This is a genomic window from Streptomyces sp. IMTB 2501, assembly GCF_001953885.1.
In the GTDB taxonomy this organism is placed as follows: domain Bacteria; phylum Actinomycetota; class Actinomycetes; order Streptomycetales; family Streptomycetaceae; genus Streptomyces.
Genome location: NZ_MQUS01000002.1, coordinates 394,665 through 493,753, shown reverse-complemented (window position 1 = coordinate 493,753; position 99,089 = coordinate 394,665). Strand labels below are relative to the sequence as shown.

The window sequence follows — 99,089 nt, the reverse complement described above, 5'->3', positions numbered from 1 at the left end:
CTGCACTGGACCCGCCGCATGATCGAGATCCGCAAGCAGAATCCTGCCTTCGGACTGGGGTCCTACAACGAGCTGCAGTCCTCCAACCCGGCGGTGCTGGCATTCCTGCGCGAGGCCCCCTTGACCGGGGAAGGAGGGGACGACCTGGTGCTGTGCGTCCACAACTTCTCCCGCTTCGCCCAGCCCACCGAACTCGACCTGCGGGCCTACGACGGGCGGCATCCGGTCGAGCTGATCGGCGGGGTCCGCTTCCCGGCCATCGGTGAACTGCCCTACTTGCTGACCCTGCAGGGCCACGGTTTCTACTGGTTCCGGCTCACCCGAGTCGCATCCCGCATCGGCCGCCGTCACTGAGACGCCGGCGCCGAGGAAAGGACGCGTCATGCCGAAGACCATCACCGTTCGCCCGAGAACCGCGGCGGCCTTCGACGGGCCTCTTGTCTCCCTGAGCGGGCTGCTGCGCGAGTGGCTGCCGGGGCAACGCTGGTTCGCGGGCAAGGACCGGCCCGTCACCGATCTGTCGGTGCTGTCCGTGACCGAGCTGCTCCCGGGGTGTCTGCATCTGCTGGTGCACGCCTCGCACGCGCCCGTGCCGACGCCGGGCGGCACTCCCCCGCCGGGCGACTGCTACCAGCTGCTGCTCGGACTGCGCGAGCAGCACGCCCCGCGGCTGGAGCGGGCGTTCATCGGGCGGGCCGGGCAGGGGCCGTTCGCCGGGCTCGCGGTGTACGACGCGCTGCACGACCCTCGGTCGGCCCATCTGCTGCTGGAGCGGCTGCGGCAGCCCGGTGCGGCGGGGCCCCTGCGGTTCGAGGCCGACCCGGGCGCCTTGGTGCCGGGCGGTCTGCCGCCGCGGCTGCTGGACGTCGAGCAGTCCAACTCCTCGATCGTGTACGGCGACGCGTACATCCTGAAGGTCTTCCGCCGTATCCAGCCGGGGGTCAACCCGGACCTGGAGGTGACGGCCGCGCTGGCCGCGCAGGGCTGCACCCGGGTGCCCGCGCCGGTGGCATGGTTCGGTACGACCGCGCCGCAGCCGGCCACCCTGGGCGTGCTGCAGCCGTTCCTGCCGGACGCGACCGACGGCTGGACGCTGGCGCTGCGCGCGCTCGCCGCGGGCGACGAGTTCACCGCCGAGGCCCGGGAGCTGGGCCGGGCCATGGCCGAGGTGCACCTGGCGCTGGCCGAGGCGTTCGGCCCGGCCGGGCCGGGCGAGAACGGGCGTACGGCGCGGGCGATGTGTGCACGGCTGGACGCCGCCGCGCACGCCGTACCGGGGCTCAGGCCTTTTGTGCCGGGGCTGCGGGCCGCGTTCGGGGCGCTCGCCACCTGCGACTCCGGGCCGCCCGCGCAGCGCATTCACGGCGATCTGCACCTGGGGCAGGTGCTGCGGGCGGGCCGCGACTGGTTCGTCATCGACTTCGAGGGTGAGCCCTCCCGGCCGCTCGCCGAGCGGCAGGCCCCGCACTCCCCGGTGCGGGACGTGGCGGGGATGCTGCGCTCCTTCGACTACGCGGCCCGGCAGCGCCGCCCCTGGCGACCCGAGTGGGCGCGCCGCTGCCGGGAGGCGTTCTGCGCGGGCTATGCGGCCCGCGCCGGCTGGGATCCACGGAAGAAGCACGCGCTGCTGCGCGCGCACGAGACGGACAGGGCGGTCTACGAGGTGCTTTACGAGGCGAGACACCGGCCGGACTGGCTTCCGGTACCGATGGCGGCGATCAAGCGGCTCGCCGTGTGGGGAGGCTGACGTCATGGCTCTGCGCGACACCTCGCTCCCCGAGACCGCCGGCCCCACGCCGGTCAGGGCCGCTCCGCTCGACCCGGCCGAGCGCGGCCGGCTGCTCGGCGGCGCCCACCACGATCCGCACGCCCTGCTGGGCGCCCACCCGGTCCCGGGCGGCACCGTGTTCCGGGCACTGCGCCCGCACGCACGGGCGGTGAGCGTGGTGGCCGACGGCACACGCCACCCGCTCGTGTCGGAGGGCGACGGTCTGTTCGCGGCCGTGCTGCCGTACCCGGAGATCCCGCCGTCGTACACGCTGCTGGTGGCGTACGACGAGGTCGAGCAGGAGGTGCACGATCCGTACGGCTTCCTGCCCGCTGTCGGTGAGCTGGATCTGCATCTGATCCGGGAGGGCCGGCACGAGCAGCTGTGGCAGGCGCTCGGCGCCGAGCCGATGACCCACCAGGGTGTGACCGGCACCCGCTTCACCGTGTGGGCGCCGAACGCCCAAGGGGTGCGGGTGGCCGGGGACTTCACGTACTGGGACGGCACGCAGTACCCGATGCGCTCGCTCGGCGCGTCCGGGGTGTGGGAGTTGTTCCTGCCGGGGATCGGCGAGGGCGCCCGGTACAAGTTCGAGATCACCTCGCGGCACGGCCATCGCTTCCTCAAGGCCGACCCGATGGCGCGGTGCACGGAGGTGCCGCCCGACACAGCGTCGGTCGTCGCGGTGTCACGGTACGAGTGGGGCGACGCGGAATGGATGGCCCACCGGGGCGACACGCCCGTCCACCAGGCGCCGTTCTCCGTGTACGAGGTCCATCTGCCCTCCTGGCGACCAGGACTGAGTTACCGTCATCTGGCTGACGAACTGCCCGCCTACGTCAAGGAGATGGGCTTCACGCACGTTGAGCTGATGCCGGTCGCCGGGCATCCGTTCAGCGGTTCCTGGGGCTACCAGGTCACCTCGTACTACGCGCCGACGCCGCGCCTCGGCTCCCCGGACGATTTCCGGTACCTGGTGGACGCGCTGCACCGGGCCGGCCTCGGTGTGATCATGGACTGGGTGCCGGCGCACTTCCCCAAGGACGACTGGGCGCTGGCCCGGTTCGACGGGGAACCGCTGTACGAGCCCGGGGACTGGCGGCGGGCCGAGCATCCGGACTGGGGGACGTACGAGTTCGACTTCGGCCGCACCGAGGTGCGCAACTTCCTGGTCGCCAACGCGGTGTACTGGTGCGAGGAGTTCCATATCGACGGGCTGCGGGTGGACGCCGTCGCCTCGATGCTCTATCTCGACTACTCGCGGGACTCCGGGCAGTGGGAGCCGAACGTCTTCGGCGGGCGGGAGGACCTGGACGCGGTCGCCTTCCTGCAGGAGATGAACGCCACCGTGTACCGGCGCTGCCCGGGTGTCGTGACGATCGCCGAGGAGTCCACCGCGTGGGACGGGGTGACCCGGCCGACGGACAGCGGCGGGCTCGGCTTCGGGCTGAAGTGGAACATGGGCTGGATGCACGACTCGCTGCAGTACGTCCAGAAGGAGCCGGTGCACCGCAAGTACCACCACCACGACATGACCTTCGCGATGGTGTACGCGTACAGCGAGAACTACGTCCTGCCGATCTCCCACGACGAGGTCGTGCACGGCAAACAGGCGCTGGTGTCGAAGATGCCGGGCGACTGGTGGCAGCGCCGGGCCAATCACCGCGCCTACCTCGGCTTCATGTGGGCCCATCCGGGGAAACAGCTGTTGTTCATGGGGCAGGAGTTCGCACAGGGGGCCGAGTGGTCCGAGACGCACGGCCCCGAGTGGTGGCTGCTGGGCGACGACTACCACTCGGCCGGTGATCACCGGGGCGTGCGGGATCTCGTCCGGGACCTGAACACGCTGTACCGGGACACCCCGGCGCTGTGGCAGCGGGACTGCGACCCGGGCGGCTTTGGGTGGGTGCTGTGCGACGCGGCGGACGACAACGTCTTCGCGTTCCTGCGCTTCGCCGCCGACGGCGCTCCGCTGCTCGCGGTGTCGAACTTCTCCCCGGTCGTCCGGCACGAATACGGGCTGTGGGTCCCGGACGGGTTCCCCGCCTGGCGGGAGGTGCTGAACACCGACGACGTCCGCTACGGCGGCAGCGGGGTCGGCAGCGCGGGGCCGCTGAAACGCGAGGACAATGGCCTCAGGCTCACGCTGCCGCCGCTCGCCACGCTCTGGCTGGCGCCGGAGCGCTGAACCACAGGTGTCCGGAGGCCGGCCCAGCGGCAGTCGGGTCCTCCCGGCTCCTGACCGGCCCCTCGTGGCCTGAACACGGAAGGGTGGCACCACGTGCGCACCGTCGGAGTGGAGGAGGAACTCCTTCTGGTCGACCCGGAGACCGGCGACCCGAGGGCGGTGGCTGCGGCCATCCTCGCTCAAGCCGCCCATGACGATCCCGGGCAGGACGTGTTCGACGAGGAGTTGTTCGGGCAGATGCTGGAGTTCGCCACGCATCCGCAGTCGGACATGGCGGCCCTCGGCGAGGAGATCGTGCGCTGCCGCAAGGAGGCGGCTCGGCACGCCGGGCAGTTCGGCTGCGCGGTCGCGGCGCTCGCCGCCTCCCCGCTCCCGGTCGATCCCTTGCTGACCGTGAACGAGCGCTATGCGTGGCTGGCCGAGCGGTTCGGAGCCGGCACCCGGGACCAGCTCGTCTGCGGCTGCCATGTCCATGTTGCGGTGGAGTCCGACGAGGAGGGGGTCGCGGTGCTCGACCGGCTGCGCCCCTGGCTGCCGGCGCTCGTCGCGATCAGCGCCAACTCTCCGTTCTGGCAGGGCAGCGACACCGGCTACGCCAGCTACCGCACCCGGGTCTGGGAACGCTGGCCGTCGGCCGGCCCGACCGAGCTGTTCGTCTCGCCCGAGCGGTACCACCGCAGGGTGCGGGACATGATGGCCACCGGCGTCATCCTGGACGAGGCGATGGCCTACTTCGACGCGCGGCTGTCCGCCCACTGCCCGACCGTGGAGATCCGGGTGGCGGACGTGTGCCTGTGCGCGCAGACGGCCGTACTCGTCGCCACCCTGACCCGTGCCCTGGTGGAGACGGCGGCGCGCGACTGGCGGGCCGGCCGGCCGCCGCCGGACCACAGCGTGAGCGTGCTCCGGCTGGGCGCGTGGCAGGCCGCCCGGTCGGGGATGGACGAGGACCTGCTCGACCCCGTGACGATGCAGCCCCGCCCCGCGCCGGAGGTGCTGCGCTCGCTGCTGGAGTACACCAGGGACGCCCTCACCGAGTACGGCGACGCCGAGCGCGCCGAGCAGGGCCTCGCGGAGCTGCTGCGGCGGGGCAACGGGGCACGTCAGCAGCGCCGGCTGCTGGAGCGGGCCGGCAGCCTGCGAGGGGTTGTCACCGAGTGCGTACGGCACACCCAGGGCTGAGCGTCCCGGCCGTCGCCCACGTCTGAACGCTCCGGCCGTCACCCACCTCCGAACGCGTCTCCGCCGGGCCCCGGACACGCGCAGGTCATCAGCCGATCACGACTTCTCCGTTCCCCGCACCGGACGCGCTCGCCTCGGCTACATTCAAGCACCGCCGACACAGAGCCGATCGGCGGTGTGACCCTCCGTACACCCTGGAGCAGCGCATGCGCGACGTCGCTTTCGCTCCCGCCGTTGCCCCGCCGCTCACCGGCGGCCTCGCCGACAGCGTCTTCGACACCGCGGAGCGCAGTCCCACCCTGCCGGTGCTCGCGCGCCGCGCGGATCCCGCCGCCACGGTCTGGCAGGAGGTGACGGCGTTCGAGCTGCGGGACGAGGTGGTCGACCTGGCCAAGGGGCTGGTCGCCGCCGGGATCTCCCCCGGCCACCGGGTGGCCCTGATGTCCCGCACCCGTCACGAGTGGACCGTGTTCAGCCTTGCGCTGTGGGCCGTGGGCGCGGAGGTCGTGCCGGTCCATCCGGCCTCCTCGCGCGACCAGGCCGAGTGGATCCTGCGGGACGCCGGCTGTGTGGCCGTGGTGGTCGAGGACGAGCAGGGCGTGATGACCGTCGGCACGGTGTGCGCCGGGCTGCCGCGGCTGCGTCATGTCTGGCAGCTGGACGCGGGCGCGGTGCCCGAACTCGTCCGGCAGGGCGCGGTGGTGCCGTACACCACCGTGGAGTCGCTGCGCCGGATCGTGCTGCCGGACGCCACCGCGGCGGTCGTCTACACCTCCGGCACCTCCGGCCGCCCCCAGGGCTGCGCGCTGAGCCACCGCGGTCTCGCCTACCCCTGCGACACGCTGCTGGCCGGCTGGGCGCACACCGCCGCGCCGCCGGGGCAGCAGCCGTCGGTGCTGGCCTTCCTGCCGTTCTCGCATGTGTACGGCATCATGATCATGCTCACGTGTGTCCGCGGCGGTGTGCTGATGGCGCACGAGCCGGAGCTGACCGAGGCCGCGCTGGCGTCGGCGCTGCGCACGTTCCGGCCGACGTATCTGTACGGCGTGCCGTCGGTGTTCGAGAAGCTCTACAAGAATGTCCTGCGGGCCGCGCAGCAGGCGGGCCGGGGTGTCCTGTTCGAGCGGGCCGCGCAGACCGCGCGGGACTTCGCGGTGGCCGAGGAGCGCCGCCGGCTGGGCACCGGGCCGGGTCCCGGGCTCGACCTCAGACTGCAGCACGCCCTGTACGAGCGGACGGTGTACCGCAGGCTGCGGGCGGCGCTCGGCGGGCGGGTGGTGCGCGGTACCTCCGGCGGTTCCTCGCTCAGCCGTGAACTGACCCTGTTCTACGAGGGCATCGGGGTGGGCATCAACGACGGCTACGGCCTGACCGAGTCCTCCGGCGGGATCACCATGCAGCCGCTCGGGCGGGAGAAGTCCGGGACCGTGGGCCGGCCGCTGCCGGGCACCGAGGTCCAGGTGGCCGACGACGGGGAGATCCTGGTCCGCGGCCCGTCGGTGTTCCAGGGTTATGTCGGTGACGAGGCGTCGACGCGGGCCGCGCTGCGCGGTGGCTGGCTGGCCACCGGGGACATCGGGCGGGTGGACTCCGAGGGCTATCTGACGATCACCGGGCGCAAGAAGGACATCATCGTCACCAGTGGCGGCACGAGTGTCGCCCCGGCCCCGCTGGAGCAGCGGCTGCGTATGCATCCGCTGGTCCACCAGGCGGTCGTGCTCGGCGACGACCGGCCCTGCGTCGGCGCCCTGCTCACCCTGGACCCGGACTTCCTCGCGCACTGGCGGGCCGGCCTGGCGCTGCAGGGTGGCGGTCCGGGCCGCGAGACCCGTGAGGAGAACGCGCTGCGGGACGAGATCGCGCGGGCCGTGGCCTCCGCGAACAGTGCCGTGTCGCGTGCGGAGTCCATCCGGGTCTACCGGGTCCTGCCGGAGCCGTTCGCCGCGGACAACGGACTGCTCACCCCGTCGATGAAGCTGCGCCGGGACGCGATAGTCCGGCATTACGCCGCCGAGATCGAGGCGATGTACCAGGCACGGTCCCGGGTGGCGCGGGGCCCGCGGGAACCGGCGGACTGGGACGAGCCGGACGACGTCTTCCGCTGACCTCCCGCGCCGCGCGGCCGCCCTCGTACATAGCCCCCCGGCTGCGGGGAACCCGCACACGCAGAAGGAGATCGGACCGACGACGGCTCGGCCGAGGGTCCGCCGGGGCCCCGACCGGCCGGAACCAGGGAATGCGAGATGTCGACGGAGCGGCGCGGGGGCGGCATACCTCCTGCGGAGGACAGCTATGAGCGCGTCTTCTCCTTCGCGGGTGAGCTGCACAATGTCACGGAGGCGCGGCTCGCCGCGGAGGAGTTCCTGGGCGCGCTCGCCCTGCGCTCGCCGCCGGCCGCGCACGAGTACTGGGACGACATCCTGCTGGTCGTGACGGAACTGGCCGCCAACGCGATCCAGTACGCGCCCGGGCCGTTCGGTCTGCGGCTGCGCCGCACCTTCGACGGTGTGCACGTGACGATGCACGACACGAGCACGGTCAGGCCCAGAGCGCGGCCCTTCCACCCGGGCACGGGTGGCGGCGGCATCGGCTGGCACCTGCTGCACACGCTGTGCACACAGGTCAGCGTCATCGTGCACGACGAGGGCAAGGACATCCACGCGTTCCTGCCCTGGTGACGCCGTAAGGACCGGCGGCCGCTCACGCGTCGTACGCCGCCTGCGCGTACGACGTGTAAGTGTGCGAACCCCGGTTACTCCGCCCCGTGTGGGGGCATGCTGGTGCCCACGCGTTCGTCTGCCTGCCGCGCCCGGCTGGCGGAACGGTCCGGGGCACGGTGGGATCGAAGCTGGTGCGCCTCGATCCAGGCAGGCGAACGGCGTCGAGTCGGACCGCCTGGAGCCGCAGAAAGGGATGAACACCGTGACACGACCCAGGATCCTGGTGGTTGGCGCAGGCTTCGCCGGCGTCGAGTGCGTGCGCCGCCTGGAGCGGAAACTCGCTCCCGCCGAGGCCGACGTCACCCTGGTGACGCCTTACTCGTACCAGCTGTATCTGCCCCTGCTGCCCCAGGTCGCCTCCGGTGTGCTCACGCCGCAGTCGATCGCCCTGAGCCTGCGCCGCAGCAAGAAGTACCGCACCCGGATCCTGCCCGGCGGCGCGATCGGCGTGGATCTGAAGGCCAAGGTGTGCGTCGTCCGCACCATCACCGACCAGATCGTCAACGAGCCCTACGACTACATCGTGCTGGCTCCGGGCAGCGTGACCCGCACCTTCGACATCCCGGGGCTGACCGACCACGCCTTCGGGATGAAGACCCTCGCCGAGGCCGCCTACATCCGCGACCACGTCATCACCCAGCTCGACCTCGCCGACGCCAGCGACGACCCGCTAGAGCGGGCGGCCCGGCTGCAGTTCGTGGTGGTCGGCGGCGGATACGCCGGCACCGAGACCGCCGCGTGTCTGCAGCGGCTGACGCACGCGGCCGTCACCCGCTACCCGCGGCTGGATCCCGGCCTGATCAAGTGGCATCTGATCGACATCGCGCCCAAGCTCATGCCGGAGCTGGGCGACAAGCTCGGCCGCAGCGCGCAGGAGATCCTCGGGCGGCGCGGCATCGAGGTGTCGCTGGGCGTGTCGATCGAGAAGGCCGGGGCGGAGGAGGTCACCTTCACCGACGGCCGGGTGGTGCCCACGCACACACTGATCTGGACGGCCGGTGTGGTCGCGAGCCCGCTGATCGCCACGCTCGGAGCGGAGACGGTCCGCGGCCGGCTGGCGGTCACCCCGGAGATGACCCTGCCGGGCTACGACGGGGTGTTCTCGCTCGGCGACTCGGCCGCCGTACCGGACCTGGCCAAGGGCGAGGAGGGCGCGGTCTGCCCGCCCACCGCGCAGCACGCCATGCGCCAGGGCAGGACGGTCGCCGACAATGTCATCGCGACCCTGCGGGGGCAGCCGCTGCAGCCGTATGTGCATCACGACCTGGGCCTCGTCGTCGACCTCGGCGGCAAGGACGCCGTGTCCAAGCCGCTCGGCATCGAGCTGCGCGGGCTGCCGGCCCAGGCGGTGGCCCGCGGATACCACTGGTCGGCGCTGCGCACCAACGTCGCCAAGACCCGGGTGATGACCAACTGGCTGCTGAACGCGGTCGCGGGCGACGATTTCGTCCGCACCGGCTTCCAGGCCCGCAAGCCCGCCCGGCTGAAGGACTTCGAGTTCACCAACTCGTATCTGACGCCGGAACAGGTACGGGCCCGGGCGGAGGGGACGGCCAAGGGGAGCCCGTGATGTGACGCACGGGAGCGAAGACCTGGTGCCCGCAGCTCGGTCGGGGGGCGCCACCGCAGGTGCTCTGGTGGTCGCGACACCGGCCGAGGGCAGGTAATCCGGACCGTCGTGCGATGCTGGGTCGTAGATCGATTTCTGGCACGGGAGAGAGCGCGGCGGCGTGGGCACAGCGGGACGGTCGGGGCGTGTACGGATGTGGGACCGGCTCGCGGCGTCCGATCCCGGGCTGCTCAGGCTCACCGCCGGTCTGCGCACGGTCGTCGCGATCGCGCTGGCCCTCGCCGTGCTGGCCGCCCTGCGGGTGCCGGTGTCCCAGCTGGTCGCCGGTGCCATGGCCGCGATGGTGTCGACCTTCGCGATCCGCGAGACGCAGCGCGCCCAGCAGGCCGTGACGCTCGCGCTCGGTCTGCCGGTGGCGCTGGCCTCGGTGTCGCTGGGCGCGCTGCTGAACCAACGGGTCGTCCTCGGGGACCTGTTCTTCGTCGCCCTCATCTTCTGCGCGGTCTACGGCCGCCGGTTCGGCGACCGCGGCACGGCGCTCGGACTGATCGGTTTCCAGGTCTACTTCCTCTCCCTGTTCGTGCACGCGACGACCGCCACACTGCCCGCGCTGTACGGCGTGCTCTGCGTGGCGTTCGCCTGCAGTGCCGCCGCGCGCTTCGTGCTGCTGCCGCAGACCCCGGCCGGCACCCTGGACCGGCTGCGGCGGGCGTTCCGCGCCCGGCTCGCCCAGCTGATCGCCGTCCAGGCCGAGTTGCTGGACGTCGGCCCGGACGGCGTGGAGAAGGTCCTGGAGGATCTGCGCACGGCCACCGCGCGGCTGCACGAGACGGCGCTGATGATCCAGGGGCGGCTGGAGGACGGCGCCTCCGACGCGACCGTCGCCCGGCTGCTGCAGCGCCGGACCGCCGACGCCGAGATCGCCTCCGAACGGCTCGGCCTGCTGCTGCTCACCGCGCGCAGTGCTGAGCGGACCGACACCCTGACCCTGCATCTGCCGGGCGCCCCGCTGCCCTTGGGCGGTGAGCTGCCGGTGCGGGACGAGGCGACGGAGGCGCTGCGCCGGGACCTGCAGGCGCTGCGGGTGCTGATGCTGCGGCCGCTCGGCGAGGCCCGCGGTACCGCGCTCGCGCAGGTGCGCAACCGGCTGCTCGGCTACCGCGAGGAGGAGAACCTGCCCAAGGCCTCGCCGGCCGTGCAGGACGTCTTCCGTGGGCTCGGCGAGGCCGCACGTGCCGCCCTGGGGCTGCGGCTGGCGCTGGACGGACCGCAGGACGAGTCGGACGACACCCCGGCCACGGCCCGCTCGCGCGAGGAGCTGGACGCGGAGGACGCCGCGATCGAGGCGGGTGAGGAGGCCGAGGCGGAGGAGCCGGAGCCGGGCGGTCTGAGCCGTCCCACGACACGGGCCGCGGTGCAGGTGGCCGTCGGCTCCGCGCTGGCCATCGTCGGCGGCGAGCTGCTGTCCAGTCAGCGCTGGTACTGGGCGGTGCTGACCTGCTGGATCGTGTTCATCAACACCGCCTCCACCGGCGAGATCCTGGTGAAGGGCTACCGGCGGCTGCTGGGCACGGTGCTCGGCGTGGTGGCCGGTATCGGGCTCGCCGGGCTGGTCGGGCACCACACGTGGACGGCGTTCGCGCTGGTACTCGTGTGCATCTTCGCGATGTTCTACACGGCGCCCCTTTCGTACACGCTGATGTCGTTCTTCGTCACGGCGATGCTGGGGCTGCTGTACACGCTGCTGAACACCTACAGCCTGTCGGTTCTGGTGCTGCGGGTGGAGGAGACGGCGCTCGGCGCGGCCTGCGGGGTGATCGCGGCGGCGGTGGTGCTGCCGATCCACACCGACCGCCGTACCAACGAACTCCTCGTCGAGGTGCTGAACCGGCTGGCGGACGTCACGCGGGCCGCCGTGGACCAGTTGAGCGGCGGGGCGGGCGCCGATCTGGTGGAGCAGGCCCGCGATCTGGACCAGGCGCTGGCCGACCTGCGCGCGGCCACCGAGCCGTTGACCCATCCGATCGCTCCGCTGCGCGCCCGTCGGGACACGGCCCGGTATGTGGTGGCGCTGCTGGAGACCTGCGCCTATCACGGGCGTTCGCTCGCGGCCACGGCCGAACTGCTGCCCACGCATCCGTCGATCGCGGCGGACCCCCGGCTGCGCGGGGCGTGTGCGCGGATCGTGCACAACATCGAGGCGATCTCCGCGCATGTCGCCGACCCGCGCGCCACGGCGGAGATCGAGCGAGGCCCGAGCATCGCCTCGATGCTGGAGCCGGGAACCCTGCGCACCCCGCGCTACGGCCGGGTCACCGACCGGGTGCTGCGCCATCTCCAGCGGCTGGACGAGGCGGTCTCGGGCCTGGCCCGGCCGCTGGGCATCACCACCGGAGCGGACCGGCCGAAGAAGTGACGGTCCGTCGGCCGCGCGTCATGCCGGGCGTGCGCCCTCGGCGCACCGGCCCAGCGCCTCGTCGCGGACGCGGGCGCAGCTGCGGCTGATCAGCCGGGAGACGTGCATCTGGGAGATGCCCAGCCGGTCGGCGATGCGGCTTTGCGTCATGTCCTCGAAGAACCGCATGTAGAGGATGGCCCGTTCCCGCTCGGGCAGTCGGCGCAGCCCCGCCTTCGCGGCCTCACGGTCGACCACGACGTCGTAGGAGGTGTCCGTCGTGCCGAGGGTGTCGGCGAGGCTGCAGCCGTCGTCCCCGGCGGACAGTTCGGCGTCCAGGGACAGGGTGCTGAAGCTCTCCAGCGCCTCCAGGCCCGCGCCGACCTCGTCCTCGGTAAGGCCGGTGTGGGCGGCGATGGCGGTGACGGTGGGTTCGGGGCTGCCGGGGTGCTGGGCGAGTTCGCGGCGGGCCAGGCGCACCCGGTTGCGCAGTTCCTGGACCCGGCGCGGCACCCTGAGGGCCCACATCCGGTCCCGGAAGTGCCGCTTGACCTCGCCGGTGACGGTCGGCACGGCATAGCTCTCGAAGGCCCCGCGGGAGGGGTCGAACCGGTCGACGGCCTTGACCAGCCCGAGCGCGGCCACCTGCCGCAGGTCCTCGACGGACTCGCCCCGGTCGCGGAAGCGGCCGGCGATGCGGTGGGCCATGGGCAGCCAGGCGGTGACGAGTTCGCCGCGTACGGCGTTCCGTTCTGGGCCGTCACCCAGGCCCGCGAGCCGGGCGAACAGCTCCGCGGTGTCGGGGGCGTCGTCGTGGGTTCTGAGCGCGGGTGCGGTGTCGGCGGTCGGGTCGGGTGCGCTGGGGCGGCTTGTCGACAAATCGGTCAGCATGCGCAATCGCTCCTGAACGTGGTTTCAGGGCGCACCGCCGGAACGGGCTTCCGCGGCCATGCCTCACGGTGGGATCAGAGCCCGCCGGGGTGAGCCACCCGGTCCGCCGGAAGGGTCCCCGGCGGTCGTACGGTTCCCGCTGGGCGCGCGCCTCCGGTCCGAAGCACGAATTCCGCCTGCCCTGTGCTCCGGGCGGGCAAACACCGCACAGGCAGAACCCGGTTCCCGTGTCATCACCGCGGGCCTGGGGGGTACCCGGTCGGCATGACCGATGGCGTGAACGCGGACGAGTTGTTGCGACGCATCCAGCGCGCCCGGGAGCGGGCGGCCGAGGAGGAGCGGGCCTGGCAGGAGCGTGCGCGGAGCCTGGCGTCGACTGATCCGGACGGCGCGCGGGAGGCGGCGGTCCGGGCGCGGGCGTTCGAGGCGGTGCTGCAGGTGCTGGAGGAGATCGTGTGTCCGGGCGGGCGGCGGCCGGCCCCGGCGGAAGGCGTGAAACAGGTCACGTGACCGGCTTCCGATTTCCGGAACGCACACCAGATGGTTTATCGTTCATACATACGTGATGCCGGAGGTGACCGGAACCGTCCTTCCTCCCTCCTGAGCGTCACCGCACACGGCCCTGGCTGGTCTCCCCCGTCCAGCCAGGGCTTTTTACTGCCCGGAACCGGCGGCGAACCGGTGATCCGGCGAGGAAATCCGCGCCCTTCGAGGTGCTCGCAGGGGCGGCAGCGGCTGAAATGGGCTGAGAGGAACGCACCCGAACCGCTGCCGGCGAGGAGCCCCGCGCCATGACCAAAGCGATAAAACTGCTGACCGCCCTGCCCCAGCAGCAGCGCGAGCGCCTGATGGAACTGGCCGAGGAGGTCTCGTTCCCGGAGGACACGCGCATCTTCGAGGCGGGCGGCACCGCCGACCGGTTCTGGGTGATCCGTTCGGGGGCGGTCCACCTGGACCAGCAGGTCACCTCCCGGCAGCGGGTGACGGTGGCCTCCCTCGGCGCCGGCGACCTGCTCGGCTGGTCCTGGCTGTTCCCGCCGTACCAGTGGGACTTCGGCGCGGTGGCCTTCAGCAACGTACGGGCCTACGAGTTCGACGGACCCTCGGTGCTCGCGCTGAGCGTGGAGGACCCGCTGCTCGGGCTCTCCCTGGTCCGGACGGTGGCCGAGATCCTCGCCCACCGGCTGGAGACGACCCGGGGCAAGCTGATGGACCAGTACGCCATCCAGCGACGCACCGGACTGCTGTAGCTCAGATCCGGTATCGGCGCAGTGCCGGTACGGCCGCGGTCAGGGCCAGCATGACCACGACGACCAGGGCGCCACCGCCCGCCACGGCGACCCTTGGGCCGAAGGCCGAGCCGGCTGTGCCGTGCAGCACGTCGGCCAGGCGTGGGCCGCCCGCGACGACCACGGTGAACACTCCCTGCATCCGGCCGCGCATCTCGTCGGTCGCCGCCGACAGCAGGATCGCGCCGCGGAACACCATCGAGACCATGTCGGCGACACCGGCCGCGGCGAGGAAGGCCAGGGCCACCCACAGGTTGCCGCTCAGCCCGAAGCCGGCGATGGCCACGCCCCAGGCGACGACCGCTCCGATGACCATCCAGCCGTGCCGGCGGGCCCGTGAGAACACCCCGGAGAACAGCCCGCCGAGCACCGCGCCGACCGGGATGCCGGCGAACAGCACACCGAGCGCGAGCCCTTCGCCGTAGGAGTGGTAGGTCTGGGCGGCCAGCTGCGGGAACAGCGCGCGGGGCATGCCGAGGACCATGGCGACGATGTCGGCGAGGAAGGACAGCAGCAGCACCTTGTGCCGGGACATGTAGCGGAAGCCCTCGACTATCTCGCGTATCCCGGCCCGGCGGGCGGCGACCTCTCCGAGCGGCGGCAGCGCGGGCAGCCGGAAGACGGCCCACACGGTCACGCACAGCGCCAGGGCGTCGATGAGGTACAGCTCGGGCAGCCCGATGACCGGGATCAGCACACCGGCGAGCAGCGGACCCGCCACCAGGCCGGTCTGCATCACCGTGGAACCGAGCGCGTTGGCGGCGGGCAGTTCCGTGACCGGGACCAGCCGGGCGATGGAGGCGTTGCGGGCGGGGGCGTTGAGCCCGAAGAACGCCTGCTGCACCGCGAGCAGCAGCATCAGTACGACGACCGAGTCCAGCCCGCTGACGGCCTGCGCCCAGAACAGCAGCGAGGTCACGGCGATGCCTGAGTTGGTGACCAGCAGCAGCTTGCGCCGGTCCACGGTGTCGGCGACCGCCCCGCCCCACAGCGCGAACGCCACCATGGGCACGAGGCCCGCCAGGCTCGCGTAGCCCACCCATGCCGAGGAGTGCGTGATGTCGTAGATCTGCTTCGGCACGGCGACGGCGGTGAGCTGGCTGCCGACGGCGGTGACGATGGTCGACGTCCACAGGCGGCGGTAGGCGGGGATGCGCAGCGGACGGGTGTCCATCGCCCAGCGGCGCCAGCCGCGCCGGGGCGGCGGCGCCTCGTCCGTCACCTCCGTCGCGTCGGTCGCGTCCGTCGCGGAGTCGGGTTCGGTGGTACTGCTCTCGCTCGTGTCCACGGGTGTCCTGGTCGCTCGCTACTTGCTCGCTACATCTTTTCTCTTCGAGAGCCTAACTATCTCAGGACCCCGTGTACATGTCGAAAGCCTTCGCTCAGGAACCGGCCACGAGCGCGGCCCCGAGCGCCAGCATCGTGACGGCGACCAGTCCGTCCAGGACGCGCCAGGCCGCCGGACGGGCCAGGAAGCGGCCGAGCAGCCGGGCGCCGAAGCCGAGCGCGGCGAACCAGCACAGGCTGGCGAGCACGGCGCCGAGACCGAAGGTCCAGCGCAGCGCGCCCCGGTCGGCGGCGAGGGAACCGAGCAGGAACACGGTGTCCAGGTAGACATGCGGGTTGAGCCAGGTCATCGCGAGGCAGGTGAGCACCGCCCGGCGCCGGGATCCCGCGGCCTCCCCCTCGGCGCTCAGCCCGGCGGCGCCCGGCCTGAGCACCCGGCGGGCGGCGAGGACGCCGTAGCAGAGCAGGAAGACACCCCCGACGAGGCCGACCGCCCGGACCGCCCCCGGCCACGCCACCACGACCGCACCGATTCCGCCGACGCCGAGCGCGATGAGCACCGCGTCGGACAGCGCGCAGATGCCGACCACGGCGAGGACCGCGTCCCGGCGCACCCCCTGCCGCAGGACGAAGGCGTTCTGCGCGCCGATGGCGACGATCAAGGAGAGGCCGGTGCCGAATCCGGCGGCCGCGGCGGTCAGGGCGTGGTTCATGCCGTCGAACCTAGGCAGGCACTCTGCACAAGTACAGCTAAGGATTCTTACGTATCCTTAGCCATTGTGATGACGGAGCTTCCCCTGGACCAGGTGCGGACGCTGCTCGCCGTGGTGGACGAGGGCACCTTCGACGCCGCCGCGGCCGCCCTGCATGTGACGCCGTCGGCGGTCAGCCAGCGGGTCAAGGCACTCGAACAGCGCACCGGCCGGGTGCTGCTGCAGCGCACCAAACCGGTGCGGGCCACGGAGTCGGGCGCGGTGCTGGTGCGCTACGCCCGGCAGCTCGCGCGGCTGGAGCGGGACGCCTGGGGCGAGCTGGGGCTGAGCGGTGCCGGGGAACCGACGCGGGTCTCGGTGGCGGTGAACGCGGACTCCCTGGCCACCTGGTTCCTGCCGGCGCTGACCCGGGTGGCGGGACTCTGCTACGAACTCCACCGCGAGGACGAGGACCACACGGCGGCCCTGCTGCGCGAGGGTCTCGTGATGGCGGCGGTGACCTCCGCGCCCGATCCGGTGCCGGGCTGCACCGTGCGACCGCTCGGCCGGATGCGCTATCTGCCGGTCGCCGCACCGGAGTTCACCGAGAGGCACCTGGGCGGGCGGCCCCTGCCGGAGGCTCTTCCCCAGGCTCCCGTCGTGGTCTTCGACCGCAAGGACGACTTCCAGGACGCCTTCGTACGGCGGCTGGGGCGCGGCCCGGCCGGCCCGTTCCGGCACCATGTACCCACCTCGGAGGGGTTCCTGGACGCGGTCGCCGCGGGACTCGGCTGGGGCATGGTGCCGGAGGTCCAGGCGGAGCCGCTGCTCACGGAGGACCGGCTGGTACTCCTCGCCCCCGACGCGTGGATGGACGTCGCCCTGTACTGGCAGCAGTGGAAGCTCGACTCCCCCGCACTCGCGGCACTGGCCGTGGCGGTGGCGGCGACGGCGGCCGAGGCGCTGCGCCACTGACGGTCCCGTTACGCTTTATCCGTTTCGCTCCGATGCGAGCGCCCGGCGGAGTACGGTGGTCGGGCGGCGGCGCGGCGCCCGACGGTCCCACACGGCCTGCCCGCCAACTCCGCGCCGCCGGTGCCCGGTCGGGCACGGGTGTCCACGGCCGATGGCCGATCCGCCCCGTTTCCCGGCCTGTTGAGCGCAGACGGCTCACCCCGGGCCGTCCCGCGCGCCCATGACCGGATCGCGATGCTCGCGCGGCCCCCTGCCGGTCGCGCCGTTTCACACCGCCCCGGCCGGTCACCCGGACCCGGACCACGCATTCCATCCGATCCAGGAGACTTCGATGGACAACTGGCGCGACCATGCCGCCTGCCGTCACGAAGACCCCGACCTGTTCTTCCCCATCGGCACCACCGGGCCCGCCCAGGTGCAGACCGAGCGGGCCAAGGCGGTGTGCGGGCACTGCCCCGTCCGGGAGCCGTGTCTGGAGTGGGCGCTGAGGGCGGGCCAGAGCATGGGCATCTGGGGTGGGACGACCGAGCTGGAGCGCCGTGCGCTGCGCCGCCGCGCCCGTTCCCGGCCGCGCTCGGCCTGACCCTGTGGCCCGCCGTGGGCCGTCAGGGTTCGTCGCCGGGTGGTTCGGCGGCGGGCAGCCGCAGGGTGAGGACCGCGCCCTCGCCGGGCTCGCCCGCGGCGTCGGCCGTGCCGCCGTGGGCGGCGACCAGGTGCCGCACGATCGGCAGGCCCAGGCCGCTGCCCCCGGTGCGGCGGCTGCGGGACTTCTCGGCGTGCCAGAACCGCTCGAAGACGTGTGGCAGGTCCTGCGGTGCGATACCCGCCCCGGTGCCGGTGACGATGAGAACGACGTCCGTGCCGTCCCGGTGGCCGGCGAGCGTGACCGCGCCGTCGGCCGGGATGTGCCGCAGCGCGTTGGAGACCAGGTTCCCGAGAGCCTGCCGCATCCGTACCGGGTCGGCGTCCAGCCAGGCCGCGTCGTCGGCCTCGGTGCGCAGGGCGACGCCGACGGCTCTGGCTGCGAGCCGGTGGGCATCGGCGATCTGGTCGAGCAGGTCACCGGCGCGCAGCGGCTCGCGACGCAGCCGCAGGGTGCCGGCGTCGGCTGCGGCGAGGTCCTGCAGGTCGTCGGTGATCCGATGGAGGACGAGCGCCTCCTCGTGCAGCGAGTCCAGCAGGGGCGGGGCGGGCTCGACGACGCCGTCGCGGACGACCTCCAGCCAGCCGCGGATGTTGGTGAGCGGGCTGCGCAGTTGTGCGAGATGTCGCTGACCATGGCCTTGCGCTGGGCCTCCAGGCGTTCGCGGCGCTCGGTTGGTCGTTGAAGGCCTCGGCGAGGATGCCGGTCTCGTCCCGGGTGGTCACCGGCACCCGGACGTGCGGTTCGGGCGGCGCCCCCGCGGCCTCGGCCAGCGCGCGCAGCGGCCGGACCAGCCGGACAGCGGTCGCCGAGCGTGTGGAGGGCGCTGCAGCCGTGCAGCGCGATGTGGGCGGGCCAGGTGGCGCCCGGCTGCCAGCCGGTGGCGGTGCGTTCGTGGAGGGCGGCCGTGGAGAGCGGGGAGTTCTCGGCGCGCCCGGTGACGACGACGGCCTGCTCGCAGCACTCGGGTAGCGCCGCGGACCGCGCGGGGCCGAGGCCGGGTATGCGCGGGGACGCCTGCGCCGCCTCGGCCGCCTCAGGGGGCGGCCCGGCGGGAGGGGGTGTCCGGCGCTCGCCCGCTGCGGCTCCGCCGCCGGTGAGCAGCAGCGGGGAGGTGAGGAGCGCGACGGCGGTTCTGCGGTGGATCATGGTGTCGCCCCTGGCCGACACTTGTTTGGAACCGGTCAGGGTTCAGGCGCTGTTGGGCTTGCCCTTCGCGTACAGCCACGTGTGGAACAGCCCGGCCAGTCGCTTCCCCGAGGTTTTCTCGGCGAGCCGCACGAACTGGGCCGTCGTACCGTGGCCGTCGCGGTGTCCGGCCGTCCAGGCGCGCAGGATCCGGAAGAAGTCCCCGTCGCCGACGGCCTTGCGCAGTTCGTGCAGGGTCATGGCGGCGCGGAGGTAGACGGGTGTGCCGAAGATGTTCTTGCCGCTGCCGGGATCACCCGGCGGGTAGGCCCACAGCGGGTCGTTCGCCGGGCGGGCGTAGTCGGCGTCGAAGGTCTCCTGGGCGCTGTCGCCGTCGTGCTGCTCGGCGTACAGCCATTCGGTGTAGGTGGCGAAGCCCTCGTTGAGCCAGATGTCCTTCCAGGAGGTCAGCGAGACGGAGTCGCCGAACCACTGGTGGGCGTTCTCGTGGACGAGGGTGTTCAGGTCGGGCGCGGAGTTGTAGAGCGGCCGGGTCTGGGTCTCCAGGGCGTAGCCGACGTCCGGGACGTGGTCGACGATCGACCCGGCGGAGCGGTACGGGTACGGCCCGAACAGCTCGCTCTCCCATTCGAGGACGGACGGCAGCTGCTTCAGCACCGGGGCGGCCGCGCTCGCCTCGCGCGGGTCGACGGCGTTGTACACATGGATGCCGTCGTGGGTGGTGTACTGCTCGACCTGGAAGTTTCCGACGGTCGCGGTGGCGAGGTAGGAGGCCATCGGCTGGGTCTCGCGCCAGCGGAAGGTCGTACGACCGTGTGTGGTGCTCTGTCCGCGCAGAACGCCGTTGGCGACGGCCGTGCACCCCTGCGGGACGGTGATGGTGAAGTCGTACGACGCCTTGTCCTTGGGGTGGTTGTTCGCCGGGAACCAGGTCATCGCGCCCTGCGGTTCGCCCGCGACGAAGGCGCCGTGGTCGGTGGGGATCCAGCCGTCCATGCTGCCGTCGGGGTCGGTGACCGGCTTCGGGGTGCCGTTGTAGGCGACGGTGACCCGGAAGTTCCGGCCCGTGCGCAGGGTGTGGCGCGAGGTGACGACGAGTTCCTGGCCGACGCGCCGGAAGGCCGCCGGCGCGCCGTCGACGGTGACGCCGGTGACCTTCAGGCCCTGGAGGTCGAGGTCGAAGCGGCTGAGGTTCTGGGTGGCGCGGGCGGTGAGCACGGCCTTGCCGTCGAGGTGCCGGGAGGAGGTGTCGTAACGGAGCGCCAGGTCGTAGTGCCGGACGTGGTAGCCGCCGTTGCCGCTGAGCGGGAAATACGGGTCGCCCGCTCCGGGTGCGCCGGTCGTGTCGGCCGCCGTGGGCCAGGCGGCGCCGATGAGTACCGCCACGGCGACGGGGAGGGTGGCGACGCGGCGCAGGCCGACGCCACAGCGCCGCGCGGGCTGTCTGCGGGGTCGCGTCACGGGCGCTCCTCGGGAGGTGGCTGGTGATCGTCTGGCCGACAGACTAGGCGCGCCGGTGTGCCGGACTCCCCCACATTCAGGTCAAGTCTCGCCGCGTCTCATTCAGGTCAAGTCTGGCCGCGTCGTCGCCCGGGGAGAGAGGGCTCGCCGACGTACGCTCACAGAACCGTCCGTCCGCCGTCCCGAGGGAGAGTGACGACCGTGAGTGTGCGTGTACGCCGGATCTACGAACCGCCCGAGCCCGACGACGGCCGGCGTGTACTGGTCGACCGGCTGTGGCCGCGTGGCCTCGCCAAGGACGAGGCACACGTCGACGAGTGGCCCAAGGGGCTCACGCCCTCCACCGAGCTGCGCAAGTGGTACCACAGTGGCGGCGCGTACGAGGAGTTCCGCCGCCGTTACGAGGCGGAACTCGACGCCCCCGAGGCCGCCGAACTGCTCGACGGCCTCAGGAGGTCGGTGGGCAAGGGCCGGGTGACCCTGCTCACGGCGTCGAAGACGCCCGAGGAGAGTCACGCCCAGGTGCTGGCGGAGCTGCTGAAGAGCTGACCGTCAGCCCGCGTGCCGGGCCGCGTGCCGGCCCGCCGACCGGCCCGAGAACAGGCAGCCGCCGAGGAAGGTGCCCTCCAGCGCGTTGTAGCCGTGCACACCGCCGCCGCCGAAACCGGCCACCTCGCCCGCCGCGTACAGCCCGTCGATCGGCGTGCCGTCGGCGGCGAGGGCACGGGAGTCGAGGTCGGTCTGGATGCCGCCGAGGGTCTTGCGGGTCAGCACATGCAGGCGGACGCCGATGAGGGGGCCCGCGGCCGGGTCGAGGATGCGGTGCGGGGTGGCGACCCGGCCGAGCCGGTCGCCGATGTAGCGGCGGGCGTTGCGGATGCCCTGGATCTGGGAGTCCTTGCTGTAGGGGTTGGTGAGCTGCAGGTCTCGGGCCTCGATCTGGCGGCGCACCTCGGCCGGGTCCAGCAGCGGCTTGTCGGTCAGCGCGTTCATCTTCCCGACCAGCTGTTCCAGGCTGCCCGCGGTCACGAAGTCCGCGCCCTTGTCGACGAAGGCCTGCACCGGTGCGGGCGCGCCCGTGCCGAGCAGCCGGTCCCGCAGCACGGCTTTGCGGTCCTTGGCGGTGATGTCCGGGTTCTGCTCGGAGCCCGAGAGCGCGAACTCCTTCTCGATGATCTTCCGGGTGAGGATGAACCACGAGTGGTCGTACCCGGCGATGTCCTCGGTGGTGCGCAGGTACTTGAGGGTGTTGAGGGTGTCGTACCCCGGCAGGCAGGGGTCGGGGAGGCGGCGGCCGAGGGCGTCCAGCCAGATGGAGGACGGGCCGGGCAGGATGCGGATGCCGTGGCCGGGCCAGACCGGGTCCCAGTTCTGCAGGCCCTCGGTGTAGTGCCACATGCGGTCCCGGTTGACCAGGCGGACGCCCGCCTCGGCGCTGATGTCCAGCATCCGGCCGTCGACGTAGGCCGGGACGCCGGTGACCATCTCGGCCGGCGGGGTGCCGAGCCGCTCGGGCCAGTAGCGCCGGACGATGTCGTGGTTCGCGCCGATGCCGCCGCTGGTGACGACGACCGCCTGGGCGGTGAGTGCGAAGTCGCCGACGCGTTCGCGGCTGGAGGAGACACCGCGCGGCGAGCGGTCCTCGGCCAGCACGGTGCCGCGCACCCCGCGGGCCGCGCCGCCCTCGATGACCAGCTCGTCGACCTGGTGGCGGTGGTAGAAGGTCAGCAGTCCCTCCCGGGCGGCCTGGCGGGCGTGGCGCACGAAGGGTTCGACCACGCCGGTGCCGGTCCCCCAGGCGATGTGGAAGCGGGGCACGGAGTTTCCGTGGCCGCCCGCCCTGAGGTCGCCGCGCTCGGCCCAGCCGACGGTCGGCAGCAACTCGATACCGTGGCCGCGGAGCCAGGAACGCTTCTCGCCGGCCGCGAACTCGACGTAGGCGCGGGCCCAGCGCACGGCCCAGGAGTCCTCGTCGTCGAGCCGGTCGAACCGCGCGCTGCCCTGCCAGTCGTTCCAGGCGAGGTCGAAGGAGTCCTTGATGCCGAAGCGGCGCTGCTCCGGGGAGCCGACGAGGAAGAGCCCGCCGAAGGACCAGTACGCCTGTCCGCCGAGGTTGGCGGCGTTCTCCTGGTCGACCAGGGCCACCCGGCGGCCCCGGCTGGTGAGTTCGTGCGCCGCGACCAGGCCGGCGAGGCCCGCTCCGACGACGATGACATCCGCGTCCATCGTGACTGTGTCCTTCCTGAGGGTCCTCATGCGGGGTCGTACGGGGTCATGCGGGGCTGCACGGGTCATGCAGGGGTGTGCGGGGTCATGCGGGGCTGCGGCTGCCGTCCGTGAGCAGAGCGGTGAGCAGCTGCCCCAGCCAGGCCCGTGCGGCCTGGACGTCCCTGTCCAGCAGCAGCTGGACGGTGACGCCGTCGTACGCGGCGACCACGGCGTGTGCGGCGCCCTGCACGTCACCGAGCACGGTGGGCAGTTCGGTGTGGCCGCGGGCCCGGCGCAGCCGGTCGGCGATCGCCTCCCGGAGCCGGGCGCGGTGGTCGAGGAGAGCCCGGGCGACCTCCGGGTCGCGGGCGGCGTGCACCAGGAAGTCGGTCTTGACCAGCAGCCAGTCCACGTCGAGCAGCAGCACCTCGGTGACCCGGTCCACGGAGGCCGGCACGTCGAGTCCGGGGCCGTCCTGGGCGAGCGCCTCGGCCACCTGGGAGGCGATGAGATCGGCGCGTTCCTGGTAGAGCGCGAAGAACAGCTCGTCCAGCGTCGCGAAGTTCGAGTAGAACGCACCGCGGCTGAAGCCGGCCGCTTCGCAGATCTCCTCGATGGACACACGCCCGAAGCCCCTGGCCGCGAACACGTCGAACGCGGCTTCCAGCAGCCTCGCCCGGGTGGCGGCCCGGCGTCGGGTGACGCGCTTGGGGGTGTCTTCCACCACCGCACCTCCCTTTTCGATACGTGAATGTATCCGATACGAAGATGTATCGAAAGAGGACTCGCACCCCCCCGGCACGCCCGCAGCTTCAATCAAATGGGAACAGATTTTCGATTAAGGGGTACGCTGGACTCATGTCCACGCAACTGCAGGGCCCGCTGTTCGACCAGACCGACGAGCTGTGCCTGGGCCCCCTCGACGCGCTGCGCCGGACCGAGCTGGGCTCCGGCGCCTGGATCGACGTCCTGCCGGCCTGGCTGAGCGGGGCCGACGCGCTGTTCGAGAAGCTGGCGGCGGACGTGCCGTGGCGTGCCGAGCGCCGCAAGATGTACGACAACGTGGTGGCCGTACCGCGCCTGCTGGCCTTCTGCGCGGCGCACGACTCGCTCCCGCATCCGGTGCTGGACGAGGCCCGCGACGCCCTGTCCCGGCACTACGCCGAGGAACTCGGCGAGCCGTTCACCACCGCCGGGCTGTGCTACTACCGCGACGGCCGGGACAGCGTCGCCTGGCACGGGGACCGGGGCGGGAGAGCCGCCCGCGAGGACACGATGGTCGCGATCCTCTCCGTCGGCGCACCCCGGGATCTGCTGCTGCGTCCGGCCGGCGGAGGCGCCTCGACGGTGCGACGGCCGCTCGGGCACGGCGATCTGATCGTGATGGGCGGCTCCTGCCAGCGCACCTGGGAGCACTGCGTACCGAAGACCACGCGGGCCACCGGTCCTCGCATCAGCATCCAGTTCCGGCCGCACGGCGTGCGCTGAGGTATCGGGTCACCCCCTGGTGCGCGGCGCCGGCGGATCTGGTTGGCTGTCCCCGACGGTCAGCCGCACAGCGCTCGGGGAGATCATGCGGGCAGAGGTACACCAAGTCGCCGACGGCACCTTCCTGGTGCACGGCAACCACGTCAACTGGGTGATCCTCAAGGACGGCGACGCCGTCACACTCGTGGACACCGGCTACCCCGGGGACCGGGAAGGAGTCCTGGAGTCCCTGGCCGCGGTGGGCAGTTCACCGGAGGCGGTCGCCGCCGTCCTGATCACACACGCGCACAACGACCATCTGGGCTCGGCGGAGTACCTGCGCACCACCCACGGCACCCCCGTCTATCTGCACCCGGCCGAAGTGCCGCACGCGCGGCGGGATTTCCTGCAGCAGGCCACCATCGGCGACGTGGTGCGCAACGCCTGGCGGCCCGGTGTCGTGTCATGGGCGCGGCACGTCCTCAAGGTCGGCGGCACCGACCACAACCCCGTCACCGCGCCCGAGCCGTTCCCGGGCGAGGGCCCGCTGGACCTGCCCGGCCGCCCCGTGCCCGTCCACACCCCCGGCCACACGGACGGCCACTGCGTCTACCACCTCCCCGGGGCGGGCATCGTGATCTCCGGTGACGCGCTGGTCAGCGGGCACGCGACCTCGCGGGTCCAGGGACCGCAGATCCTGCTCGACTTCTTCCAGCACGAGCGGGCCCGGGTCGTGGACTCGCTGGCGGTGATCGGCGCGCTCGACGGCGACACCCTGCTGCCGGGACACGGCCCGGTCCACCGGGGTTCGGTGCGCGCGGCGGCCGAGCAGGCCCGGGAAAGGGCCTCCTAGAACTCCGGGGCGGGGCCTTAGGGTTCGTGCCATGGCCTTGCAGATCAGCGCCACGAACCCGGAGCACCCCACGCTCCTGCTCGCCCTGCCCTGGGACGTGCCCCTGGAGAAGTGGCCGGAGGAGTACCTCGTGCCGCTGCCGAGGGGCATCTCGCGGCACGTGGTGCGATACGCGCACGCCGGTGACGAGGTGATCGCCGTCAAGGAACTGGCCGAGCGGCCCGCGCTGCGCGAGTACGGGCTGCTGCGCGACCTCGACCGGCTCGGCATCCCCGCCGTCGACCCGCTCGCGGTGGTCACCGGCCGCACCGGCCGCGCGGGCGCCCCGCTGGAGCCGGTCCTGATCACCCGGCATCTGCGCGGCTCGATGCCGTACCGCTCGATGTTCGAGACGACCATGCGCCCGGCGACCATGCACCGGCTGATGGACGCCCTGGCCGTGCTGCTGGTCCGGCTGCACCTCGCCGGGTTCGCCTGGGGCGACTGCTCGCTGTCCAACACCCTCTTCCGGCGGGACGCGGGCGCCTTCGCCGCCTATCTGGTCGACGCCGAGACCGGGGAACTGCATCCCCGGCTGAGCCCCGGGCAGCGGGAGTACGACCTGGATCTGGCCCGGGTGAACATCAGCGGGGAGCTCCTCGACCTGGAGGCCTCCGGCGCGCTGCACCCGTCCGTGGACCCGGTCGAGTTCGGGCACGAGATCTGCACCCGGTACCAGAGGCTGTGGCAGGAGCTGACCCGCACCTCGGTGTACCCGGCGGGCAAGTACCACTACATCGAGCGCCGGATCCGCCGTCTGAACGAACTCGGCTTCGACGTCGCCGAGATGCAGATCGAACACTCCTCCACCGGCGACACCGTCACCTTCGTGCCGAAGGTCGTCGACGCCGGGCACCACCAGCGTCAGCTGCTGCGGCTGACCGGCCTGGACACCGAGGAGAACCAGGCGCGCCGGCTGCTCGGCGACCTGGAGAGCTGGATGGCCACGCAGGACGACTACGCGCCCGGCGATCCCCTGGCCGCGCGCCCGGAGGTGCTGGCCCACCGCTGGGTGCGGGACGTGTTCCGGCCCACCGTGCGGGCCGTGCCGCCCGAGCTGCGCGGCGCCATGGACCCGGCCGAGATCTACCACCAGCTCCTCGAACACCGCTGGTACCTGTCCGAACACGCACAGCAGGACATCGGCCTCGACACCGCCGTCAAGGACTACATCGAGAACGTCCTGCCCGGGACACGGACCGAGCCGGACTAGGGCCTGTCCGGCGATCCTGCCGCAGACGCGGGGGCACACCCACTCCGCGGCGTTGTCGTCGATTTCCCGCGACCTGATCCGCCGGACAGGCCCCGGCGTCAGTCGTGCGGGACCACGGCTACCGGGCAGTCGGCATGGTGCAGCACCCCGTGCGCGACCGAACCGACCCGGGCGCCCACGGCCAGACGGTGCGAGCGGCGGCCGACGACCATCAACTGGGCCCGGCCGGCCATCGACAGCAGCACCTGGCCCGCGCTGCCCATCTCGACGTGCTCGGCCACGGGCACGCCGGGGAACCGCTGCCGCCAGGGCCGCAGCGCCTCGGCCAGCGCCTGCCTCTCGTACGGCTCCAGACCCCCCACGTCGTCCAGCAGCTTGAGCGAGCCGGGGCTGTAGGCGAAGACCGGCGGCAGGGTCCACGCCCGTACGGCCCGGACGGTGGCTCCGCGCGCCGCCGCCGTCTCGAAGGCGAACCGCAGCGTTGCCGCGCTGTCCTCGGGATCGCCGTGCTGACCGACGACGACGTCCCGCCCGGCCGCCTCCGCCGCAGCCTGGTCCCCGGCGCGCACCAGGACCACCGGCCGGGTCGCCTCGGCGATCACCTGCTGTCCGACCGAGCCGACCAGGAACCCGATGACCGGACCGTGCCCGCGCGAGCCGAGCACCAGCAGCTCGGCCTGTGCCGCCGCGCGGGCCAGCGCGTGCGCGGGCTCGCCCTCGACCACGTCGACGCTCACCTCCAGCCCCGGATGCCGCTCGGAGACGGCGCGCACGGCCTCCGCGACGCCCTCCGACACCCATGCGTGCTGGGTGTCCCGGTCGGCGGTGGCGAGCGACTCGGCGTAGCGCCAGGCGTGCATCACGCGCAGCGGCAGCCCACGCCGTACGGCCTCCCGGCCGGCCCAGTCCAGCGCGGCGAGGCTCTCCTCGGTGCCGTCCACCCCTGCCATGATCGGGCGTGTCATGCGTGGGCCTCCTCGTCGTCGCGGCGTGTCTCGCGGAAATGATCATCTCGCGGCCGCGCCACGACCGCGGAAACCGACGCCGAGTACGAGATCCGGCCCGCGTGAGCGCCGGGCCTGACCAGGGCCCCCGGCCTACATCCCCGCCCTTCTCACGGGCCGGACCGATGCTGAGAGACTCCAGCCATGGGATCTTGGGGAACCTTGGGGCCGGCGTTGTTGTCTCTCGCAGGAGTTGCGCTCGGCGCGGGTGGATCGTTGTTTGGTCAGTACCTCGTCTCGCGCGCGAGCACCCGGCAGCTCGAAGTGCAGGAATCAGCCGCCCACCGGGCTCAGCTCAAGGACGCGGTTCTGAAGTTCGTGAGCATTGCGTTGCAGGTGGAGAAGGCGGCGCTCACGGGACCGGACGGCGGCGGCACCACGGCCGGTCCCGCGCTCGGCCAACTCCTCGATGACCTGTGGCTCGCCCAGGCGGAGATCGACTTGGCAGCCAGGAGCGAACCCTTGCGGGGCGCTACCTATCGTTATGCGTTGCGCCTCGCTGAGGCGGCGCGAGGCGAGACAGCCGATGCGTTCGCGTTGCGCGGGCCGCAGGTCCAGTTCATGGACGCCGCGTACGCCGACATGTGGCCGGGCCACCGACGGGCAGACGGGGAGCCCGCCACACCTCAGTGAGACGATCTTGCTGTGGCTTGTGTGATCACGGCGTCCGAGCCGTCCTGGATAGCCCCGTTCACCGGGTTGAGCCCGCGTCAGTTCGGCAAGTTGATCACCGCGTTGCGGCGCGAGGGCGCGGACCCGGTCCGCAAGGGCCGGCCCTGGAGCCTGCCGCTGGAAGACCGAGTCCTGCTGGTCGCCGCGTACTGGCGCACGAACCTCACCCTGCGGCAGCTGGCACCGCTGTTCGGGGTGTCGAAATCGGCTGCCGACCGCATCATCGACGACCTCGGGCCGTCGCTCGCGTTCCGACAGCGCAAGCGATTCCGCAAGGACACCGTGCTCATCGCGGACGGCACCCTTGTCCCCACCCGCGACCACACCATCGCCGAGCGGTCGAAGAGCTATCAATACTCCACCAACCACCAGGTCGTCATCGACGCAGACACACGGCTCGTCGTCGCCGTCGGGCGACCGGTGCCGGGCAACCGGAACGACTGCAAGGCATGGGGACTTTCCGGCGCCAAGGACGCAGTCGGCAGAACCACGGTGATCGCGGACGGCGGCTACCAGGGAACCGGCCTGGTCATTCCACACCGCCGGGCGAAAGGTCAGGCCGAACTCCCGGCCTGGAAAGAGGAACACAACGTCTCTCATCGCAAGATCCGCACCCGTGTCGAGCACGCCTTCGCCCGGATGAAGGGCTGGAAGATCCTCCGCGACTGCCGTCTCAAAGGCGACGGCGTCCACCATGCAATGCTCGGCATCGCCCGCCTGCCTAACCTCGCCCTCGCCGGCTGAGCGAGCAGGCCGCACATCACACAGCCTTGTCTATGCCGACTCAAAGATCATTTGCGGGACAGCCTTTAGTAGGACTCCGTTAGGTCTGTCTTGATCTTGGTGTTGTGTGTGTCCTGCTGGGCAGGGGTTGGTGACAGGTGGTGCAGATGCCGGTCCAGCACCTCAGGACGTCTTGGAGGGCGTCGAGGATCTGGTGGAGAGTGAGCCCGGCCCGGGGACTTTTGGGGCCGGCCGTTGTTCGGTGAGGAAGGCGTGGGCTGCGGTCACGAGGGTGACGTGGTGGTGCCAGCCCGGCCAGGAACGGCCTTCGAAGTGGTCCAGGCCCAGACCGTGCTTGAGTTCTCGGTAGTCGTGTTCGATGCGCCAGCGGACTTTGGCCAGGCGGACCAGGTCGGCGATCGGGGTGTCTGCCGGCAGGCTGGACAGCCAGTAATCGATGGGAGTCTCCCGCCGCAAGTCGATCCAGGCCATGGCCGCTCGGCTGCCGGACGGCAACGAGCAGAACCTGCAGCAGTTCGTGAACCAGTCCACCTGGGATCCCGTGCCGGTGCAGCGTCGGATCTGCGAACGCATGCTGCCGCTCATCGCCCCGACGGCCTGGGTGATCGACGACGTGTCGGTGCGCAAGGACGGAAGAATGCCGTCCAGCATCAGTCCCCGCAGGTAGCAGTCGCTCTTGGCCCGTTGGTCCTTGCGCGGCACCGAGGCGAACACATCAGCCACGTATAACGCCAACCTGGCCCGTACACGCTTCACTTCATGTGCATCCACACATCCAACGTGCCCAGGAACAGCTCGAACCGGAAGACCTAACGGAGTCCTATTAGGTGATCTCTCACCTGCTGTTCAAGACTGCATCAACACCCTCAGAGCGAACTCAGAGGATCGGAAAACACGGCTGACTCGCAGGGAAAAGGCAACATCAGGAGTTTGCTGACGCTCCGTCACCCCCGTGCCGGTCCAAAGGAAGAGTCTGCTCTACATGTGTACAGGTGGATTGGGTATGCCGTCCGACGGGTGACCAGGCAGCGCTCACACTGTGTCGTGTTTGCGAAGCCGCAGCCGGGCTGCGCGGCAGATGCCGTGACGGGTGCTTCAGGCCGGTGCTGCCCGCCTGATCCGAGATCCGTGATGTTTTGCCTACTGGGTGGTGTAGCGGACGTGGCGGGCGTGGAAGCAGCCGCGGACGAGGCGGCGGTGAAGGTGTGACTCCCCGCTACGGCTGGCGCACCAGCTGGTCCAATCGTTCCTGCGTGAGTACGCGGGGTAGTTGGACTTGCGGCTTCGAGCCAACGGCGAGGGGGCGCATCATCTCGATAGTGCCGCCCGTTGACGAGCCATCCTCGTGGGAGAGGATGTGACAGTGCCAGACCGAAATTCCCGGGATGGTGTATTTGCCGACCCAGGCAGTGATGTAGTCCGGTGGGGATACAAAGGTATCCTTGGGACCGGATTCGTAGGCGGCTGCCGGTTCGAAGGGGCCGATAGTACCGGGTACGGGCTTTCCGGTGGTATCCGGCTGCCCGACGTGCCATCTTCCGATCAGCCGGAGTTCGGCGATGTGTTCATGGAAGGGATGCGCGTCGGGACTGTGGTTGCGCATGGCCCAGACTTCCGTGGAGCCGAGTTGAGGAGTCTCGGTAGGCGGGTCGAAATAATTGAGCAGCTGGTTCTTGTCCCCCATCTGGGTCACACCAGGCGTATTCTCGCCGGCCTGGACCGTTCGGAGGCGAGCCTGCGCCAACTTGCTGGCGAGCGGCTCGGCGTTGTTGGCCTCCCGGATTGTCTTCGGTACCCGTGAATGATCCGGAGACGTCACCTCGGAGCAGACGTCGAATCGCATCAGCTCAGGAATCAGCGGTGCTGTGTCAGGTCCCGGGTAGGGCGCAGAAGCGTCGTTGGCCAACACCCACTGCTGGCCGTTGTGGCTGGTGAAGTCGACAACCGCCTGGTAACGCTCTCCGGGCGCGATGAGCAGGTCGCTGACCCGCGCGGGATGCAGTAGGTAGCCCTCGTCATTGCCGACCACGATCATTGTCGGCGCGGCCGAGGCAGATCCGGCAACCTGTCGGAGGCTGAGGTGGTAGAAGCGGGAGTCCGATCCGTTGACCAGGGTGAAGGTGTAGCGTCTTGGCTCCACGTTCTGCTTGGGTGCGATGGTCCCATTGATCACTGGGCGGTCGCCGAAGAACTCCGGGTCGGCGTGGGTGTAGCACAGTGAGTAGTCGGCGTTGAACGACTTGTCCTGGAGTACGTAGGACTTGGCGAAATCGCCCAGGGGTAGCCCAAACGACGACTCAAGCTTGTCGGTGTTGGGCGCCAGCCCTGCCAAGCCCTCATAGACGTGGTATGAGGCATGCGCATCGGCATGGTCGTGGTACCACAAGGGCGCCGCGGCCTGGTTGTTCGGATAGTCCTGCGTCTGTGATCCACCTGGTGGGACTTCCACTCCGTTGGGCAGTGGGGGGCCGTCGCTTGCCACAGACTGGAGACCGCCATGGCGGTGTGTGGTGATGGTGTTGTTGGGCTGGTCGAACGGGAAAACGGCCGTGCCGGCTGCCGGCAGGTTGTTGATGAACCGCACCTTGATCGGACGGTGCTGCTGGGTGACGATGGTCGGTCCGAGGTAGTCCACTATGGCGTTGGCCGTGCTGTAGCCCAGCGTCTTCGTCGGCCCCCACGCGCTGCTGAATCTGTGCGTGTTATGCACACCCACCGTGACTGTGTAGTGGTTTTCCGCGTCTGGTGCCGCAACAGGCGGCTGCCGCACTTGATCGGTGAAAGGCGTCACTCCGGGCGAGGGGCCGCAGGATGTATTCGCAGAGGCCATTGCGGGTGCCGCGAATGACCCAGTCGCCATGAGCGGCCCGGCCCCGACCAGCGCCATACTGGTGAGGCATGCCAGGAGGTGTTGCCACACCAGGTGTCTGCCAAACCACCAGCGCTGGTGATGTAATGCCGCCCAAATCAAGCAAACCTCCCACAAAGCGTTTCCGGTCCTCGCACGCCGTCGGCGCGTTGAATTGACCGTCGACAATCCGGCCCGGTTGGCGGGCATCTACATGTCCACGAACTTCATAAGAATTCTGCGTTCGGCGCCCAGTTGAACATGTCGACATAAGGATGCATGCCGTCAGATGTGCCCCACTGCAGCGCGGTCGGCTTGAGTGTCGAATTCTGACATGACCACTCGAATGGTGTATGAGGCCGAGCGCATCGAGTTACACCTGACGTCAAGCGTCATGTCCACGCCGCACGCGCCCCGCTCGGAGGACATCCTCGCCCGCGAGACCCGCCGCTTCCTCCACCGCCGCCAGAAACAGCCCCGCATCGTCCGCGGCTACTTCCACGCCTGCCGCGTCCTCTACACCTGCAGTAGGCAAAACAACAGTTCCGGCATATTGCCTTCCAGCTACGGTGTGCACACTCAACGCACACGACCACGACACGTGGTGATGGAGGAATCGGCCGTTCGGATTCAATGCGACGCTGCGCCGGGGCACATTTCGTCTTTCGTCGCCCATGGTGAGGCAGTGGCTCGGGCGATGCAGTGATGCCTGCTATGAGGCTCCGCGGGTATCCGCATCGCACACCGGACTGCGCCAAGGCGCCAACGTATGGAATGGGCAGTCAGCCCGGCCGAGGGGCAGGGCCGACTGGAGCGAGAACGTAGCAGGAGGGCGCACCCGTGGAGATGTAGCCGGGCACGCCCACGCTCACACAACGCCGACTTCAGAATGGCACGAAGCGCTCTCGGCCGAGTTCGGAAGCACGCCCGATTCCGCTGCGTCAGCTGTAGACGGATCTTGGGTCACCTCGCGGTCCAGGACCTCCTCCTGGAGGGTTTCTTCTCGACGCAGTGGCGACATCGTCCACTGCATGGGGCTCAGGCGCCGGGTACACCTGCTTGGGGGTATTTGGAGAGTATTTCCTGGAGCCGGGCCACAAATCGGAGCGATTCATCGTGCTCACGCTGCCAGACGTTGCGGCCGAAGATCAGCCCGGTGGCGCCTGCCTCCATCGACTGGCGTGTCTTCTCCAGCATGGCCTCGTCGCCCGCCTTCTCCCCGCCGGACACCAGTACCAGGGTGCGGTTCGCCGAACGCACCACGGCGTTGATGGCCTGCTGGGGGGAGAATTCGTGTTGGTAAGCGTCCTTGACTCCGGACACTTTCTCCGGGTGGGGGAAGTTCACCTTGACCATGTCCGCGCCGAGTTCGCTGGCCGTTCGTGCGGCGTAGTCGACGGCATAGAAGGAATCCCTGCCCCCCTTGGCCTCGATCGCCGCCCCGCGCGGGTAGGCCCACACGATCAGCGGCATTCCGAACCGCTGCGCGTCCTCCCGGACCTGCCGAAGCTGCCGGAAGTCGATTTCCTGGGCGGGGCTGCCGACATACAGCGTGTAGCCCACGCCGTCGGCTCCGAGGCGGACCGCGTCAGCAACGGACGCGTGCAGCGGAGAGAGGGCCTCGGCGTCGGAGGGGATGTCGGTTTTCCCGTTCAGCTTCAGGATCAGGGGAACCTCGCCGGCGTAGTCCCAGTAAAACTTCTCGGCCAGCCCGATCTGGATGGCGATCCCATTGAATCCTCCTTCCAACGCGAGCCGGATGATGTACGCGGGGTCGCTCACGACGGGGTTGTCGAAGAAGTCCCGCGGGCCGTGTTCCAGTCCATGGTCGTAGGGCAGGAAGATCGCAGTACCGTTGCGCAGGCCGTGGTGGTGAAGGATCCGGTTGAGGCGGGTCTTCTTCCCCGGGCCGAGGCCGGCGCCGTTGATGCCTTTGCCTGGTTGCCTCTTCATGCCACAAGAGTCACATGTGTGGCGAAATGCCCGGCAGGGCCGTTTGGCCCTCGGTACGGGACCAGACAGGGCGTCCGGGACGCCGTCGTTGGACCGAAGGCGTGCCCCTCAACCCTGCATCTTCGCTGCCGGGCGCAGCCGCTCGGGGAACACGGCCGCTCCAGGCACGGACCGCATCACATGGGGCTTCTCAAAGTCCTGGACCTCCTGAGCCGCCCCTCCCGCCCTCGGAGGCGCCGCCGCCTCGCCGGGTGTCACCGCGGTTCCACATTCACAATGGTCACGATGAGGTGACGACCGCCAAGAGAGGGACACCTCCGTCAAGGGCGAGAGAGCACTTGTCCGGATGCACACGAGGCGGTGCCGGGAAGGAGTACAGGATGAGCCGCTCTGCCGTAGTCGGGATCGACGGATCCCAGGAAAGTCTCGTTGCGGGCGAGTGGGCCGCCGGGGAGGCAGCTCTTCGAGGCTTCGAGCTGCGTCTCGTGCATGCCGCACCCGTCCCCGCCCGTGACTCCACCGATGAACCGGTTGCCTTCTCATGGCAGCAGACCGGCGAGGCACTGCTCCAGCGGGCGAAAACCGACCTTGCCAGTCGGTATCCCCGCGTGGCGATGAGCAGTGTGCAGGTTGCCGACTCGGCCGCGGCTGCCTTGCTCTCGGCTTCCGAAACAGCCGAACTCCTCGTCGTCGGGTCGCGAGGGGAAGGCGGGTTCGACGGCCTCGCCGTGGGCTCGACGGCACTGGCGATGGCGAGCAGCGCCTCCTGCCCCGTCGTGGTCGTCCCCGGGAGACCGGCCGCCGCAGCACATGATGCCGAGGTAACCGTGGGCGTCGACGTACGGCACGCGGCCGAGTCACCCCTGGACTTCGCGTTCGGCGCCGCTGAGCTCCGTGGCGCTCGATTGCGTGTCGTGCACGCGTGGGCTCTCTCCGGCCATGCTTCGTGGACGGCGGTCGGAGTGCCCGAGGAAGACCGGGCCGCGTGGGAGGACGAGACAGTCCAACTGCTGTCCGACGTGCTCCAAGGCTGGCAGGACAAGTATCCGGAAGTCCCGGTGCTGCCTGATGTCGTGCTTCTCCACCCGGCCTACGCCCTGGTGAACGCCTCACAGAGAGCCGACCTGCTCGTCCTGGGCCGACGCTCGAGCCCGCGGGCGGCCGAGCGGCGGCTGGGCTCCGTGGCCCACGCCGTCCTGCATCACTCTCGCTGCCCGGTCGTCGTCGTACCGCATGCGTGATGCCACTACGTGGCAGCGTCAGGTGCCGAAGAACACGTCGAACTCCGTGTACAGCTCTTCGGGGACGCGCTTGGTCGCCTTCGTCGCGTCAGCAAGCGGGATACGTGTGATGTCCGTGCCGCGCAGAGCCGTCATCGTGCCGAAGTCACCGTCCTTGACCGCGTCCACGGCGTGCAGACCGAAGCGTGTGGCGAGCCACCGGTCATACGCGCTCGGCGTGCCACCACGCTGGACGTGACCGAGAACCGTCGTGCGGGCCTCCTTCTCGGTGCGGTGCTCGACCTGCCGGGCCAGCCAGTCACCGATCCCGGACAGGCGCACATGCCCGAACTCGTCGCGCGACTCGTCCTTGACCATCATCTGTCCGGCCTTGGGAACAGCTCCCTCCGCCACGACGACGATCGGCGCATAGTTGATCTCAAAACGCTTCTCCACCCAGGCGCAGACCTGGTCGAGATCGAACTCCACTTCCGGGATGAGGATGGCGTTCGCGCCCCCGGCGACGCCAGCGTGCAGAGCGATCCACCCGGAGTGGCGTCCCATCACCTCGACGACGAGTGTGCGCTTGTGGGACTCCGCGGTGGTGTGCAGGCGGTCGATGGCCTCGGTCGCGATGCTGACGGCGGTGTCGAAGCCGAAGGTGTAGTCAGTGCCACCCACGTCGTTGTCGATGGTCTTGGGCACGCCGACCAGGTTGACCCCCGCATCCGACAGTGCGGTCGCGACGCTGAGTGTGTCCTCGCCGCCGATCACAACGAGAGCGTCGATCTTGTGCACGCTGAGAGTGTTCTTGATGCGGTCGATGCCGTCCTCAAGCCTGAGGGGGTTGGTGCGAGAGGAGCCGAGAATCGTGCCGCCAAGCGGAAGGATTCCGCGCACGGCCGGAACGTCCAATGCCATGGTCACGTCCTTGACCAGCCCAGCCCAGCCGTCGACGATCCCGACGAACTTCCAGGCGTACTCCTGCACTCCTTTGCGTACGACACTGCGGATCACCGCATTGAGACCGGGGCAGTCGCCTCCTCCGGTCAGCACTCCCACCCGCATGATTGCTCTCCCTTGCCTTCGCACATCGTGTTCACGCATGTCACAGCACGGCGGCGTGTCACGGTTTCCGACCCCGGGCGCCACCGGCCGGGCGTTGAGCGGGGCCAGTGCCCGTATGGAGATCTATCTCCAGCTTGAACCCACCCGGGACGGAGTGCACGGTGTGCTCCCCGCTCGTCGGCTCCCGTGGATCCGGATCGTTGCCGGCAGCCCTGCCTGCAGGTTTACGGCACCTCGTCGAAGCCGTGGGCAGGGCGAACGTGATCGGCGCCTTCGCCGCCGTCTACAGCTTGCTGACGAACCCGCGCGGCTGGAGCAGGGACACATCGACCGAACATGCGTCCTACTCTTGGCGGTCGGCTCGCGTTCCCCCAGCTCCATGGGTCGTTCCGGAAGGCACGACGAGCACGGAACAGGATACGAGGCGGAGGCAGCGCTGAGCCGGGGAGCCGAGCGGCATTCCCACGAAGGCACCGTGTGAAGGGCACCGTACCCGCGACTGCCGACGACAAGCAGGTCCGCGTCGCGCGCGGCGGCGGGGTGGCCTACTCCGACCGGGGCGTCCGCAGAAAGCCGTGGTGTCGGGCTGTGGACCTTGCCATCGCTGCATCGAGTGCCTCGCGGCCTTGTCCTGGTAACGACACCCGAGTGGGCGGGCGCGTCGTCTTTACGTCACCGGCAGCCGCCACGGGGTGACCACCCGCACCCGGCTCTTCGTGAGTTCTCTCTGCCAGGCCGGCCATCGCAGCGCTTCCTTGCCAGTGCTGTGACCGGAAACCTTCAGTCATCCCCGAACGCCTCCGACCGTTCGGGGGACTTCCGGCTCTCTCGGCAACGGCTCCGCGCGGCCTGCAGGCGATGCCAGGCTGCCACGGCGCCGCGCAGCGCGAGGCAGGGTCTCCGCAGGGATGGGTGGCAGCAGGGGCCGCAAGGACGAGCTTGGGCTACTACTCAGGCTCGGCTGGCGGCGCATCGACACGATACGGGTCCGCCGTCTGTTCGGATAACACGGCGGCCTGGCTTGCTGCCGCAGGGATACCGGAGCTCAGCGGACTGTGCATTGCGCCCGGTGACAGTCAGTACGCCGTCACTGAGGGGTCCGTTGGCCTCGCGTCCCTATCGGCATCCACATGCCCGCGGCCGGCAGCCGGGCCAGGGCGGCGGCAGTGGTGGCAGTTCCGGCCGCCGGATCGTGCGTCGACTGGCCCTCTGGCGGCATTACGCTTCACCACCGTGTCGCGCACGTCGCGATCGCGTCCCGCCGCGGTGACGCTGATCCCGTGCACCGTCCGCACGCGGGTGGACACACCCCGGATCCATGACGGACAAGGAGCCTCCGCCAACTTGAAGTCGCAGGTCAAAGGACTGATGTAACGGGTGCTCGCAGTGCTCGCGCTGGACGTGCGCGGCAGTCTGCGGAGTAGATCATCTGCAGCGATTGACTTAGAGGTTCATCAGGACGAGCAGGGTACGCAGGAGGCGGGTGGCGCGGGCGTGGTCAGCGGCGAACCCTTCCCGCCGACCACGTCCGCCAGACAGCAGCGCCCATGTCCAACCGCCCTGAAGACTTCAGGCGGCAGGGTTCTGCCCTGAGCACCGAAATCTTTTGTTCTGACACAGCCCACAACTTGCCTCTTGCAGCCGCTGGTTAGGGTGAATCGTTCCCGGATTCAGCTTGGGGCATCACGAGGGAAAGAGGCGATCGTGGGCGAACTGGACGGCAAGACCGCACTGGTGACGGGCGGCTCGCGCGGGATCGGGCGCGCGGTCGCCCTTCGGCTCGCCTCCGAGGGGGCGCTGGTCGCGGTCCACTACGGCGGCAACGACGCGGCCGCCGCCGAGACCGTAGGGAAGATCGCCGAGAGCGGCGGCCGGGCGTTCGCGGTGCAGGCCCGCTTCGGCGAGAGCGGTGCGGTGGACCGGCTGTTCGAGGGGCTCACCGCCGGACTGGCGGACCACGACGCGGACGGCCTGGACATTCTGGTCAACAATGCGGGCATCCATTCGACCACTTCGATCGGGAAGCTCACCGAGGAGGAGTTCGAGCATCTGCTGGCAGTCAACCTGAGCACTCCGGTCTTCGTGGTCCAGCGGGCGTTGCCGCTGCTGCGGGACGGCGGACGGATCGTCAACATGGGCTCCGCGGCCACCCGGATCGCGAACCCCCTCCAGATCGGTTACACCGTTACCAAGGCTGCGCTGGCGGCGCTCGGCCCGTCGCTCGCCAACGAACTGGGTCGGCGTGGGATCACCGTGAACACGGTCGAACCCGGGGTGGTGCTGACCGACATGATCGCCCCTTACGCCGCGGTTCCCGAGGCGGTCGCCGGACTTGAGTCGATCACCGCGCTCGGACGGATCGGCGAGCCGGAGGACGTCGCAGACGTAGTGGGCTTCCTGGCGGGCCCGCAGGGGCGCTGGGTGACCGGCCAGACCATCGACGTCTCCGGCGGCACCTACCTCGGACCGATCCCGGCCGAGTGATCCGCAGGGGGCGGAGGCTCAAGGAGCACCTCCCACAGCGATGCGCCTTCGTTCTCCACTGGGGTGAGGATGGAGGTACGGGTGCATGCACATCGAGGTCGCCAAGGCGCTGGGCGCGCCGCTGGACGTCTGCCTGGTACGCAAACTGGGCGTACCGTTCCAGCCGGAGCTGGGCATGGGGGCCATCGGCGAAGGCGGCGTCCGCGTGATCAACGACGAGGTGGTGCGCGCGGCGCGTGTCACCCCGTACGAGTTGGCCGAGGTCGAGGCACGCGAACGGGAGGTACTCGAAAGCCGTGCACGGCGCTACCGGGGCAGACGGGAACCGGCGGCCCTGGCGGGCCGCACGGTACTGGTCATCGACGACGGGGTCGCCACCGGTTCGACGGCACGCGCGGCCTGTCAGATCGCCCGCGCTCGCGGGGCCGCACGGGTCGTGCTGGCGGTCCCCGTGGCCCCGCACGACTGGACCGCGCGCCTGGGTGCTGACGCCGACGAGCTGGTGTGCCCGCACACGCCGTGGAACTTCTACGCGATCGGGCAGTTCTACGCCGACTTCTCCCAGACCGACGACGACGAGGTCGTCGCCTGCCTGGAGGAGGCGCTCGCCCACACCGGCGAGGGCACCGCCGTGCTCGGCGTTCTGTTGCTGACGGCGCTGGAGATGACCGCGCTGGCCACTACTCCGCGCGCCCACCGGCCGATCGTCGCCGGTGCCCTGGTCGGAACCGCCACCGCAGCCTTCGTCATGGTCGCGGCGGTCGTGCACAGCCATCGCCGTCCCCAGCGTCAGGCCAGACGGCAGCTGACCGAGACGGTCGACGAGGCGTGGTTCACCGCCCGAGCCCTGGACGGCTTCCCCATGGACGCCGTCCGCCCACTCCTGCTCGCTCCGGGCGCACCCAGCCTGAACCGCCTCTACACCGCGTGGATCTTCGCCACCCACGGGCACGACGCCGCCCGGCTGGAACACAAGCTCGACTTGCCCGCGGACCTGGCCCACCTGCTGGCCGACGCCGCCAACCGCGAGCGGAACTGACCACCCACGTCTTTACAGGTACTTCTGAGCGCCGGGTTCGAGAGTGAGCCGAGCGTCGTCGCGATCGTAGTCGTACAGCTCGGCGTGGCGGCCCCAGTAGACGGCGGTCTGAAGCTGGTTGCGGGCCTCCTCGGCGGAGAAGCCGCGACGGAGCAGGTCGAGGAAGAAGCCCTCGCGCAGGGTGTTGCCGTCGGCGACCGTCTGGTCCCTGGACGACAGCGCGGATCAGCGAGGCGCGTTTCGCCACGTGGCGGGCGAAGACCTGCCGCCGGCGAGGAAGTGGCAGCTACGAACTCCGAGGTGCGCCGCCGTCGAGTGCTTGGCATGCGAAGCGGAGGGCGTATGGGAGGGCGGCGCGGGTGGTGGGACCGGCGCCGGTGGCGTCGGCGGCAGCTGTGACGAAGGGTCCTGCTGATGCGATGGCACGGCGGAGGGTGGCCGGAGCCAGCAGGCGGCCCGCTTGTCGCAGTACGGGGATGTCGGGGAGCGTGAGTGTCAGGGTGCGGTCGTCTGCGCCGGGGCGCGGCCAGGTGAATTCGATGCGCATGGCGGCCTCCGCGGGGAGGTAGGGGCCTGACACCTGCGGTACGCATGACGCTGTCGCTGCGCACGTCGCTACGGCTCGGCCGGGTGGGCGGGGCGCGGCGTACGGCAGGTCAGCTGGCGAGCGCGGGAGCCGCGGTCAGGCGGTGATGGACATGGGTCGGGGATTTGGGCTCTGGACTGGGCCGGGTACTCATGCCCTCACCTCCTTGCGGCCTGGACACACGCGGGTGTCGGTCGGCGGTTCGCCGTGCCCCTGTCGGGGCGGGCGGCTGGTCCCCTCGGACGCGCCGGCTCGGAAGATCCTGGCGTCGGGCCGTCCACGGTATCCGCCGCCGGTTACATCGCTCGGCGGCACGCTGATATGCCCAGACTTGCCGGAGTTGTATGATCTTGTCAAGGTGAGAGCCGTCACGGCGCTTGGCCGCGCCTCACCTGCTCTACAGAGGGAGAGCGACCATGACTGTCAGTTCCCATGCGCGTGCTTCAGAGGACACCAAGGCGAAGCATCCTGTCCAGGACACGCTGGCGCATCCCGTGCAGACGGTGATGACGGCCGTCGAGAAGGTTCCCGGTGCCGAGAGGGTCAGGCCCGGCTTCGACCGGGTCAAGGGAGTAGTCGACGGTGTCCTGGATTCCGTCGGGATCGTCTCTCCCCACGCGCGGCGAGTCGCCGCGTACACCGGTGCCGGGCTGCTCGGCGTGGCAGGTGTCGTCGAGTGGCCGGTGGCCGCGGTGGGCGCCGCGGTGGTGTGGCTCACGCAGCCGCGACCCCAGGACGCCGAGACGGCTGGAGAAGCCACGGTGTCCCGTACCGAAGGGCTGCGGGCGAAGCAGGCTGCGAGGTCGGCCAAGGCGTCGACCGAAGCGAGGGTGGCGAGGAGCCGCTCGGCCAAGGCGGCGTCGGGGTCGGCGAAGGCGAAGACCCGTCCGACGAAGTCGGCGAGCTCATCAGGTACGACGAAGTCCCCCTCGTCCAAGCGCGCGGCCACCAGCCGGTCGAGTGCCTCGCCTGCCACGGCACGCGGGCGGAAGAAGTCCTGACGCGGGCTTTCGCCTTCTGAGACCCGCCTTCTGAGACCCGCCTTCTGAGACCCCGTTCTGTCCCCGGCGACCAGCGTTCCGTCCGCGGCCCGAGCGGCAAGCCCGTAAAGGTGACAGATGCTGCTCCGCCTGCTGACGCTGCCTGCCGTGGCGGCCCTCCAGGCCACCGTCGCTTCCTCCGTGGAGGCCACGCGCCGGATCGTCCCGCCGGCCACGGACGCGGTGCACTTGGCCGCCGACCTCGTCCAGGCCGGTGTGCACGGCGCTGCGAGCGGCGCGGCGGCGGTGACGGCGACGACGCGGCGGGTCGGCAGGGTCGTCCGTAACGCGGCAACCCCTCAGGTCGGTTACTGGCGCGCCGGAACCCGGATGCATCTGGCGCTGGGGCATCACCCCAACCTGGAGACTCCCACGGCGGAGCGTCTGGAAGCAGCTGCCGGGAAGGTGGCCGTCGAGCTGGCCGAGCACCCCGACGTCCTGTTCGCTTACTGGGACGGCGGGCTGGAGCGGCTGGTGGTGCAGACCGCCGAGGACGCGGTCGGCGACGAGCTGGTCGGCAGGGTGTCCGAACTGGCCGCCGAGCACGGGCTGGTGCACGTCGGCGAGCACACGCTGGAACACGCCCACCCCGGCGCTGCCGGGGGCGTGCGCGCCCATGCTCTCGCCCTGGCGTGCGACGCAGCGGGCATCACCGTCGCCCTCGCGGCGCGGCTGGCGTTTCTGCGGCGTGCGCCGGAGGCCCTGGTGGCCGCGGTCGTGGTGCTGCGCGAGGACTCACGGGCCAGGACGGTGCTGAGCCGCACGGTGGGTCCGGACGCGGCCGACCTGCTGCTGGCCGCGGCCCATGCGGCCGTCTGCGGAATGGGGCAGTCGCCGAGTGCGCTGCTGCTCGACGCGGCGCTGCGGGGTGTCCAGTTGGCGGAGTCATTGGCTCAGCTCGCGGCGTTCGACGCCGTGCACGACACGCTGTGTGCTCCGTATCGGCTGACGGTTGCCGGAGGCGACGTCGAGCGTCCGTGTCTGCGTTCGTGTCCCGGCGACGAGTTCGCCGACGCAGCGGTCAACGGGATGCTGTTCGGCGGCCTCACCACGTTCCTGTTCACCCGCGATCTCGACGAGGCGGCCGAGGCGGCGCTGGGTGGCTCCCCCAAGGCCGCGCGCTACGGCCCGGCCGGCTTCACCGCGGCGCTGGGCACCGCCCTGGCGCGCGAGGACGTCCTGGTCCGCGACCCCGAACGGCTGCGCCGGCTGGAACTCGTGGACACAGTGGTCCTGCACCCCGAGGCGCTGCGCAGCACGCGCCGCACCGTGCTGGAGGTCCATCCCAGCGTCCCCGGCTGGGATCGCACCCGGTTGTGGCTGGAAGCCACGGCGGTTCTGAGCGCGCAGGAGGACGGGGCAAAGCCGTCGCTCGATCAGCGACTCGGGCTGCGGCAGGTGCCCGACGAGAGGACGCCGGGCGCAGGGGCTCGGGAGGCGGGGCCCGCGGAGACAGACCTGTCGGCTACCGGACTGATGATCGCGTCGGTGCGCGGCAGCGACGTCGGTACCGTCCTGGTCGGGTGGGAGGTCGACCCGATGGCCGAGGCCGTGCTGGACGCGGCGCGCCGGGCCGGGCTGCACGTCGTGGTGGTGGACGACCACACGCTCGGCGAGTTCACAAGCCTGGCCGACCAACTCGTCCCGGCCGAGGTGCCCTTGGCCCAGCTGGTGGCCGAGCTGCGGCATGGCGGCCGGACCGTCCTGACAGTGGCGCGCATCCCGCACGAACGATCCGCAGCCGAAGGAGAGTTGACGGAGTCCGTTCGCGACGTGCTCGACGGGCTGCTCGGCAGTGACATCGCCGTCGCTGTCACCGACGAGCGCAGTGCCGTGGTCTGGGGGGCGGACATCCTGGCTCTGCGCGGGCTGGAGGGCGCCTGGCGGCTGCTGTCCGCCGTACCCGGGGCGCGGGCGGTCAGCCGACGGGCCAGGTTCCTCGCCGAGGCGGGCACCGCGCTCGCCGAACTCCTGGTGCTCACCCACGGGGCACGGTCGCAACGGATCCCCTTCCCCCTCGAACTGCGGCTCAGCCCCGTCACCCTCGCGACCGCCGTGTCCCTGGTGTCGGGCTGGTTCACCGCGCTGCCCGTCGCCGTCAGTTCGACCCCGCACCCCAGACCGCGGGTGCCCTGGCATGCCCTGCGCCCCGACGACGTGATGGCCCGGCTGGCGAAGGCGTCGCGGGCTGCGCCCACGGCATGGGCGGTGGTACGGGCTCGGGCCGGACGTGCCGCGGGCGCCGCGGTAGCGTACCGGGCGTTCGCGCCGGCGCGGGTGGGTGCGCGGCTGGCGGGCGCCGTGTGGGTAGAGCTCGACGATCCGTTCACCCCCGTACTGGTGGTCGGCGCGACCGCGTCGGCGCTATTGGGATCGGCCGTGGACGCGTTCCTCGTCATCGGTGCGGTAACGGTGAACGCCCTGGTCGGCGGGGTGCAGCGGTTGCGCGCGGAGCAGGCGTTGTCCGCACTGGTCAGGGGGCAGCGGCGAACGGCACGGCGCGTCGCCGACACCGCAGGCGGTGAGGCGCTGCTCGTCGATGCCCAGCGGCTGTCGCCAGGCGAGGTGATCGAGCTGCACACCAATGACGTGGTCCCGGCCGATGCGCGGCTGCTGGAGGTCAGCGGATTCGAGGTGGACGAGTCCTCGCTGACCGGCGAGTCGCTGCCCACCCGCAAGCAGGTGGATCCCGTGCCGCAGGCAGTCGTCGCCGACCGCAGCTGCATGGTCTTCGAGGGCACCACGGTGGTGGCAGGCCGTGCGCGTGCGGTCGTAGTGCACACCGGCGACCAGACCGAGGCCGGCCGCGCCGCGTCCCTCGCCGCCCGGGTCCCCACCTCGGCGGGAGTCCAGGCACGGCTGCACCAGCTCACCCGCCAGGTGCTGCCCCTCACCCTCGCCGGCGGCGCCGCGGTGGCCGGCCTGTCCCTCCTGCGCGGCCGTCCAGTGCGCACCGCACTCCAGGGCGGTCTCGCGGTCGCGGTGGCCGCCGTGCCCGAGGGAATGCCCCTGGTGGCGACAGTGGCGCAGATGGCCGCGGCTCGACGGCTCAGCAGACTCGGCGTCCTGGTGCGCACACCGCGCAGCCTCGAGGCGCTCGGACGCGTGGACACCATGTGCTTCGACAAGACCGGAACCCTCACCGAGAACCGGCTGCGGGTGATCCGCGTCCTCACCGCCGCAGGCGCCGACCGCCCCGTGTCCGACCCCGATGCCCAGTCGGTCCTCCGTATCGCTGCCCGGGCCTGCCCGCGCGCCGTCGAACAGGCCGTCTTCCACGCGCACGCCACCGACGAGGCCGTCCTGGCGGCCGCCCCACGCGAAACAGGGTGGACCACGACGCGAGCCCAGCCGTTCGAGGCGAGCCGGGGCTACGCGGCCGCCGCGGGACGGGTCCCGCAGACGGATGGCGAGGCCCACGACGGCGCGGATCTGCTGGTCGTCAAGGGCGCACCGGAAGTCGTCCTGCCCTGCTGCCCCGATGCCGAGCCGGCAGTCCTCGACGCGGCCCACGCCCTCGCCGCGCAGGGACTGCGGCTGCTGGCCGTGGCCCAGCGCCGGCTCGCGGCGGGGGAGGCGGCAACGGTCCTGGACACGCCCCTCGAACTGCTGGAACTCATCGGCTTCGTGGCCCTTGCCGACACCCCTCGCGCCAGCTCCGCCCCGCTGGTCGCCGGGCTCGGCGAGGCGGGCGTACGGCCCGTGATGCTCACCGGAGACCACCCGGAGACCGCCCGCTCCGTGGCCGTCGCCCTCGGCTGGCCACCGGATGTCACGGTGGTCACGGGCGACGAGCTGGCCGCACAGGACCGGGCAGGGCGGGCACGCCTGCTCAAGGACTGCGGCGTCGTGGCACGCGTGGCGCCCGAGCAGAAGCTCCAGGTCGTCGAGGCGCTGCGGGAGGCGGGACGCGTGGTGGGCATGGTCGGCGACGGCGCCAACGACGCCGCAGCCATCCGTGCCGCCGACGTCGGAGTCGGCATCGCGACACGCGGATCGGCAGCCGCGCGCAACGCCGCCGACCTCGTGATCACCAACGACGATCTGTCGGCCCTCATCGACGCCATCGGCGAGGGCCGCGCCCTGTGGCGCAGCGTGGCCGACGCGATCAGCATCCTGCTCGGCGGGAACGCCGGCGAGGTCGGCTTCTCGGTCCTGGGCACCCTGCTGTCCGGTACCTCGCCGCTCTCGACGCGTCAGCTGCTGCTGGTCAACCTGCTCACCGATATGTTCCCGGCGATGGCGGTTGCGGTCACCCCCCACTCCCCGGAACCCGCCCACGAGCCGACCGAGGCCGACGACCACCCCGTCGGCCTCGCCGTCCTCGGCGGACCGCTGAACCGGCAGATCAGGCACCGCGGACTGATCACCGGGATCGGCGCGGCCATCGCCTGGCTGATCGGCACCCTCACGCCGGGTACGGCGCGCCGCACCAGCACCATGGCCCTGTGCGGCGTGGTCGGCGCCCAGCTCACCCAGACCATCGCCGGACGCCGCAGCAGCCCACTGATCCTGGCGACCGTCCTCGGCACCGCAGCCGTACTCGTCACCCTCGTCCAGACCCCCCTCGTCAGCCACTTCTTCGACTGCACACCACTGGGCCCGCTCGCCTGGGCCGGCGTGGCCCTCGCGATCGGTGCCGCCTCTCTCGGCCCCTATGTCCTCCCGTACGCCGACCGGCTGCTGGCCGACCTCACCACACGATTGCGCCCCGCTGTGCGGATCATCCCCTGACGCGGCGCACGCGACAGAGCCGGACCTGGACTTCGGCGACGACCCACCCATTTCAGCTGAACGCGCACCTCGCCCTCGCGCCGTTCGCCGTGGCGCAGGTCCTTCCCGGGCTCACCAGCCCGGGGCGACGACCTGTTCGGCGGGCAGGACTACCTCGCGTCCACCCACTTGTACGACCAGCCCGGTATCCCGCTGACAGTCGCGCCGCCACAGCCGCAAGACGACGCCGGCGAGCCGGCCCACCACCTCGCCACCGCCCCCGACCACCGGTGTACGGGAACCTGGGCAGGTCCCCTACTCACGGGCTCACTTCCACAGAACGAGGATGGCGATCCAGGCCAAGACCGCGAGGATCACCAGGTACGGCAGGTACTTCTTCTTCATCAGCTTCTCCGCGTGAGCCATGACCGGGACGCCGCGCGTCGGCAGGGCACCTGTGGCCGGTGTACCACCGGCCTCTGCCCGTCACAGGTATTTCTGGGCGCCGGGTTCGAGGGTGAGTCTGGCGCCGTCGCGGCCGTAGTCGTACAGCTCGGCGTAGCGGCCCCCGTCGATGGCGGTCTCCAGCTGGTTGCGGGCTTCCTCGGCGGAGCATCCGCGGCGGAGCTGGTCGAGGAAGAAGCCCTCGCGCAGGGTGTGGCCGTCGGTGGCGGTCAGGCCCTGGATGATGGCGCGGACCAGTGGGGCGTGTTTCGCGACGTGGCGGGCGAAGAGCTGCTTGCTGGTGAGGATATCGGCGGCGACGAACTCCCGCCCGGCGTCGGTGATGGCGATACCGACTCCGTCGACATGAGCCAGCTGGAGCATGACGGCGGTGTCGACCAGAGGCAGCAGGTCGTCGATCTCGAAGCTGAGTTCGTCGGCGATCTCCGCCAGGCCGTCCTGTCCGCCGCGGGCGACGAGGATTTCGAGGAGACCGGCGAGCCCGCCGACGCTGACGTCCGGCAGCGGCGCGTTCGTCGGCGTCGGCGCGGGGCGGGCGACGGCGGCCGCGGCGGGGGCGGCGGCGGCCTCCTCGCGGCCGGTGAGGATGTCGTAGACGGTGTCGACGATGGACTCGAAGCGGGGGCTGTTGCGGTCGCGGGGCCGGGGGAGGCCGACTTTGAGTTCCGCCTGGATGCGGCCGGGGTTGGAGGACAGCACCAGGATGCGGTCGGCCAGCAGCACCGCCTCCTCGATGTTGTGGGTGACGATCAGGATCGACTTCACCGGGGCCTCGTGCCCCTCCCACAGGCCGACCAGTTCGTTGCGCAGGTTCTCCGCAGTGAGCACATCCAGGGCGGAGAAGGGCTCGTCCATCAGCAGCGCGTCCGGCTCCACGACGATGCCGCGGGCGAAGCCGACCCGCTGGCGCATACCGCCGGACAGCTCCTTGGGGTAGGCGGACTCGAAGCCGCCCAGGTCGATCAGGTCGATCGCCTTCAGCGCGCGCTCGCGGCGCTCCTCCCCCGCGACGCCCTGGGCCTTCAGCCCGAGTCCAATTCGGCAAGGCCCTCGCCGTGTCCGCCCACCCTCTTCGCATGACGGCGGCACGCATCAGCTCGTAGGTGGGCCGGTACCCGAAGGGGATCCTGCCGTGGGGGCGGCCTCGCCGACTGCGGAGTTCACGCCCCTGAGCGTACGGACGCTGAGCAGCCGGGCCTCCTTCTCCGCGTCGTTGATGCCGCTGATCAAGCTGTGCCGGTCGCCGTAGTTGCGCGGGTTGAAGGTGCGGTCCAGGCTGGTCACGTGGATGAGGTAGCCGCCCGCCTCCGCCGCGTCGATCAGGGCCACGCCCTGACCGGTCTCGCGGGCGAGTCGGCTGACCTCCCACAGCACGAGGACGTCGCCCGGGTCGCCGAACGCGCCGGACGTCAGGTCGGCCAGCAGCTTCTCGAAGTCGTCGCGGGTCTTGGTCGCCTACTTGCTGGCACTGCCGGTGTCCTTGTACGGCTCGCCCCACGTCCACGGGCCGTGGACGGCCTCGGCCGCGATGTTGTCCCGGCGCTGGTCGGTGATGCTGCGAGCGGTCTTCCCCTTGCCCTTGGACACCCGCAAGTACTCCCGCGCCGTCCGTGTCCCCATTACCGTCGCCATGGCCCTCCCCCATCCCTTACGGTCGCGCTATGTCTCCTGCCCAATCCACCGTAGGTGTAATTCTGACCGTGGACGACGACCCGGGGGTCTCCCGTGCCATCGCCCGCGATCTGCGGCGGCGCTACGGCGAGTCGTACCGGATCGTACGCGCGGAGTCCGGGGAGTCCGCGCTGCAGGCGCTGCGCGAGCTGAAGCTGCGCGGCGATCTGGTGGCGGTGATCCTCGCCGACTACCGGATGCCGCAGATGAACGGCATCGAGTTCCTGGAACAGGCGCTGGACGTCTATCCGGGGGCGCGCCGGGTGCTGCTCACCGCGTACGCCGACACCAACGCGGCGATCGACGCGATCAACGTGGTCGATCTGGACCACTATCTGCTCAAGCCCTGGGACCCGCCGGAGGAGAAGCTCTACCCGGTCCTGGACGACCTGCTGGACGCCTGGCGCACCAGCGCCTACCGGCCCGTGCCCAGCACGAAGGTCGTCGGGCACCGCTGGTCGGCGCGGTCGTCGGACGTGCGTGAGTTCCTTGCCCGCAATCAGGTGCCGTACCGCTGGTACTCGGTGGAGGAGCCCGAGGGGCAGCGGCTGCTGGCGGCCGCCGGGCAGGACGGGCAGCGGCTGCCGCTGGTGATCACCCCGGACGGCACGGCCCTGGTCGAGCCCGAGGCGCCCGAACTGGCCGCCCGGGTGGGGCTGGCCACGACACCGACCGCCGACTTCTACGACCTCATCGTGATCGGCGGCGGGCCGGCCGGGCTCGGTGCGGCCGTGTACGGGGCCTCGGAAGGCCTCAGGACCGTGCTCGTCGAGCGGTCGGCGACCGGCGGGCAGGCCGGGCAGAGCTCCCGGATCGAGAACTACCTGGGCTTCCCCGACGGGGTCTCCGGCGCCCAGCTCACCAACCGGGCGCGCCGGCAGGCCGCCAAGTTCGGCGCCGAGATCCTGACGGCCCGTGAGGTGACGGGACTCGAGGTCAACGGCGCCGCCCGGGTCGTACGGTTCGCGGACGGCTCGGCGATCGCCGCGCACAGTGTGATCCTCGCGACCGGCGTGCAGTACCGCCAGCTGGAGGCCACCGGCTGCACCGATCTGACCGGCTGCGGGGTGTTCTACGGCTCGGCGCTGACCGAGGCGGCCTCCTGCCAGGGGCAGGACGTGTACATCGTCGGCGGCGCCAACTCGGCGGGCCAGGCAGCGATGTATCTGTCCCGGGGCGCGAAGTCGGTGACGCTGCTGGTGCGCGGCGCCGATCTGTCGGCCTCGATGTCGCACTACCTGATCCAGCAGATCAACGAGGCGCCGAACATCTCGGTGCGCCCGCACACGGTGGTGGACGAGGCGCACGGCTCGGACCGCCTGGAGCACCTGACGCTGCGTCACACGGTGACCGGGGACAGCGAACGGGTCGACGCGCACTGGATGTTCGTGTTCATCGGTGCCGCCCCGCTGACCGACTGGCTGGGCGAGGCGGTGCTGCGCGACGAGCGCGGGTTCATCCTCGCCGGGCCCGATCTGACCGCCGACGGGCGGCCGCCGGCCGGCTGGGAGCTGGACCGGCCGCCGTACCACCTGGAGACCAGCGTTCCCGGCGTGTTCGTCGCGGGTGACGCGCGGGCCGAGTCCGCCAAGCGCGTCGCGTCCGCAGTCGGCGAGGGAGCGATGGCCGTCATGCTCGTCCACCGGTATCTGGAGCAGTCATGAGCGGTCGGATCATGCCGTGCAGCCCCAAGGAGATCGGCTCGCTGTTCCTCTTCGAGAAGCTGAGCCCCGAGCAGCTCGGACGGTTGTGCACCGAAGGGCGGGTGGAGCTGTTCCAGCCCGGCCCGGTGTACACCGAGGGCGACCCCGCCACCTGCTTCTTCGTGATGATCGAGGGCACCGTCGTGCTCTCCCGCCGGGTCGCCGGTGACGACGTGGAGGTCACCCGCACGTCGCAGAGCGGGGTGTACGCGGGCGCGATGCAGGCCTACCTGGGCGACCGGGTGCGGCAGGTCTACAACAACTCGATGCGGGTGACCGAGCCGACGCGGTTCTTCGTGCTGCCGGCGGACATCTTCGCGGACGTCATGACCGAGTGGTTCCCGATGGCCGTACATCTGCTGGAGGGCCTGTTCTTCGGGGCGAAGAACACCCAGGCGACGATCGGTCAGCGGGAGCGGCTGCTGGCCCTCGGCTCGCTGTCGGCCGGGCTCACGCACGAGCTGAACAATCCGGCGGCGGCAGCGATCCGGGCCACCGCCACCCTGCGCGAGAGGGTCGCGAAGATGCGGCACAAGCTCGCCGTCATCGCCGAAGGTCCCTTCTCCCGCGACCAGTTGGCAAGCCTGATCGAGATCCAGGAGCGCACCGCCGAACGGGTCGCCAAGGCCCCGGCACTCAGTCCGCTGGAGGCCGCCGACCGGGAGGACCTGCTCACCGACTGGCTGGAGGACCACGGGATCGACTACGGCTGGCAGGCGGCGCCCACCTTCGTGCAGGCCGGGCTGGACGTCGACTGGCTGGAGCAGGTCGCGGCCGCCGTGGACGAGGAGATCCTCGTCAACGCGGTCGCCTGGCTGAACTACACCATCGAGACCGAGCTGTTGATGAACGAGATCGAGGACTCCACCACCCGTATCTCGCATCTCGTCGACGCGGCCAAGCAGTACTCGCAGCTGGACCGGGCGCCGTACCGGGTGGTGGACGTGCACGAACTCCTCGACAGCACCATGCTGATGCTGTCCGGCAAGATCGGCGCCGGGATCGAGGTCGTCAAGGAGTACGACCGCGCACTCCCGCCGGTGCCCGCCTATCCGGCGGAGCTGAATCAGGTGTGGACCAACCTGATCGACAACGCGGTCTCCGCCATCAACAGCGCGGGCGGCACAGGCACGTTGACCGTGCGGACCGGACTCGACCACGAGCGGCTGCTGGTGGAGTTCCGGGACACCGGGACCGGCGTCCCGCCCGAGATCAAGGACCGGATCTTCGACCCGTTCTTCACCACGAAACCGGTCGGCGAGGGCACCGGGCTCGGCCTGGACATCTCCTGGCGGATCGTCGTCAACAAGCACCACGGCACCCTGCGGGTGGAGTCGGTGCCCGGCGACACCCGCTTCCAGGTGCTGCTGCCCCTGACCGCCGACCCGTCCGAGTCGCCCGAGTCGCCCGTGGAACAAGCGGAGGAAGCTGTATGAGAATCGTCGAGGGGTACGACGTGAACGTCCCGCCCAGCGGTACCGGCTGTGCGGAGTGCGAGGAGGCGGGCGGCTGGTGGTTCCATCTGCGCCGGTGCGCGCAGTGCGGGCACATCGGCTGCTGCGACGACTCCCCCGAGAAACACGCCACCGCCCACTACCACGCCACGGGACATCCGGTGATCCGCAGCTTCGAGCCGGGCGAGGCCTGGTTCTGGAACTACGCGACCGACGAGCTGTACCCCACCGGCCCCGAACTCGCCCCACCCGCCAGCCACCCCGCCGACCAGCCGGTGCCGGGCCCGGAAGGCAGGGTCCCGGCGAACTGGGCCGAGACACTGCGCTGAGCCACCGGTCGGCCCGGGTCAGCGGGCGCAGTTCAGGTGGTCCGGGTCGACGGCGTCGGCCAGCGCCCGCATCCCCCTGTCGTCGGGGTGCAGATGGTCACCGCTGTCGAAGGACGGCAGGATCCGCTCGGGGTCCTGCGGGCTGCGCAGGACGCGGTCGAAATCGGTGAGGGCGTCGAAGCCCCGGCTGCCGCGCAGCAGTCGGTTGACCTCCTGGCGTACCGACTCGGCGGCCGGATCCCATTCGGGCCAGCCCTTGAACGGCCCGACCGTCGCGACGACGACGCACTTCCCTGCGCTGTGCACCCGCTGGGCGATCTCCTGGTATCCGGCGATCAGGTCGGCCGCGGTGACGCCGGTGTGCGCCTTGACGTCGTTCACGCCCTCGAAGAGGAACACGGTGCGCACCCCGGGCTGGGACAGGACGTCCCGGTCCAGCCGCTCCAGGGCGCTCGGCCCGGCGTCGTCCGCGAGGACCTGGTTGCCGGAGACGCCTTCGTCGGCGACGCCTTTGACCTCCGTGCGGGCGGTGTGCAGGCGCCGGGCCAGGTAGTCGGGCCAGCGTCGGTTCAGGTCGGGGGTGGACCGCCGGCCGTCGGTGAGGGAGTCGCCCAGCGCGACCACGGCCCCGGTGGCCGCGCGGGAGGGCCGCACGGACACGGCGTCCAGGTACCACCAGGAGCCGGTCGTCCAGTCCCAGTTGCGGGCACTCTCCTCGGCGGTGTGGTCCCCCGGGCCGGTGTACGACGTCTGCATCGCGAGCAAGTGGCCACTGGCCGGGCCGGCCGCGTCCGGGGTGTGCAGGCTGACGGCCAGGTCGGTGCCGGCCGGCCAGGTGCCGGGCAGCGGGTCGCTCCAGGCGACGGCGCCCACGGGCACGGTGAGCGTGCGGGCGCCGCCGAAGGTGAGCCGCCGGTTGCTGCCGGGGCGCAGTGCGGCCCGGCCGCTCCGGCCGACGTAGCCGCTGTCCAGAGTGAGCGGCCGGTCACCGAAGGCGTTGGTGACGCGGACGCGCAGGCCGGTTCCGCCGACGCTGGTGTGCACGATCAGCCGGTAGCTCCGGCCGGCGATGCCCTCGCCGATGTGGTCGGCGCTCGCCGCCCAGGTGACGACCCCGGAAGCCCGCTCCGCGGACGCGGGCAGGGCGTCCGCCCCGACGGCCTTGGGCTGGCAGGCCACAGTCGTGAGCAGGGCGGCGGCGATACGGCAGCCGCGGCCGGTCCGGCCGGTCATCGGCCGAGGTCCCCGGAGCGTGACGGACCCGTCGGGTCGCCTGTGGACCGTCCGGGACGTGCCTGCGTACTCCACGGAGGTCATGGTGCCGCGGGCGCCGCGCGAATGCACCTCGGCGGGTTCCGGGTCCGTACGGGGGTATGCGGATGCCCCGCGCGAGGCGGGGCATCCGTGGTTGCGGCCGTACGTCAGTGACGCGGGGCCGGCGTGTTGGCGGCGGTGACGTTGACCGCGGCCCACGCCTTGTCCACCGTCTTGTACTCGGTGCTGTTCGCGCCGTACAGGTCCGAGGCCGCCTTCAGCGTCGCGACGCGCGCGTCGTGGAAGTCGGTCGTGGAGACCATGTAGCGGGTGAGCGCACGGTAGAAGATCGCGGTGGCCTTGGCGCGGCCGATGCCCTTGACCGTGGAGTGGTCGTAGGTCGGCGAGTCGTAGGCGACCCCGTTGATGGTCTTCTTGCCGCTGCCCTCCGCGAGGAGGTAGTAGGCGTGCGAGGAGACACCGGAACCGGCGTGCACCTCGGTGTAGTACGTGTCCGGCGACCAGTAGTCGATCGTGCCCTCGAGCTTGTCGAGCGACGGGTGGTCGAGGCGGCGCAGGAACTTCTGGGCGAGGCCCAGCTTCTCGCCGATCAGGTAGTCCGGCGTGTCCTTGGGGTTGTTGGCGTAGAACTCGACGTTCGAACCGAAGACATCCGCGAGCGACTCGTTCAGCGCGCCGGGCTCACCGTACTGGTTGCCGTCGGAGTCGACGTGGGTCGGCTCCAGCTTGGCGGTCGCGTCGACCACGCCGTGCGTCAGCTCGTGGCCGGTGACGTCGAGGACGACGAGCGGCTTCTTGAAGGTCTTGCCGTCACCGTCGCCGTACAGCATGCAGTTGCAGGTCGGGTCCCAGAAGGCGTTGGCGACCTTGTTGCCCCAGTGGACCATGCCCTGGGCTGCCTTGCTGTTGTTGGCTATGCCCTTGCGTCCGAAGGTGGACTTGTAGAAGTCCAGGGTCTTGGTGATGCCGTACTGGGCGTCCGCGGCGGCGCTGGCCCGGTTGCTGGTGGCTCCGTTGCCCCACACGTCGGTCGTGTTGGTGAACGCCGTGCCCGCGCTGAACTTCTCGGTGGTCTGGCCCTTGGCGTCCCGCGTCTCGGTGCCGTACCGGCTCGGGTCCTTGAGCTGGTAGTGGCCGCGCGAGGTCTGCGTGGTGGTCAGCGGGACGTTGCCGACGAAGAGGGTCTTGCCGGTGCCCTTCGCCGCCGACGGGTAGCCCGCCGCTGCGCCGGAACCGAGCAGGGCCTCGGGGGAGGCGGCGCCGGTGGACGGGTCGATCGTCTCGCCGTGCTTGCGCAGGTTCGCCAGCAGCTTCGGCGACAGGAACTCGTCGCTGTCGGGGGTGTTGCTGCGGACCTTGCCGGTGACGGCGTCGACGACGACGGTGTTGGTGCCCTGCTCGTCGGTCACCGTCACCTGGTAGGCGAGGGCGGCGGAGCCGTCGCGCGCGTCGACGACGAGCTGCGCGCTGCCCGCGTCGCCCTTGGCGGCCTGAGCGGCCTTGGCGGCAGCCTGGTCCGCGGTCAGCTTGGCCTGCGTGGCGGCCGGCTTGACGGCCTGGCCGGCGGCGCGGGTCACGCCCGTGTACGCCAGCTTGTTGTCGAGGTGGACGACGAGGTCACCGCCGAGCACCGGCATACCGTCGTGCGTACGGGCGAACCGGACGTGCCGCGCGCCCTCGGGGTCGAGCATGACGTCCGCGGCGTGCAGTTCGTCGCCCTGGGAGACACCGGTTGCCGAGGCGTGGGCGAAGGCCGCGGTGCGCGCCGCCTCCTCCACCGCCGTGGCGTTCGTCGTGGCGGAGGCCGAGGACCGTTCCACCCCCGTGGTGGGACCCGCGAATGCCGTGCCGGCCAGGCCCGTGGCAGCAGTCGTCACCGCGATGGCGACGGCGACGCTGCGTATGTGCGGTCTACGCAAGGATCAGGGTCCTTCGTTCGAAGGCAGCAGGGATCACCAACCGCCTTGAGACATGACGCTGTTGCGCGTCACGGGGGCTGGTCGGGCCCCGAGGCGTAACCTTTACGGATCGGTCATGTGCACGTAAAGACGGAATGATCGATTTCGCTACCTTTTATGGCAATCCTTTACGAATGTGCACCACAGAGTGATCACCGCCTGACCAACTGTGTGCTGGCTGTGGAGACGTTGACTCAATCCCCTGGGTTCCAGGGCCGGAATGTGACCCACGGCACTACGGTTGGCCGGCAGGTCGACACGGCGCCGCGTCCCTTTCCGGCCGGTTCGCGGGAACCTCCGCGCGGGGTGCGGGCGTTGCCCTTTGTGTGACGAGCGAGCTGACCGCCGGGGGCAATGTGCCGGTGCCCGCCGGTGTGGTGCTGCTGCGGGTGACCGGGCCCTTCGACGTGTCCGGACTCGTCGGAGGCCCGGACGGCAAGGCCGGCTCCGACGCCGACTTCGTGTTCTACAACCAGCCGCGGGCGCCAGGTGTCCGGCTGCGCGATGACGGGCTGCTGGTCGACCCGGCCCGGCTGCGCGGCGGCGCCTGCCGGGTCACGGTCGTGGTGAGCGCCGCCGAGCCCGGTACGCCGCTCGGCGGGCTGCCCGCTCCCCGCCTCGAGGTCACGGACGGCTCGGGGCGCACGGTGGCCCGGTTCACGCCGCCGCCCCCCGGGCCGGAGACCGTGCTGCTGCTCGCCGAGCTGTATCTGCGGCCGGGCACCGGCTGGAAGCTGCGCGCGATCGGTCAGGGGTACGCGGACGGACTGGCAGGGCTCGCCCGGGATTTCGGGATGGAGGTCACGGACGACGGCGGCCAGCCTGCGCCTGTCGCTACCGCTCCGCCGACCGGGACCGGCCCGCGACCGCCCTCCGCCCGACTTGCGCACGACCCGACGGGGCCACCGTCCGGCCGACGCACGGACGGCCCAGTGGGGCCACCGTCCGGCCGACGCACGCGAGGCTCCCTGGGCCCGTCTGCCAACCAACTCGCGGTCACCTCCCCGGGTTCGTCGACCAGCCGACCCACGGAAGGCTCCACAGACCCGACAACCAGCCGACTCACACGAGGCTCCCTGCACCCGTCCGCCAGCCAACTCACGGGCACCTCCCCGGATCCGCCGACCAGACGACTCACGGGCGACTCCGCGGATCCGACAACCAGCCGACTTGCGGAAGGCTCCACAGACCCGAACACCGGCCGACCTGCGCGAAACTCCCCGGACCCGCCTGCCAACCAACTCACGGGCAACTCCCCGGATCCGACGACCAGCCGACCCACGGGCGACTCCGCAGATCCGACAACCAGCCGACTCACGGCAGGCACCGCAGACCCGACAACCAGCCGACTTACACGAGGCTCCCTGGGCCCGTGTGCCAACCAACTCACGGGCACCTCCCCGGATCCGACGACCAGCCGACCCACGGAAGGCTCCACAGACCCGACAACCAGCCGACTTACACGAGGCTCCCCGGACCCGCCTGCCAGCCAACTCACGGGCACCTCCCCGCATCCGACAACCAGCCGACTCACGGACGGCTCCACAGACCCAACGACCGGCCCACTCGCGGTAGGCCCCCCAGACCCAACAACCAACCGACCCCCGGCAGGCCCCGCAGGGACACGGTCCGGGTCACTCGTTGGAGGGTTCGAGGACGAGTTCCTGTGTCTCGTCAACTCGGCCCGCGTGCGGGCCGGTTCGGGTGCCGTCGGACCCGATTCGCGTCTCGGGTCCGCCGCGCGGGCCCATGCGCGGGCCATGGCGGATGCCGGGCGGCTCGGGGCCGAGGGACGGGACGGGGTCTCGGTGCACCAGCGGATCACCGGCGCCGGATACGCGTACGTCACTGTGGGCGAGCATCTCGTGTCCGGTCCGCGCTCCCCGGCCGAGTTCGTGGAGTTCTGCCTCGGCTCGGACCGGTCCCGGCGCACCCTGCTCGACCCGGCCTTCCGGCACGCCGCCCTGGCTCGCGCCGACGCCGGCGACCGGTACTGGATCGCACTGTTGGCCGCCCCGCTCACCCCAGACGCGCTGTCGCGCACGGCCGCCGAGGTGGTCGCGCTCACCAACGCCGAGCGCGGCCGGGCCGGTCTGCTGCCGCTCGTGACGGACCCACTGCTCACGGTCGCCGCGCAGGCGCACTGCGCGGACATGGTGGCCCGCGGCTTCTACGACCACACCTCCCCCGACGGCTCCCAGCCCTGGGACCGGGCCGCGGCCGCCGGGTCCCGCCGGCGCGCCATCGGCGAGAACATCGCCTGCGGCCAGCGCTCCCCCGCCGAGGTCGTGGACGGCTGGATGAACAGTCCCGGCCACCGCGCCAACATCCTGAACCGGGAGTTCGGCCACATGGGCGTCGGCTTCACCGGCGGCGGCCGGGCGGGCACCTACTGGACCCAGCTGTTCGGTGGCTGACCGGGCACGTTCCGTGATCTTGGCGGAATGACATCCTCCGGGACACCATGCCCCGCATGAAGGGTGACCTCTTTTCCAGTGCGCACGTGGTGCGGCCGGCCGTGGAGCCGGGCATGTCCGTCGAGAACGCCAAGTGCATCAGGTACGCCGTGAGCGGTGAGATGTACGCCCGCCAGGGCGCGATGGTCGCCCACCGGGGCGACCTCAGGTTCGAGCGCAAGGGCCAGGGCGTCGGCGGCATGCTGAAGCGTGCGGTCACCGGAGAGGGGCTGCCTCTGATGGCGGTGCGCGGCCAGGGCGAGGCCTGGTTCGCGCACGAGGCGCAGAACTGTTTCATCGTCGAGGTCGAGCCCGGTGACCAGTTCACGGTCAACGGCCGCAACGTCCTGTGTTTCGACGCCTCACTGTCGTACGAGATCAGGACGGTGAAGGGCTCGGGTATCGCCGGCGGCGGCCTGTTCAACAGCGTGTTCAGCGGACAGGGCCGGCTCGGTCTCGTCTGCGAGGGCAACCCGCTGGTCATCCCGGTCTCCGCACAGTCCCCGGTGTACGTCGACACCGACGCGGTGGTCGGCTGGACCGCGCATCTGCAGACCTCGCTGCACCGATCCCAGTCCATCGGCTCGATGCTGCGCGGCGGTTCGGGGGAAGCCGTGCAGCTGATGCTCCAGGGCGAGGGCTTCGTGGTGGTACGGCCGAGTGAGCTGACCCCGCAGAAGGCCCAGCAGCACTGACCCTTCACACGGTGACCCACACCACACGGGCAACCCCCCTCGCCGTACCTGCGTCTTGATCGGTAACAGACCGACACGCCCCGGTCCCTTCGGCCGGGGCGTATTTCCCCCACCCTATACACGCGATGTATACACGTCGTGCATAGAAAGGCGCGTATGTACGGCAAGGCCTTCGCCCCGGAGTACCAGGGCGCCCTGACCACCCTGTCCGTGAACTCCTCGCTGGTCGATGTGCTGGCGGAGGGCACCGAGAAGCTGCGCGAGGCCGAGCGGTCCGGGCGCCCCGCCGAGGCGGCCCGCTGCGGGCTGGCCGTCGCCGAGGCGCACCGGCGGCTCGGCCACGTGGGAGACGCGGACCGGGCCTGGAAGGCGAGCTACCGCGCCGCCCGCGCGGCCGGCGACACCGCGGCGATGGCATGGGCCCTGTGGAGCGGCGGCACCCTCGCCCGGCAGCGCGGGGCCTTCCCGCTGGCCTGGCGGCTGCTGGGGCTAGCGGCCGAGCTCGGCGAGCGCGGCGGGGACGTCGTCGTCCGCGGCTACTCGCTGGCCGGCCTCGCGGAGACCGGCCGGATCCAGGGCGACTACGCGGCGGTCGGCCGGCTGCACGAGCAGCTGCTGGCCGAGGCACGCAGGCGCGGTGAGGCCCGGCACACCGTGTGGGCGCTGGAGGGCATCGCGCAGATGCACCGCAACACCGGCGACCACGACCGGGCGTACGCACTGTTCGAGGAGGCGGCGGAGATAGCCGAGCGGGCGGAGGACCGGCGCGGGCACGCCTGGGCGCTGCGCGGGCTCGCCGACATCCTCTCGGTGCGCGACAAGGACACCGAGGGGGCGCTGGAACTGCTGTCCCGGGCGGAGGCCGGCTGCCGCACGATGAACCTCTCCAGCGCGCTCGCCTACAACCACAAGATGCGCGGCAACGTCCTGTACCGCGCCGGGCGTTATGCCGAGGCGCGGGACCTGTACCAGCTCGCGCTGCAGGAGTTCCGCGCGATGAGCGAGCCGCGCGGCGAGGCGCTGGCCCGGCTGGGCCTGGCGAAGTCGCTGGCGCAGCTGGGCCGGGACCGCGTGGAGACGGCGGACGAACTCGCCGACCTGGCACGGACGTTGGAGCGGAGCGGACTGAAGCACGCCCGGGAGATGGTGGCCCGGGCCCAGGAGGAGTTCGGCCTGGTTGCGGCGGTGGCCCGATGACCGCGACACAGGCCCCGCCGTCGGCGCCCGAAGTCCTCGCCAGATGCCGGGACTTGGTGCGGCCCGCGCTGCGGGAGGCGGTGGGCCGGCTGCATCCGTGGGTGGCCGAGATGGCTGCGTACTCCTTCGGCTGGTGCGAGGTCGGCGGGGCGCCCGCCGCCGCGCCCGGCGGCAAGGGCGTACGGCAGGCGCTGGCGGTGCTCGGCGCCGAGGCGGCGGGCGCCGACGGGCGGGCCGGTGTCCCGGCGGCGGTGGCGGTGGAACTGGTGCATGCCTTCTCGCTGCTGCACGACGACATCATGGACGGCGACCCGACCCGGCGCCGGCGCCCCGCAGTGTGGAAGGCGTACGGCACGGGCCCGGCGGTGCTCGCCGGTGACGCCCTGTTCGCGCTGGCGGTGGAGACCCTCGCCACCGTGCCGCAGGGGGCCGACGCCGTACGGCTGCTGTCCGCGGCGCTCGCCGATCTGGTGCGAGGGCAGGCCGACGACCTGCTGTTCGCCACCCGGCCGTGCACCGGCCCGGAGCGGGTGACACCGGGCGAGTACCGGGCGATGGCGGAGGGCAAGACGGGCGCGCTGCTGGGCTGTGCCGCCGCGCTGGGCGCCGTGCTCGGCGGGGCCGACGAGACCACGGCCGGCGCGCTGGACCGGGCCGGACGGCATCTCGGCGTCGCCTTCCAGCTGGTCGACGACGTGCTGGGCCTGTGGGGCGACCCGGCGGTCACCGGCAAGCCCGTGGGCGGCGATCTGCGCGAGCGCAAGAAGACGTACCCCGTGCTGGCCGCACTCGGCTCCCCGAAGGCCCATGGGCTGCCCGAGCTGCTCGACACGCCGGGGCGGGCCGCGGAGGCCGCCGTGCTGATCGAGGCGGCGGGCGGCCGTACGGCGGCGCTGGCCGAGGCCCGGGCGCACACGGCCGCCGCCCGGGAGCTGCTCGCGCGGGCGCCGCTGGCCGCAGGCGCGGCCGGGGACCTGCGCCGGCTGCTGGACCATCTGGTGGACCGGGAGCTGTGACCACACGCGGTCACCGGTGAAACCGAGTTGACCCCGGCCGTCCGCGCGGGCCAGGGTGCGATCGGCGCGGCCCACACCCCCGCGCCGGAAGGGTGGAGCACCTTGATCGGCATCAAGGAGATCGAAGCCGCGGCGGAACGGATCGCCGGACATGTCGTACGGACGCCGACCGTGGCCGCCCCGGGCCTGACCGCACTGCTCGGCGTCCCGGTCACCGCCAAGCTCGAACTGCTCCAGCGCACCGGCTCCTTCAAGGCCCGCGGGGCGACGGCGAAGCTGCTGTCGCTGAGCGAGGCCGAGCGTGCGGCGGGCGTGGTCGCGGTCAGCGGCGGCAACCACGGCATCGCCCTCGCGGTGATGGCCGCCGCCCTTGAGGTGAAGGCGACCGTGGTCATGCCCCGAACCGCGCCCGCGCGTTCCCTCGCGCTCGCCGAGGAGGCGGGGGCGTCGGTGCGGCTGACCGACGGCATGGACAGCGCGTTCCAGCTGGTGACGCGGTTGCGGGACGAGGGGCTGACCCTGGTCCACCCGTTCGACGACCCGCTGGTGATCGCCGGGCAGGGCACGGTCGGGCTGGAGCTGGCCGAAGACGCCGAGGACGGGGCGCTGACGGACGTCGTCGTCAGCATCGGGGGCGGCGGGCTGATCGCAGGGATCGCGGCGGCCCTCGCCGCCAGGCGTCCCGGGGTGCGCGTGTGGGGCGTGGAGACCGAGGGCGCCGAGGCCATGTCCGGCGCGCTGAAGGCGGGCGGACCGGTGCCGGTGCCCCTGTCGTCCCTGGTCACCACGCTCAGCGCGCCCTCCGTGTCCCAGCTGACGTACGACCATGTGTCCGCGCTGGTCGAGGAGGTGCTGGTGGTCCCGGACCGGGAAGCGGTGCAGGGCTGTCTGGACCTCGCCGAGCACGCCAAGGTCTGGGCCGAACCGGCCGCGGGCTGTCTGCTGCCGGCGGCCCGGCAGGTGGTGGCCCGGATCGGCGACGGTGCCCGGATCGGACTCGTGGTCTGCGGCGGCAATACGACCCCGCGCGAACTCACCGGCTGGGCCGACCGGTTCGGACTGCTGTGAGACGCGGCCGCGCCCGGCCATTTACCCTCGGTTACCCGCAGGTCGAACAACCGCCGGGTGCGGCCATCGCAAACTCGCAAGCCCTTTCGAAGAATTGAATGAAAGGCAGGATCGACACCCGAGTCGCGGATTCTTTGAACGCACCCCCGCATGCGCCCCGTACCCACTGTGAGACACACAACAGGGGTTTCCAGCGAGGGATGACCATGGTCAAGGCGCACGTCTCCGCACATGAGTTGGTCGCCGGACGGTACCGGCTCCTGGAGGTCTTCGCCCGCGAGACGAACCGCCTGTGGTGGTACGCCGAGGACGTGGCGGCGGGGCAGCCCCGGCTGGTGGCCCAGACCGCCCTGCCGGAGCCTGCCGCGGACGACACCGCGCGCCGGATCACGGCCCGCGTCGTGCGAACCTCGGAGACCATGCGGCTGCTGTGTCCGGGCCAGGTCGCCACGGTCGTCGACGCGGTGGTGGAGGCCGGCACCCTGTGGACGGTCACCGAGTGGATCGACGGCACACCGCTCTCCGAACTCCTCGACCGCGAGGGCGCGTTCAACCCGGTGCGGGCGGCCCGGATCGGTCTGGAGCTGCTCGATGTGCTCCAGGCCGCACACGACGAGGGCATCACCCACGGCGAGTTGAGCCCCGGCCAGGTCTTCGTGCGCAACAGCGGCCCGGTCGTCGTCGCCGGGTTCGGGCTGGCCGGCACGACCCTGGTGCCCCGGCTCACGGCTCCGTCGTACGCCTCGCCGGAGCAGGCCCGCGACGAGCGCGTCGGGCCCGCCGCCGATCTGTGGGCGCTGGGTGCGCTGCTCTACACGATGGTGGAGGGCCGGCCGCCGTTCCGGGACCGGGGCAGGCCCGACGCCACCCTGAAGGCCGTGGACCGGCTGCCGCTGCGCACTCCGCTGCGCGCGGGCCCGCTCGCCCAGGCCGTGCAGGGGCTTCTGCGGAAGAACTCGCGGGAACGGCTGACCCGGCCGGTGGTCCGCGAGGCGCTGATCCGGACCCTGGACGAGGAGACCGACGCCGACCGGCAGCCGGCCCCCCGGCCCCGGCTGCGCGGCGCGTACCGGGGAGTGCGTCTCACTGGAGCGGAGTCGGGCCGGGAGCCGAGCAGACGTGTTCTGGCGGCCGGTACCGCGCTGGCCTTCGTCACGGTCGCCGCCGCCGTCCTGGCCGCGACCCACGAGTTGCCGGGCACCGGCACCGCACAGGCACCGGACCACGCCACTGCCTCGGCCACGTCCACCGGCCGGAGCGGCGGCGGCACCGCGACACCCTCCGCGAGCCCCACGCCGAGCGCCTCAACCCGGCCCGCCCTGCCGGCCGGCTACCGCCGCTACACCGCCCCGGAGGGCTTCTCCGTCGCCCTGCCCGCCGGCTGGAAGCGGCTGACGACCCAGCGCGCCACGGACGCCTACCGCATCACCTTCGGCCACGGTGGCGCCTCCCCCACGCTCGCCGTCACGCACAGCGAGCACGTGGGCCCCGACCCGGTCGCCGTCTGGCAGGGCGACGTCGAACCGGAGCTGGAGCGGCTCCCCGGCTACCAGCGCGTCGGAAATGTCCGCGCCACCACCTACCAGGGGCACAAGGCCGCCGACCTGGAGTGGCTGGCGGGGACGGGGTACGCGCGCGTGCACACCTTCGGGCGCGGCTTCCTGCTGGGCGGCGGCGACGCCTTCTCCCTGCGCTTCACCACCCCGGCCGCGGTCTGGGACGACGCGGCCGACCAGTTGGCGCTCAAGACGTTCCTGCAGACCTTCCGGGCTTCAGGGGACTGACCGAGGCCCGGATAGGCTTTCCTGTCCGCGCCCGCTTCCGGGTGTGGTTCCTCAAGCCTTCGAGCATCCTTTGAACACCTTTGCAGGAGAGTCATCCGTGACCCTGGTCATCGACCCGTCCGAGACGTCCGCCCCGGCCGCCCAGCCGCTGTCCGACCTCGTGGCGCGCGACGCCCGCGAGTTCGGCGTCTACGCGCGCACCGGAGGCTGGTCCTTCGCGCTGATGGTGGCCCGCAGTGTGCGGCCCGGCGGGCAGGCCGCCGGTGAGACGCCGAAGGTGTCGGCGAAGGAGTTCGCCCAGCTGGCCGACTGCTCCCCGGAGCGGGTCATGCGCTACTACAAGGCCTGGGACCGGGCCGCCGACGACGGACTCGTGCCGCACTTCGAGGCCCTGCAGCCCGGTCAGGAGGTCGACCTGCCGGACGCGGACGTGTGGTTGAGCTACTACGTCTCCCGCACCAGCGCGACCTCCGAGCGCGGCACCGCGATCGCCGAGGCCGCCGAGGCCGAGGGCATCCGCCCCACCAAGGCCCTGGAGGTCGCCGAGAACCCGACCGCGCTGCGCGCCGCGATCCTCGCCGACCCCTCCACCGCCCGCGCGGCCCGCTCCGCCCTGCTCGACCGGGTGCGGGAGGACCCCGAGCTGCAGGCGGAGCTGGCGCGTGACGTCGTACGGACCGACGACCTGAAGAAGGCCGTCGCGACCGAGAGCCGGGCCGCGGACCGGATCGGCTACGTCCGCCAGATCGCCGAGTCCGGCCAGATCAAGACGCCGGCCGGACAGACCGTCGAGGCACCGACCGAGCTGCGCGAGGAGGCCGAGCGCCATCTGTCGCTGATCGACGAACTGGAGGACGGCGAGGACACCGGCGAGTGGGCCACCGAGGCCTACGACACCATGAAGTCGCTCGTCGCCGAGACGGTCGAGGCCGACCCCGAACTGCGCGTCCAGGAGCGGCGGACGAAGTTCTACAGCAGCCTGCACAAGGCGACCAGGGCGTTCGAGGAGCTGACCTTCGACGACGCCCAGGACTTCTACGAGGACGACATGGTCCAGCGGCTGGAGGAACTCCAGCAGGCCATCGGCAGCTGCCTGGCCGCGCTGCGCGGAGCCGGCCGGAATCCGTCGCAGGAGTGAGCTGTCCGGGCGGCACGGGTACGTAAGGAACGTGAGCCGATCGTCGCCGGAGGCCCTCGCGTGAACTCGTTCGTGCACACGACCCTGGTGGTGCAGTTGCACGCGGAAGGCACCGGCCGGTGTTCCGTGTTCGCCCATCTCCGGTACGACGCCGCGGACCCGTTCGCCGTCACGGCGGTCTTCGGCCACGACGGCCGGGTGCTGGCCTGCTGGCGGCTGGACCGGGAGATGCTCTCCGACGGTCTGCTCCGGCCGGTCGGCGCCGGGGACGTGCGGCTGCGGCCGGCCGCGACCGGTGGGTGGCACGAACTGCGCATGGAGTTCCTCGGAGACATCCGGCCGGACGGCAGCCGGCACCACGCGGTGGTGTTCGCCTGGGCGCCCACGGTCGCCGCGTTCCTGCGGGAGACCCATCGGGTCGTCCCGCCGGGGCGGGAACTCGTCCCGGTCGACGAGCTGGTGGCCGAGATCCTCGCCGCGGGCTGACCAGCCGTGCCTACCAGCGCTGCTCGACCTGGTCCTTGATCCGCCGCTCGTACAGCTCGCGGATCGCGGTGAACGTCTCCTCCGGCAGCGGCGGCAGCTTGGCGGCGGCCGCGTTCGCGCGGGCCTGCTCCGGGTTGCGGGCGCCGGGGATCACCGTGGTCACGCCGTCCTGTTCGACGATCCAGCGCAGCGCCAGCTGGGCCGGGGTGTACACCTCGGGGGCGAGCGCGGCGAACTCCCGGGCGGCCTCGACGCCGGTCGCGTAGTCGACGCCGGAGAAGGTCTCGCCCTGGTCGAAGGCCTCGCCGTGCCGGTTGAAGGTGCGGTGGTCGTTCGCGGCGAACACCGTGTCCTTGGTGTACTTGCCGGACAGCAGGCCGGAGGCGAGCGGCACGCGCGCGATGATGCCGACGCCGGCCTCGCGGGCGGCGGGCAGCACCTCGTACAGGGGCTTCATCCGGAACGGGTTGAGGATGATCTGTACGCTCGCCACGTTCGGCCGGGCGATCGCGGTCAGCGCCTGGGCGCAGGTCTCCACGCTGACGCCGTAGGCCGCGACGCGCTCCTCCTCGACCAGGGTGTCCAGGGCGTCGAACACCGCGTCGGAGGAGTAGACGGGCGTGGGCGGGCAGTGCAGCTGGACCAGGTCGACGCGGTCGACGCCGAGGTTGCGGCGCGAACGGTCGGTCCAGGCACGGAAGTTGTCGAGGACGTAGTTCCCGGGGATCTGGTCGGCCCGGCGGCCCATCTTGGTCGCCACCAGCACATGCAGATCAGGGCGGCCGCGCAGGAACGAGGCGATGGTCTCCTCGCTGCGTCCGTCGCCGTACACGTCGGCGGTGTCGAAGAAGGTGACCCCCGCCTCGGCCGCCGCCTCCAGGACGGCCAGGGCCTCCTTGTCGTCCACGTCGCCCCAGTCGGCGCCCAGCTGCCACGTGCCGAGACCGACCACCGATGCCCACTGACCCGACCTGCGCAATACGCGTTCGTCCATGGCGCCAGTCTGTCACCCGGCACCGGTTCACACGGAACGGACCGCTCCGGTCGGCTGTCCGTACGTTACGGTCGTGCCGGGCACGTTCGGGTCGCAGGTGTGGGGGCAGGCGGTTGCCACCCTGGACCACCTGCACCCGCACCGGGTGTTCGACAACGCCTTCCTGGACCGGCTCCTGCGCTGACCAGGGGCGTGAGCCGGGCCGGTGCGGGACTCAGTCTCCGGGGGTCAACTGGGCCTGGACGAGCGGTCCGTAGCGGTCCGCGATGGTATCGACGTCGCTCTCGCACAGGCGCGGGCCGCGGGCGATGCCGTACATCACGCCGAGGCCGATCAGCGCGGCGACGGCGAGTTCGGCGCGCAGGCCCGCGTCGGGTCCGGCGAGCCGGGCGGCGAGGCGATCGGTCACCTGGGTGCGGAAGTTGGCGCGCAGGATGTCGCCCTGGTCGCCGTGCAGCGGGGCGAAGGCGATGCGCAGCAGCGGGTCGGTGCCGCGCTCGCGCTGGCTGGCCACGACGTGCCGGGCCATGTGCCGGCCGAGGTCGGCGACCGGCGCGTCCAGCAGGGCGTCCGCGTCCGTGTCGAAGGACATCACACGGGCGAACAGGGCGTCCTTGTTGCCGAAGTACTTCACGATCAACGGCGGGCTGACACCGGCCCGTTCGGCAACCGCCTTGAGCGTGATGTCGGCATGCGGGTGGCGGGTCAGGAGGTGCCGGGCGGCCTTGAGGATGGCGGCCTTGGTGGCCCCGGCGTCACGGCGTACGGGGGCGGTCGTGGCGGACATGGGCGTCATGCTTCCTCCATCGCCTCGTCGCGGGCGCCTTCGCTGGCGCCCTCGGCGCGGCGGGTGCCGTCCGAGGGGCCGTCGCCCGGGATGGTAAGGGCGGCCGCGCAGGCTGCCAGGGCGACGGCGCCCGCCATCGCGAAGGCGAGCTGATAGCCGTGCAGGGTGGGAATCGGGACGCCGCCGACCGGGCTGCTGTGGTGGACGAGGACGGCGGCGACAGCGGCGCTGGAGGTGGCCTGGCCGATGGTGCGCATGAGGACGTTGACACCGTTGGCGGAGGCGGTCTGCGCGGCCGGGACGGCCCGCAGGATGAGGGTCGGCAGCGCCGAGTAGGCGAGCGTGGTCCCGGTCGCCACGACGGTGGCCCCCAGGATGATCATCCACAGGTCGCGGCTGTCGGCGATCCGGACGGCGTAGCCGCAGGCGATGACGGCGGCGCCCAGCGCGAGGGTGGTCCGCGGGCCGCGCGCGGCCGAGATACGGGCCGACACCGGTGAGAGCAGCAGCATGGTCACGCCACCGGGCAGCAGACACAGACCGGTGGCGACGATCGACAGGCCGAGCCCGTAGCCGGTGGCCTTCGGTGCCTGCACCAGTTGGGCGGTGACCAGCGAGTTGGCGTAGAAGGCGAACCCGGTCAGCAGGGCGGCCACATGTGACAGGCCGACCCGCGGCCGGGAGACCAGTCGCAGGTCGACCAGCGGCCGTGCGGCGCGCAGTTGCTGCCACCACCACAGGGCGAGGACGACGACGGCCCCCAGGAACAGCCCGAGGACCCGTGCGCTCCCCCAGCCCCAGGCGCCGCCCTGTGACACGCCCAGCAGCAGGCAGACCAGTCCGGCGGCGAGCCCCAGTGCGCCCAGCGTGTCGAAGCGGCCGGGCTCGCGTACGGGTGACTCCTTGACCGCCCACCAGGTCGCAGCGACGCCCGCCGCGCCCAGGGCGCCGGTCAGCCAGAACATGGTGTGCCAGTCGGCGTACTGGACGACGAGGGCGGCGAGCGGCAGGCCGAGGGCGGCGCCGATGCCGACGGTGGAGCTCATCAGCGCCACCGCCGAGCCGCGTCGGTCGGGCGGGAGTTCGTCACGCAGGATGCTGATCGACAGCGGTACGACGGAGGCGGCGGCTCCCTGCAGCGCGCGGGCGGCGATGAGCACGCCGATGTCCGAGGTCAGCGCACACATCACCGAACCGATGGTCATCAGCGCGAGCGCACAGGTGAGCACCCGGCGCTTGCCGTACATGTCGCCGGCCCGGCCGAGCACCGGGGTGAGGACGGCACCGGAGAGCAGGGTGGCGGTGACCGTCCAGGAGACGGTCGCGGCGGACGCTCCGGTGAGCCGGGGCAGGTCCGGCAGCAGGGGGACGACGACGGTCTGCATGACCGCCATGAGGATGCCGCCCGACGCCAGCACCGGGATGGTGAGCCGGTCCCGCAGCCGGGACGACGCTCCGGCCGGTGGCGGGGATATCGGGGCGGGCTGATCCATCGGCACTCCTGCGGGCAGTACGATCGTATGGTGAATGACAATTCACCCTATCGAGTGAATCGCCATTCACCAATGTTTTCCGCGCCGGCGCGGGAGGCCGTCAGGCGAGGTTCTTCTCCAGGGCGGCCAGGTAGTTGCGCATGAAGTGGTCACGGATGCCGTCCGAGGCGGGTGCGAAGGCGTCGGCGGTCAGCCCCTTGGCCCGGTCCGCGAGGGCCGAGAACATCGGCATACTCTCGTGCAGCCTGCCGCCGGAGTCGATGTAGCGCAGCGCCCGGACATGAGTGAAGACGGGCTCGGGCGGCAGCTGCGGAACGATGTCGTTGTTGTTGACGAAGCGGTACATACGGCCGCCGAATCCCTTGTGGAACGCGTCGGCGAGCAGCCTGTCGCAGGTGCGCGGCTGGCCGTAGGTGTACACGCCGTCCGCGGCCAGGTGCGGGTCCTCCAGATACATCCGGGCGCCGGCCAGCATCGCGAGGGCACCGCCCAGACTGTGCCCGGTGAAGTACACGGTCTGGCCGTCGGTGCGCAGTTCCCTGATGGCGCCGGCGACCTCCGGGTACACCGAGCGCAGGGCCTCGGCGAAGCCGTAGTGGACGTATCCGTTGCCGCCGGGACCGGGGCTGGGCGGGGTCGTGGCGTCGGAGAGCCAGTCCCTGATCTGAGCGGGTTCGGTACCGCGGAACGCGGTGACGATCATCCGGCCACTGGCCATCGTGTACGCCTGGGTGTCCTGCAGCGGGAACGGCGGGGTGAACCGGGTCTCGTGGTGCCGCACCTGGCCGAAGCCCCACTTCGCGGCTTGGTCCTCGATGACGGCGCGGTCCTTGTAGGCGAGATCGGCCGCGCGGGCCAGCCAGTAGGCGCGTTGCGGGCTGTAGCCGGACGAGGTCTGGTCGAACGAGTCGGGCACGGTCATGGACGGGACTCCTCGGGTGTGCGTGGGGGAGGTGACTGTCACCCAGAGTGGTCGAACAGATCCGCAGGGTAGCAGCGCGTCCGGACCTCCCGATCGCGTCAGTTTGGCGTGGTGAGCCGGGCCACTCGGACGGACGGCAGCCGAGAAGGATCGCGGGAATCGGGGTCGGCGCGGCAAGGAATTCCTCGTTCCGGAGCAGATCCCCCTTCAGTCACAGCAAGATCATCTTGGTTCAACTCTGTACGACATGTGGCCAATTGTCCGGATCAGAGCCAACCGGTTCCGGGCGATTTCTTCGGATCCCGAAGCCCCCGATAGGCATGCGTCGTCACCACCGGAACACCCTCCAGGAGGACCCGTATGCCCGACATCACCCGGCGCCGCGCACTCACCGCGACAGCCGCCCTCGCCGCGACGGCCGCCTTCACCACCCTTGCGGCACCCGCGGCCTCGGCCGCCGGCCACGACCGCCCCATGCCCATGCCGGAGCACCCCGAGAACTTCGACGAGGTCTACAAGGACCGCCGGATACAGGGCCGCCCGATGAGCGGCGGCGGGCACCACCACGAACACGGCGGCGGATTCGAGGTGTTGATCGACGGCGTGCAGCTGCACCTGATGCGCAACGCCGACGGCAGCTGGATCAGCATCGTCAGCCACTACGACCCGGTGACCACCCCGCGCGCCGCCGCCCGTGCCGCCGTGGACGAGCTGCAGGGCGCCGCTCTGCTGCCCTTCCCCGCCAACTGACCGCCCCCGCAAGGACTTTCGGAGCATCGCGCACCATGACCGTACGCAAGAACCAGGCCGCACTGACCGCCGACGAGAAGAAGCGATTCGTCGACGCCGTCCTCGAACTCAAGCGCAGCGGACGCTACGACGAGTTCGTCAGCACGCACAACGAGTTCATCATGTCGGACACCGACACCGGTGAGCGGACCGGCCACCGCTCCCCGTCCTTCCTGCCCTGGCACCGCAGATTCCTGCTCGACTTCGAGCAGGCGCTGCAATCGGTGGACTCGTCGGTGGCGCTGCCGTACTGGGACTGGAGCGCCGACCGTACGCTGCGGGCCGGGCTGTGGGCGCCGGACTTCCTCGGCGGCACCGGGCGCAGCACGGACGGCCGGGTGATGGACGGCCCGTTCGCCGCCTCGGCCGGCAACTGGCCGATCAGCATACGGGTGGACGGCCGTACGTTCCTGCGCCGCTCGCTCGGCACGGCCGTGCGCGCGCTGCCGACCCCCGCGGAGGTGGAGTCGGTGCTGTCCATGGCAACGTACGACATGGCGCCGTACAACAGCGCCTCGGACGGCTTCCGCAACAACCTGGAGGGATGGCGCGGGGTCAATCTGCACAACCGGGTCCATGTCTGGGTCGGCGGCCACATGGCCACCGGGGCCTCCCCCAACGATCCGGTGTTCTGGCTGCACCACGCCTACGTCGACAAGCTGTGGGCGGAGTGGCAGCGGCGGCATCCGGACGCGGGGTACGTGCCGACCGGCGGCACGCCGGACGTCGTCGACCTGGACGAGACGATGAAGCCGTGGAACGACGTGCGTCCGGCGGATCTGCTGGACCACACGAAGTTCTACACCTTCGACAGCTGAAGCCGGCTGGGCCCGGCTGATCAGGCCTCGGCGGTGCGGCACTCCGGGTGGCCCCAGCCCTGCGCGTTCTTGGCGATGGACTCGCCGGCCGCGTAGGAGCGGCCGCACAGGCAGCGGCCGGGGAACTTCGCCTTGATGGTGCGCGAGGACGTACGGGAGGTCGCTCCGTCGCCGGTGCGGCGGGGCGCCTTCTTGCGCGGGGCGGCCGCCTTCGGGGTGTCGGGCGACGGCGGCGGCTCGGCGGAGCCCAGCGCGCTGCCGGCCGGCTTCTGGACGGAGGCGGCCTGGCTGGCTGCGCGGTCGGCGAAGTCGTTCAGCGGGTCGCCGTCGACCTGGTGCGCCGGGACGTAGCGGAACTCGACCGACCGGCCGTCGAGCAGCTCGTCGATGCGCACGACCAGGTCCTGGTTGGCGACCGGCTTGCCCGCGGCGGTCTTCCAGCCGTTGCGCTTCCAGCCCGGCAGCCAGGTGGTCACGGCCTTCATCGCATACTGGGAGTCCATGCGGATCTCCAGCGGCACGTCCGGCTCGACGGCCGTGAGCAGCCGCTCCAGGGCCGTCAGTTCGGCGACGTTGTTGGTGGCCCGGCCGAGCGGGCCCGCCTCCCAGCGGGCGGCGGTCCGCTCGTCGTCGGAGACCACCCACGCCCATCCCGCCGGTCCCGGGTTTCCCTTCGAAGCCCCGTCGCACGCGGCCACCACACGTTCACGCATGTGCACGATCATGCCACGGCCGGGCCGGGCACCGTCACGGACGTGTCAGACGTCCTCGACCTTCGGCATCTCGCCTTCCGTGGTCGTGATGTCGATCACCGAGAAATTCGCGCCCTGCGGGTCGCTCAGGGCCGCGAACCGGCCGAAGGGGCTGCTCATCGGCCCGAAGCGGAGGACTCCACCGAGCTTCGTGGCGCGTGCCACGGCCTCGTCGCAGTCGTCGACGGTGAAGTAGACGTTGATGTACGACGGCACCTCGGGCGGGAAGTCGTCGGTCATCTTCATCCGGCCGAGGACGGCGTTCTCGCCCACGTCGAACATCCGGTAGTCGACGGCGTGGTCCTGCATCTGCTTCATCCGGTACGGAAAGACGGCGGAGAGGAAGGTGTCGGCCTTCTCGGGCTCCCGGGTGAAGACCTCGGCCCAGCAGTAGGCGCCGGGGGTCGCCGTCGCCTCGAAGCCCTCATGGGTGCCGGCCTGCCAGACACCGAAGACGGCTCCGCTGGGCTCCCGGGCCAGACACATCGTGCCGAAGTCGCCGACCTGCATCGGCTCCATCAGCACCTCGCCGCCGTTCTCGCGGATCTTGCCCGCGGTGGCGGCGGCGTCCGGCACGGCGAAGTACAGGCACCACTGCGACTGGCCCTCCTGGCCGGGCATGGGCGGGACGACGGCGGCCACCGCCTTGCCGTCGACGTAGGCCTGCGTGTAGTTGCCGTACTCCGACGACGACTCGCCGAAGGTCCAGCCGAGGACATCGCTGTAGAAGCGCTTGGCTCCCTCGACGTCGCTGAACATCGCATCGGCCCAACAGGGCGTTCCCTCGGGTTGTACGGCCATGCTCGCGGCCCTCCTGCTGTGTGTCCCGTCCGGATGGTCCCCGCCTCGGGTGCTGTGTCCCCAAGCTCACGCTAGCCACCCCGCCGTCGGCCCGCGCGCCGAACGCACGGCCCGCCCCTTGCCCCGCCGGGGAGTCTGGGGCCTGTCCGGCGGATCAGGTCGTGGGCCTCGGCGGCACCTTGTAGGCGCAGGCGAGCGGGGGCGATGGGGGTGTCTCCACGTCTGGGCGCCTCCGCGTCCGCGACAGGATCCGCCGGACAGGCCCTGGGGGCCGGGGCGCACCACAGCGGCGTGCGCGGGGGTGCGGTGCGCCGGCGCGTGGCCACGCCGTTTGCCGGACGTGCCCCGATCAGCAGGTTTACACGCCTGAGTGGCCGGTTCCGCCCCCTTCACGCTGTATCGGGCACCTCACGAGGACTGTTTGGCTTGGCCCGGGTACAGGACCACCACGGTCACCACCCATCGATCCCGGCCACCCCCGTTCGCAAGCAGCTCCGCTGGAGGGAATGTGACCACACCGGACAGCGCCACCGGTTCCGCCGTCGACGAACCCGCACCCGAACCCACGGCCGACGGGCAGCTCACCAGCCTCAGCACCCGGGCGGCACGCCAGCTCGCCACGACCACCAAGTCCGAACCGCAGATGCAGGCCATCACCTCGCGATGGCTGCTGAAGACCCTGCCGTGGGTGGACGTCAAGGGCGGCGCCTACCGGGTCAACCGCCGCCTCCAGCTGCGTACGGGGCGCGGCCGGGTGCACTTCGAGCAGAACGGCGCCGACGACATCCGGGTCATCCCCGAGACACTGACCGAACTGCCGATCCTGCGCGGCTACCCGGACATCGAGGTGCTGCGGGAGATCGCCGGCCGTTTCCAGTCCCGCGAGGTGCGCGCCGGGCAGGTGCTGTTCGAGGCCGGCCAGCCCGTGGCGGAGGCGTATCTGGTCGTGCACGGCCGGTTCACCCGGTACACCTCCGGCAAGTACGGCGAGGAGGAGATCACCGGGGTCGTCACCGACGGCGACCAGATGGGCGACGAGGCGGTCGGACAGTCCGACCCGCTGTGGCTGGCCTCGGTGCGGGCCGAGACCGCGGGTGTGGTGCTCGCGCTGCCCTGGACCGTCGTGCAGGAGTACACCGAGCGGGTGCCGTCCCTCGCCGCGCATCTCCAGGCGTATGTCGAGCGGCAGAACAAGCCCATGAACCGCAAGGGCGAGGCCGAGGTACCGGTGCAGGCCGGCCATGTCGGCGAGCCCACGCTGCCCGGCGGCTTCGTGGACTACGAACTCGCCCCGCGCGAATACGAGTTGTCCCTCACCCAGGCCGTACTGCGGGTGCACACCCGGGTCGCCGACCTCTACAACCACCCGATGGACCAGACCCAGCAGCAGCTCCGGCTCACGGTCGAGGAGATCCGCGAGCGCCAGGAGTGGGAGCTGGTCAACAACCGGGAGTTCGGGCTGCTGCACAACGTCGACTACGGCCAGCGGGTCAGCACTCTCAACGGCCCGCCGACCCCGGACGACATGGACGAACTGCTCTCCATGCGGCGCAAGACGAGGGTCTTCCTCGCCCATCCCAAGGCGATCGCGGCGTTCTTCCGACAATGCAACCGGCGCGGCCTGGTTCCCGGCACCGTGAGCGTGGACGGCCACGAGGTACCGGCGTGGCGCGGCGTGCCGATCTTTCCCTGTGGCAAGATCCCGATCAGCGACGACCACACCAGCAGCATCATCGCCCTGCGCACGGGCGAGGCCGACCAGGGGGTCATCGGCCTCTATCAGACCGGCATCCCGGAAGAGCATCAGCCGGGCCTGAACGTCCGGTTCATGGGCATCGACTCTGCCGCGATCGTCAACTACCTAGTGACCGCGTACTACTCGCTGGCCATTCTCGTGCCCGACGCGGCCGGGATCCTGGAAAACGTCCAGATCGGCCGGCTCCCCGAATGACCGCCTGGAGCACCCCATGAGCACTACGACGACCGCCTACCAGCTGCCCGGCCCTCCGAACCTCGCCCAGAGCCTGCGGACCCGGCGCACCGGAGCGATCCCCGGGCTGCTGTACCGGCCCGCGGTACCCGCCGACCCGGAGAAGGCGGCCGAGATCGACCACCGCCTGGAGAGCTGGGCCCGGGACCTGGACCTGTTCCCCGCGTCGTGGAGCGGGGACTTCTCCGGCTTCCAGTTCGGCCGGGCCGTCGTACTGCAGCATCCGGGCGCGCTCGACCTGGACCGTCTGACGGCCGCCGGCAAGTTCCTGCTCGCCGAGAACATCGTCGACTCCTGCTACTGCGAGGAGGACGAGGGCCGGGGCGGCTCGCGGCGCGGGCTGGGCGGCCCGCTGATCATCGCCCAGTCGGCGCTCGACCCCTTCCACGGCGTCCCGGAGGTGGAGGCCGAGTGGCGCGAGGGCATCCAGGCCGACGGTCCGCTGCGCTCGTACTACTTCGCCCTAGAGGATTACGCGACCTTCGCCACGCCCAGCCAGACCAGCCGGTTCGTGTACGACATCGCCCGGCTGCACCTGGGCTATCTGGGCGAGGCCGCCTGGATGGAGACCAAGTACGTGCCGCGGGTCTGGGAGTACCTGGTGATGCGGCAGTTCAACAACTTCCGTCCCTGTCTGACACTCGTCGACGCCGTGGACGGCTACGAACTGCCCGAGCAGGTCTACGCCCGCCCCGAGATCCAGCGGATCACCGCCCTCGCCAGCAACGCCACCACGCTCGTCAACGACCTGTACTCCTTCACCAAGGAACTGGCCAGCGACCCCACCCACCTCAATCTGCCCCAGGTCATCGCCGCCAACGAGCGGATCGGTCTGAAGGCCGCGTACCTCAAGTCCGTCGAGATCCACAACCGGATCATGGAGGCATTCGAGGAGGAGGCGGCCCTGCTGTCGGCCACCTCGCCCCTGGTGGAGCGCTACGCCCAGGGGCTCGCCGCCTGGGTGTCGGGCAACCACGAGTGGCACTCCACCAACACCCACCGCTACCACCTGCCCGACTACTGGTAGAAACCGCCGTCTTTTCGAAACAACGTCACATGCGCCACGAGGAGCCACCGTTGACCACTGCCCCTGTCGCCCGGACCACTCCCCTTCCCGTCCCGGCCCAGTCCACCTACCAGACCAGGGTCGCGGACTACTGGAACGCCGAGGAGAACCCGGTCAACCTCGAACTCGGCAGGATCGACGACCTGTACCACCACCACTACGGCATCGGCGCGGCCGACCGGTCGATGCTCGACGAGCCCGATCCGGCCCTGCGCCGGGACCGCATCACCGCCGAGCTGCACCGTCTGGAGCACGCCCAGGCCGAACTGCTCGCCTCGCGCATCGGCCCGCTCTCCCCGGCCGACCGCGTCTTCGACGCCGGCTGCGGCCGCGGCGGCGGCAGTGTCGTGGCGCATCTGCGTTACGGCTGCCACGCCGACGGCGTCACCATCTCGGCGAAGCAGGCCGACTTCGCCAATGAGCAGGCCCGCGCCCGCGGCATCGACGACAAGGTGCGCTACCACCACCGCAACATGCTCGACACAGGTTTCGAGACCGGCGCGTACGCGGCGTCCTGGAACAACGAGTCCACCATGTACGTCGAGCTGGACCTGCTGTTCGCGGAGCACGCCCGGCTGCTGCGCCGCGGCGGACGCTACGTGGTGATCACCGGCTGCTACAACGACACCTACGGCCAGGCCTCGCGCGAGGTGTCGCTGATCAACGCCCACTACATCTGCGACATCCACCCGCGCTCGGAGTATTTCAAGGCGATGGCCCGCAACCGCCTGGTGCCGGTCCATGTCGAGGATCTGACCGAGGCCACGATCCCCTACTGGGAACTGCGCAAGGAGGCCGGACATCTGGTCACGGGCATCGAGGACACGTTCCTCGACGCCTACCGCAACGGCAGTTTCCAGTATCTGCTGATCGCGGCCGACCGGGTCTGAGCCCGCGGGAAATTCCGTCGACAGCGAGGGCGCCGAGGCGCTGGGATGGGCCGCGATGAGTGCCCATGACGGCCCGAGGCCGCAGAAGATGCACGCGGACGAGGTCGACCTCGACGCCCCGCTGGTCCAGCGCCTGATCGCCCGCCGGTTCCCGCGCTGGGCCGCCCTGCCGGTACGGCGCCTCGCGTCCTCCGGGACCGAGAACGCCATGTTCCGGCTGGGCACCGACCTGCTGGTACGGCTGCCCCGCCGGCCCGGCGCCGTACCGGACCTGCGGCACGAGCAGCGCTGGCTGCCCCGGCTCGGGCCGCTGCTGCCGGTGGCCGTGCCCGAACCGTTGGGCCTCGGCGAGCCGGACGAGGGCTTTCCGTGGCCCTGGTCCGTCTACCGCTGGCTGGCGGGGCGCAATCCGGTGGCGGGTGCCGTGCGGGAGCCGGAGCGGCTCGCCGGGGATCTGGCGGCGTTCGTGCGCGCGCTGCGCCGGATCGACCCGCGGGACGTGCCGCCCGGCTACCGGGGCGGTCCCCTGCGGGACCGGGACGAGCCCACCCGCGCGGCCGTCGCGGAGCTGGGCGGACGGGTCGACGGCGGGGCCGTCACGGCGCTGTGGGAGCAGTCCCTGCGCGCGCCGGAGCACACCGGGCCGCCGGTGTGGGCCCACGGGGACCTCTCCCCCGGCAACGTGCTGGTCGACAAGGGCCGGCTGAGCGCGGTCATCGACTTCGGCTGCGCGGGTGTGGGCGATCCGGCCGTGGATCTGATCGTGGCCTGGAACCTGCTGCCCGCGTCCGTGCGGGACACCTTCCGCAAGGCCGTAGGAGCGGACGACGCGGAGTGGGCGCGGGGTCGGGGCTGGGCGCTGTCGATCTCGCTGATCCAACTGCCGTACTACTGGGACACCAACCCGGCCCTGGCGGAGAACTCCCGGCATGTGATCACCGAGATTCTCGGCGAGGCCGGGTGAGGGTCCTCGCGGGCGCCTGGTGAGGGTCGAGGGCCTGTCCGACGGATCAGGTCGCAGAGAATCGACTCCCGCGTCTGCGGCAGGATCCGCCGGACAGGCCCCAGGGTCCGCTACTCCCCCGCGTACGCCTCGTCCAGCGCGGCGACGTCCAGCTTGCCCATGGCCATCATGGCCTTCATGGCACGGTCGACCTTCGCGCCGTCGGGGTCGTGGACCATGTCCGCCAGCCGGTCGTAGACGACCTGCCAGGAGAGGCCGTACCTGTCCTTGAGCCAGCCGCAGGGGCCGCCCTCGCCGCCGTTCTCGGTGAGCTTGGTCCAGTAGTGGTCGATCTCCGCCTGGTCGGCGCAGAGGATCTGGAAGGAGACGGCCTCGTTGAACTTGAACTGGGGGCCGCCGTTGAGCGCGATGAACTTCTGGCCGTTGGCCGTGAACTCGACGGTCAGCACGGAGCCGGTCTCGCCGGGCCCGGCGTCGGTGTAGCGGCTGATCCTGCCGATGCTGGAGTTCTTGAAGACCGAGACGTAGAACTCGGCGGCCTCCTCGGCCTGGCCGTCGAACCAGAGACAGGTGGTGAATCCGTCGGTGGTCATGAGTACCTCCTGGGCGGGGAACGCGGTCACCTGTATCGACCGATCCTCGCGGTGAAACTCATCGGCCGGGCCACCGATTAATCCCAACGGGTGAACGCCGGGTCCGCCTAGCATCCCGATCATGACCTCCACACCCGACGAACGTATCGAGCCCTTCCGGCTGTCCGTTCCGCAGAGCGACCTCGACGACCTGCACGACCGTCTCGACCGCACCCGCTGGCCCGCCGAACTGCCCGGAGCCGGCTGGGAGTACGGCGTGCCGGCCGGCTATCTGCGGGAGCTGGTCCACTACTGGCGGCACACGTACGACTGGCGCGCCGCCGAGGCCGAGCTGAACCGGTGGCCGCAGTTCACCACCACGATCGACGGAGCCCACATCCACTTCGCCCACATCCGCTCGCCCGAGCCGGACGCCACGCCGCTGGTGATCACCCATGGCTGGCCGGGTTCGATCGTGGAGTTCCTGGACGTGGTCGGCCCGCTCACCGACCCGGTGGCGCACGGCGGTGACGCGGCGGACGCCTTCCACGTCGTCCTGCCGAGCATCCCCGGCTTCGGGCTGTCCGGGCCCACCACCGAGCGGGGCTGGGAGGCGGGCCGGGTGGCCGGTGCCTGGGCGGAGCTGATGCGGCGGCTCGGATACGAGCGGTTCGGGCTGCAGGGCGGCGACTGGGGTGCGGGGATCTCCCGCGAACTGGGCCGTATGCATCCGGACCGGGTGATCGGCGTCCATCTCAATCTGCTGCCGGGCGCGCAGGCGCTGACCGAGCCGACCGAGGAGGAGCTGGCCGCGCTCGGCCCCGAGGAGCGGGAGCGGACGCTGCGATCCTGGCGCCGGTGGGACGAGTGGTTCCGCGACGGCGCCGGGTACGCCGCCCTGCAGTCCACCCGTCCGCACACCCTCGGCTACGCCCTGACGGACTCGCCCGTCGGTCAACTCGCGTGGATCGTCGAGAAGTTCCGGGAGTGGACGGACTGCGCGGAGCTGCCGGAGGAGGCGGTGGACCGGGACCGGCTCCTGACCGACGTGATGCTGTACTGGCTGACCGGTACGGCCGGTTCGTCGGGGCGCATCTACTACGAACGGGCGGCGGCCGGCGACTGGAACGCACGGCTGGCCACCCCCTCGGCCGCGCCGACCGCGCTGGCCGTGTTCCCGGCCGACCCCCAGATCCCGCTGCGGCACAAGGCGGAGCGCACCGAGAACCTCGTGCGCTGGACGGAGTTCGACCGGGGCGGGCACTTCGCGGCCCTGGAGGAGCCGGACCTGCTGATCGGTGATGTCCGGGCGTTCTTCCGGCAGCTCCGGGAGAAGTGATCCGGCCGCAGGGGTGCCGGCGCGGGCGCCGGTGCGGTACGCCTCAGGCGGCCAGGCAGAGCCCGTCGTAGGAACGGTACGGCGCGGTGGCCGGCCGACGGTACGCGGCGGTGCGCCGGGTCAGCTCGCCGTGCGCCAGCGACAGCAGGTCGCCGAGGCCCAGGCCGAGCGCCTGCGCCGCGGCGGCGAGGACCTCCGAGGATGCCTCCTTGCGGCCGCGCTCGATCTCGGACAGGTAGGGCAGCGAGATCCTGGCCGCGTCGGCGACGTCCTTGAGGGTGCGGTCCTGCGCCCGCCGCTCGTGGCGCAGCACCTCACCGATCAGATCGCGCCACAGCGGCTCCTTGATCTCCTTGCTCTCCCCAGGCCCGGACTCGGGCGGCGCCGGACGGGCGGGCGCCGGTCGCAGGGGGATCACTCGGGCTTCGTCGCTCACTCGCTCGCTCACCCACGTCAGCCTAGAAGCCACGGGGCTGGGAGCAAGGGCCCGGCGTTGCGCCCTGAGGGAAACCGGGCCGCCCGGACGGGCGGCGCCTCTTTCGCGCCACTGCGGGACGGCATGCGCATGCGGGGCGTAGCCGGGGGTATCCGCCCGGTGAGCGCCGCGGCACGCACGCATGGAATGCCGGGTTCCGGGTAGTCGGGGCCCACGGCACAGCGGCTGCCGGGGCAGACGTGACAACCGTGACTTTCGTGGGAGAGGCAATGGGCACCGCCGGGATCCGGTCGCAAGCAGAGGTCGCAAGGAGGACCGAGCGGAACGGGACGGACGAGGGGTCACTGCCAGGCATCGCTGATCCCGCGTCCGTCGCACCGCTCGACGCACGCGCGCTGTCCCGCCAGTTCTTCCGCCGGCTGACGGAGCTGGAGGAGGGCACGCACGCTCACCAGTACGCGCGCAACACCCTCATCGAGATGAACATGTCGCTGGTGCGGTTCGCGGCCGGACGGTTCCGGGGCCGCGGCGACGACATGGAGGACATCGTCCAGACCGGCATGATCGGCCTGATCAAGGCCATCGACCGGTTCGAGCTGGCCCGCGAGGTGGAGTTCACCACCTTCGCGGTGCCCTACATCGTCGGCGAGATCAAACGATTCTTCCGGGACACCACCTGGGCGGTGCACGTGCCACGCCGGCTCCAGGAGCTGCGGGTGGAGCTGGCCAGGGCGCGCGAGGAACTCGCCGGCCGGCTGGACCGGGACCCCACGGTGGCCGAGCTGGCGACCCTGATGAACATCTCCACCGACGAGGTGGTCGAGGCCCAGCTCGCCGCCAACGGGTACCACTCGGCCTCCCTGGACGCCGCGCTCTCCGGCGACGGGCCGGAGGACGGCGAGGCGGTGCTCGCGGACTTCATCGGAGTGGAGGAGGACGGGCTGCGGCTCGTCGAGGACGTCCACGCGCTCGCCCCGCTGATGGCGGAACTGAGCGAGCGGGACCGTCGGATCATTCATCTGCGGTTCGTCGAGGAGGCCACCCAGGCGGAGATCGGGGAACGGCTCGGCTGCTCCCAGATGCATGTGTCCCGGCTGATCAAGCGGATCATCACCCGGCTGCGCCAGGGGATGCTCGGCGACCTCGGCTGCGGCTGACGCCACGGATGCCGCGGCCGGCCCTCAAGGGCTCAGTGCGTAGCGGGCGCGCACCCGCTTGCCCACGGGCACGCGTTCCGCGGTGACCTCCGAGGCCAGGGCGTACACGATCTCCAGACCGTGCCGTCCGACGCGTTCGGGGTCCTTGGGATAGGGGCGGGGAAGGGCGGAGCTGCTGTCGTAGACGCACACCGTGACCGAGCTGGCGGTGCCTTCGAGTTCCAGGATGTACGGGCCGTTGCTGTGCCGCTCGGCATTGGTGACCAGTTCACTCACGACCAGGAGCAGGTCGCCGTCGGCACGGCGGTCCGCGGTGGCGCACCACTCGGTGCGCAGCTGCTCCAGGAACTGGGAGGCGAACGCGCGCGCCTCGGCGATGCAGCCGGGTTCGCCGGTGAAGTGAGCCGCGCGTCGCAGGGGTTCCACGGGTACGTCGAAACCAGTCGGTATCACTGCTCCGCCCAGGTGCTTGGTCATGCTGTCTCTCTCGAAAGCCCGTCCGGCCGGTCGTCTGTTGCACCAGTCCACGTACCCCGAGCCGGGCCCGGCAGTCCCCCGAGGCGTTCGCCGACCGCGCACAGTGGCGATGGTCACGCTGCCCCGAGGCCACGGCCCCTCACGCCGGGGGCGGCCCCTGCGACTCCTGCTGGGTGGGCGCGACCGACGACTCGCCGGGCGTGGTGGGGGTCGCCGGGCCGGGCGCGGACTGCTCCGAGGACGGCGGCGCGGAGGTGGCCGGCTGCTGCTGCGACGACTGCTGGGGCGAGGTCGCCGACGGCTGCTCGGGGGAGCTCTCAGTCGACTTCTCGCTCGACGGTGAGCCTGCGGACGGTGACGTCGGTCCGGCGGAAGAGGTCTCGGTCGACGCCGACTGCGACTCCGGCGACGTGGACTCCGGCGACGTGGACTCCGGCGACTTCGATTCCGGCGACTCCGGCGGCGAGGACGAGGGCTTCGACTCCGAAGTCGAGGGCGACGAAGGCGAGGACGACGAAGGCGAGGACGACGAGGACGAACTCGACGACGACGGAGACGAGGGCGAGGACGAGGACGAGGAAGGCGAGGCGGACGACGAGGACGAACTCGGCGAGGACGAGGTCGACGTGGACGTCGACGGGCTCGGCTTGCCCGACGTGGAGCGGCAGGGCAACGGCGTGGCGCCAGGCGTCCCGGTCGCACCCGGCGGCGGGCACGGCGGCGGGTTCCACGGGTGGGGGAACTCGGGCGGCCTGGCGTGCTGGTCGCGCCGGCCGTAGTAGTCACCGCGGTGGCGGTGGATCCAGTCGTCGTGGTGGGAGTCGTAGAGCACGAAGACGTTGATGATCGTCGGTGCGGGAGTCACCACGACGACGTTCGAGGGCCGGTACGCCGACCAGGGGGCGCCCACGAGTTTCGGCGTGGCCTTCTGGGCGACCGCCGGGTTCAGCGGGTTGCCGCAGGCGCAGCGCACGCGGGGTACGCCGTGGCTGTCGACCAGCACGGCGGTGCCCGCCTGGAGGACCGACTGGTAGCTGGTGGCGGCGCCGTTGCGATAGCCGTGGTTGGTGACGCGGGTGTCGACGCGCAGCTGGACCGGGGTCAGCGAGCGCAGGTAGGCGGGCACGCCGGACGGCTGGACGCCGACCACGGAGGCGAAGGCCTTCTCCTTGCCCGGGTCGCCCTGGAAGAACCTGATCTGCTTGTCGACGTCACAGGCGGCAGTGCTCTGGGTACCGCCGTACAGGCCGGGCGCCCCGCCTTCCACGCCCTGTACCGCGTTGGCCGTGCCGGTGGCCGGAGCGGAGGCGGAGGGCGGGGGTGGGACCGAGCTCTGCTGGGCGGTCGACTCCGTGAACGGGTCCTGGCCGCTGCTGCTCGCGGACTGCAGGAAGACCTCGCCGGATCCGCCGCCACTCGGACGGGTGAAGACCACCGCGAGAACCACGGCCGCGACCACAGCCGCGGAGAGGGCTGCCACGCGAGGAACGGACCTCCACCACGGCCCGTGCGGTCCCTTGGGGCCGCCGCCCGGTGGTTGGCCGGGTGGTGGTCCGGAAGGAGGACGGGAGGAGCCCGACAGCGGGCCGGAGGGCGGCCCGGTCGGGCGGCCGGAAGACGGAGGTTCGGCGCTCACGAGCACTTCTTCCCGTCGCGATCGCCGCATCACGCGGCGGAATGCGCGGCTTTTCTCGGTCAATTCCCGTTTGGTGCATTTGGCTGCACATTGATCCCATTGTGTGTCCTACTGCGGTGGGGCTCGCAAGCCGACGCGGACGGCCCACTCGGCGGGCGCGGTGCCGGGCGGCTGCTTAGCGTGTCAACCGTGAGCGCTCCCACCGCCCCCGCGCGGCCCTCCGCCCGCCACGGCTGGGCTCAGGCCGTGGCCGCCGTACTGACCGGGCTGGCCGTCATGGTGCTGGTGGCGGCGCTCGGACTGTGGGCGGCCGGCGCGGCGGACCTGCCGGACGGCGCGTTCCCGAGGGTGGTGGCGGCGGCCCTGGTCACGGCGGTCGGCGGCAGCGTGGAGCTCTCCGGCAACGCGGGTGCGCTGGCGCAGACGCATGCCGGGCTCACGGTGATCCCGCTGTCGGTCACCCTCGCCGGTGCCCTGGTGATCGGCGCGGGTTTCCTGCGCCCGCTACGACACCGGGCGGTCGCCTCGGCCGGAGAGCTGGCCGGCTGGGCCGCCCAGATAGCGGTGCTGTGGCTGCTCGCGCTGATCGGGCTGGCCCTCGCCGCCCGGCAGACCTTCGCCGTGGACGTGGGCAGCGGCACCCTCAGCGATCTGACCGGACTGTTCGACGCGGCGCCGAGGGTCGGGTTCACCACGGACCTGCCGCTGACGGTGCTGTTCGGCCTGCTGTGGCTGGCCGGAGTGCTGGTGCTGGCGCTGCTGGTCGCGCGCGGGGCGCCCCTGCCGGGGCGGTTGCTGCGACTCCAGGAGTCGGTGCGCCCCGCTGCGCACGCGATGGTGGAGCTGCTGCTCGCCTATGTCGTCATCGGCCTGGTGACTGCGCTGCTCACGGCGGCCGCCCGAGGGCACGTCGCCACCACGTTCTCGCTGATCCTGCTCGGCCTGCCCAACCTCATGTGGCTGGCCCTCACGCTCGGTCTCGGGGCGACCTGGAACGGCCGCGTGTCCGGCCCGTTCGGGCTGCCGATGCCGCACATCCTGGACAAGATCCTGCGCACCTCCGACGCCTCCGCGCTGAATCTGCGCTCTCTGACCGACTACGACGGCCGGATGTGGTGGCTGGCGCTCATGGCCGCGCTGCTGCTGCTCGCCGTCGCCTTCCGGATGGCGGTCCGCTCCCCGGCCCGGATCCGCCTGTGGCAGCACGCCGCGCGTCTGGCCGTGGCGTTGGCGTTGACGATGCTGATGATCTGCCTGACGGGCCGGATCTCGGCACACTACGGGCTCTCCCTGCTCGGCATCGGCGACCTGGGCGGCGGGCTGTCCGGGGAGCTGTTCCTCAAGCCCCGGCTGTGGCAGGCGGTGGGCCTGGGCGTGCTGTGGGGACTGGTCGCCGGATTCCTGGGCGGTCTGCTGGCCCGGCCGGTGCAGCGGCGCGGTGCGGTGAGCGGGCCCGCGGACTGAGCGGACCCGGGGACGTGAGCGGGCCGTGGACAGTCAGCAGTCCTTACGACGGGAACACCGGGCCGGCCCAGTGCGGAGGACTCGGGGCCTCGGTCACCGCGTGATCCGTCTCCGTGTCGGCCTCCGTCTCCGTGTCGGCCTCCGTCACCGGGCGGACCGGGGCTGGGCCGGGGGCGGGCGCCATGGCGGCGCGCAGGGCGGCGACGAAGGCGAGGCAGGTGGTGTGGCGGGCGTCCGGGGACTTGGCGAGGGCCTGGGCGAAGACCGGGTCCACGGCCGGGGGAAGGTCGGGGCGGACCTCGCTCGGCAGGGGCGGGTCGTCGTACTGGTGGGCCCAGAGCAGGGCCATGTCGTCCTCGCGCTGGAACGGGGGCCGGCCGACGAGGCTCTCGTAGACGACGCAGGCCAGGCCGTAGACGTCACAGCGGCCGTCGACCGGGCGGCCGGAGATCTGCTCGGGGGCCACGTAGTCGAGGGTGCCGACGAACTGGCCGACGCTGGTGAAGCCGGTCAGGGACAGCGACTTCTTGGTGAGCCCGAAGTCGGTGAGGTACACGTGCTCGGGGTGGTCGCTGTCGATGCCCTCGGCGATCAGGATGTTGCCCGGCTTGACGTCCCGGTGGACCAGTCCGTGCTCGTGGGCTGCGTCGAGGGCGGAGGCCACCTGTGCGGCGATCCGCACGACGTGCGGCAGCGGCAGCGGTCCGCGCAGATCGAGGAGGCGGCGCAGGTCGCTGCCGGGGACGTACCGCATGGCGATGTAGAGCACGCCGTCGGTCTCACCGGCCTCGAAGACCGGCACGATGTGCGGGTGGTCGATCGCGGCGGCCACCTGGGACTCATGGGTGAAGCGTTTGCGGAAGGTGTCGTTGCGGGCGAGTTCGGGGGCGAGCAGCTTGAGGGCGACCGTGCGGTCCAGGCGCAGGTCGCGGGCGCGGAAGACTACGGCCATGCCGCCGCGCCCGATCTCGCTCTCGACCAGGTAGTTCGCGACCTTCCGGCCGATGAGTTCCGAGGGCCGGCCGGAGAACAGGCTGGTCTGGCGTGCCATCAGCGCTCACCTTCGGGCGCGACCATCCGGGTCGGGGCGTGGCCGGTGTCCTCCTCGCCGGTGACCTCCCGGTCGGTGGCGTAGGTGGTCAGCCGCCGTCCGTCGCCGTAGACCCAGCGGCCCTCCTCGGGGTCGTACAGCCACATGGCCTCCCCGTCGACGACGATCCCGAGCCTGAGGCCGCGGGTGCGGTCCTCGAAGTCCTCGCCGTCCAGGGTGCCGGCCGCCAGGTCCTCCACCGCGGACCGGTAGTCGGCCAGGGCTTGTCCAGCGCGAGTCAGCAGGGGCAGCGGATCGGCGGTGCCGCCGGTGCCCTCGGTGGCGGCCGGGTCCTCCGGTACGGCGACCAGCCGGCGGCCGTCGACCCAGGCGCCCCAGCCGTTGGAGCAGCGGATGTACGCCCAGTCGCCGCGCCGCTCGACCAGCTCGACCGGCAGCAGCGGGTCGAGGGGCACGGTGGGCCGGGCCGGGTCGGGGGCCTCCCAGGCGGGCAGGCCGCGCCGCGGCACGACGTGCGTGGGCTGGAATCCGGGACTGGGCGCTTTGCTCATCGTGCCGCCTACTTCCGCATCACGGCGGGCTCGTGCCGGCGCAGCAGCCGGGCGACCGCGAACCCGTCGAGGACGCAGAGCACCACCAGCATGCCCAGGTCGAGCAGCCAGACGCCCGCCGAGTGCCGGAAGAGCGGGTCGGCGGTCAGCTCGCCGGGCACGATCCGCGGCAGCCCGACCGTGCCGGCCATGGCGCCGAGCGCCCAGCGGGAGGGCACGAGCCAGGACAGCTGCTCGAGCCCCGGCACGCCATGGAGTTTGAGCAGCGCCCCGCAGAACACGACCTGGACGATGGCGAGCAGCACCAGCAGCGGCATCGTCACCTCCTCCTTGCGCACCAGCGCGGAGACCAGCAGGCCGAGCATCATCGCGGTGAACGCCAGCAGGGCGACGGCCAGGGTGATCCCGGCGAGCGGCGGCAGCAGGACGCCACTGCCGCCGGGGGCATTGAGATCGACCCCGAGCAGGGCGACCAGGGTGAGGACGACGGCCTGGACGACGCTGACGGTGCCGAGCACCACGATCTTGGACATCAGATAGGCCGACCGGGGCAGGCCCACGGCGCGTTCGCGCCGGTAGACCACGCGCTCCTTGACGAGTTCGCGCACCGCGTTCGCGGCGCCGGTCAGCACGGCGCCGACGCACAGGATGAGCAGCGCGTTCATCGCGGTGTCCGGGGTGAGCCTGCCGCCGGCCAGGGCGCGGGCCATGGCGCCCATGACGAACGGCAGGGCGATCATGACGACCAGGAAGGTGCGGTCGGCCGCGAGGACGGCCGTGTAGCGGCGGACCAGGGTGCCGAGTTGGGCAGCCCAGCGGCGCGGGCGGGGCGGCGGTGCCGGGGTGACGGGGGCCGGGCCCGGGTGGTGGGGCTGGGTGCTGGCCTCGGCGACGTAGTGCCGGTGGAAGGGGGACTCGCGGTACTCCCTCGCCCAGTCCCGGTCCGGGTCGCGCTCGAAGGCCTCGAAAGCCTCCGGCCACTGCTCGAAGCCGAGGAAGGCGAGGGCGTCGCCGGGCGGCCCGTAGTAGGCGACCGTACCGCCGGGGGCCAGCACGAGGAGGCGGTCGCAGACACTCAGGCTGAGCACGCTGTGGGTGACGACGACGACCGTGTGGCCGTCGTCGGCGAGACCGCGCAGCATGTTCATCACCGAGCGGTCCATGCCGGGGTCGAGGCCCGAGGTCGGCTCGTCCAGGAAGAGCAGCGAGGGCTTCGTCAGCAGTTCCAGGGCCACGCTGACCCGCTTGCGCTGCCCGCCGGAGAGGGTGTGCACGGGCTGGTCGGCGCGCCGTGCGAGGCCGAGCTCCGCGATGACCTCGTCCACCCGGGCGCGCCGCTCGGCCCCGGCGGTGTCCTCGGGGAAGCGCAGTTCGGCGGCGTAGGAGAGGGCGGCGCGCACGGTGAGTTGCGGGTGCAGGATGTCGTCCTGGGGGACCAGGCCGATGCGCTGGCGCAGCTCGGCGTAGTCGCGGTAGAGGTCGCGGCCGTCGTACAGGACGGTGCCGCGGTCGGCGGGTCGTTGTCCCGTCAGGGCGTTCAGCAGCGTGGACTTCCCGGCGCCGCTCGGTCCGACCACCGCGAGCAGGCATTTCTGCCCCACCGGGAAGGACACGTGGTCGAGGAGCACCTTGCCGTCGCGGTCGACGACGACGGTGAGGTCCTGGACGTCGAGGGAGACCACGCCGGTGTCGACGTACTCCTGGAGTTCGTCGCCGACCAGGCAGAACGCGGAGTGGCCGATGCCCACGATGTCGCCGGGGCCCACGGGTGCGCGGGTGACGGGCCGGCCGTTGAGGTAGGTGCCGTTGTGGCTGCCCAGGTCGACGATCTCGTACGTGCCGTCGCGGTGGGCGCGAAGTTCGGCGTGGCGGCGGGAGACGATCAGGTCGTCCACCACGAGGTCGCTGTCGGCCGCCCGGCCGATGCGGACCGTGCGCGGGGGCAGTGGGCGGACGCTGCTGGGCCGGCGGTAGGTCCCGGTCAGCAGGGGCAGCGAGACCGCGGAGGGTCGGTCGGGGGCGGGCCGCGGGGCGCCGGCGAGGACCGCGCGGGGGCCGTCGGTGGGGTTGCCGAAGCGGATCACGCTGCCGGGGCACACGCCCCACCGGTCGACCCTGTGGCCGTCGGCGTAGGTGCCGTTGGTGCTGTGCTGGTCGGTCAGGATCCAGAGATCGTGGTCGCAGCGCAGCACGGCGTGGTGCCACGAGACCCGGGCATCGTCGAGGACGATGTCGCTCAACGGGTCGCGTCCGACGTGGTAGTCCTGGCCCGGGCTCATCACCGTGGAGCCCATGTCGGTCTCCAGGACGAGTTCGGGGGCCGTCGGGGCGACCGGCCGCTCCGCCATGGGCAAAATTGTACCGATTCGCTCACATGTGCGCCCGGCACCGGGGGGACTTCATCCCGATCGACCGAGGGGGCATCCCCCGGATCGGACGAGGCGGTGCCGCGACGGGTCGACACGTGTCAGGCGACGGGCACGACGAGCGCCGGCAGGGTGCGCTGCATGCGCAGCGCGTCGACGGACTCGGCGAGCAGTTCGTACTCGGTGGTGTCGTCGCTGGCCGCGATCCGCACCAGGTGCCCGCCCGACAGCTCGTCGGCCACCCGCTCCTGGCGGACGTCGTCGGCACACCAGGCGCGCAGCAGGGCGGGCACGTCGGCCACCGTCTCCCCGACCGGCACCAGCGCGCCCGCCGGGAAGGCGGGGTCCTCGGGGCTGGGGTCGAGGCGCTCGGCGATCCAGGACGCCCGGTCCCGCAGCCACCACAGGGCGAGGGCCAGCGTGGGCGCGCGATAGGTACCAAGTGGTACGCCGATGCGCCGACCGTCGCACATGCCGTACGCCGTGACATGGCACAGGAATTCGTCGTGCACGCCTCACTCCCCCGTCGCCTCTTCAGGTGTGCCGGCCTGGGCCGTGCGGCTCCTGTGCGGTGAAGTGCCCCTGGCGTTCGAGTATCGCCACTGCCGAAACACTGTCACCACGACTTTCCGGCCAGTCTGTTGGCATATTCCCCGTCCGTTTCTGACCGGAATACACCGGAGCGGGCGGGTCCTTCGGCATTACCAGGCAGGTAATCGACCCGCCCCGCAGCCCTCCGGCATGGTGGTCACACCGGATCGGCGAAGCCCAGGATCCGGCTCCGACCAGCAGTTACGACCTCGATGGAGGCTGATTCACCATGTCCGTGAACACCGACCGTTACGAGAGCGCCGCCGCCCGTTACTTCGAGGCCTGGAACGCCACCGAGCCGGAGGCGCTGAAGAAAGCGGTCGCCGCCGCGTGGACCTCGGACGGCGGCTATACCGACCCGCTCACCGACGTCCGCGGCCACGAGGGCATCGCGGCCGTGATCACGGCGGCCCACGAGCAGTTCCCCGGGTTCGTCTTCCGCCCGCTCGGCGCGGTGGACGGGCACCACGACACCGCGCGCTTCGCCTGGGAGCTGGTGAGCGAGGCTGGGGGTACTTCCTCCGGGGAAGGTTCGGCGCCGGTGGCCGGGTTCGACGTCGTCACGCTGGACGAGGAGGGCCGTATCCGGCAGGTGCTGGGCTTTCTGGACCGAGTGCCGGCGAATGCCTGACACCGCCTGGCCGGCGATGAGTTCCGCCGCGCGTGGCGGTCTGTCCCGGCGAACGGTTCCCTGGCGAACAGATCCCTGACGGACGATTCGCCGACAGACGCGCCGAGCACGGAGGAACACCATGGAGACGAGCCGGCCGGTGGACGCGGAGTTCACCGCGGTCCTGGAGAAGAGTCAGCAGAGCGGCGGCTGGACCTATGTGGTCTGGCCGCGCTCGGCCGAGTTCTTCGGCACCCGCGGCCTGGTCAAGGTCCGCGGCACCATCGACGGGCACCCGTTCCGGAGTTCGTTCATGGCCCTGGGCGACGGCAGGCACAAGCTGCCCGTGAAGGCCGGCATCCGCAGGGCGATCGGCAAGCGGGAGGGCGACACGGTGACCGTACGCCTTCGGGAACGGCTCAGCTGACGACCGTCTCCCGGTAGCGCCGGGGTGCGACGCCGACGATGCGTTTGAAAGCGTTGCTGAAGGCGCTCTCGGAGCTGTAGCCGACCGAGCGGGCCAGCACTGCCACCGGGACGGAGTCCTGCCGGAGCGCACGGGCGGCCAGGCTCATGCGCCAGTTCTGCAGATAGGTCAGCGGCGGCACACCCGCGGCCTCCCGGAAGCGGACGGCGAAGGTGGTCCGGGACATCGCGGTGGCCCGGGCCAGTTCCGCCAGCCGCCAGGGGTGGGCCGGGTCGGCGTGCATCAGGCGCAGCGCCGGCGCCAGCCGCTCGTCCGCCAGGGCCCGCAGCCAGCCGGGCGGCAGCGCGTCGGCCTCGCCGAGGCAGGACCGCAGCACCTGGACGAACATCAACTGGGCGAGATGGTCCGAGGCGAAGGCGGCACCGGCCCGGCCGCCGGCCATCTCCTGCATCAGCTGCGCGGTGAGCCGGCGCAGCTCCGGCGCCTCGGCCGCGCCGGAGCGTACATGGATCAGCTCGGGCAGGGCCCTGCGCAGCAGTTCGCCGCTGTCGCGGCTGAGGTCGATGTGCCCGGAGACGCACACCACGTCCTCTCCCCCGCCGAGCGCTCCCATACGGGTGCGCGGGTCCACGGCGACCTGAGCCGGTTCGACCGGCTCCAGTCCCGGCTCGCTGCACAGTACGTACGGCCGCCGCCCGTCGGAGACGACGATGTCGCCCTCGGCCAGGGCGACCGGCTCGGCGGCGCACTCGGCGACCAGCAGACAGGCGCCCCGCGCCACGACGTTCACCTTCAGCCTGTCGCGCCCGCGCAGGCGGATCGCCCAGCGCCCGCCGGCCGTGAAGCCGCCGGAGAACACCCCACGCGCGTCCGCGACGGCGAGGGCGTCGGAGAGGGGATCGGAGCGAGGATCGGAGCGGGGATCGGTGAGGGGATCCGACAGGGGCTCGGTGGACATGTTCGAACTATCACGCAAGTAGAGCGCACTCTCAAGCATTCATCGTTCGAGAGGGCGGTCCTACGGTGGTCCCATGGCTCACAGCGAGGAGACACCCACCATGACCACCCCACAGCAGCCCCTGCGCTCCGGCTTCGGTGCCGCGTCCACCGCGGCGGACGTGATCGAGGGCATCGACCTGACCGGGAAGGTCGCGATCGTCACCGGCGGCTATTCGGGCATCGGTCTGGAGACGAGCCGCGTCCTGCGCGCGGCGGGCGCCGAGGTCGTCGTACCGGCCCGTGATCCGGAGCGGGCCCGCGCCGCGCTGAAAGAGGTGGACGGCGTCGAGGTCGAGACGATGGACCTCATCGACCCGGCGTCCGTCGACGCCTTCGCAAGGACGTTCCTGGCCTCCGGGCGTCCGCTGCACATCCTGGTGAACAGCGCCGGGATCATGGCGAATCCGCTGCGGCGGGATGCGCGCGGCCACGAGGCGCAGTTCGCCACGAACCACCTCGGGCACTTCCGGCTCGTGGCACGACTGTGGCCGGCGCTGGTGGCGGCCCGCGGGGCACGCGTGGTCTCGGTGTCCTCGCGGGGCATCCGCTTCTCGCCGGTCGTCTTCGAGGATCTGGACTTCGAGCACCGCGCCTACGAGCCGTTCCTCGCCTACGGCCAGTCGAAGACGGCCAACGCGCTGTTCGCCGTGGAGCTGGACCGGCGGGGCCGGGCGGCGGGCGTGCGGGCCTTCTCGGTGCACCCCGGCCAGATCGTCGACACCGGTCTCGCCAAGCACCTCAGCACCCAGGCCCTGCGGGCGGCCGGTGCCGTCGACGCGGAGGGCCGCCCGGTCCGCGACCCCGCCCGGCAGCAGAAGACCGCCGAACAGGGCGCGGCGACCAGCGTGTGGTGCGCCACCAGCCCGCAGCTCGACGGATCGGGCGGGGTCTACTGCGAGAACTGCGACATCAGTCCCCTGGTGACCGCCGAGAACGAGGCCGAGTGGCGGGCGGAACCGGGGCTGCCCGGCGTGCTGCCGTACGCCGTCGACCCGGAGGCGGCGGCCCGCCTCTGGGAGGTCAGCGAGCGCCTCACCGCATGACGATCGCGCCGGCCCGCGCACATTCCTCGGCGTGGGAATACGGGAAGGCTCCGGCCTCCTGCCCCGTCTCGCCCACACTGGTGGCATGCACCTGCGTATCGAGGGCCACACCCTGCCTGGCCGCCACTGCGGGCCCGGCCCCGGTTTCCACGGGGTCAGCGGCATCGAGGTCGCTGTCCAGCGCAAGGACCGGCCCACCGAGCTGCTCGATCCACAGCCCGGCGACGCCCCGACGGTGACGTGGACGCTCACCTGCGCGTTCACCGCTGACGGCGCGCTGCGCGGCCCCTATGTGCAGAACCGGCTCGGCGGACGCTTCGTCTACCTCTCCTGGGTCGGCAGGCAGCCGCAGGAGGAGGCGTCCCGGATGTTCCGGCGCGCCAAGCTGATGCTCGCCGACGTTCCGCCGGAGGTACTCGCCGAGGCACGGCGGCGCGGCGCGCTGGCGGGCCGGCTCGCCCTCACCGACGCCAAGGGCCATCCGCTGTGCGGGCGGGTGGTACCCCCGACGATCGTCTGGAGCGCGGGCGAACCGTCGGACCCGTGAGCCACCGGGTTCACACAGGCCAGGCCGGCCGATCCCGGTGCCGGCACCCGGCGGATTGATCACCTGCGGCCATGGCTCGCCTACCGTTGCCCGCCTACGGCCTACGGCCTGACGATCGCGTCGATCCGGGCCAGTTCCCCGGCGTCGAAGTCCAGGTTGCGGATGGTGCCGACGCTGTCCTCGACCTGCTGCGGGCTGCTCGCGCCGACCAGCGCGGAGGTGACCCGGCCGCCGCGCAGCACCCAGGCCAGGGCCAGCTGGGCCAGGGTCTGGCCGCGGGACTTGGCGATCTCGTCCAGGGCGCGCAGCCGGCCGACCAGGTCCTCGGTGACGGCGTCCGAGTCGAGGAAGGGGCTGTCGCTCGCGGCCCGGGAGTCCTCGGGGATGCCGTCGAGGTAGCGACCGGTGAGCAGGCCCTGCTCCAGCGGGGAGTAGACGATGGAGCCGACCTGGAGTGCGTCCAGGGCGTCGAGCAGCCCCTCGTCCTCGGGGCGCCGGTCGAGCATCGAGTAGCGCGGCTGGTGGATGAGGAGCGGGGTGCCGAGGTCGGCGAGGATCCGGGCGGCCTCTCGGGTCTGCTCCGCCGAGTAGTTGGAGACGCCGACGTAGAGCGCCTTGCCCTGCTGCACCGCGCTGTGCAGGGCGCCCATCGTCTCCTCCAGCGGAGTGTCCGGGTCGGGGCGGTGCGAGTAGAAGATGTCGACGTGGTCCAGGCCCATCCTCGTGAGGCTCTGGTCGAGCGAGGACAGCAGGTACTTGCGCGAGCCCCATTCGCCGTACGGGCCGGGCCACATGAGGTAGCCGGCCTTGGTGGAGATGATCAGCTCGTCCCGGTACGGCCCGAAGTCGGCCTTGAGGGCCTCGCCGAGCGCGGACTCGGCGGCGCCGGGCGGCGGGCCGTAGTTGTTGGCGAGGTCGAAGTGGGTGACGCCCAGGTCGAAGGCGCGGCGCAGGATGGCCCGCTGGGTCTCGACGGGCCGGTCCGGGCCGAAGTTGTGCCACAGGCCGAGGGACAGCGCGGGGAGCTTCAGTCCGCTGCGCCCGGTGCGCCGGTAGGGCATGTCGGCGTAACGGTCGGGGTGTGCGGTGTACAACGCGACTCCAGAGGGGTTGGCACAGGTGAGTCCGGTTCCGGGGAACTGGTCTCCACTCTGTCGCGGCCTGCGAGCAGCGGTCCAACAGAAGAATCCGATGGAATTCAGCGGCTAGGCTGCTCAATCATGGAACTGCGCCATCTCCAGCACTTCGTCGCCGTCGCCGAGGACCAGCACTTCACCCGGGCCGCAGAACGTCTGATGGTGTCCCAGTCCGGGCTGTCGGCGTCGATCAGGGCGCTGGAGCGGGAGCTGCGGGCGCCGTTGTTCGTGCGGACCACCCGCCGGGTGACGCTCACCGAGGCGGGGCGGGCGCTGCTGGTGGAGGCCGAGCGGATCCTGGCGCAGGTGCGCTCGGCACACGAGGCGGTGGCTGCGGTGCAGGGCGTACTGCGCGGCACACTGGCACTCGGTACGGAGCAGTGCATCGCCGGGGTGCATGTGGCGCGGATGCTGGCCGCGTTCCGGGGCCGGCACCCGGACGTGGAGATCCGGCTGCGGCAGGCCGGTTCGGGCGCGCTGGCCGAGGAGGTCGGGGCCGGCCGGCTCGACCTCGCCTTCGCCTATCGCACCCAGGCGGACACCGACCAGCTGCGTTCGGTGTCGCTGACGAGCGAACCGATGACCGTGCTGTGCCACCCCGGGCACCGGCTGGCCGCGGCCGGCGCGGTGCTGACCCCCCAGGACCTGGCCGGTGAGGTCTTCGTGGACTTCCATCCGGACTGGGGGCCGCGCCGCACCACGGACGCCGCGTTCGCCGCGGCCGGTGTCCGGCGCACGGTCGCGCTGGAGGTCAACGACGTGCACAGCCTGCTGGATCTGGTGGACGAGAACCTGGGGGTCGCGGTCGTACCCCGGCACTTCCGGCACAAGCGGCCCTCGCTCACGGCGCTGCCGCTGAAGGGCACGGGCGAGGCGGAGTACGAGACCGTGGCCCTGCTGCCGCCGGACCGGGCCACCAGTCCCGCCGCCCGGGCGCTGGTCACCCTCCTGGAAACTGGAGGTGGGGCAGGGGACCTGGCACCACCCCAGGACGGGCCCCAGACCTCCTGACTCCGGCCGCCCGCCGCCGCAGACTCAAGACCGTCAGGCAGGGCGACGACGGCCGGGAGGACAGACCATGGCGGAACACACACGGCGGACCGTGCTGCGGGGGACGGCCGGACTCGCGGCGGCAGGCGCACTCACCGGCCTGGACAACGACCCGGCGGCGGCCCACCCCACAGCCAAGCCGGCGAAGGATCACTTTCCGTTTCTGGAAGGAGCGTTCGCACCCGTCACCGAGGAACTCACCGCGTTCGACCTGCCGGTGACCGGCCGTATCCCGCGCGAGCTGAACGGCCGCTTCCTGCGCAACGGCCCGAACGTGCTCGGTCTGGAGGACCCCCGGGCCCATCACTGGATGCTCGGCGAGGGCATGGTGCACGGGGTCCGGCTGTGCGACGGCAAGGCCGAGTGGTACCGCAACCGCTGGGTGCGCTCCTCACAGGTCGCGAAGAAACGGGGCGAACCGTACCCGGGTCCGGTCCCGCCGGACGACTTCCCGTGCAACACCCATGTGATCCCCCACCGGGGGCGGATCCTCGCGCTGCAGGAGAGCGGCCCGCTGCCGTACGAACTCGACGGCGAGCTGGGCACGGTGGGCACGTACGACTTCAAGGGCACCCTGGAAGGCGCGTTCACCGCGCACACCAAGTTCGACGTACACGCCGGCGAGCTGCACGCGATCGCCTACTACCCCGCATGGGACCACATCCGGCACATGGTGGTGGATCCCTCGGGGCGCGTCACCCGCACCACCCGGATCCCGATGCCGGACGCACCGATGGTGCACGACTTCGCGCTCACCGAGCGGCACATCGTCGTCATCGACGTCCCGATCACCTTCGACCCCGCCGCGGCCGAGCGCGGCGAACCGGTGCCGTACGTCTGGAACCGCGAACACCCCACGCGCGTGGGCGTCATGCGGCGTACCGGCGGCCCCGTGCGCTGGTTCGAGATCGACCCCGTCTTCTACTCGCACACACTCAACGCCTACGACGAGGGCGGCCGCGTGGTGGTCGACATGACGACCTACCCGGCACCGTTCTACGTCGCCGGGCATGGCTCGGACGGCCCGTACGCGGCGGGGACCACGAAGCTGGAGCGGTGGACGATCGACCTGCGCCAAGGGCGGGTACGGCAGCGGGTGCTGGACGACCGGCCGCAGGAATTCCCGCGCGTGAACGAGTCGTTGGTGTCGCGGCGGCACCGTTACGGCTATACCGCGGCGGCCGCCGCGCTGACGGCCGCCTATCTGACGCCGGACGGCGGCAACCCGCCCGACGCCGCCTTCTCCAACGCGCTCGTCAAGCACGACCTGCTGCGCGGCGCCACCGAGGTGCACCGGCTGCCTAGGGGCGCGGCGGCGGGCGAGGCGGTGTTCGTAGCGCGGGACGCGGCCGGCCACCGGGCCGTAGCCGAGGACGACGGGTATGCGCTCGCATACGTCCACAACCCGGACCGCGGCGCGGCCGACCTGGTGATCCTCGCGGCGCAGGACTTCACCGGGGAGCCGGTGGCACGCGTCCATCTGCCCGGGCGGGTGCCGCTCGGTTTCCACGGCAGTTGGATTCCGGACGCGTGAACGCCCGCGGTTTGGGATGGTGGGCTCCATGCATGCAAAGGACATCCTCATCGACGGCTACGGCCGCATCCAGGAAGAAGTCCATGCCGCCCTCGACGGCCTCGGACCGGACGAGCTGAACCACCGCCCCGCGCCCGACGCCAACTCCATCGCCTGGCTGGTCTGGCACCTGACCCGGGTGCAGGACGACCACATCGCGGATGCCTTCGACCTCGACCAGGTGTGGCTGGGCCAGGGCTGGGAGAAGCGCTTCGGCCTCGATCTGCCGCCCCGCGACCACGGGTACGGGCACACCCCCGCGAAGGTCGCCAGGGTCACCATCGACTCCGCCGACCTGCTGACCGGCTACTACGACGCCGTCCACGAGCAGACCCTCGGGCAGCTGCGCTCGCTCGCCGCCAAGGATCTGGAACGCGTCGTGGACGAGCGCTGGGACCCCCCGGTCACGCTCGGGGTGCGCCTGGTGAGCGTCCTGTCCGACGACCTTCAGCACATCGGACAGGCCGCCTACCTCAGGGGGCTCCTTCAGAGCGCCGCGGCGTAACCCGGCAGGACGACGTCCTCGATGAGGGCCTTGCGCTCGTCGAACGGGATGAACGCGCTCTTGACGGCGTTCACCGTGACCGTGCGCAGGTCCTCGACCGTCCAGCCGGCCTCCTCCACCAGCAGGGACATCTCCCGGGTCATCGTCGTGCCCGACACCAGACGGTTGTCGGTGTTGAGGGTGACCCGGAAGCCCAGGTCCTTCAGAGCCGTGATCGGGTGCTCGGCGATCGAGGTGGCGCAGCCGGTCTGCAGGTTGGAGGTGGGGCACATCTCCAGGGCGATCCGGCGGTCGCGCACCCAGGACGCGAGCCGGCCGAGCTTGCCGGCCGCGAGGTCGGGGATGTCCTCGGTGAGGCGCACGCCGTGGCCGATGCGCTGGGCGCCGCACACCTGCAGGGCCTGGTGGATGCTGGGCAGGCCGTGCGCCTCACCGGCGTGGATCGTGAAGGGCACGCTCTCGCGGCGCAGGTGCTCGAAGGCGGCCAGGTGGTCGGCGGGCGGGAAGCCGTCCTCGGCGCCCGCGATGTCGAAGCCGACGACACCGGCGTCCCGGTAGGCCACGGCCAGGTCGGCGGCCTCGCGGACCCGGTCGAACATCCGCATCCCGCACAGCAGGGTGCCCACCCGGACCGGGGTGCCGGCGGTGGCCGCCTTGGCCATACCGGCGGCGAGACCCTCCTGGACGGTCTCCACGACCTCGCTCAGCGACAGCCCGCCCCTGGTGTTCAGCTCGGGGGCGTAGCGCACCTCGGCGTAGACGACACCGTCGGCGGCGAGGTCCAGCACATACTCCTCGGCGGTGCGCAGCAGGCCCTCGCGGGTCTGCATGACGGCGAGGGTGTGCTCGAAGGTGGCTATGTAGCGGACCAGATCGCCGGAGTTGGCGGCCTCGAAGTACCAGGCGGCCAGCTCGTCGGGGTCGGTGGTGGGGAGGGTGTGGCCGATCTCCGCGGCGAGTTCGACGACGGTGGCGGGGCGCAGGCCACCGTCGAGGTGGTCGTGCAGCACGGCCTTGGGCAGGCGGCGGATCACATCGGTATCTACGCGCGTAGCAGTCATGACGGGTCTTTCCTTGAGCAGGCGGTTCGAAGCGGCGAGGAGGGATCAGTCGGCGGGCTGGAGCAGGTCCCAGCGGTTGCCGTACAGGTCCTGGAAGACGGCGACCGTGCCGTACGGCTCGTGCCGCGGCTCTTCCAGGAAGGTCACACCGGCCGCGACCATCCGTGCGTGGTCGCGGGCGAAGTCGTCGGTGTGCAGGAAGAACCCGACACGGCCGCCGGTCTGGTCACCGACACGGGACCGCTGGGCCTCGTCCTTGGCGCGGGCGAGGAGCAGCCCGGTGCCGGCCGGGACCGCGTTCCGGCGCTCCGGGTCCGGCTCCACGACGACCCAGCGGGAGCCGTCGGGGCGCGGGGCGTCCTCGGCCAGCCGGAATCCGAGGGCCTCGGTGTAGAAGCGGATGGCCTCGTCGTAGTCGTCGACGACGAGGGTGACCAGGGCGACGCGTCGCATCGGGACCTTCCGGTGATCGGACCTTCCGGTGGGGGTGGTTAGCGGGTGAGGTTATACGTAAAACTTCACGGGCGCCAGTCGTTGTTCTACGCGCGTTGCCGTGGGGCTTCGACGAGAAGTCCGCGCACGCCGGGCGTCAGGGCCTCTCGTCGCCCTGAGCGACCTCCACCCGGTGGTGGAAGTCGGCCATGCCGACGGCCGAGGCCACACAGGAGACGGCGGTACAGGCGATGAGCAGGCCGGCGATCGTGCGGCCGGCTCGGGGCACGTAGGGCGCGGCCAGCAGGGCCTGGACGCGCTGTGGGACGGGGCCCGTGGTCGCGGCGGGCGCGAAGTCGGGGCGCCCTGAGGGGGCTGAGCGGGCCGCCTGTCCGGCGAGGGCCGCGCGGGCGATGGCCCGGGCGGTCAGCCGCCGGTCGCCGACCCGGGTGGCGGCGGCCTCGTCGGCGGCGCGCTCGGCGGCGAGGCGGATGGTCTCGCGGACCGGGCGCAGTGCGGGGTGGCAGTGCGCGGCGAGTTCGGCGGCGACGAGGAAGTAGTGATGGTGGCCGTCGTTGTGCGCCCGCTCGTGCGCGAACAGCGCCTCCCGCTCGGGGCCGTCCAGGCTGCGCAGCATCGCGGTCGTGACGACGATGCGGTGCGGGCGGCCGGGCAGCGCGTAGGCGTCCGGGCAGGGCGAGTCCACCACGCACAGGTCGCCGGCCGACGGTCCGCGCACGGCCTGAGTGCGGGCGGCGCGGAAGGCGCGGCTCTGGCGCAGCACCGAGCGGACGAGGGTCCAGCCGCAGACGGCGAGGGCACCGACGGAGGTCGCGGCGGCGGGCAGGACGACGAGGTCCGAGGCGGTGCGAAGCGGGTGGATCAGCTGGCCGACCGCGGCGAAGAGCGGGATCTTGAGCAGCCCGATCAGGACGAACGAGCCGAGCGCGGCCAGTGAGCAGCCGGCGAGGACGGCCGCGCTCGCGGTGACGGCCCACAGCGCGGCGACCGGGGCCAGCCGGCCCAGGGCCCGGCGGGCCAGGGCCGGCAGGGCGATCGGCAGCAGCAGGGGCAGCAGAAGCAGTGCGGTCATCGTTCGTCGGGTTCGAGGAGGTCGCGCAGGATGCGTTCGTCGTGGGGGCTGAGCTGGGCGACGAAGCGGGCGAGTACGGTTTCGCGGTCGCTGTCGCGGTCCAGCTCACTGTGCATCCGGCGGGCGGTGAGGCCGTGGGCGTCCCGGACGTCCCGGACCGGGAGGTAGGCGTAGCCACGGCCCTGGCGGTGCCGCTCGACGACCCCCTTGTCGTGGAGGCGGGTGAGGATCGTGGTCACCGTCGTACGGGCCAGGTCCGCGCCGAGGCTCCGCTGGACCTGGCCGGGTGTCTGGGGCGCGGCGGCGGCCCAGAGTGCGGCCATGACACTCGCTTCGAGTTCACCGGCCGGCCGGCGCTCGTCCTTCGCCTCGGTCATGGAACGTTCCTCACCCCGTCTTCGTCAGCGGCCCGGGCGACCGTCTACACGATGGTAGTCAATCAAGCCTTCGTACGGCTGTGCCCCCGCGCACCATTATGGGCGGACCGCTCGTCCGGGGGCCGCCGCCCGCGAGACGGGGCCCCCGGCGTCTCAGCCCGCGGGGGCGTGCAGGGTGTCCAGGCGTGCCAGTTCGTCCGCGGTGAGCCGCAGGGCGCCCGCGGCGACGTTCTCCGCGAGGTGGTCCGGGTTTCCGGTGCCGGGGATGGCGAGC

At 71.4% G+C, this 99,089-nt stretch carries 86 protein-coding genes and 8 pseudogenes (1 of these 94 only partly in view); 54 read left to right on the top strand and 40 right to left on the bottom strand.

Annotated elements, in window-relative coordinates; translation table 11 throughout:
* The 8 genes from AV521_RS06430 to AV521_RS06395 all read left to right on the top strand — a co-directional run.
* A partial coding sequence (locus tag AV521_RS06430; RefSeq protein ID WP_179022873.1) for an alpha-glucosidase C-terminal domain-containing protein occupies positions 1-354 on the top strand: 354 nt, incomplete at its 5' end.
* Between the two features lie 28 nt (positions 355-382).
* Positions 383-1,747, top strand: a complete 1,365-nt coding sequence (locus AV521_RS06425) for a maltokinase (protein ID WP_076084653.1) — start codon at positions 383-385, stop codon at positions 1,745-1,747.
* A gap of 4 nt (positions 1,748-1,751) precedes the next feature.
* On the top strand, positions 1,752-3,956 hold the full coding sequence (glgB, locus tag AV521_RS06420; protein WP_076084650.1) for a 1,4-alpha-glucan branching enzyme: 2,205 nt from the start codon (positions 1,752-1,754) through the stop codon (positions 3,954-3,956).
* A gap of 93 nt (positions 3,957-4,049) precedes the next feature.
* Positions 4,050-5,138 carry a glutamate--cysteine ligase gene (locus tag AV521_RS06415; RefSeq protein WP_076084647.1) on the top strand — a complete coding sequence of 363 codons (1,089 nt, stop codon included), beginning with the start codon at positions 4,050-4,052 and terminating at the stop codon, positions 5,136-5,138.
* 206 nt (positions 5,139-5,344) lie between these two features.
* The gene (locus AV521_RS06410; RefSeq protein ID WP_076084644.1) at positions 5,345-7,243 is read left to right on the top strand and encodes a long-chain fatty acid--CoA ligase; all 1,899 of its coding nucleotides are present in this window, start codon (positions 5,345-5,347) and stop codon (positions 7,241-7,243) included.
* Between the two features lie 138 nt (positions 7,244-7,381).
* A complete protein-coding gene (locus tag AV521_RS06405; RefSeq protein WP_076084641.1) occupies positions 7,382-7,816 on the top strand; it encodes an ATP-binding protein in 435 nt (144 codons plus the stop codon).
* 235 nt (positions 7,817-8,051) lie between these two features.
* Entirely contained in the window at positions 8,052-9,428 is a 1,377-nt protein-coding gene (locus AV521_RS06400; protein ID WP_076084638.1) for an NAD(P)/FAD-dependent oxidoreductase, read from the top strand.
* Between the two features lie 193 nt (positions 9,429-9,621).
* Positions 9,622-11,844 (top strand): FUSC family protein, encoded by a 2,223-nt coding sequence (locus AV521_RS06395; protein WP_076084635.1) that lies wholly within the window; start codon positions 9,622-9,624, stop codon positions 11,842-11,844.
* Positions 11,845-11,862: 18 nt separating this feature from the next.
* Here the strand turns inward: AV521_RS06395 and AV521_RS06390 are convergent, their stop codons facing one another.
* Positions 11,863-12,714: a SigB/SigF/SigG family RNA polymerase sigma factor gene (locus AV521_RS06390; protein ID WP_076084632.1), complete on the bottom strand. Its 852-nt coding sequence runs from the start codon at positions 12,712-12,714 to the stop codon at positions 11,863-11,865.
* A gap of 264 nt (positions 12,715-12,978) precedes the next feature.
* Here AV521_RS06390 and AV521_RS06385 point away from each other — a divergent pair, with 264 nt between their 5' ends.
* Together AV521_RS06385 and AV521_RS06380 are read left to right on the top strand one after the other, a co-directional pair.
* Positions 12,979-13,224 carry a hypothetical protein gene (locus AV521_RS06385; protein ID WP_076084630.1) on the top strand — a complete coding sequence of 82 codons (246 nt, stop codon included), beginning with the start codon at positions 12,979-12,981 and terminating at the stop codon, positions 13,222-13,224.
* A gap of 281 nt (positions 13,225-13,505) precedes the next feature.
* A complete protein-coding gene (locus AV521_RS06380) occupies positions 13,506-13,964 on the top strand; it encodes a cyclic nucleotide-binding domain-containing protein (RefSeq protein WP_076084628.1) in 459 nt (152 codons plus the stop codon).
* A 1-nt stretch (position 13,965) separates the two neighbouring features.
* Here the strand turns inward: AV521_RS06380 and AV521_RS06375 are convergent, their stop codons facing one another.
* Both AV521_RS06375 and AV521_RS06370 read right to left on the bottom strand, forming a co-directional pair.
* Positions 13,966-15,291 carry an MFS transporter gene (locus AV521_RS06375; protein WP_076084626.1) on the bottom strand — a complete coding sequence of 442 codons (1,326 nt, stop codon included), beginning with the start codon at positions 15,289-15,291 and terminating at the stop codon, positions 13,966-13,968.
* 94 nt (positions 15,292-15,385) lie between these two features.
* Complete coding sequence (locus tag AV521_RS06370) at positions 15,386-16,003, bottom strand: LysE/ArgO family amino acid transporter (RefSeq protein ID WP_076084624.1); 618 nt, start codon at positions 16,001-16,003, stop codon at positions 15,386-15,388.
* A 66-nt stretch (positions 16,004-16,069) separates the two neighbouring features.
* On the opposite strand from AV521_RS06370, the gene AV521_RS06365 reads away from it, so the two are divergent.
* Both AV521_RS06365 and AV521_RS06360 read left to right on the top strand, forming a co-directional pair.
* Complete coding sequence (locus AV521_RS06365; protein WP_076084622.1) at positions 16,070-16,957, top strand: LysR family transcriptional regulator ArgP; 888 nt, start codon at positions 16,070-16,072, stop codon at positions 16,955-16,957.
* A 331-nt stretch (positions 16,958-17,288) separates the two neighbouring features.
* Entirely contained in the window at positions 17,289-17,540 is a 252-nt protein-coding gene (locus tag AV521_RS06360; RefSeq protein WP_076084620.1) for a WhiB family transcriptional regulator, read from the top strand.
* A 22-nt stretch (positions 17,541-17,562) separates the two neighbouring features.
* On the opposite strand, the pseudogene AV521_RS06355 reads toward AV521_RS06360, so the two are convergent.
* A pseudogene (locus AV521_RS06355) lies at positions 17,563-18,403 on the bottom strand (sensor histidine kinase); the annotation flags it as partial.
* Here AV521_RS06355 and AV521_RS49125 point away from each other — a divergent pair.
* Positions 18,300-18,572, top strand: coding sequence for a hypothetical protein (locus tag AV521_RS49125; RefSeq protein ID WP_179022831.1), 273 nt, complete (start codon positions 18,300-18,302; stop codon positions 18,570-18,572). The pseudogene AV521_RS06355 and the gene AV521_RS49125 overlap by 104 nt on opposite strands.
* A gap of 219 nt (positions 18,573-18,791) precedes the next feature.
* On the opposite strand, the gene AV521_RS06350 is transcribed toward AV521_RS49125, so the two are convergent.
* Entirely contained in the window at positions 18,792-20,210 is a 1,419-nt protein-coding gene (locus AV521_RS06350; protein ID WP_076084618.1) for a M1 family metallopeptidase, read from the bottom strand.
* Positions 20,211-20,411: 201 nt separating this feature from the next.
* Here AV521_RS06350 and AV521_RS06345 point away from each other — a divergent pair, with 201 nt between their 5' ends.
* Entirely contained in the window at positions 20,412-20,759 is a 348-nt protein-coding gene (locus AV521_RS06345; RefSeq protein ID WP_076084616.1) for a DUF488 domain-containing protein, read from the top strand.
* A gap of 3 nt (positions 20,760-20,762) precedes the next feature.
* Here the strand turns inward: AV521_RS06345 and AV521_RS06340 are convergent, their stop codons facing one another.
* Entirely contained in the window at positions 20,763-22,436 is a 1,674-nt protein-coding gene (locus tag AV521_RS06340) for an FAD-binding dehydrogenase (RefSeq protein WP_076084614.1), read from the bottom strand.
* An 85-nt stretch (positions 22,437-22,521) separates the two neighbouring features.
* A complete protein-coding gene (locus AV521_RS06335) occupies positions 22,522-23,142 on the bottom strand; it encodes a TetR/AcrR family transcriptional regulator (RefSeq protein ID WP_076084755.1) in 621 nt (206 codons plus the stop codon).
* Positions 23,143-23,276: 134 nt separating this feature from the next.
* On the opposite strand from AV521_RS06335, the gene AV521_RS06330 reads away from it, so the two are divergent.
* The 3 genes from AV521_RS06330 (at position 23,277) to AV521_RS06320 (ending at position 25,990) form a co-directional block, all read left to right on the top strand.
* Complete coding sequence (locus AV521_RS06330; protein WP_076084612.1) at positions 23,277-23,906, top strand: alpha-ketoglutarate-dependent dioxygenase AlkB; 630 nt, start codon at positions 23,277-23,279, stop codon at positions 23,904-23,906.
* Positions 23,907-23,991: 85 nt separating this feature from the next.
* Complete coding sequence (locus tag AV521_RS06325) at positions 23,992-24,738, top strand: MBL fold metallo-hydrolase (RefSeq protein ID WP_076084609.1); 747 nt, start codon at positions 23,992-23,994, stop codon at positions 24,736-24,738.
* A gap of 31 nt (positions 24,739-24,769) precedes the next feature.
* Positions 24,770-25,990, top strand: coding sequence for a DUF4032 domain-containing protein (locus AV521_RS06320; RefSeq protein ID WP_076084606.1), 1,221 nt, complete (start codon positions 24,770-24,772; stop codon positions 25,988-25,990).
* 98 nt (positions 25,991-26,088) lie between these two features.
* Here AV521_RS06320 and AV521_RS06315 read toward each other — a convergent pair whose 3' ends face one another.
* Positions 26,089-26,955, bottom strand: a complete 867-nt coding sequence (locus tag AV521_RS06315) for a universal stress protein (protein WP_076084604.1) — start codon at positions 26,953-26,955, stop codon at positions 26,089-26,091.
* Positions 26,956-27,210: 255 nt separating this feature from the next.
* Here AV521_RS06315 and AV521_RS06310 point away from each other — a divergent pair, with 255 nt between their 5' ends.
* Positions 27,211-27,627, top strand: coding sequence for a hypothetical protein (locus tag AV521_RS06310; protein WP_256725451.1), 417 nt, complete (start codon positions 27,211-27,213; stop codon positions 27,625-27,627).
* A gap of 12 nt (positions 27,628-27,639) precedes the next feature.
* Positions 27,640-28,410, top strand: a complete 771-nt coding sequence (locus AV521_RS06305; protein ID WP_076084602.1) for an IS5/IS1182 family transposase — start codon at positions 27,640-27,642, stop codon at positions 28,408-28,410.
* Positions 28,411-28,572: 162 nt separating this feature from the next.
* Here AV521_RS06305 and AV521_RS06300 read toward each other — a convergent pair.
* Positions 28,573-28,857 (bottom strand): annotated as a pseudogene (locus AV521_RS06300) (transposase); the annotation flags it as partial.
* Position 28,858: 1 nt separating this feature from the next.
* On the opposite strand from AV521_RS06300, the pseudogene AV521_RS06295 reads away from it, so the two are divergent.
* A pseudogene (locus tag AV521_RS06295) lies at positions 28,859-29,065 on the top strand (transposase); the annotation flags it as partial.
* Between the two features lie 561 nt (positions 29,066-29,626).
* Here the strand turns inward: AV521_RS06295 and AV521_RS06290 are convergent.
* Entirely contained in the window at positions 29,627-31,201 is a 1,575-nt protein-coding gene (locus AV521_RS06290) for a multicopper oxidase family protein (protein ID WP_179022870.1), read from the bottom strand.
* Positions 31,202-31,592: 391 nt separating this feature from the next.
* On the opposite strand from AV521_RS06290, the gene AV521_RS06285 reads away from it, so the two are divergent.
* Entirely contained in the window at positions 31,593-31,964 is a 372-nt protein-coding gene (locus AV521_RS06285) for a hypothetical protein (protein ID WP_143658575.1), read from the top strand.
* 332 nt (positions 31,965-32,296) lie between these two features.
* Here the strand turns inward: AV521_RS06285 and AV521_RS06280 are convergent, their stop codons facing one another.
* Positions 32,297-33,211 (bottom strand): class I fructose-bisphosphate aldolase, encoded by a 915-nt coding sequence (locus tag AV521_RS06280; RefSeq protein WP_076084593.1) that lies wholly within the window; start codon positions 33,209-33,211, stop codon positions 32,297-32,299.
* A 290-nt stretch (positions 33,212-33,501) separates the two neighbouring features.
* Between AV521_RS06280 and AV521_RS06275 the strand changes: the two genes are divergently transcribed.
* Positions 33,502-34,452 carry a universal stress protein gene (locus AV521_RS06275; protein WP_256725450.1) on the top strand — a complete coding sequence of 317 codons (951 nt, stop codon included), beginning with the start codon at positions 33,502-33,504 and terminating at the stop codon, positions 34,450-34,452.
* A gap of 18 nt (positions 34,453-34,470) precedes the next feature.
* Here AV521_RS06275 and AV521_RS06270 read toward each other — a convergent pair whose 3' ends face one another.
* Entirely contained in the window at positions 34,471-35,499 is a 1,029-nt protein-coding gene (locus tag AV521_RS06270) for a 6-phosphofructokinase (RefSeq protein WP_076084587.1), read from the bottom strand.
* A gap of 1,704 nt (positions 35,500-37,203) precedes the next feature.
* Between AV521_RS06270 and AV521_RS06265 the strand changes: the two genes are divergently transcribed.
* Positions 37,204-37,983: an SDR family NAD(P)-dependent oxidoreductase gene (locus tag AV521_RS06265; RefSeq protein WP_076084583.1), complete on the top strand. Its 780-nt coding sequence runs from the start codon at positions 37,204-37,206 to the stop codon at positions 37,981-37,983.
* Positions 37,984-38,077: 94 nt separating this feature from the next.
* Positions 38,078-38,587: pseudogene (locus tag AV521_RS50525) on the top strand (phosphoribosyltransferase); the annotation flags it as partial.
* 447 nt (positions 38,588-39,034) lie between these two features.
* On the opposite strand, the gene AV521_RS52585 reads toward AV521_RS50525, so the two are convergent.
* A complete protein-coding gene (locus tag AV521_RS52585; protein ID WP_371917003.1) occupies positions 39,035-39,202 on the bottom strand; it encodes an AAA-associated domain-containing protein in 168 nt (55 codons plus the stop codon).
* A gap of 106 nt (positions 39,203-39,308) precedes the next feature.
* Positions 39,309-39,569 carry a hypothetical protein gene (locus AV521_RS06250; RefSeq protein WP_076084580.1) on the bottom strand — a complete coding sequence of 87 codons (261 nt, stop codon included), beginning with the start codon at positions 39,567-39,569 and terminating at the stop codon, positions 39,309-39,311.
* Positions 39,570-40,024: 455 nt separating this feature from the next.
* On the opposite strand from AV521_RS06250, the gene AV521_RS49120 reads away from it, so the two are divergent.
* Together AV521_RS49120 and AV521_RS06240 are read left to right on the top strand one after the other, a co-directional pair.
* Positions 40,025-40,609 (top strand): hypothetical protein, encoded by a 585-nt coding sequence (locus AV521_RS49120; protein WP_076084577.1) that lies wholly within the window; start codon positions 40,025-40,027, stop codon positions 40,607-40,609.
* Between the two features lie 117 nt (positions 40,610-40,726).
* Entirely contained in the window at positions 40,727-45,382 is a 4,656-nt protein-coding gene (locus AV521_RS06240) for a cation-translocating P-type ATPase (protein ID WP_076084574.1), read from the top strand.
* Positions 45,383-45,847: 465 nt separating this feature from the next.
* Here the strand turns inward: AV521_RS06240 and AV521_RS06235 are convergent, their stop codons facing one another.
* The 3 genes and pseudogenes from AV521_RS06235 to AV521_RS49115 all read right to left on the bottom strand — a co-directional run bounded on the left by AV521_RS06235 (position 45,848) and on the right by AV521_RS49115 (position 47,458).
* Positions 45,848-46,915, bottom strand: a complete 1,068-nt coding sequence (locus tag AV521_RS06235; protein ID WP_076084571.1) for a nitrate/sulfonate/bicarbonate ABC transporter ATP-binding protein — start codon at positions 46,913-46,915, stop codon at positions 45,848-45,850.
* Between the two features lie 3 nt (positions 46,916-46,918).
* Positions 46,919-47,266, bottom strand: a pseudogene (locus tag AV521_RS06230) (recombinase family protein); the annotation flags it as partial.
* Between the two features lie 15 nt (positions 47,267-47,281).
* Complete coding sequence (locus AV521_RS49115) at positions 47,282-47,458, bottom strand: hypothetical protein (protein ID WP_179022868.1); 177 nt, start codon at positions 47,456-47,458, stop codon at positions 47,282-47,284.
* 29 nt (positions 47,459-47,487) lie between these two features.
* Here AV521_RS49115 and AV521_RS06225 point away from each other — a divergent pair, with 29 nt between their 5' ends.
* The 3 genes from AV521_RS06225 to AV521_RS06215 are packed head-to-tail and all read left to right on the top strand — an operon-like array spanning position 47,488 to position 50,983.
* The gene (locus AV521_RS06225; protein ID WP_076084565.1) at positions 47,488-49,161 is read left to right on the top strand and encodes an FAD-dependent oxidoreductase; all 1,674 of its coding nucleotides are present in this window, start codon (positions 47,488-47,490) and stop codon (positions 49,159-49,161) included.
* Positions 49,158-50,636, top strand: coding sequence for an ATP-binding protein (locus AV521_RS06220; protein ID WP_076084562.1), 1,479 nt, complete (start codon positions 49,158-49,160; stop codon positions 50,634-50,636). The genes AV521_RS06225 and AV521_RS06220 overlap by 4 nt, the downstream gene beginning before the upstream one ends.
* On the top strand, positions 50,633-50,983 hold the full coding sequence (locus AV521_RS06215) for a UBP-type zinc finger domain-containing protein (RefSeq protein ID WP_076084559.1): 351 nt from the start codon (positions 50,633-50,635) through the stop codon (positions 50,981-50,983). The genes AV521_RS06220 and AV521_RS06215 overlap by 4 nt, the downstream gene beginning before the upstream one ends.
* Positions 50,984-51,001: 18 nt before the next feature.
* Here AV521_RS06215 and AV521_RS06210 read toward each other — a convergent pair whose 3' ends face one another.
* Both AV521_RS06210 and AV521_RS06205 read right to left on the bottom strand, forming a co-directional pair.
* On the bottom strand, positions 51,002-52,216 hold the full coding sequence (locus AV521_RS06210) for an SGNH/GDSL hydrolase family protein (protein ID WP_076084556.1): 1,215 nt from the start codon (positions 52,214-52,216) through the stop codon (positions 51,002-51,004).
* Positions 52,217-52,404: 188 nt separating this feature from the next.
* Positions 52,405-54,177: a M4 family metallopeptidase gene (locus tag AV521_RS06205; protein WP_076084553.1), complete on the bottom strand. Its 1,773-nt coding sequence runs from the start codon at positions 54,175-54,177 to the stop codon at positions 52,405-52,407.
* Positions 54,178-54,542: 365 nt separating this feature from the next.
* Between AV521_RS06205 and AV521_RS49110 the strand changes: the two are divergent.
* The 9 genes and pseudogenes from AV521_RS49110 to AV521_RS06160 form a co-directional block, all read left to right on the top strand.
* Positions 54,543-55,088 (top strand): annotated as a pseudogene (locus tag AV521_RS49110) (TerD family protein); the annotation flags it as partial.
* A 705-nt stretch (positions 55,089-55,793) separates the two neighbouring features.
* Positions 55,794-56,633 (top strand): annotated as a pseudogene (locus tag AV521_RS50520) (CAP domain-containing protein); the annotation flags it as partial.
* A gap of 56 nt (positions 56,634-56,689) precedes the next feature.
* The gene (locus tag AV521_RS06190; protein WP_076084550.1) at positions 56,690-57,367 is read left to right on the top strand and encodes an AIM24 family protein; all 678 of its coding nucleotides are present in this window, start codon (positions 56,690-56,692) and stop codon (positions 57,365-57,367) included.
* Positions 57,368-57,523: 156 nt separating this feature from the next.
* Positions 57,524-58,564, top strand: coding sequence for a lipopolysaccharide assembly protein LapB (locus tag AV521_RS06185; protein ID WP_076084547.1), 1,041 nt, complete (start codon positions 57,524-57,526; stop codon positions 58,562-58,564).
* Complete coding sequence (locus tag AV521_RS06180; protein ID WP_076084544.1) at positions 58,561-59,580, top strand: polyprenyl synthetase family protein; 1,020 nt, start codon at positions 58,561-58,563, stop codon at positions 59,578-59,580. Before AV521_RS06185 ends, AV521_RS06180 begins: the two co-directional genes overlap by 4 nt.
* Positions 59,581-59,682: 102 nt before the next feature.
* Positions 59,683-60,648: a threonine/serine dehydratase gene (locus tag AV521_RS06175; protein WP_076084751.1), complete on the top strand. Its 966-nt coding sequence runs from the start codon at positions 59,683-59,685 to the stop codon at positions 60,646-60,648.
* A gap of 200 nt (positions 60,649-60,848) precedes the next feature.
* On the top strand, positions 60,849-62,432 hold the full coding sequence (locus AV521_RS06170) for a serine/threonine-protein kinase (protein ID WP_076084541.1): 1,584 nt from the start codon (positions 60,849-60,851) through the stop codon (positions 62,430-62,432).
* 97 nt (positions 62,433-62,529) lie between these two features.
* Positions 62,530-63,570, top strand: a complete 1,041-nt coding sequence (locus AV521_RS06165; protein WP_076084538.1) for a hypothetical protein — start codon at positions 62,530-62,532, stop codon at positions 63,568-63,570.
* 60 nt (positions 63,571-63,630) lie between these two features.
* Entirely contained in the window at positions 63,631-64,056 is a 426-nt protein-coding gene (locus AV521_RS06160; protein ID WP_076084535.1) for an SsgA family sporulation/cell division regulator, read from the top strand.
* A 10-nt stretch (positions 64,057-64,066) separates the two neighbouring features.
* On the opposite strand, the gene AV521_RS06155 is transcribed toward AV521_RS06160, so the two are convergent.
* The 4 genes from AV521_RS06155 to AV521_RS06140 form a co-directional block, all read right to left on the bottom strand.
* Positions 64,067-65,050 carry an aldo/keto reductase gene (locus AV521_RS06155; RefSeq protein ID WP_076084532.1) on the bottom strand — a complete coding sequence of 328 codons (984 nt, stop codon included), beginning with the start codon at positions 65,048-65,050 and terminating at the stop codon, positions 64,067-64,069.
* 214 nt (positions 65,051-65,264) lie between these two features.
* Positions 65,265-65,846, bottom strand: a complete 582-nt coding sequence (locus AV521_RS06150) for a TetR family transcriptional regulator (protein ID WP_076084529.1) — start codon at positions 65,844-65,846, stop codon at positions 65,265-65,267.
* Positions 65,843-67,330 carry an MFS transporter gene (locus AV521_RS06145; RefSeq protein ID WP_076084526.1) on the bottom strand — a complete coding sequence of 496 codons (1,488 nt, stop codon included), beginning with the start codon at positions 67,328-67,330 and terminating at the stop codon, positions 65,843-65,845. The genes AV521_RS06150 and AV521_RS06145 overlap by 4 nt, the downstream gene beginning before the upstream one ends.
* Positions 67,331-67,430: 100 nt before the next feature.
* Positions 67,431-68,252 carry a lipase family protein gene (locus AV521_RS06140; RefSeq protein WP_179022866.1) on the bottom strand — a complete coding sequence of 274 codons (822 nt, stop codon included), beginning with the start codon at positions 68,250-68,252 and terminating at the stop codon, positions 67,431-67,433.
* 360 nt (positions 68,253-68,612) lie between these two features.
* Here AV521_RS06140 and AV521_RS06135 point away from each other — a divergent pair, with 360 nt between their 5' ends.
* Complete coding sequence (locus tag AV521_RS06135) at positions 68,613-69,002, top strand: tyrosinase cofactor (protein WP_076084523.1); 390 nt, start codon at positions 68,613-68,615, stop codon at positions 69,000-69,002.
* 35 nt (positions 69,003-69,037) lie between these two features.
* The gene (locus AV521_RS06130) at positions 69,038-69,859 is read left to right on the top strand and encodes a tyrosinase family protein (RefSeq protein ID WP_076084520.1); all 822 of its coding nucleotides are present in this window, start codon (positions 69,038-69,040) and stop codon (positions 69,857-69,859) included.
* Positions 69,860-69,879: 20 nt separating this feature from the next.
* On the opposite strand, the gene AV521_RS06125 is transcribed toward AV521_RS06130, so the two are convergent.
* Together AV521_RS06125 and AV521_RS06120 are read right to left on the bottom strand one after the other, a co-directional pair.
* Positions 69,880-70,584 (bottom strand): ribonuclease H, encoded by a 705-nt coding sequence (locus AV521_RS06125; protein ID WP_076084517.1) that lies wholly within the window; start codon positions 70,582-70,584, stop codon positions 69,880-69,882.
* A gap of 33 nt (positions 70,585-70,617) precedes the next feature.
* On the bottom strand, positions 70,618-71,412 hold the full coding sequence (locus AV521_RS06120; protein ID WP_076084514.1) for a VOC family protein: 795 nt from the start codon (positions 71,410-71,412) through the stop codon (positions 70,618-70,620).
* Positions 71,413-71,920: 508 nt separating this feature from the next.
* Here AV521_RS06120 and AV521_RS06115 point away from each other — a divergent pair.
* From AV521_RS06115 to AV521_RS06100, 4 genes are read left to right on the top strand one after another with little or no spacing between them, the layout of a single operon-like run.
* On the top strand, positions 71,921-73,363 hold the full coding sequence (locus AV521_RS06115) for a family 2B encapsulin nanocompartment shell protein (RefSeq protein ID WP_076084511.1): 1,443 nt from the start codon (positions 71,921-71,923) through the stop codon (positions 73,361-73,363).
* Positions 73,364-73,379: 16 nt separating this feature from the next.
* A complete protein-coding gene (locus AV521_RS06110; protein WP_076084508.1) occupies positions 73,380-74,429 on the top strand; it encodes a family 2 encapsulin nanocompartment cargo protein terpene cyclase in 1,050 nt (349 codons plus the stop codon).
* 50 nt (positions 74,430-74,479) lie between these two features.
* Positions 74,480-75,358 carry a geranyl diphosphate 2-C-methyltransferase gene (locus tag AV521_RS06105; protein WP_076084505.1) on the top strand — a complete coding sequence of 293 codons (879 nt, stop codon included), beginning with the start codon at positions 74,480-74,482 and terminating at the stop codon, positions 75,356-75,358.
* Between the two features lie 55 nt (positions 75,359-75,413).
* A complete protein-coding gene (locus AV521_RS06100) occupies positions 75,414-76,322 on the top strand; it encodes an aminoglycoside phosphotransferase family protein (RefSeq protein WP_256725449.1) in 909 nt (302 codons plus the stop codon).
* A gap of 110 nt (positions 76,323-76,432) precedes the next feature.
* Here AV521_RS06100 and AV521_RS06095 read toward each other — a convergent pair whose 3' ends face one another.
* A complete protein-coding gene (locus tag AV521_RS06095; RefSeq protein ID WP_076084748.1) occupies positions 76,433-76,915 on the bottom strand; it encodes a VOC family protein in 483 nt (160 codons plus the stop codon).
* Positions 76,916-77,036: 121 nt separating this feature from the next.
* On the opposite strand from AV521_RS06095, the gene AV521_RS06090 reads away from it, so the two are divergent.
* A complete protein-coding gene (locus tag AV521_RS06090; protein WP_076084499.1) occupies positions 77,037-78,233 on the top strand; it encodes an epoxide hydrolase family protein in 1,197 nt (398 codons plus the stop codon).
* A 43-nt stretch (positions 78,234-78,276) separates the two neighbouring features.
* On the opposite strand, the gene AV521_RS06085 is transcribed toward AV521_RS06090, so the two are convergent.
* Complete coding sequence (locus tag AV521_RS06085; protein WP_107480821.1) at positions 78,277-78,681, bottom strand: helix-turn-helix domain-containing protein; 405 nt, start codon at positions 78,679-78,681, stop codon at positions 78,277-78,279.
* A gap of 257 nt (positions 78,682-78,938) precedes the next feature.
* Here AV521_RS06085 and AV521_RS06080 point away from each other — a divergent pair, with 257 nt between their 5' ends.
* Complete coding sequence (locus AV521_RS06080; RefSeq protein ID WP_076084493.1) at positions 78,939-79,826, top strand: RNA polymerase sigma factor SigF; 888 nt, start codon at positions 78,939-78,941, stop codon at positions 79,824-79,826.
* Between the two features lie 24 nt (positions 79,827-79,850).
* Here AV521_RS06080 and AV521_RS06075 read toward each other — a convergent pair whose 3' ends face one another.
* Positions 79,851-80,303, bottom strand: a complete 453-nt coding sequence (locus AV521_RS06075) for an ATP-binding protein (protein WP_076084490.1) — start codon at positions 80,301-80,303, stop codon at positions 79,851-79,853.
* 331 nt (positions 80,304-80,634) lie between these two features.
* Positions 80,635-81,939 (bottom strand): annotated as a pseudogene (locus tag AV521_RS46410) (DUF6777 domain-containing protein); the annotation flags it as partial.
* A 189-nt stretch (positions 81,940-82,128) separates the two neighbouring features.
* Here AV521_RS46410 and AV521_RS06060 point away from each other — a divergent pair.
* Entirely contained in the window at positions 82,129-83,403 is a 1,275-nt protein-coding gene (locus tag AV521_RS06060; protein ID WP_076084482.1) for a streptophobe family protein, read from the top strand.
* 43 nt (positions 83,404-83,446) lie between these two features.
* Here AV521_RS06060 and AV521_RS06055 read toward each other — a convergent pair whose 3' ends face one another.
* The 4 genes from AV521_RS06055 to AV521_RS06040 form a co-directional block, all read right to left on the bottom strand.
* Positions 83,447-84,454 (bottom strand): serine/threonine-protein kinase, encoded by a 1,008-nt coding sequence (locus tag AV521_RS06055; protein WP_076084480.1) that lies wholly within the window; start codon positions 84,452-84,454, stop codon positions 83,447-83,449.
* Positions 84,454-85,005, bottom strand: coding sequence for a hypothetical protein (locus AV521_RS06050; protein WP_076084478.1), 552 nt, complete (start codon positions 85,003-85,005; stop codon positions 84,454-84,456). The genes AV521_RS06055 and AV521_RS06050 overlap by 1 nt, the downstream gene beginning before the upstream one ends.
* An 8-nt stretch (positions 85,006-85,013) precedes the next feature.
* Entirely contained in the window at positions 85,014-87,353 is a 2,340-nt protein-coding gene (locus AV521_RS06045) for an FHA domain-containing protein (protein WP_076084476.1), read from the bottom strand.
* A gap of 119 nt (positions 87,354-87,472) precedes the next feature.
* Complete coding sequence (locus AV521_RS06040) at positions 87,473-87,883, bottom strand: hypothetical protein (RefSeq protein WP_076084474.1); 411 nt, start codon at positions 87,881-87,883, stop codon at positions 87,473-87,475.
* A 308-nt stretch (positions 87,884-88,191) separates the two neighbouring features.
* On the opposite strand from AV521_RS06040, the gene AV521_RS06035 reads away from it, so the two are divergent.
* Together AV521_RS06035 and AV521_RS06030 are read left to right on the top strand one after the other, a co-directional pair.
* Positions 88,192-88,593 carry a nuclear transport factor 2 family protein gene (locus AV521_RS06035; protein ID WP_076084472.1) on the top strand — a complete coding sequence of 134 codons (402 nt, stop codon included), beginning with the start codon at positions 88,192-88,194 and terminating at the stop codon, positions 88,591-88,593.
* Positions 88,594-88,714: 121 nt separating this feature from the next.
* Positions 88,715-88,999, top strand: a complete 285-nt coding sequence (locus AV521_RS06030; protein WP_076084470.1) for a DUF1905 domain-containing protein — start codon at positions 88,715-88,717, stop codon at positions 88,997-88,999.
* Here AV521_RS06030 and AV521_RS06025 read toward each other — a convergent pair.
* Positions 88,992-89,957: an AraC family transcriptional regulator gene (locus AV521_RS06025; protein WP_076084468.1), complete on the bottom strand. Its 966-nt coding sequence runs from the start codon at positions 89,955-89,957 to the stop codon at positions 88,992-88,994. The two genes, AV521_RS06030 and AV521_RS06025, sit on opposite strands and share 8 nt — an antisense overlap.
* Before the next feature lie 73 nt (positions 89,958-90,030).
* Between AV521_RS06025 and AV521_RS06020 the strand changes: the two genes are divergently transcribed.
* Positions 90,031-91,041, top strand: coding sequence for an oxidoreductase (locus AV521_RS06020; protein ID WP_256725447.1), 1,011 nt, complete (start codon positions 90,031-90,033; stop codon positions 91,039-91,041).
* Positions 91,042-91,126: 85 nt separating this feature from the next.
* On the top strand, positions 91,127-91,588 hold the full coding sequence (locus AV521_RS06015; RefSeq protein ID WP_076084464.1) for a DUF5990 family protein: 462 nt from the start codon (positions 91,127-91,129) through the stop codon (positions 91,586-91,588).
* Between the two features lie 101 nt (positions 91,589-91,689).
* Here AV521_RS06015 and mgrA read toward each other — a convergent pair whose 3' ends face one another.
* Positions 91,690-92,682, bottom strand: coding sequence for an L-glyceraldehyde 3-phosphate reductase (gene mgrA, locus AV521_RS06010; RefSeq protein WP_076084462.1), 993 nt, complete (start codon positions 92,680-92,682; stop codon positions 91,690-91,692).
* Positions 92,683-92,808: 126 nt separating this feature from the next.
* Here mgrA and AV521_RS06005 point away from each other — a divergent pair, with 126 nt between their 5' ends.
* The 3 genes from AV521_RS06005 to AV521_RS05995 all read left to right on the top strand — a co-directional run bounded on the left by AV521_RS06005 (position 92,809) and on the right by AV521_RS05995 (position 95,852).
* Positions 92,809-93,735 (top strand): LysR substrate-binding domain-containing protein, encoded by a 927-nt coding sequence (locus AV521_RS06005; protein WP_076084459.1) that lies wholly within the window; start codon positions 92,809-92,811, stop codon positions 93,733-93,735.
* A 67-nt stretch (positions 93,736-93,802) separates the two neighbouring features.
* A complete protein-coding gene (locus AV521_RS06000; protein ID WP_076084456.1) occupies positions 93,803-95,308 on the top strand; it encodes a carotenoid oxygenase family protein in 1,506 nt (501 codons plus the stop codon).
* Between the two features lie 28 nt (positions 95,309-95,336).
* Positions 95,337-95,852 (top strand): DinB family protein, encoded by a 516-nt coding sequence (locus tag AV521_RS05995; protein WP_143658574.1) that lies wholly within the window; start codon positions 95,337-95,339, stop codon positions 95,850-95,852.
* Here the strand turns inward: AV521_RS05995 and AV521_RS05990 are convergent.
* The 5 genes from AV521_RS05990 to AV521_RS05970 all read right to left on the bottom strand — a co-directional run.
* On the bottom strand, positions 95,834-96,913 hold the full coding sequence (locus AV521_RS05990; RefSeq protein ID WP_076084450.1) for an adenosine deaminase: 1,080 nt from the start codon (positions 96,911-96,913) through the stop codon (positions 95,834-95,836). The genes AV521_RS05995 and AV521_RS05990 overlap by 19 nt on opposite strands.
* Positions 96,914-96,958: 45 nt before the next feature.
* On the bottom strand, positions 96,959-97,366 hold the full coding sequence (locus AV521_RS05985; protein ID WP_076084447.1) for a VOC family protein: 408 nt from the start codon (positions 97,364-97,366) through the stop codon (positions 96,959-96,961).
* Positions 97,367-97,502: 136 nt separating this feature from the next.
* Positions 97,503-98,438, bottom strand: a complete 936-nt coding sequence (locus AV521_RS05980) for a M48 family metalloprotease (protein WP_076084444.1) — start codon at positions 98,436-98,438, stop codon at positions 97,503-97,505.
* Complete coding sequence (locus AV521_RS05975; RefSeq protein ID WP_076084442.1) at positions 98,435-98,815, bottom strand: BlaI/MecI/CopY family transcriptional regulator; 381 nt, start codon at positions 98,813-98,815, stop codon at positions 98,435-98,437. Before AV521_RS05975 ends, AV521_RS05980 begins: the two co-directional genes overlap by 4 nt.
* A 153-nt stretch (positions 98,816-98,968) precedes the next feature.
* Positions 98,969-99,089, bottom strand: the 3' portion of a protein-coding gene (locus tag AV521_RS05970; RefSeq protein ID WP_076084440.1) for an aldo/keto reductase. It continues 785 nt past the right edge of the window; only the last 121 of its 906 coding nucleotides appear in the window; its start codon lies beyond the right edge, outside the window; the stop codon is at positions 98,969-98,971.

Bases quoted from the DNA above. Each gene is read 5' to 3' on its own strand.
- AV521_RS06425 (WP_076084653.1), top strand. From the start codon at position 383: ATGCCGAAGACCATCACCGTTCGCCCGAGAACCGCGGCGGCCTTCGAC.
- glgB (WP_076084650.1), top strand. From the start codon at position 1,752: ATGGCTCTGCGCGACACCTCGCTCCCCGAGACCGCCGGCCCCACGCCG.
- AV521_RS06410 (WP_076084644.1), top strand. From the start codon at position 5,345: ATGCGCGACGTCGCTTTCGCTCCCGCCGTTGCCCCGCCGCTCACCGGC.
- AV521_RS06405 (WP_076084641.1), top strand. From the start codon at position 7,382: ATGTCGACGGAGCGGCGCGGGGGCGGCATACCTCCTGCGGAGGACAGC.
- AV521_RS06400 (WP_076084638.1), top strand. From the start codon at position 8,052: ATGAACACCGTGACACGACCCAGGATCCTGGTGGTTGGCGCAGGCTTC.
- AV521_RS06395 (WP_076084635.1), top strand. From the start codon at position 9,622: ATGTGGGACCGGCTCGCGGCGTCCGATCCCGGGCTGCTCAGGCTCACC.
- AV521_RS06390 (WP_076084632.1), bottom strand. From the start codon at position 12,714: ATGCTGACCGATTTGTCGACAAGCCGCCCCAGCGCACCCGACCCGACC.
- AV521_RS06385 (WP_076084630.1), top strand. From the start codon at position 12,979: ATGACCGATGGCGTGAACGCGGACGAGTTGTTGCGACGCATCCAGCGC.
- AV521_RS06380 (WP_076084628.1), top strand. From the start codon at position 13,506: ATGACCAAAGCGATAAAACTGCTGACCGCCCTGCCCCAGCAGCAGCGC.
- AV521_RS06370 (WP_076084624.1), bottom strand. From the start codon at position 16,003: ATGAACCACGCCCTGACCGCCGCGGCCGCCGGATTCGGCACCGGCCTC.
- AV521_RS06360 (WP_076084620.1), top strand. From the start codon at position 17,289: ATGGACAACTGGCGCGACCATGCCGCCTGCCGTCACGAAGACCCCGAC.
- AV521_RS49125 (WP_179022831.1), top strand. From the start codon at position 18,300: ATGCCGGTCTCGTCCCGGGTGGTCACCGGCACCCGGACGTGCGGTTCG.
- AV521_RS06340 (WP_076084614.1), bottom strand. From the start codon at position 22,436: ATGGACGCGGATGTCATCGTCGTCGGAGCGGGCCTCGCCGGCCTGGTC.
- AV521_RS06330 (WP_076084612.1), top strand. From the start codon at position 23,277: ATGTCCACGCAACTGCAGGGCCCGCTGTTCGACCAGACCGACGAGCTG.
- AV521_RS06325 (WP_076084609.1), top strand. From the start codon at position 23,992: ATGCGGGCAGAGGTACACCAAGTCGCCGACGGCACCTTCCTGGTGCAC.
- AV521_RS06320 (WP_076084606.1), top strand. From the start codon at position 24,770: ATGGCCTTGCAGATCAGCGCCACGAACCCGGAGCACCCCACGCTCCTG.
- AV521_RS06315 (WP_076084604.1), bottom strand. From the start codon at position 26,955: ATGACACGCCCGATCATGGCAGGGGTGGACGGCACCGAGGAGAGCCTC.
- AV521_RS06285 (WP_143658575.1), top strand. From the start codon at position 31,593: ATGACCACTCGAATGGTGTATGAGGCCGAGCGCATCGAGTTACACCTG.
- AV521_RS06280 (WP_076084593.1), bottom strand. From the start codon at position 33,211: ATGAAGAGGCAACCAGGCAAAGGCATCAACGGCGCCGGCCTCGGCCCG.
- AV521_RS06270 (WP_076084587.1), bottom strand. From the start codon at position 35,499: ATGCGGGTGGGAGTGCTGACCGGAGGAGGCGACTGCCCCGGTCTCAAT.
- AV521_RS06250 (WP_076084580.1), bottom strand. From the start codon at position 39,569: ATGCGCATCGAATTCACCTGGCCGCGCCCCGGCGCAGACGACCGCACC.
- AV521_RS49120 (WP_076084577.1), top strand. From the start codon at position 40,025: ATGACTGTCAGTTCCCATGCGCGTGCTTCAGAGGACACCAAGGCGAAG.
- AV521_RS06240 (WP_076084574.1), top strand. From the start codon at position 40,727: ATGCTGCTCCGCCTGCTGACGCTGCCTGCCGTGGCGGCCCTCCAGGCC.
- AV521_RS49115 (WP_179022868.1), bottom strand. From the start codon at position 47,458: ATGGCGACGGTAATGGGGACACGGACGGCGCGGGAGTACTTGCGGGTG.
- AV521_RS06225 (WP_076084565.1), top strand. From the start codon at position 47,488: ATGTCTCCTGCCCAATCCACCGTAGGTGTAATTCTGACCGTGGACGAC.
- AV521_RS06220 (WP_076084562.1), top strand. From the start codon at position 49,158: ATGAGCGGTCGGATCATGCCGTGCAGCCCCAAGGAGATCGGCTCGCTG.
- AV521_RS06215 (WP_076084559.1), top strand. From the start codon at position 50,633: ATGAGAATCGTCGAGGGGTACGACGTGAACGTCCCGCCCAGCGGTACC.
- AV521_RS06210 (WP_076084556.1), bottom strand. From the start codon at position 52,216: ATGACCGGCCGGACCGGCCGCGGCTGCCGTATCGCCGCCGCCCTGCTC.
- AV521_RS06190 (WP_076084550.1), top strand. From the start codon at position 56,690: ATGAAGGGTGACCTCTTTTCCAGTGCGCACGTGGTGCGGCCGGCCGTG.
- AV521_RS06185 (WP_076084547.1), top strand. From the start codon at position 57,524: ATGTACGGCAAGGCCTTCGCCCCGGAGTACCAGGGCGCCCTGACCACC.
- AV521_RS06180 (WP_076084544.1), top strand. From the start codon at position 58,561: ATGACCGCGACACAGGCCCCGCCGTCGGCGCCCGAAGTCCTCGCCAGA.
- AV521_RS06170 (WP_076084541.1), top strand. From the start codon at position 60,849: ATGACCATGGTCAAGGCGCACGTCTCCGCACATGAGTTGGTCGCCGGA.
- AV521_RS06155 (WP_076084532.1), bottom strand. From the start codon at position 65,050: ATGGACGAACGCGTATTGCGCAGGTCGGGTCAGTGGGCATCGGTGGTC.
- AV521_RS06150 (WP_076084529.1), bottom strand. From the start codon at position 65,846: ATGACGCCCATGTCCGCCACGACCGCCCCCGTACGCCGTGACGCCGGG.
- AV521_RS06145 (WP_076084526.1), bottom strand. From the start codon at position 67,330: ATGGATCAGCCCGCCCCGATATCCCCGCCACCGGCCGGAGCGTCGTCC.
- AV521_RS06140 (WP_179022866.1), bottom strand. From the start codon at position 68,252: ATGACCGTGCCCGACTCGTTCGACCAGACCTCGTCCGGCTACAGCCCG.
- AV521_RS06135 (WP_076084523.1), top strand. From the start codon at position 68,613: ATGCCCGACATCACCCGGCGCCGCGCACTCACCGCGACAGCCGCCCTC.
- AV521_RS06130 (WP_076084520.1), top strand. From the start codon at position 69,038: ATGACCGTACGCAAGAACCAGGCCGCACTGACCGCCGACGAGAAGAAG.
- AV521_RS06125 (WP_076084517.1), bottom strand. From the start codon at position 70,584: ATGATCGTGCACATGCGTGAACGTGTGGTGGCCGCGTGCGACGGGGCT.
- AV521_RS06120 (WP_076084514.1), bottom strand. From the start codon at position 71,412: ATGGCCGTACAACCCGAGGGAACGCCCTGTTGGGCCGATGCGATGTTC.
- AV521_RS06110 (WP_076084508.1), top strand. From the start codon at position 73,380: ATGAGCACTACGACGACCGCCTACCAGCTGCCCGGCCCTCCGAACCTC.
- AV521_RS06100 (WP_256725449.1), top strand. From the start codon at position 75,414: ATGAGTGCCCATGACGGCCCGAGGCCGCAGAAGATGCACGCGGACGAG.
- AV521_RS06095 (WP_076084748.1), bottom strand. From the start codon at position 76,915: ATGACCACCGACGGATTCACCACCTGTCTCTGGTTCGACGGCCAGGCC.
- AV521_RS06090 (WP_076084499.1), top strand. From the start codon at position 77,037: ATGACCTCCACACCCGACGAACGTATCGAGCCCTTCCGGCTGTCCGTT.
- AV521_RS06080 (WP_076084493.1), top strand. From the start codon at position 78,939: ATGGGCACCGCCGGGATCCGGTCGCAAGCAGAGGTCGCAAGGAGGACC.
- AV521_RS06075 (WP_076084490.1), bottom strand. From the start codon at position 80,303: ATGACCAAGCACCTGGGCGGAGCAGTGATACCGACTGGTTTCGACGTA.
- AV521_RS06055 (WP_076084480.1), bottom strand. From the start codon at position 84,454: ATGGCACGCCAGACCAGCCTGTTCTCCGGCCGGCCCTCGGAACTCATC.
- AV521_RS06050 (WP_076084478.1), bottom strand. From the start codon at position 85,005: ATGAGCAAAGCGCCCAGTCCCGGATTCCAGCCCACGCACGTCGTGCCG.
- AV521_RS06045 (WP_076084476.1), bottom strand. From the start codon at position 87,353: ATGGCGGAGCGGCCGGTCGCCCCGACGGCCCCCGAACTCGTCCTGGAG.
- AV521_RS06035 (WP_076084472.1), top strand. From the start codon at position 88,192: ATGTCCGTGAACACCGACCGTTACGAGAGCGCCGCCGCCCGTTACTTC.
- AV521_RS06030 (WP_076084470.1), top strand. From the start codon at position 88,715: ATGGAGACGAGCCGGCCGGTGGACGCGGAGTTCACCGCGGTCCTGGAG.
- AV521_RS06025 (WP_076084468.1), bottom strand. From the start codon at position 89,957: ATGTCCACCGAGCCCCTGTCGGATCCCCTCACCGATCCCCGCTCCGAT.
- AV521_RS06020 (WP_256725447.1), top strand. From the start codon at position 90,031: ATGGCTCACAGCGAGGAGACACCCACCATGACCACCCCACAGCAGCCC.
- AV521_RS06015 (WP_076084464.1), top strand. From the start codon at position 91,127: ATGCACCTGCGTATCGAGGGCCACACCCTGCCTGGCCGCCACTGCGGG.
- AV521_RS06005 (WP_076084459.1), top strand. From the start codon at position 92,809: ATGGAACTGCGCCATCTCCAGCACTTCGTCGCCGTCGCCGAGGACCAG.
- AV521_RS06000 (WP_076084456.1), top strand. From the start codon at position 93,803: ATGGCGGAACACACACGGCGGACCGTGCTGCGGGGGACGGCCGGACTC.
- AV521_RS05995 (WP_143658574.1), top strand. From the start codon at position 95,337: ATGCATGCAAAGGACATCCTCATCGACGGCTACGGCCGCATCCAGGAA.
- AV521_RS05990 (WP_076084450.1), bottom strand. From the start codon at position 96,913: ATGACTGCTACGCGCGTAGATACCGATGTGATCCGCCGCCTGCCCAAG.
- AV521_RS05985 (WP_076084447.1), bottom strand. From the start codon at position 97,366: ATGCGACGCGTCGCCCTGGTCACCCTCGTCGTCGACGACTACGACGAG.
- AV521_RS05980 (WP_076084444.1), bottom strand. From the start codon at position 98,438: ATGACCGCACTGCTTCTGCTGCCCCTGCTGCTGCCGATCGCCCTGCCG.
- AV521_RS05975 (WP_076084442.1), bottom strand. From the start codon at position 98,815: ATGACCGAGGCGAAGGACGAGCGCCGGCCGGCCGGTGAACTCGAAGCG.